100 protein-coding genes, 1 other RNA gene and 3 pseudogenes (2 of these 104 running past the window's edge) are annotated in these 114576 nt (G+C 70.6%); 47 read left to right on the top strand and 57 right to left on the bottom strand.

The features are described from left to right. Positions 1-262, bottom strand: partial view of an ROK family protein gene (locus tag BLQ50_RS08490; protein WP_093182872.1) — the start only. Its footprint begins 902 nt before the window's first position; 262 of the gene's 1164 nt are visible here — the first part of the coding sequence; it begins with the start codon at positions 260-262; the stop codon falls past the left edge of the window. Between the two features lie 168 nt (positions 263-430). Between BLQ50_RS08490 and BLQ50_RS08485 the strand changes: the two genes are divergently transcribed. Further along, positions 431-1324, top strand: a complete 894-nt coding sequence (locus tag BLQ50_RS08485) for a DUF4349 domain-containing protein (protein ID WP_093182870.1) — start codon at positions 431-433, stop codon at positions 1322-1324. On the opposite strand, the gene BLQ50_RS08480 is transcribed toward BLQ50_RS08485, so the two are convergent. Beyond that, positions 1321-4083 carry a helix-turn-helix transcriptional regulator gene (locus tag BLQ50_RS08480; RefSeq protein ID WP_139185789.1) on the bottom strand — a complete coding sequence of 921 codons (2763 nt, stop codon included), beginning with the start codon at positions 4081-4083 and terminating at the stop codon, positions 1321-1323. The genes BLQ50_RS08485 and BLQ50_RS08480 overlap by 4 nt on opposite strands. A gap of 298 nt (positions 4084-4381) precedes the next feature. Between BLQ50_RS08480 and BLQ50_RS08475 the strand changes: the two genes are divergently transcribed. The 12 genes from BLQ50_RS08475 (at position 4382) to BLQ50_RS08425 (ending at position 16759) form a co-directional block, all read left to right on the top strand. Then, complete coding sequence (locus BLQ50_RS08475) at positions 4382-5950, top strand: phage tail sheath family protein (RefSeq protein ID WP_093182869.1); 1569 nt, start codon at positions 4382-4384, stop codon at positions 5948-5950. A gap of 172 nt (positions 5951-6122) precedes the next feature. Beyond that, positions 6123-6602: a phage tail protein gene (locus BLQ50_RS08470; RefSeq protein WP_093182867.1), complete on the top strand. Its 480-nt coding sequence runs from the start codon at positions 6123-6125 to the stop codon at positions 6600-6602. Further along, positions 6599-7135 (top strand): hypothetical protein, encoded by a 537-nt coding sequence (locus BLQ50_RS08465; protein ID WP_093182865.1) that lies wholly within the window; start codon positions 6599-6601, stop codon positions 7133-7135. The genes BLQ50_RS08470 and BLQ50_RS08465 overlap by 4 nt, the downstream gene beginning before the upstream one ends. Before the next feature lie 4 nt (positions 7136-7139). Continuing rightward, positions 7140-7313, top strand: coding sequence for a DUF6760 family protein (locus tag BLQ50_RS18615; protein ID WP_175559074.1), 174 nt, complete (start codon positions 7140-7142; stop codon positions 7311-7313). After that, positions 7300-7776, top strand: coding sequence for a phage tail protein (locus tag BLQ50_RS08460; protein ID WP_093182864.1), 477 nt, complete (start codon positions 7300-7302; stop codon positions 7774-7776). The genes BLQ50_RS18615 and BLQ50_RS08460 overlap by 14 nt, the downstream gene beginning before the upstream one ends. After that, complete coding sequence (locus tag BLQ50_RS08455) at positions 7773-10910, top strand: hypothetical protein (RefSeq protein ID WP_093182862.1); 3138 nt, start codon at positions 7773-7775, stop codon at positions 10908-10910. Before BLQ50_RS08460 ends, BLQ50_RS08455 begins: the two co-directional genes overlap by 4 nt. Continuing rightward, positions 10910-11572 (top strand): CIS tube protein, encoded by a 663-nt coding sequence (locus BLQ50_RS08450; protein ID WP_093182861.1) that lies wholly within the window; start codon positions 10910-10912, stop codon positions 11570-11572. The genes BLQ50_RS08455 and BLQ50_RS08450 overlap by 1 nt, the downstream gene beginning before the upstream one ends. Further along, entirely contained in the window at positions 11569-13353 is a 1785-nt protein-coding gene (locus BLQ50_RS08445; protein WP_093182859.1) for a phage baseplate assembly protein V, read from the top strand. The genes BLQ50_RS08450 and BLQ50_RS08445 overlap by 4 nt, the downstream gene beginning before the upstream one ends. After that, the gene (locus tag BLQ50_RS08440; RefSeq protein WP_245701024.1) at positions 13350-13772 is read left to right on the top strand and encodes a GPW/gp25 family protein; all 423 of its coding nucleotides are present in this window, start codon (positions 13350-13352) and stop codon (positions 13770-13772) included. Before BLQ50_RS08445 ends, BLQ50_RS08440 begins: the two co-directional genes overlap by 4 nt. Beyond that, the gene (locus tag BLQ50_RS08435) at positions 13772-15721 is read left to right on the top strand and encodes a putative baseplate assembly protein (RefSeq protein ID WP_093182858.1); all 1950 of its coding nucleotides are present in this window, start codon (positions 13772-13774) and stop codon (positions 15719-15721) included. Before BLQ50_RS08440 ends, BLQ50_RS08435 begins: the two co-directional genes overlap by 1 nt. Before the next feature lie 10 nt (positions 15722-15731). Beyond that, positions 15732-16301, top strand: coding sequence for a phage tail protein (locus BLQ50_RS08430; protein WP_093182856.1), 570 nt, complete (start codon positions 15732-15734; stop codon positions 16299-16301). A 5-nt stretch (positions 16302-16306) separates the two neighbouring features. Beyond that, a complete protein-coding gene (locus tag BLQ50_RS08425; RefSeq protein ID WP_093182855.1) occupies positions 16307-16759 on the top strand; it encodes a hypothetical protein in 453 nt (150 codons plus the stop codon). Positions 16760-16862: 103 nt separating this feature from the next. Here BLQ50_RS08425 and BLQ50_RS08420 read toward each other — a convergent pair whose 3' ends face one another. The 9 genes from BLQ50_RS08420 to BLQ50_RS08380 all read right to left on the bottom strand — a co-directional run bounded on the left by BLQ50_RS08420 (position 16863) and on the right by BLQ50_RS08380 (position 35488). After that, a complete protein-coding gene (locus BLQ50_RS08420; protein ID WP_093182853.1) occupies positions 16863-22934 on the bottom strand; it encodes a carboxypeptidase regulatory-like domain-containing protein in 6072 nt (2023 codons plus the stop codon). Then, on the bottom strand, positions 22931-25528 hold the full coding sequence (locus tag BLQ50_RS08415) for a carboxypeptidase-like regulatory domain-containing protein (RefSeq protein WP_093182852.1): 2598 nt from the start codon (positions 25526-25528) through the stop codon (positions 22931-22933). Before BLQ50_RS08415 ends, BLQ50_RS08420 begins: the two co-directional genes overlap by 4 nt. Beyond that, a complete protein-coding gene (locus tag BLQ50_RS08410) occupies positions 25529-27733 on the bottom strand; it encodes a carboxypeptidase-like regulatory domain-containing protein (RefSeq protein ID WP_093182850.1) in 2205 nt (734 codons plus the stop codon). It abuts the gene before it with no gap. Further along, the gene (locus tag BLQ50_RS08405) at positions 27730-28395 is read right to left on the bottom strand and encodes a Pvc16 family protein (protein ID WP_093182848.1); all 666 of its coding nucleotides are present in this window, start codon (positions 28393-28395) and stop codon (positions 27730-27732) included. The genes BLQ50_RS08410 and BLQ50_RS08405 overlap by 4 nt, the downstream gene beginning before the upstream one ends. 110 nt (positions 28396-28505) lie before the next feature. Then, positions 28506-28898 carry a DUF4280 domain-containing protein gene (locus tag BLQ50_RS08400; protein WP_093182846.1) on the bottom strand — a complete coding sequence of 131 codons (393 nt, stop codon included), beginning with the start codon at positions 28896-28898 and terminating at the stop codon, positions 28506-28508. 121 nt (positions 28899-29019) lie between these two features. Then, entirely contained in the window at positions 29020-29508 is a 489-nt protein-coding gene (locus BLQ50_RS08395) for a septum formation family protein (protein WP_093182845.1), read from the bottom strand. Next, positions 29505-30029, bottom strand: a complete 525-nt coding sequence (locus tag BLQ50_RS08390) for a type III secretion system chaperone family protein (RefSeq protein WP_093182843.1) — start codon at positions 30027-30029, stop codon at positions 29505-29507. The genes BLQ50_RS08395 and BLQ50_RS08390 overlap by 4 nt, the downstream gene beginning before the upstream one ends. Next, a complete protein-coding gene (locus tag BLQ50_RS08385; protein WP_093182842.1) occupies positions 30026-33316 on the bottom strand; it encodes an eCIS core domain-containing protein in 3291 nt (1096 codons plus the stop codon). The genes BLQ50_RS08390 and BLQ50_RS08385 overlap by 4 nt, the downstream gene beginning before the upstream one ends. Positions 33317-33493: 177 nt before the next feature. Beyond that, complete coding sequence (locus BLQ50_RS08380; RefSeq protein WP_093182840.1) at positions 33494-35488, bottom strand: ATP-binding protein; 1995 nt, start codon at positions 35486-35488, stop codon at positions 33494-33496. A gap of 105 nt (positions 35489-35593) precedes the next feature. Between BLQ50_RS08380 and BLQ50_RS08375 the strand changes: the two genes are divergently transcribed. The 3 genes from BLQ50_RS08375 (at position 35594) to BLQ50_RS08365 (ending at position 38221) form a co-directional block, all read left to right on the top strand. Next, entirely contained in the window at positions 35594-36013 is a 420-nt protein-coding gene (locus BLQ50_RS08375; protein ID WP_245701022.1) for an RNA-binding S4 domain-containing protein, read from the top strand. A gap of 4 nt (positions 36014-36017) precedes the next feature. Beyond that, a complete protein-coding gene (locus tag BLQ50_RS19280; protein ID WP_093182838.1) occupies positions 36018-37487 on the top strand; it encodes a DUF4031 domain-containing protein in 1470 nt (489 codons plus the stop codon). Between the two features lie 119 nt (positions 37488-37606). After that, positions 37607-38221 carry an NADPH-dependent F420 reductase gene (locus BLQ50_RS08365; RefSeq protein ID WP_093182836.1) on the top strand — a complete coding sequence of 205 codons (615 nt, stop codon included), beginning with the start codon at positions 37607-37609 and terminating at the stop codon, positions 38219-38221. Positions 38222-38246: 25 nt separating this feature from the next. Here BLQ50_RS08365 and BLQ50_RS08360 read toward each other — a convergent pair whose 3' ends face one another. From BLQ50_RS08360 to ftsE, 8 genes and pseudogenes are all read right to left on the bottom strand, one after another. Then, a complete protein-coding gene (locus BLQ50_RS08360) occupies positions 38247-39290 on the bottom strand; it encodes a lysylphosphatidylglycerol synthase transmembrane domain-containing protein (protein ID WP_093182835.1) in 1044 nt (347 codons plus the stop codon). After that, positions 39274-39537 (bottom strand): annotated as a pseudogene (locus BLQ50_RS19040) (iron chelate uptake ABC transporter family permease subunit); the annotation flags it as partial. The gene BLQ50_RS08360 and the pseudogene BLQ50_RS19040, both read right to left, overlap by 17 nt. After that, a pseudogene (gene fecE / locus BLQ50_RS19035) lies at positions 39537-39659 on the bottom strand (Fe(3+) dicitrate ABC transporter ATP-binding protein FecE); the annotation flags it as partial. The pseudogenes BLQ50_RS19040 and fecE, both read right to left, overlap by 1 nt. A gap of 135 nt (positions 39660-39794) precedes the next feature. Next, positions 39795-40162: a transfer-messenger RNA gene (gene ssrA, locus BLQ50_RS08350) on the bottom strand. A gap of 110 nt (positions 40163-40272) precedes the next feature. Continuing rightward, complete coding sequence (gene smpB / locus BLQ50_RS08345) at positions 40273-40806, bottom strand: SsrA-binding protein SmpB (RefSeq protein WP_093182833.1); 534 nt, start codon at positions 40804-40806, stop codon at positions 40273-40275. Between the two features lie 82 nt (positions 40807-40888). Beyond that, on the bottom strand, positions 40889-42268 hold the full coding sequence (locus BLQ50_RS08340) for a M23 family metallopeptidase (RefSeq protein ID WP_093182831.1): 1380 nt from the start codon (positions 42266-42268) through the stop codon (positions 40889-40891). A 1-nt stretch (position 42269) separates the two neighbouring features. After that, complete coding sequence (gene ftsX, locus BLQ50_RS08335; protein WP_093182829.1) at positions 42270-43184, bottom strand: permease-like cell division protein FtsX; 915 nt, start codon at positions 43182-43184, stop codon at positions 42270-42272. 11 nt (positions 43185-43195) lie between these two features. Further along, on the bottom strand, positions 43196-43885 hold the full coding sequence (gene ftsE / locus BLQ50_RS08330; protein ID WP_093182828.1) for a cell division ATP-binding protein FtsE: 690 nt from the start codon (positions 43883-43885) through the stop codon (positions 43196-43198). A gap of 233 nt (positions 43886-44118) precedes the next feature. Between ftsE and BLQ50_RS08325 the strand changes: the two genes are divergently transcribed. Then, complete coding sequence (locus tag BLQ50_RS08325) at positions 44119-44865, top strand: ABC transporter permease (protein WP_093182826.1); 747 nt, start codon at positions 44119-44121, stop codon at positions 44863-44865. Between the two features lie 41 nt (positions 44866-44906). Here BLQ50_RS08325 and prfB read toward each other — a convergent pair whose 3' ends face one another. From prfB to BLQ50_RS08270, 11 genes are all read right to left on the bottom strand, one after another. Next, positions 44907-46025 (bottom strand): peptide chain release factor 2, encoded by a 1119-nt coding sequence (gene prfB, locus BLQ50_RS08320; protein WP_093182824.1) that lies wholly within the window; start codon positions 46023-46025, stop codon positions 44907-44909. Between the two features lie 46 nt (positions 46026-46071). Beyond that, a complete protein-coding gene (locus tag BLQ50_RS08315) occupies positions 46072-46995 on the bottom strand; it encodes a zinc-dependent alcohol dehydrogenase (protein WP_093182822.1) in 924 nt (307 codons plus the stop codon). After that, positions 46992-47918, bottom strand: coding sequence for a BadF/BadG/BcrA/BcrD ATPase family protein (locus BLQ50_RS08310; protein WP_093182820.1), 927 nt, complete (start codon positions 47916-47918; stop codon positions 46992-46994). Before BLQ50_RS08310 ends, BLQ50_RS08315 begins: the two co-directional genes overlap by 4 nt. Next, positions 47915-48925: an SIS domain-containing protein gene (locus tag BLQ50_RS08305; RefSeq protein WP_217629139.1), complete on the bottom strand. Its 1011-nt coding sequence runs from the start codon at positions 48923-48925 to the stop codon at positions 47915-47917. The genes BLQ50_RS08310 and BLQ50_RS08305 overlap by 4 nt, the downstream gene beginning before the upstream one ends. A gap of 202 nt (positions 48926-49127) precedes the next feature. Beyond that, complete coding sequence (locus BLQ50_RS08300; protein WP_245701020.1) at positions 49128-49946, bottom strand: GntR family transcriptional regulator; 819 nt, start codon at positions 49944-49946, stop codon at positions 49128-49130. A 92-nt stretch (positions 49947-50038) separates the two neighbouring features. After that, positions 50039-51034, bottom strand: a complete 996-nt coding sequence (locus BLQ50_RS08295) for an NAD-dependent epimerase/dehydratase family protein (protein WP_093182819.1) — start codon at positions 51032-51034, stop codon at positions 50039-50041. Next, entirely contained in the window at positions 51031-51843 is an 813-nt protein-coding gene (locus BLQ50_RS08290) for a sugar phosphate isomerase/epimerase family protein (RefSeq protein ID WP_093182818.1), read from the bottom strand. The genes BLQ50_RS08295 and BLQ50_RS08290 overlap by 4 nt, the downstream gene beginning before the upstream one ends. Next, positions 51840-52592, bottom strand: a complete 753-nt coding sequence (locus BLQ50_RS08285) for a ThuA domain-containing protein (protein ID WP_093182816.1) — start codon at positions 52590-52592, stop codon at positions 51840-51842. Before BLQ50_RS08285 ends, BLQ50_RS08290 begins: the two co-directional genes overlap by 4 nt. A gap of 40 nt (positions 52593-52632) precedes the next feature. Continuing rightward, positions 52633-54297 (bottom strand): type 2 periplasmic-binding domain-containing protein, encoded by a 1665-nt coding sequence (locus BLQ50_RS08280; protein WP_139185788.1) that lies wholly within the window; start codon positions 54295-54297, stop codon positions 52633-52635. A 66-nt stretch (positions 54298-54363) separates the two neighbouring features. Next, on the bottom strand, positions 54364-55257 hold the full coding sequence (locus tag BLQ50_RS08275; protein WP_093182814.1) for a carbohydrate ABC transporter permease: 894 nt from the start codon (positions 55255-55257) through the stop codon (positions 54364-54366). After that, entirely contained in the window at positions 55254-56114 is an 861-nt protein-coding gene (locus tag BLQ50_RS08270; protein ID WP_245701018.1) for an ABC transporter permease, read from the bottom strand. Before BLQ50_RS08270 ends, BLQ50_RS08275 begins: the two co-directional genes overlap by 4 nt. 332 nt (positions 56115-56446) lie before the next feature. Between BLQ50_RS08270 and BLQ50_RS08265 the strand changes: the two genes are divergently transcribed. Then, positions 56447-58114 (top strand): beta-N-acetylhexosaminidase, encoded by a 1668-nt coding sequence (locus BLQ50_RS08265; protein ID WP_093182810.1) that lies wholly within the window; start codon positions 56447-56449, stop codon positions 58112-58114. 80 nt (positions 58115-58194) lie between these two features. On the opposite strand, the gene BLQ50_RS08260 is transcribed toward BLQ50_RS08265, so the two are convergent. The 9 genes from BLQ50_RS08260 to BLQ50_RS08220 form a co-directional block, all read right to left on the bottom strand. Next, on the bottom strand, positions 58195-58812 hold the full coding sequence (locus tag BLQ50_RS08260) for a GNAT family N-acetyltransferase (RefSeq protein ID WP_245701017.1): 618 nt from the start codon (positions 58810-58812) through the stop codon (positions 58195-58197). Between the two features lie 44 nt (positions 58813-58856). Further along, positions 58857-60575 carry a glycoside hydrolase family 9 protein gene (locus tag BLQ50_RS08255; RefSeq protein WP_093182807.1) on the bottom strand — a complete coding sequence of 573 codons (1719 nt, stop codon included), beginning with the start codon at positions 60573-60575 and terminating at the stop codon, positions 58857-58859. A gap of 246 nt (positions 60576-60821) precedes the next feature. Continuing rightward, positions 60822-61355, bottom strand: coding sequence for a pilus assembly protein TadG-related protein (locus BLQ50_RS08250; RefSeq protein ID WP_139185787.1), 534 nt, complete (start codon positions 61353-61355; stop codon positions 60822-60824). Next, on the bottom strand, positions 61352-61885 hold the full coding sequence (locus BLQ50_RS08245) for a pilus assembly protein (RefSeq protein ID WP_245701015.1): 534 nt from the start codon (positions 61883-61885) through the stop codon (positions 61352-61354). Before BLQ50_RS08245 ends, BLQ50_RS08250 begins: the two co-directional genes overlap by 4 nt. Continuing rightward, positions 61882-62283 (bottom strand): TadE family protein, encoded by a 402-nt coding sequence (locus BLQ50_RS08240; RefSeq protein WP_245701013.1) that lies wholly within the window; start codon positions 62281-62283, stop codon positions 61882-61884. Before BLQ50_RS08240 ends, BLQ50_RS08245 begins: the two co-directional genes overlap by 4 nt. After that, positions 62280-62504, bottom strand: coding sequence for a hypothetical protein (locus BLQ50_RS19030; RefSeq protein ID WP_093182806.1), 225 nt, complete (start codon positions 62502-62504; stop codon positions 62280-62282). The genes BLQ50_RS08240 and BLQ50_RS19030 overlap by 4 nt, the downstream gene beginning before the upstream one ends. Before the next feature lie 63 nt (positions 62505-62567). After that, positions 62568-63488, bottom strand: a complete 921-nt coding sequence (locus tag BLQ50_RS08230; protein ID WP_342672057.1) for a type II secretion system F family protein — start codon at positions 63486-63488, stop codon at positions 62568-62570. Continuing rightward, positions 63485-64345 carry a type II secretion system F family protein gene (locus BLQ50_RS08225; protein ID WP_093182805.1) on the bottom strand — a complete coding sequence of 287 codons (861 nt, stop codon included), beginning with the start codon at positions 64343-64345 and terminating at the stop codon, positions 63485-63487. The genes BLQ50_RS08230 and BLQ50_RS08225 overlap by 4 nt, the downstream gene beginning before the upstream one ends. A 9-nt stretch (positions 64346-64354) precedes the next feature. Then, positions 64355-65581, bottom strand: a complete 1227-nt coding sequence (locus BLQ50_RS08220) for a TadA family conjugal transfer-associated ATPase (protein ID WP_093182803.1) — start codon at positions 65579-65581, stop codon at positions 64355-64357. A gap of 261 nt (positions 65582-65842) precedes the next feature. On the opposite strand from BLQ50_RS08220, the gene BLQ50_RS08215 reads away from it, so the two are divergent. Further along, on the top strand, positions 65843-67039 hold the full coding sequence (locus BLQ50_RS08215) for a Fic family protein (RefSeq protein WP_245701011.1): 1197 nt from the start codon (positions 65843-65845) through the stop codon (positions 67037-67039). 55 nt (positions 67040-67094) lie between these two features. Beyond that, on the top strand, positions 67095-68684 hold the full coding sequence (locus BLQ50_RS08210) for a molybdopterin-dependent oxidoreductase (RefSeq protein ID WP_093182802.1): 1590 nt from the start codon (positions 67095-67097) through the stop codon (positions 68682-68684). 327 nt (positions 68685-69011) lie between these two features. Here the strand turns inward: BLQ50_RS08210 and BLQ50_RS08205 are convergent, their stop codons facing one another. Both BLQ50_RS08205 and BLQ50_RS08200 read right to left on the bottom strand, forming a co-directional pair. After that, positions 69012-69518, bottom strand: coding sequence for an anthrone oxygenase family protein (locus BLQ50_RS08205; RefSeq protein WP_093182801.1), 507 nt, complete (start codon positions 69516-69518; stop codon positions 69012-69014). Beyond that, the gene (locus BLQ50_RS08200) at positions 69515-69826 is read right to left on the bottom strand and encodes a hypothetical protein (RefSeq protein WP_217629138.1); all 312 of its coding nucleotides are present in this window, start codon (positions 69824-69826) and stop codon (positions 69515-69517) included. The genes BLQ50_RS08205 and BLQ50_RS08200 overlap by 4 nt, the downstream gene beginning before the upstream one ends. Positions 69827-69870: 44 nt before the next feature. On the opposite strand from BLQ50_RS08200, the gene BLQ50_RS08195 reads away from it, so the two are divergent. After that, a complete protein-coding gene (locus BLQ50_RS08195) occupies positions 69871-70518 on the top strand; it encodes a TetR/AcrR family transcriptional regulator (RefSeq protein ID WP_093182800.1) in 648 nt (215 codons plus the stop codon). A 21-nt stretch (positions 70519-70539) separates the two neighbouring features. Here BLQ50_RS08195 and BLQ50_RS08190 read toward each other — a convergent pair whose 3' ends face one another. Next, the gene (locus BLQ50_RS08190) at positions 70540-71001 is read right to left on the bottom strand and encodes an MmcQ/YjbR family DNA-binding protein (RefSeq protein WP_093182799.1); all 462 of its coding nucleotides are present in this window, start codon (positions 70999-71001) and stop codon (positions 70540-70542) included. A 67-nt stretch (positions 71002-71068) separates the two neighbouring features. Between BLQ50_RS08190 and BLQ50_RS08185 the strand changes: the two genes are divergently transcribed. From BLQ50_RS08185 to BLQ50_RS08170, 4 genes are all read left to right on the top strand, one after another. Continuing rightward, positions 71069-71500: a VOC family protein gene (locus BLQ50_RS08185; RefSeq protein WP_093182798.1), complete on the top strand. Its 432-nt coding sequence runs from the start codon at positions 71069-71071 to the stop codon at positions 71498-71500. Between the two features lie 86 nt (positions 71501-71586). Continuing rightward, positions 71587-72804, top strand: a complete 1218-nt coding sequence (locus BLQ50_RS08180; RefSeq protein ID WP_245701009.1) for a pyridoxal phosphate-dependent aminotransferase — start codon at positions 71587-71589, stop codon at positions 72802-72804. Positions 72805-72905: 101 nt separating this feature from the next. Next, positions 72906-73541 carry a dihydrofolate reductase family protein gene (locus BLQ50_RS08175; RefSeq protein ID WP_093182796.1) on the top strand — a complete coding sequence of 212 codons (636 nt, stop codon included), beginning with the start codon at positions 72906-72908 and terminating at the stop codon, positions 73539-73541. A 133-nt stretch (positions 73542-73674) separates the two neighbouring features. Beyond that, complete coding sequence (locus BLQ50_RS08170) at positions 73675-74112, top strand: helix-turn-helix domain-containing protein (RefSeq protein ID WP_093182795.1); 438 nt, start codon at positions 73675-73677, stop codon at positions 74110-74112. Positions 74113-74161: 49 nt separating this feature from the next. On the opposite strand, the gene BLQ50_RS08165 is transcribed toward BLQ50_RS08170, so the two are convergent. The 3 genes from BLQ50_RS08165 to BLQ50_RS08155 all read right to left on the bottom strand — a co-directional run bounded on the left by BLQ50_RS08165 (position 74162) and on the right by BLQ50_RS08155 (position 76304). Continuing rightward, positions 74162-74773 (bottom strand): ClpP family protease, encoded by a 612-nt coding sequence (locus BLQ50_RS08165; protein WP_093182793.1) that lies wholly within the window; start codon positions 74771-74773, stop codon positions 74162-74164. Next, positions 74770-75435 carry a ClpP family protease gene (locus tag BLQ50_RS08160; protein WP_093182792.1) on the bottom strand — a complete coding sequence of 222 codons (666 nt, stop codon included), beginning with the start codon at positions 75433-75435 and terminating at the stop codon, positions 74770-74772. Before BLQ50_RS08160 ends, BLQ50_RS08165 begins: the two co-directional genes overlap by 4 nt. A 98-nt stretch (positions 75436-75533) precedes the next feature. Next, complete coding sequence (locus tag BLQ50_RS08155) at positions 75534-76304, bottom strand: TetR/AcrR family transcriptional regulator (RefSeq protein WP_093182790.1); 771 nt, start codon at positions 76302-76304, stop codon at positions 75534-75536. A gap of 128 nt (positions 76305-76432) precedes the next feature. On the opposite strand from BLQ50_RS08155, the gene BLQ50_RS08150 reads away from it, so the two are divergent. Continuing rightward, the gene (locus tag BLQ50_RS08150) at positions 76433-77932 is read left to right on the top strand and encodes an MFS transporter (RefSeq protein WP_093182789.1); all 1500 of its coding nucleotides are present in this window, start codon (positions 76433-76435) and stop codon (positions 77930-77932) included. Between the two features lie 115 nt (positions 77933-78047). Further along, entirely contained in the window at positions 78048-78827 is a 780-nt protein-coding gene (locus tag BLQ50_RS08145) for a COG4705 family protein (protein ID WP_093182787.1), read from the top strand. 32 nt (positions 78828-78859) lie between these two features. Here BLQ50_RS08145 and BLQ50_RS08140 read toward each other — a convergent pair whose 3' ends face one another. Together BLQ50_RS08140 and BLQ50_RS08135 are read right to left on the bottom strand one after the other, a co-directional pair. Next, a complete protein-coding gene (locus BLQ50_RS08140; RefSeq protein ID WP_093182785.1) occupies positions 78860-80206 on the bottom strand; it encodes a HAMP domain-containing sensor histidine kinase in 1347 nt (448 codons plus the stop codon). Beyond that, on the bottom strand, positions 80203-80859 hold the full coding sequence (locus BLQ50_RS08135) for a response regulator transcription factor (protein ID WP_217629137.1): 657 nt from the start codon (positions 80857-80859) through the stop codon (positions 80203-80205). Before BLQ50_RS08135 ends, BLQ50_RS08140 begins: the two co-directional genes overlap by 4 nt. 144 nt (positions 80860-81003) lie before the next feature. Between BLQ50_RS08135 and BLQ50_RS19025 the strand changes: the two are divergent. Next, a pseudogene (locus BLQ50_RS19025) lies at positions 81004-81591 on the top strand (phosphatase PAP2 family protein); the annotation flags it as partial. 47 nt (positions 81592-81638) lie between these two features. Here BLQ50_RS19025 and BLQ50_RS08125 read toward each other — a convergent pair. Further along, positions 81639-82661, bottom strand: coding sequence for an NADP-dependent oxidoreductase (locus tag BLQ50_RS08125; RefSeq protein WP_093182779.1), 1023 nt, complete (start codon positions 82659-82661; stop codon positions 81639-81641). Between the two features lie 91 nt (positions 82662-82752). Here BLQ50_RS08125 and BLQ50_RS08120 point away from each other — a divergent pair, with 91 nt between their 5' ends. Beyond that, on the top strand, positions 82753-83400 hold the full coding sequence (locus BLQ50_RS08120) for a helix-turn-helix domain-containing protein (RefSeq protein ID WP_093182777.1): 648 nt from the start codon (positions 82753-82755) through the stop codon (positions 83398-83400). Here BLQ50_RS08120 and BLQ50_RS08115 read toward each other — a convergent pair. The 3 genes from BLQ50_RS08115 to BLQ50_RS08105 form a co-directional block, all read right to left on the bottom strand. Then, positions 83397-84155 (bottom strand): hypothetical protein, encoded by a 759-nt coding sequence (locus BLQ50_RS08115; RefSeq protein ID WP_093182775.1) that lies wholly within the window; start codon positions 84153-84155, stop codon positions 83397-83399. The genes BLQ50_RS08120 and BLQ50_RS08115 overlap by 4 nt on opposite strands. Positions 84156-84259: 104 nt before the next feature. Then, positions 84260-85495 carry a multidrug effflux MFS transporter gene (locus BLQ50_RS08110; RefSeq protein WP_245701007.1) on the bottom strand — a complete coding sequence of 412 codons (1236 nt, stop codon included), beginning with the start codon at positions 85493-85495 and terminating at the stop codon, positions 84260-84262. A 67-nt stretch (positions 85496-85562) separates the two neighbouring features. Next, positions 85563-86129, bottom strand: a complete 567-nt coding sequence (locus BLQ50_RS08105) for a hypothetical protein (RefSeq protein ID WP_093182773.1) — start codon at positions 86127-86129, stop codon at positions 85563-85565. A 220-nt stretch (positions 86130-86349) separates the two neighbouring features. Here BLQ50_RS08105 and BLQ50_RS08100 point away from each other — a divergent pair, with 220 nt between their 5' ends. Then, positions 86350-87102, top strand: a complete 753-nt coding sequence (locus BLQ50_RS08100) for an SOS response-associated peptidase (protein ID WP_093183286.1) — start codon at positions 86350-86352, stop codon at positions 87100-87102. Between the two features lie 11 nt (positions 87103-87113). On the opposite strand, the gene BLQ50_RS08095 is transcribed toward BLQ50_RS08100, so the two are convergent. Together BLQ50_RS08095 and BLQ50_RS08090 are read right to left on the bottom strand one after the other, a co-directional pair. Further along, on the bottom strand, positions 87114-88196 hold the full coding sequence (locus tag BLQ50_RS08095; RefSeq protein WP_342672056.1) for an adenylate/guanylate cyclase domain-containing protein: 1083 nt from the start codon (positions 88194-88196) through the stop codon (positions 87114-87116). Positions 88197-88200: 4 nt separating this feature from the next. Further along, positions 88201-89103, bottom strand: coding sequence for a biotin--[acetyl-CoA-carboxylase] ligase (locus tag BLQ50_RS08090; RefSeq protein WP_093183284.1), 903 nt, complete (start codon positions 89101-89103; stop codon positions 88201-88203). A gap of 116 nt (positions 89104-89219) precedes the next feature. On the opposite strand from BLQ50_RS08090, the gene BLQ50_RS08085 reads away from it, so the two are divergent. The 4 genes from BLQ50_RS08085 (at position 89220) to BLQ50_RS08070 (ending at position 94645) form a co-directional block, all read left to right on the top strand. Then, on the top strand, positions 89220-90818 hold the full coding sequence (locus BLQ50_RS08085) for an acyl-CoA carboxylase subunit beta (RefSeq protein WP_093182769.1): 1599 nt from the start codon (positions 89220-89222) through the stop codon (positions 90816-90818). After that, positions 90815-91453 carry a hypothetical protein gene (locus BLQ50_RS08080; RefSeq protein WP_245701003.1) on the top strand — a complete coding sequence of 213 codons (639 nt, stop codon included), beginning with the start codon at positions 90815-90817 and terminating at the stop codon, positions 91451-91453. Before BLQ50_RS08085 ends, BLQ50_RS08080 begins: the two co-directional genes overlap by 4 nt. Then, entirely contained in the window at positions 91443-91712 is a 270-nt protein-coding gene (locus BLQ50_RS08075) for an acyl-CoA carboxylase subunit epsilon (protein WP_245701002.1), read from the top strand. The genes BLQ50_RS08080 and BLQ50_RS08075 overlap by 11 nt, the downstream gene beginning before the upstream one ends. 107 nt (positions 91713-91819) lie before the next feature. Continuing rightward, positions 91820-94645, top strand: coding sequence for a cation-translocating P-type ATPase (locus BLQ50_RS08070; RefSeq protein WP_217629136.1), 2826 nt, complete (start codon positions 91820-91822; stop codon positions 94643-94645). On the opposite strand, the gene BLQ50_RS08065 is transcribed toward BLQ50_RS08070, so the two are convergent. Then, positions 94614-95315 carry a vitamin K epoxide reductase family protein gene (locus BLQ50_RS08065; protein WP_093182767.1) on the bottom strand — a complete coding sequence of 234 codons (702 nt, stop codon included), beginning with the start codon at positions 95313-95315 and terminating at the stop codon, positions 94614-94616. The genes BLQ50_RS08070 and BLQ50_RS08065 overlap by 32 nt on opposite strands. Positions 95316-95446: 131 nt before the next feature. Between BLQ50_RS08065 and BLQ50_RS08060 the strand changes: the two genes are divergently transcribed. Further along, positions 95447-97162 carry a DUF885 domain-containing protein gene (locus tag BLQ50_RS08060; RefSeq protein WP_093182765.1) on the top strand — a complete coding sequence of 572 codons (1716 nt, stop codon included), beginning with the start codon at positions 95447-95449 and terminating at the stop codon, positions 97160-97162. A 185-nt stretch (positions 97163-97347) separates the two neighbouring features. Here the strand turns inward: BLQ50_RS08060 and BLQ50_RS08055 are convergent, their stop codons facing one another. Then, positions 97348-98127: a DsbA family protein gene (locus BLQ50_RS08055; RefSeq protein WP_175559073.1), complete on the bottom strand. Its 780-nt coding sequence runs from the start codon at positions 98125-98127 to the stop codon at positions 97348-97350. Between the two features lie 79 nt (positions 98128-98206). On the opposite strand from BLQ50_RS08055, the gene BLQ50_RS08050 reads away from it, so the two are divergent. The 8 genes from BLQ50_RS08050 to BLQ50_RS08015 all read left to right on the top strand — a co-directional run bounded on the left by BLQ50_RS08050 (position 98207) and on the right by BLQ50_RS08015 (position 107642). Continuing rightward, on the top strand, positions 98207-98893 hold the full coding sequence (locus tag BLQ50_RS08050; protein ID WP_093183277.1) for a Maf family protein: 687 nt from the start codon (positions 98207-98209) through the stop codon (positions 98891-98893). 194 nt (positions 98894-99087) lie between these two features. After that, positions 99088-100866, top strand: a complete 1779-nt coding sequence (locus BLQ50_RS08045; RefSeq protein ID WP_175559072.1) for an acetyl/propionyl/methylcrotonyl-CoA carboxylase subunit alpha — start codon at positions 99088-99090, stop codon at positions 100864-100866. A gap of 25 nt (positions 100867-100891) precedes the next feature. Beyond that, positions 100892-101392, top strand: coding sequence for an NUDIX hydrolase (locus BLQ50_RS08040; RefSeq protein ID WP_093182763.1), 501 nt, complete (start codon positions 100892-100894; stop codon positions 101390-101392). Positions 101393-101562: 170 nt separating this feature from the next. Next, the gene (gene efeU, locus BLQ50_RS08035; protein WP_093182761.1) at positions 101563-102438 is read left to right on the top strand and encodes an iron uptake transporter permease EfeU; all 876 of its coding nucleotides are present in this window, start codon (positions 101563-101565) and stop codon (positions 102436-102438) included. Next, positions 102435-103676, top strand: coding sequence for an iron uptake system protein EfeO (efeO, locus tag BLQ50_RS08030; RefSeq protein WP_093182759.1), 1242 nt, complete (start codon positions 102435-102437; stop codon positions 103674-103676). The genes efeU and efeO overlap by 4 nt, the downstream gene beginning before the upstream one ends. 51 nt (positions 103677-103727) lie before the next feature. Further along, positions 103728-105122, top strand: a complete 1395-nt coding sequence (efeB, locus tag BLQ50_RS08025) for an iron uptake transporter deferrochelatase/peroxidase subunit (protein ID WP_093183274.1) — start codon at positions 103728-103730, stop codon at positions 105120-105122. 37 nt (positions 105123-105159) lie between these two features. Further along, positions 105160-107145, top strand: coding sequence for an endonuclease/exonuclease/phosphatase family protein (locus BLQ50_RS08020; protein WP_093182757.1), 1986 nt, complete (start codon positions 105160-105162; stop codon positions 107143-107145). Positions 107146-107153: 8 nt separating this feature from the next. Further along, on the top strand, positions 107154-107642 hold the full coding sequence (locus BLQ50_RS08015) for a hypothetical protein (protein WP_093182756.1): 489 nt from the start codon (positions 107154-107156) through the stop codon (positions 107640-107642). A gap of 114 nt (positions 107643-107756) precedes the next feature. Here the strand turns inward: BLQ50_RS08015 and BLQ50_RS08010 are convergent, their stop codons facing one another. Then, the gene (locus tag BLQ50_RS08010; RefSeq protein WP_093182754.1) at positions 107757-109271 is read right to left on the bottom strand and encodes an NAD(P)H-quinone dehydrogenase; all 1515 of its coding nucleotides are present in this window, start codon (positions 109269-109271) and stop codon (positions 107757-107759) included. A gap of 60 nt (positions 109272-109331) precedes the next feature. On the opposite strand from BLQ50_RS08010, the gene BLQ50_RS08005 reads away from it, so the two are divergent. Together BLQ50_RS08005 and BLQ50_RS08000 are read left to right on the top strand one after the other, a co-directional pair. Then, positions 109332-110186: a purine-nucleoside phosphorylase gene (locus tag BLQ50_RS08005; RefSeq protein ID WP_093182752.1), complete on the top strand. Its 855-nt coding sequence runs from the start codon at positions 109332-109334 to the stop codon at positions 110184-110186. A 1-nt stretch (position 110187) separates the two neighbouring features. Beyond that, the gene (locus BLQ50_RS08000) at positions 110188-111966 is read left to right on the top strand and encodes a phospho-sugar mutase (protein WP_093182751.1); all 1779 of its coding nucleotides are present in this window, start codon (positions 110188-110190) and stop codon (positions 111964-111966) included. A gap of 89 nt (positions 111967-112055) precedes the next feature. Here BLQ50_RS08000 and BLQ50_RS07995 read toward each other — a convergent pair whose 3' ends face one another. Continuing rightward, the gene (locus tag BLQ50_RS07995; RefSeq protein WP_093182749.1) at positions 112056-112775 is read right to left on the bottom strand and encodes a DUF4352 domain-containing protein; all 720 of its coding nucleotides are present in this window, start codon (positions 112773-112775) and stop codon (positions 112056-112058) included. Positions 112776-112960: 185 nt separating this feature from the next. On the opposite strand from BLQ50_RS07995, the gene BLQ50_RS07990 reads away from it, so the two are divergent. Next, complete coding sequence (locus BLQ50_RS07990) at positions 112961-114289, top strand: sensor histidine kinase (RefSeq protein ID WP_093182747.1); 1329 nt, start codon at positions 112961-112963, stop codon at positions 114287-114289. A 54-nt stretch (positions 114290-114343) separates the two neighbouring features. Continuing rightward, a protein-coding gene (locus BLQ50_RS07985; RefSeq protein ID WP_093182745.1) for a response regulator transcription factor crosses the window boundary here: on the top strand, positions 114344-114576 show its 5' end (the start). It continues 430 nt past the right edge of the window; the window shows 233 of its 663 coding nt (coding positions 1-233); the start codon lies at positions 114344-114346; its stop codon lies off the right edge, out of view.

Here is a 114576-nt window from a genome sequence, read left to right as displayed (position 1 = left end):
CCTTGCCCTCGGGACGGGTCCCGAGCTCGGTGACCAGGCCCTCCGCCAGCAGGACTCCGACCAGGTCGGAGGTGGTCACCCGGTTGAGACCAGTCACCCGGGCCAGGTCCGCCCGGGACGTGGCTCCCGCGTGGAAGAGGTGCTGGAGGATCAGGGACCGGTTGTGGGCGCGCGCGTGCTCGGGCAGAGCTTTTGCCAGCGGTCGCAGCGCAGCGCTCACGCTCGGCCAGACGCCGTCCGCGCCCGAGTAGTGCTCAGTCATGTGTGCAAGTGCAACCGTGCGACTTCGCTGTGTCAACCTGGCGTCGTCACCCTGGCATCGCTCGCACGCATCCGCTGACACACCCACAAGGTCACGCTTGTCTCACGAAATGGTCACGTATCGTCCCGGCCCGCCGTGTTCGCCCGGCCGCGCACCTAGTCTCGAGCCATGACCACGCGAATGAGCCCGCCACGCACCCGCACCCGCCGAGCGCGGGTCCTCCTGCCCGTGATGCTCACCGCCGCGATCCTGGTGGGCTGCTCCCAGACGCCCACGGCGCTCACCACGGGCGGCAGCGAAGCCGCCGCGGACCAGGGGGGCCTCCGGTCGTCGTACTCCGTGGCCGGCTCGGCAGCTGACTCCGCGGCCGACCCCGTCGCCGTCTCCGCCACGACGCAGTCGATGATCACGACGGCCACCGTCGGCGTGGTCGTCGCGGACCCGGTCAAGGCCGCCGCCGCGGTGAGTGAGCTGGTCGACCAGAGCGGTGGGCGGGTGAGCTCACGCAACGAGCAGGCGGGGTCGTCGGAACAGGACCGACAGGCCTGGGCCGAGCTGACCGTCCGGGTCCCCGCGGAGAAGCTGACGACGACCATCTCCTCGCTCGCTTCCATCGGGACCGTCGAGAACACCACCATCTCCTCGGCCGACGTGTCCGCGCAGGTCACGGACGTGGCAGCGCGGGTCGAGGCGCTCAAGGTCTCGGTGACCCGGTTGGAGACGCTCATGGCCCAGGCCACGACGACCGCCGAGCTGCTCGAGGCCGAGTCGACGCTCACCCAGCGCCAGAGCGACCTCGAGAGCCTCCAGGCCGTGCGGGACCAGCTCGCCGATCAGGTCGCCATGTCGACGTTGACGATCTCACTCACGACGACCCCGGCCTCGCCCGTCCTGGCCCCCTCGGGGTTCTGGGGCGGGCTCAGCGCAGGCTGGGACGCGCTGACGACCACCCTGAACGCCGTCGTCGTGGCGATCGGCGCGGCGCTGCCGTGGCTCGCCCTCGTCGGGGCGGGGTACCTGATCTACCGTTGGGTCCGGCGTCGGGCCGCCGCCACGAGCTAGCGGCCAAGCGCCGCCGACGGTGCCTGCACGTGCAGGACCGAGGCGAGCTCACGACGGCTGCGGACCCCGGCCTTGGCGAAGATCCGCGAGAGGTGCGAGTCGACCGTGCGGACCGAGAGGACCAGTCGCTCGGCGATCTCCTTGCTGCTCAGGCCGCCCGCGGCCAACCCGGCGATCTCCTGCTCGCGCCTGGTCAGGGCGACCGGCGGCTGGCTCAACGGCAGCCACACCCCGCTCTCCCCCAGCTCCCGGCTCGCCACGAGGATGAGGTCCCGGTCGCAGGAGAACATCGCCACCACATGAGCCAGCTGGGCCCGTGCTCGCCGCCCGTCGATGTGGGCGGCCACCGCGTGGACCCGCTCGAGCAGGTCGCCACCGGCGGCCAGCCGCCCCTCGCCGTGCAGCGCAAAGACGGCACGGTGCAGGCCGTCGAGCTCGACCCGCCACAGTCCTCGCTCGGCCGCCCATTCAGCAAGCCCCAACCCCTGGTCGTAGAGGTCGGGCGCGCGCAGCCAGGCTGCGGCATCCAGGTGCAGGCAGCGGATCTCGGCCTGCATGTAGGCGCTGTACATGCGCGACGGCGCAGCGTCGGCCCGGGAGAGGAGCTCCCGGCCGGCGGCGGTGTCCCCCGAGGCGATGGCCATCAGTCCTTCCGAGACCAAGGTCATCGCCGAGAGCCCGATGACGTCGGAGATGGCGAACTGCACGTTCGCGGCGTGCAGCTCCGCCCGCGCGTCGGACCATCGACCACGCAGGGTGGCGAGGCCGCCCCGGATCAGGTGCCCGGAGGTGCGCTCGACGTTGAACGGCGCACCGTCCCCGGAGAGCATCGCCACCACGCCTTCGGCCGCGGCCACCTCGCCGAGACCTATCAGCGCGAGGAACCCCGCGCTGAGGATCTCCGCGACGGCCCACGGGCGGGTGTCGGCGTGCGCGACCGCGACGCCCAGGTGCTTCTGGACGAGCTCTTGCGCCTGGAACAGGCGGCCGGTCTCGCAGAGGTCGACGATCATGATCGGGATGAGCGGAAGGACGTGCACAGACAGGCTGTCGGGGCCGGAGGCGATCGCCGTCGCCTCCCCGCGGCACTCGTGGAACCGTCCTGCGCAGCTGAGCGCGACCAGACGTGCGACGGTGAGCTGGAGCGCGGTCTCGGCTGGGACGTTCCCCTGCAGCCGGGCGTCCACCTGCACCTCGGCGATGCCGAGCGCACGCAACGCACTCTCGGTGTCACCGTGGTGGTACTGCTCGATCGCCATGACGATCTCGGTCGTGGCGATGATGTGCCGGACGTACGTTTCGGAGTCGACCTCCGTCGCCGCCATCTCCTCGCGGAGCTGATCGATGTCACGCAGCGAGCGGGCCGGCTGGTCGAGGAAGCGCCAGGCCTGGGCGCGGGCCGCGAGGACGTCGAGGCGCGCGGGAGTGCCGAGCGGCAGCATGGACAGCGCGGCCGAGGCCATCCGCTTGACCTCGGGGCACCGCCCGGCCATGAGGGATGTGTGCAGCGCCGCCACGATCCGGGCCGGGGTCTCCGGCAGCCCGCACTCCAGGGAGGCAGCGACCGAGGCAACCAGCGCAAGACCGGTCTGCGTCCCGAGGTCGCCCTGGACCGCGCGAAGGGTCGCCAGGATCTCCCGCCGCTGTCCCGCGGAGGCCATCTCCAGGAGGACCTCCGCGACCATCGGCGAGCACTGCAGGTGCGGCAGCCGGACGACTGGTTCGGACGAGCTCGCGGTGTCCGGACGGACGTCGCGCGCCGTGTCCCGGTAGCGCACCGACAGGACACCTTCCGCAAGAAGTCCGTCGATGACGGGGGCGGGGACGATCCGCTCGAGCACGTCACGGTCGAGCCCGCGGGCGACCGCCACCAATTCGAGCGCGCGGCGTCCCTGCGCACCGACGTGAGCGACCTCGTGCTTGACGAGCTCGATCACCCGGCGGCTGAGCGGCGCTTCCCCCGACCAGACCCAGACGTCGGAGTCCCGTCGCAGTGCCCCGCTGCGCACGGCGCTGGCCGTCACCTCGAGCATCTGGAACGCGTTCCCCACGCTGGCGTCCCAGACCTGGTGCAACGCCTCCGAGGCGATCGATCCACCCAGGCTGCCGCTGAGCCAGCCCTCCACCTGCGCGCGTGAAAAAGGCTGCAGGTCGAGGCGGTCCGCGACCCCGTCCTTCCACAGCTCGAACCACGGGCTGCGTCCGGCGACGAACTCACGCAGGGTCGCGACGATCTGCAGCTCGTCCTGGCGGGCCAGCCCGGACAGCACCCGCGCGCTGAGGTCGTCGAGCAGGTGGGCGTCGTCGACCCGGACGACGAGCGAACGACCGGCGGACATGGCCCGGAGCCCGTCGAGAACGAGCGCGCGCACCGTGCCGATCGGGGCCGCGACGTCGACGGCCACGTCGGGGAGCACGTCGAGCAGCGCACCAAGAGGTGTCAGCGACCGGTCACGAGCGGCGCCCACGCTGACCCAGACTGGCGCCCCGGGGTTCGCGGTACGCGCGCGGTGGCCGAAAGGAGGCTCGGGGACGGCATCGTAGAAGGCATCTGAGGAGGCGAAGGAGTCGACCAGGTGGGTCTTGCCGACACCGACCGGACCGAAGACCAGGAGACTCCGCCCAGACCGCAGGGTGCGCTCGATCTCGGCGAGCTCGGCCTCGCGGGCGACGCGCGTATCGCGCAGACGCACGGGCGCCGACGGCGGCTTCGGGCCTGAGATCGTCTGCTGCCACAGGGTGGAGATGACTTTCGTCACGAACCGAATACCTCATATGTCAGACCTGACCAGGGTCTATGGGAGGGTCTCTCGTCAAGAGAATAGTGGTTTCGCAAGGGACTAAGGCCCTCCGGCCGCAGATTTCACCCCCGGTCGACGTGGCAGCACGCCGCCGCCTCGCGCCGCACCGAGAAAACTGCGTAGCGACTACGGATGTCACGCCCCCACCTCGGCTCCTAGGGTGGCGACCAAGCGTGCCCCAGTCACGTGTCCGAACCGATCCGCGCGACGGCACGAGCCCCGGGGCGGTTCATCGACCAGGAAGAGGAAGAGCTCTATGCCTACCTACACCGCCCCCGGCGTCTATATCGAAGAAGTACCGTCGTCCCAGAAGGTTCTCTCGTCCGCTCCCACGGCCGTCGCCGCCTTCGTCGGCTTCACCGAGCGGGCGCCCTTCGACGACGCGAGCGACCCCGAAGGCCTCGCCCCGCGCCTGGTCACCAGCTGGACCCAGTTCGAGGCACTGTACGGCGGCTTCGTCGAGGGTGCGGTGCTGCCGCTGTCGGTCTACGGGTTCTTCCTCAACGGCGGGAACCTTGCGTACATCGTGCGCATCCCCAACGCCAAGCCCGCTGGTGAGCCCTCGCGCCTGTCGCTGCCGGCCATCGACCGTGCGCTCGGCCTGCCGATCGCGATCGAGAGCATCGAGGCGGACGCGAACATCCGCGTCGCGGTCGAGAATGCAGAGTCCGCCGACGACGCCGAGGGCCCCTCGCCGTTCACGATCACGATCCTCGAGGGCGACCAGATCGTCGAGTCCTTCCCCGGCCTGACGATCGGCGGCCCCAACGACGCCGCGACGGTCATCAACAAGACGTCCACCAAGGTCAAGGTCGAGATCAAGCTCGAGGCGAAGACCGACCTGTCGAGCCAGCTCGAGATCCTCAAGCCCGGCGTGTACGACCTCGAGAAGGCCGCCCCCGTCTCCGTGCCGGTCAACGGCCGCAAGTTCGCCGGCTCGGAGAGCGCCCGCACGGGCATCAACGGCCTCGCGATCGCCGAGGACGTCACGATCGTCGCCGTCCCCGACCTCGTCACCGCGGCGACCCGCGCGGACGGCACCCTCGACCTCGACCTGTGGAAGGCAGTCCAGACCGCGCTCATCGCGCACTGCGAGCTGCACCCCAACCGCATGGCCATCCTCGACGCCCCTCCCGGCTTCAGCCCGCAGCAGATCAAGGAGTGGCGCAGCGACACCGCGCAGTACGACTCCGCGTTCGCCACGCTGTACTACCCGTGGATCAAGGTGGAGAACCCCGTCCCGGGCAGCTCCGCGGCCGACGTCCTCATCCCCCCGTCCGGCCACGTGGCCGGCGTGTGGGCCCGCACCGACGAGACCCGCGGGGTGTGGAAGGCCCCGGCCAACGACACCCTCCGTGGCGTGCTCGACGTCGAGCGCAACATCACCCAGAACGAGCAGTCGCTGCTCAACCCGCTGGGCATCAACGCGATCCGTCCCTTCGGGACGCGCGGCATCCGCATCTGGGGTGCGCGCACCCTCGCCTCGGACACCGACTGGCAGTACATCAACGTCCGTCGCCTGTTCAACATGATCGAGTCCACGATCCTCGAGGGCACCCAGTGGGCCGTCTTCGAGCCGAACGACGTCAAGCTCTGGGAAGGCGTCATCCGCACGCTCACCGGCTACCTGCACGGCCTGTGGCAGCAGGGCGCCCTCTTCGGCTCCTCGGCGAGCCAGGCGTTCTTCGTCAACTGCGACGCCACGACCAACCCGCCGGAGTCGGTCGACGCCGGCAAGCTCGTCGTCGAAGTCGGCATCGCGCCGGTCAAGCCGGCCGAGTTCGTCGTGTTCCGGATCAGCCAGAACAAGCAGACCGGCAACTGATCTCCTGCGGGCGCCGCGCCCTCGCGGCGCCCGCCACAAGCCGCGCGAGGCGTGGCGCTTTTCAAGCCGCGCGAAGCGTGGCGCCTTTCAAGCCGCGCGAAGCGTGGCGCCCCACACGCCGTGCCGACGGCACGGCAACTGATTCGTCCTTGTACCGACCCTAGGAGTCACAGTGGCAGTAGGCCTTTTCACCAACGACCCGATCATCGCGCAGAACTTCTTCCTTGAGATCGACGGCGCGGTCATCTCCTCCCTCATGTCCGTCTCCGGGCTGGACATCGAGGTGACCGTCTCCGCGTCGAAGCAGTCCGGTTCGGGCGGTGCCCAGGAGGAGATCAAGAGCCTGGGTGCGACGACGGCCGCCCCCGCGCTCAACCTGACCCGCGTCGCCCCGCTGGACTCCCCGTCGGACAAGATGTGGATGTGGTTCAACGACATCCGTGGCGCCGGCCTCGTGGCCACCGACCGTGCCGGCGGGCGCAAGAACGGGTCGATCGTGCTCTACGACTCCGCCCGCACCGAGGTCGCGCGGTTCAACTTCTTCAACTCCTGGCCGAGCAAGATCTCGACCGACCAGCTCAGCGTGGACAGCACCGAGGTCGTCAAGGAGACCATCACGCTCCAGTGCGAACGTCTTGAGCGGGTCAAGTGACCTTGCAGACCAAGTACGCGTTCACCCTGCCCCGCGGGTTTGTCGACCCGCGTGGCGTGCTGCACCGTGAGGGGGTCATGCGGCTCGCGACGGCTCGCGACGAGCTGGAACCGCTGCGTGACCCCTCGGTGGACGGCCCGGAGGACCCCCGCCTGACGGTGGTCATCCTCGCGCGGGTCGTCGAGAGCCTCGGAGACCTCGAGCTCGTCACGACCAACGAGATCGAGAACCTCTTCGCGGCGGACCTGGCATTCCTGCAGGACTTCTACGGCGTGATCAACTTCGGCAGCCAGGCGGAGTACGAGGAGCTTCTCGCCGCCCAGCGCGAGGCCCTCGCACCTCCGGTCCCGGCCGCGCCGGTGGTCGCTGCCCCCGCTGTCCCCGGGACCCCGGCGGCCCCGGCGGCAGCGACCTCGCCGGCCGCGGTCGACGCCGACGACGCGGCACACGAGCGCGCGCTGCCGGCCGTCACCTCGTCGGTGACCTACGCACGCCGCACGGTGGCCGACGAGACCACGTCGGACGCTCGCTAGGCCCATGCTTCGTTATCCCGCGGAGGCGCTATGGCAGGAGATCGCCTATCTCGCGTACCACCTGCACTGGCCGCTCGACGACCTCATGGACCTCGAGCACCTCGACAGGGTCCGCATGATCCGTGCGGTCTCGTCCTTGAACGACCGCGCCTGGGAGGCCGTCCGTGAAAGCATCTGACAGCGAAGCCCTCGGCGGTGAGCCGGGAAATACCTCGTGGTTCCTCTTCGAGGTCGACGGCGTGCCGATCGGCACGTTCCGCGAGGTGACCGGCCTGCAGCTGGCGGTGACCGTCGACGAGTACGTCGAAGGCGGACAGAACGGCTACGTCCACAAGCTGCCCGGGGTGCTGACCTGGCCCAACCTGGTCTTCACCCGGGGGCTCGTGGAGTCCGACGCGCTGTTCACCTGGGTCAAGAACTCCTCGGGCGAGAACTTCGCAGCGAACGGAAACAAGCTGACGAAGTCGACCGGGGCGATCACCGCGCTCACCTTCACCGGTGAGCGGACGCGCGCCTGGGAGTTCGACGGCGTGTTTGCCGTCGGCTGGCAGGGGCCGTCCTTCAGCGTCGACTCCGAGACGCAGCTGACCGAGCGGCTCGAGGTCGCCCACAACGGGTTCCGCTCGAAGACGACCTCATGACCAGCCCCGGCCTCGACACCCCGACCGGGGCGGCGTCGGCTCCGTCGGTCGAAGGACCTGAGTCGCCGACACCAGCGGCGCCCGCCGCGACTGCGCCATCCATGACGCGGCCGTCCTCGTTCCACGCGCGCTTCCGCGCCGGGTTCGTGGGACGCCTCGCCGCCGACTCGACCGTGTTCGTGCGGGCCAACGCCCAGTCCGGCCAGCTCCGCCGGCTCGTCTCCGGCCCACTCCATCACGTGGGTGGGTCGCAGCCGGTGACGGCCGTGCGGCCGGGAACCGTGGGGACCCCACGGTGGTGGCACCCGTCCCTGCGTCCCGCCGCGACCGGCGGCGTCGACCTGACCGGCGGCGCTGACCTGACCGGCGCCCCCGCACCGACGGCGCCGACCAGCACGACTCCGCAGTCCTCGGCGGCCGTCCGGCCCGTGCACGCCAGCAGCCCGTCCGCTCGCGCAACGGTCCGACGCACCCCCGCACGCCCGGCCCTGCCCGCCCGGACCGACCTCTCCGGTCCGGTCCCCGCGCGTGGGCTCGAGCGCGTCGTGCGGCGCGTCCCGGACGAGAAGACCTGGTCGCCCGGGTCCTTCTCCCAGTCCGCCGCGCCCAAGACCATCGCCATGCGCCTGCCCGCCGAGGTCCGCGCGGCCGGTGCCATGATGACCCCGCAGGACGGCCGACGCCGGTCGTCCGCGGCCCCCTCGCCGGCCAGGCCCGCCGCGGGGAACTCACCGAGAGTCAGCACCACGCCCTCCTCCGCGGGGACAGGTACGGCCGCTGACTCTCGAGCTCGCTTTCGTCCCGTCCCCGCATCCGGGGGGCAGCCGGCCGGCGTCCGCCGCTGGATCCGTCGTCGCGCCCTGGCCGTCCAGATCGTCGCTGCACGGTCAGAAGCAGCCACCCACAGCGGCTCGGCCCCTGCGGTCCCCGCCCGGACCGGTGCGCCCAGCGCCCAGTCGGGCCACGGGCTGGTCCGCCGGTCCGCCGCACGCCCAGCGGAGACGCCTGCCACCTCTGCACGCCTCTCCTCTGCACGCGTCTCCTCTGCAGGCGTCTCGTCTGCACCCATCGCCTCTGCATCCGTTTCCGGTGCACCCGGCCCGCTCCCCCGCGCCCTGCCCACCGGCGGCGGCCTGCTGGACCGACCGGTACGCCGCTCCGTCGCACCCACCGCCGGCGCCGCGCATGCCGACGGGTCCGCGAGCGCACCCACCACGCACACCCCCGACCCGTCGAACGCACCCGACTCATCAAGCAGTCCGGTGCGACGCTCGTTGTCCTTGGGACCGTCCGGGACGGTCGGCACACGCTCGACGGGCCTCGCCGGGCCGACCGGCGACACGCATGGGACCGGGCGGTCCATGGCCGCCGCGGCGTCCCCGCTCACCGACGTACGCTCGGGCCCCGAGACGACGAACCGCTCCGTCATGCCGCGACTGGCGGGGGTCCGCCGGAGCATGTCCATCGGGTCGATCGCCCGCGGCGCGTCGCTGACCGCGGTCGGGCACCTCCGGGCCCCCGCCCCGGCGCAGACCTCCGCCCGGCCGACCCACGCTGCCCCCGGGTCCGCGCAGGTGGCCGCCGGGACGGTGCACGCCCAGGGCACAGGGGCGGCAACCACAGCCTCGGCCTCGTCGCGGTCGACCACGTCACCTCAGCTGCACTCGACTTCCCAGGGATCCTCGTCCGCGCCACGCACGGCGCTCGGCGGCGCGAGCCCTGCCGTGGCCGCCTACTCCCTGGGCACGTCCACCGGGCTGCGTCGCATGATGGGCTCGGGGGCCCGCGTGACCGGCCGGGCGCTCTCGGCCGGGGCCACAGTCAACGGGTCGACCATGGCGGGCTCCGCCGCGAGCGCACGAGCGACGACCGCAGCGACCAACCGCTCGTTCGCCGGCGGCGACCCGACCCGCATGTCGACGGCCGCGCTGACCAGCGCGTCGACCCGCATGTCCAGCACGCGCGGCGCCTCGCACTCGACCGGCGGTCCTGCTGGCACCTCCCTCACGTCCTCCCGCGGTACCCGCAGCGCCGGCATGCTGCGCCGCGCGCTGATCACCGGGGCGCCGGGAACCACACCCGGTCGGTCCACCGCCAGGCACGCCGCTGGCCTGGGACACCCCGACACCCCTGGTGTTCCGGGGGCACAGGGCGCCGGCTGGCGCCGTGGCACGGTGCGCCCGGCAGGCGCCGCGCGTTCCGGGGGAGCGGCGCGTTCCAGCGCCTCCCCCGCGCACGCACCCGCGGCCTCCCTGCTGGACACCGTGGCTCGACCCATCGCCCAGGCTCCGCTGCGCGGCTGGACGCGCGCCGCGGCGTCGGGCACTGCGCCGTCGGGCACTGCGCACTCAGCCGGAACAGTCGGCACGACGCCCGCGGGCGGGCAGGCGGCCTCGCCTGAGGGCCTCGGGTCGCTCAGCGCGTTCCGCCCGGCCCAACCGGTCGTGGGTGCCCGAGGTGACCTGCGGGGAGGCCCCGGACAGGTGCGTCGGCTCTGGCAGCCCGCGCGGCCCTCGGCCGGCCCCGGGGGGCAGTTCACCGTCGGGTCCTCGGCTGCGCCAGCCGCACTGCCTGCGCTCGGCGGTCCGGCCGCTCCCGCCGCTCCTGCGGGTCCGTCTCCCTTGGCGTGGGCGTCGGTCCGCCCGTCCCCGGGGGCCGGCAGCCACCGCGCACGCGCGGGAGCCGCACCGGCCTCGCCCACCCCGCCTGCAGCCCCCGCGCTGCCCACCCTGTCCGACGACGCCGCGCAGCTGGGCATCCTCAGCAAGATCACCGGCCGCATGCTGGCCCCTCCCCGCGCCCTCGACCAACCACAAGGACTCCCGATGATCGACGGATCAAGCTCGCTGCGCGGCACAGGTGGCACAGGTGGCATGGGCGGCTCAAGCGAGGCGAGCAGACGGTCGACCACCGGATCGGCGACCGGCTCCGGCCCGTCCCGCCACGCAACCACGCCCGCCCAGCTCTCCGAGATCGAGCAGCACGTGCTCGACCACCTCGACGCCCGCATCACCGCCCGGCTCGACGACGAGCTTGCTCAGATCATCGAGGACCGGGTCATCCGACGTGTCGAGGACCGGCTCCTGGACGAGCTGACCCGCCGCGCATCTTCCTTCACCACCGGAGCGTTCTGATGTCTGCACCTGAGAAAGCCTTTCTCGAGATCGAGGGTGGCGACCGGATCCCGTGCCTGTTCAACCCGTCGCAGCTGACCATCAGCCGCAGCAACCGCTGGACCGGTGACTCGATGCCCGGCCGGGGCGTGCCCAAGCTGCGCTACGCGGGGGCCCGCCCGGGCACCATGGCGGTCGACCTGTTCTTCGACACGACGCACTCCGGTGCCTCCGTGACCGACCACACGAACAAGATCCTGGCGATCATGGAGATCGACTCGTCCCTGCCGGGGTCGAACACGGCGACGAACAACGCCCGGCCGCCCTACGTCACCTTCCACTGGGGCGACCTGCACTCCTTCAAGGCGGTCATCTCCGACCTCACCCTGACCTACACCTACTTCTCGACGACCGGCGTGCCGCTGCGGGCCTCGCTCGCCCTCGCGCTGCACCAGTACGAGCCGGCCAACAACTACGGGGCGCAGAACCCGACGTCGGGCACACCCAACCCGCACCAGGTGCACCGGGTGCTGGCCGGGGAGACCCTCGACCGCATCGCGGCGCGGTACTACGGTGACGCCACCCGGTGGCGCACTCTCGCCGGCGCGAACACCATCTCCGACCCGCTCGCCCTGCGGCCCGGGTCGTTGCTGTCCATCCCGCGGCTCGAGGACCTGGCATGACCGCGACGTCGACCGGGGTCCGGGTGTCCCCCACCGTGACCGTGAACGGCATGGCGCTCAGCGCACCGGCCATGTCGATGCTGGTCGAGCTGCGCACCGACCGCGCGGTGCGTACGGTCGGCCGGTGCACGCTGCGCTTCGCCGACCCGTCCTACGAGATCGCCGAGTCCGGCAAGCTCGCGATCGGCACGTCGGTCGAGGTCCGGGCCCAGCGCGACGACCGGAACACGACCCTGAAACCGATCTTCTCCGGAGAGGTCACCGGCCTCGCGCTGAACAACAGCCCCGACAGCCGGCCCGAGCTGGTCGTCACGGTCGAGGAGCTTGCACATCGCCTCGGCCGGGACAGCCATGTGACCACCTACGCCAAGTCCAGCTACCTCGACATCCTGCGCAAGCTCCCTAACGCGGCGGGCCTGTCCGCCTCGATCTCCGGCGGCGCGACGCTCGCCCACGAGTACGTCCTGCAGACCGACACGGACCTCGCTCTGATCAACGACCTGACCGCCCGGACGGGGCTGGACTGGATCGTGACCGACAAGACCTTCGCGACGTGGGACCCGGCCACCGGGAACCCGAAGGCCGGGCAGCCGGTCGCGCTCACCCTCGGCACGGACATCGACGAATTCTCCGTGCAGGTCACCTCGGCCGCACCGACCTCGGTCGAGGTCCGCGGCTTCGACGTGCGGACCTTCAGCAAGGTCGTGGGGACCGGGACGCGGCGCCGCACCTCCGGCACCCCGGATCTGGCCAAGGCGACGTCGGTCAGGCCCTCGGTCGTCCTCGACATCTCCGGCTACCCCTCCTCCAGCACCGAGGCGACCGAGCTCGCCGCGGCCCGGCTCAACGCCCAGGGCAACGTCACGGCCCGCGGCCGGCTGCACGTCCACCCCGACATCACCCCCGGCGGCCGGGTCAAGCTGGCCGACGCCGGGCCGGCGTCGGGCGAGTACTACGTCCGGGAGGTGTCCCACGTCTACTCCTCCCGCGGTTTCTACACCGAGCTCGTGGCTGGCGACAGCCCGCGCGCGACGCTGCGGTCGGTCCTGGGCGCCTCGGCCGCGCCGAGCACGGCCAGCTTCATCCGCCAGGGCACCGTCGTGGGTGTCGTGACCAACATCACCGACCCGGAGAAGCTCGGCCGGGTCAAGGTCCAGTTTCCGGTGCTCGGCGAGGCGATCGAGTCCGACTGGGCCCGCGTCACCTCCGTCGGCGGCGGGAAGGACCGGGGCCTGGTCGCGACGCCGGAGGTCAACGACGAGGTCCTGGTGACCTTCGAGAACGGGGACATGCGCCGGCCGGTCGTCATCGGCGGGCTGCACAACGGCAAGAACCTGCCCACCGGACGCTCGGTCACGAGCTCGGACGGGAAGGTCGACACCCGCTCGCTGTCCTCGCGGCTCGGGCACGTCGTCGAGCTCTCCGACGGCGCGGCGAAGGACAAGCAGTACGTGCTGGTCGCTCTCGCTGGGCAGGAGCACAAGCTGCACCTGGGCAAGGACCGGGCCGACCTCGTCGTCCCGGCCGACGTCCCGCTCACCATCTCCTCGGGAAGGTCGAGCATCACCTTCGACGGGTCCGGGAACATCTCCCTGAAAGGCGCCGAGATCACGATCGAAGCAGAGTCCAAGATCTCGCTCAAGGCCCTGGAGATCAGCGTGTCGGCCACCAAGACGGCCGTCATCTCGGGCGCCGCCTCCGCCGAGGTGTCCGGCGCGATGGTCGCGGTCAAGGGCTCCGCCAAGACGGAGATCTCCGGCGGCATGGTGATGATCAATTGACCGTCCAGGGTTCTTCCGACATCCCCTCGTTCATCGGCCGCGGCTTCAGCTGGCCGATGAGCGTGGACCACACCGGTTCGATCGCGCTGACCAGCGGCGCGCAGGACCTCGACCACTCGATCCACGTCGTGCTGCTCACCGCCCCTGGTGAGCGGCTCATGCGCCCCCAGTTCGGCTGCAGGATCTGGGACCTGCTCTTCGAGCCGGTCAACGCGAACCTCCTGGGGCTCATCTCCCAGGCGGTCCGCGACGCGCTCGCCCAGTGGGAGCCGCGGATCGCGGTCGAAGACGTGCGCCCTGTCCAGGACGCCAAGGACTCGTCGCTGGTCCGTATCGAGATCACCTACCGGGTCAAGGCGACCAACGACCGCCGCAACCTGGTGTACCCCTTCTACGTCATACCTCGCGAGGACTCCTGATGCCCATTCCCGCACCGAACCTTGACGACCGTTCCTTCCAGGACATCGTCGACGAGACCAAGAGGCTGATCCCCCGGTTCACCCCGGAGTGGACCAACCACAACGTCTCGGATCCCGGGGTGGCGCTCATCGAGCTCTTCGCGTGGATGAGCGAGATGGTGCTGTTCCGCGTCAACCAGGTGCCCGAGCGGCTCTACGTCCACTTCCTCAACCTCGTGGGGATCGAGCAGTTCCCCCCGTCCGTGGCTCGCGCGATCCTCACGTTCTGGCTCTCCGGGCCGGCAACCGCCCCGGTCCGCGTGCCTGCCGGCACCGAGGTCTCCACCCTCGCGGCCACCGAGGTCGCCGGCGTCGTGTTCACCACGACGACCGAGGCGGTCGTGGTGCCCCCGGTCCTGACCATGGTGCACACCGCCCAGGCCGGATCCGAGGCCGTCACGGACGGCTGGGAGGCGCTCACCTACCCCGGGACGTCCCTGACCTGCTTCGCGACGCCCGGGCTGGCCGAGAACGACGCCGCGTACTTCGGCTTCACGACTCCGCTGGCCAACCTCGCGATCAACCTCACCGTCCGCGCGCACGCCGAGGGCATCGGCGTGGACCCGCGCAACCCCCCGCTGCTGTGGGAGGTGTGGTCCGGTGAGATCTGGATCCCGGCCCGGGTGCAGTCCGACTCGACCGGCGGGCTCAACCGGGACGGCGCCGTCGTGCTCCTGGTCCCCGACCAGCACGAGGTGCTCACCCTCGGTGGGAGGCCCGGCTACTGGTTGCGCGCCCGGCTCACCCGGCCGCTGCCCGGCCAGCCCACGTACCAGGCCTCTCCCCAGATCGAGGAGCTCACGGTCACCGCCGTCGGCGTGACCGTCGCGGCCGAGCACGCATCCGCGGCCGCGGCCGAGATCATCGGCCGGTCCACGGGCGTCTCCAGCCAGGTCTTCCCGGTGACCCACAAGCCGGTCGCCATGCGACGCGACGAGGAAGCGGTGCGCGTCACCACGCACGACCAGTCGACTGCCTGGACCGAGGTGCCCGACTTCTCCGCCTCCGGACCGCAGGACCGGCACGTCGTGTGGGACTCGATCTCCGGGGACGTCCAGTTCGGTCCGAGCGTGCGCTACCCCGACGGAACCGTCGTCCAGCACGGTGCCACGCCGCCCGACGGCGCCCAGATCCAGGTGACCAGCTACCGCTACGGCGGTGGCGCGGCCGGGAACGTAGGCGCGGAGACCCTGACCGTGCTGCGCTCGAGCGTGCCCTTCGTCGCGAGCGTCACGAACCTCGCCGCGGCGAGCGGCGGCGTCGACGCCGAGAGCATCGAGGAGGCCAAGGTCCGCGGTCCGTTGACGCTGCGCACCGGTGAGCGGGCGGTCACCGCGGGCGACTACGAGCGGATCACGCACGAGGCTTCGGTCGAGGTCGCCCGGGCGGCGTGCCTGCCGCGCAGCGGCGGCGCCCCCGGAGCGGTCAGGGTGCTCGTCGTCCCCCAGGTCCGCAAGGACCCGCGCGACCACACGATCGACGACTTCGCCCTGTCGACGCCGCTCGTCACCGCGATCACCCAGGCGCTCGAGGCCCGCCGGCTCGTGGGTGCCGCGATCGAGGTCGGTACCCCCTTCTATCAAGGCGTGAGCGTCGCGGTGCTGCTGCACGCGCTGCCCGGACGCTCGGCCCCGCTCATCCGGCAGCGGGTGCTCGAGGCGATCACCCGCTACGTCAACCCGCTCTTCGGCGGCCCGGACGGGACCGGTTGGGTCTTCGACACGGACCTGACCGCCACGGCGATCGCCCAGCTCGTCGAGCCGATCGAGGGCATCGAACGCATCGACGAGGTGCAGCTCTTCGACTACGACCTGCGCAACGGGGCGCGTATCGGTGCCGGCCGGGACACGCTGCGGCTGTCCGCCGATGCCCTCTTCCTGTCCGCGAACCACCGCGTCGTGGTTCGGTGATCGCCCTCCCATGAGACGTTCAGACTGGCTGGTCAACCAGCTCCCGCCGGCCATGCTCCAGGAGAGCTTCTTCCGGCGCTTCGTCGAGCTGTTCCAGGCTCAGGCGGACACCGTCATGGCGCACGCGGACAACCTGGTGCACCTGCCCGACCCCCGGATCACCCCGCCGCAGATGCTGCCGTGGCTCGCGAGCTGGATCGGCCTGGAGTCGGTCGACGGCGCGGGCAGCGTGGAGCTGCAGCGTGAGGTTCTCCGCGTGGCGGCGCGCACCCTCGCCTGGCGCGGCACGCCGTTCGGGCTGCGGTCGATGCTTGAGCTGTTCAGCGGCGGGCCGGCCGTGATCGAGGAGGGCGGCGGTGTCTGGCGCGAGGGTGAGAGCCCGATCGACACGGCGTGGGTCGTGATGCGGGTCGACTCGACGGGTAGCCTCACGGAGCGGGCCTTCGCCAAGCTCGTCGCCGACGAGGTACCCGCCCACGTCCGCGCCGAGCTGTGGGTGGGCGACAAGCTCATCTGGCCCCGTCCGGCCGCCGACCCCAGCGCGCACCTCGCCCTCCCCCAACCGCCCACGGAGACCTGAACCCGATGCAGTACACAAGCGTGACGTGCCCCGAGTGCGGGACACCCAGCGACATCATGAACGGCCGGCGGGACGCGAGCGACTTCTGCCCCTCCTGCGACTTCCCCCTCTTCTGGTCGTCGACGGCGATCGCGGTGCGCGGCGCCGACGACGACTCCGGCGACGCCCTGCGCCGCCTGCCCGGCACGTCGGGCAAGGGCGTGAGCTACTCCGTGCCGTGCCCGACCTGCGGTGAGCTCAACCTGCCCACCGCATGGGTGTGCCTGCGCTGCGCGGGATCCATGACGCCACCCCCGCCGCCGGTCCTCGCCCCGGTTCCGCAGCCCGTGCCGGCCCCGCCGCCGCCCACGCCCGTCGTCCCGCTCGAGGAAGCGCCGCGCTTCCGATGGTGGGTGCTCGTGGCTGCTGCGCTGGCCCTGACGACCTTCGTCGTGGTCGTGCTGCAGCTCGCGTGCTGAATCTGGTCGACCCACCCGCGGGACGCCCGCGACGATTCCGGCCCGGTGGTCATCCTCGTGGATGACCACCGGGCCGGTCGTGCGTCAGCCTCTGGCGCTCGGGTCAGGAACCCGCGGTCACGGTGACCGTGAACGTGACCGGGAGCGAGCTCCCGTACTTGATCGCGTCGGTGGGGGTGAATATCGCCGTGACCGAGTACTCCCCTGCGGCTGCGAAGGTGCGAGAACAGGTCACCGTCGCGGAGGTAGACACGGGGACCGTGCAGTCGGGCGTCAGGCCTGCCCCTGAGAAGGTGAGCGTCCCCGCGGACAGCGGAGCCACGACGGCGGTCAGCACGGATGGCGTGCCCAGCACCACCGGAGCCGCAGACGCGGTCACCGACGTCGCCAGCTTTGCTATCGAGAGCGAGACGGTTTTGTCGGACCCGTTCAGCTCAGCCGACCCGGCATTCGCCGGCCTGCCCGCGTACACGGCCTTGAGCGCCGTGCTGGGTCGCGTCACCATAGCCTCGGTGACCGTGATGTCCCCCGTCGTGACAGTTCCATCGACAAGCTGGTAGGTCCCGGCGCCGACGCTCTGACCGTTGAGGGTGAGCGTCACACCACCCGTGACACCCGTGACACCCGCGGCCGTCACGTTCATGGTGAACTTCGCGGTCGCACCCACCGTGAGAATCGCCGGCGCACTCGTCACCGTGGTCACGGTGTCGATCGGAGGCCTGGTGAGCCCGAACACGCCCACTGCTTCCCGCTGCCCGGCGGTGATCGCCATGCTCGCGGGGGCAGACAGCCACCCGCTCGCAGGCGCGGGTGTCACGGTATAGCTCCCGACCAGCAGGAAGAAGGTGTCCGTGCCCTGGTCCGCCCGGACGGACCTGGCGAGCGTCGCGATCGCGGAGCCACCGGTGGGCGTTCCCGACACGTTCAGGACGAGCGGGTCCGTCAAGGTCGCCGGGGCGGCCGTCGCCGAGAGCACAACCTTCACCTCGGAGATCGTGGCGGCGACAGACACCGCGCTCGGGTCGCCCGGCGGTGCTACCAACACGGGGACCGCGATCGTCTTGCTCCACAGGTGACCCGCGGCTCCCGTGATCGTCGCAGTCCAGCTGCCCGTAGGCACCTGGTTGAAGACCGTCAAGTACGTGATGCCCGGGCCGCGCACCAACGGTTGGGCGGCCAGAGACGACGGGTTGAGGCCGGGAGTCTCGGCGCTCAGGCCCACGAGCGCACCGGTGATGTCCGTGTCGGAGGAGACGACGACGCTCACCTGGCGCGTCTCGTGGAACATCACGAGGTCGACCATGGCCACCTGGCCGTTCGCGACGGCGACGTTCCGGGTCACCGCTCCGTAGCCGGTGAGCGTCGATGTGACTGAATAGGTCCCGTCCGCGAGCCCGGTGAAGGTGAAGCGTCCGTCAGCCAGCGTGGTGACCGGGGCCGTCGGCACTGGGCCCGTCAGCGTCACCGCCGCCCCTCCCAGGGGGACCGGAGCAGCTCCGCCGTTCTGCTGCAGGACCGTGCCGCTCACGGTGTTGGACGTGCTCACCAGCGGGACGGTGACGAGCCACGGGTTTTGTCCCAGGACTGGCGTGAGCACGACCGTCACCCCCGTGTGACCAGAGCTGGGCAAGACCTGCACGGTGGACTGGACGGGGTTCACTCCGTCGAAGTAGTACACCCCGGGCGTCTGGTCTGTGCACCGCGGGTCAGTGGGAGTCGTCACGCAGACCGGTTGCAGCGGAACGCCTCCGTTGTCGAGCCGCACGCTGAGCCCCGGTATGCCGCCTGAGTCCTCGAACGACTGCACCACCTTCACCTGGAGATTGACCTTGGTCAAAGTCATCTTGATGGGGAGATTCGTGGGGAGACCGTTCGCGACGGCCACTGGAACCGGTGTGAACTCATAGCCGGTCAGGGCCGCCGTGACGGTCCAGGACCCGGCGAGCAGGCCTGGCTGCGGGATGGTCCCGACCAGCGTGTATTTGCCAACCGCGTCCGTGACCGCCTTGAATGTCCCGCCGGGACCGACCGCGGTGATCTGCACGCCTGCGAGCTGCTGGTCGCCGCTGCCGATCGCGGCCGTCACGGTCCCCTCGATCGACCCGAGCCGCTGCAACACCACCTTGCGCGGGGTGCCGTTGGCGGTCTGCCCCGGGTCCACGGTGACCTTGCCCTCGGGGAAGGGCACCTCAAATCCGGCCGCCTGGACACCGATTGTGTATTTGCCCGGAGGCACCTCGCCGAAGTCCACGAAGTTGTTCCCCGGCTCCGCGGTCCCGATACGAGGCGCCCCCAGTCCGCGCAGGGTGATCACGGGGTCCAGGACCGCGCACTCGGTCACATCCGTTTGTCCCGGGCAGACGTCGGTGACGGTGGCCACGCGCAGCTCGCCGTACTTGGAAAGGGTCAGCTTGAGCTCGCCTGTAGGGAAGACGGCGGTCGTGACGTCGTCACCCTCGAGCACCCCGCCGGGCTTCAGCCGGAAGGTGGTCTCGACCGGGGCGTATCCCGGTGCGCTAGCCCGGATCGAGTAGAGACCGGGCCGTGCCATCCGCGCGTTACCGGGACCGGTCGCGTCCGGCGGTTGGGTCATGTCGGACCACTCGAGACGTCCCGTGAGGCTTGTCAAGGGAGCCCCGATCGCCTTGATGAGCACCGGACCGGAGCCCGGGGGCCTGCTCAGTATCTCGAAGCTCACGCCGGCCAGCTGGTTGGCCGTGCTCACCTCCGCACCGTCGAGCGTGATCGATCCCTTGAATGCCATGCCCACCGGCTGGAGCTCCACCTGGGTCACCGTGGCAGCCACCGGGACGTCCAGGAACGTCGCGGCCTGGTAGAGGTCATTGCCGGCGAAGGCGACAGAGACGGTGTCCGCCACAACCGGGAGATACCCGACACCGGGTGTCGTGCGCTGGGTCTTGAATTCACCGATCGAGTTGGTCTTGACATCGACGCTCGTCCGGATCGGCACCGTTCCGTTGTACCCGGTGATACCGGTCACCGTCACCATCGTGTCCTCGATCCCGACGACCTCGTTGGCGGCCGGCAACGCCACCAGCCGGCCTTGGAAGACCTTGGCGTCGCTCGTCAGCACGAGCTGCGAGCTCAGCTCTTGGTTGTACGCGAGGACGACGCCCGCGAGCTTCCCGACGAGGCTGCCGTCGGCGGGAGCCGAGACCACATCGAAGCGGTACTTCCCCTCGGGCAGCCTGGTGAGCTCAGCGAAGCCCTGAGCACTCGCCGTCCCGCGCTTCACCTCCTCCTCCGTACCGTCCGACTTGAGCAGCATCGCCTTGACGATCGCGCTCCCGGCCGGAACGAGGGCGGATGCTCCCGTGCTGATCATCGTGGTGAGCGAGATCCGGGGCAGGCGGTTGAGGACCGCATCAAAACGGCGTACGTCGCCGGCCACGAGCGAGATCGCGCTCTCCCCATCGGTGAACACGTACTCCGTGTCACCGGACTGGACGGTGGCCTTGTAGCTCCCGCTCTTGATGTTCGTGATGGTGTAGCCGCCGTTGACTCCGGTGAGGCCGCACTGCGCCGGGGCAGCGATCTTGCAGATCGAGGTCGTGCCCACGGAGACGTCTGCACACGTGGCCGAGGGGAAGCTTGAGGCGGCTGGCACGACGATCACGCAGGTCCCTGTGGGCACGCTGCCGACCCGGGCGATCACCGTCCCGGTGAGCGAGGGCGAGGGGTAGAGCGCGACCTGGCCCGCAGTCACCGTCGTGTCCATCGGCACGCTCACGCGGACGGTCGACTCCTCGTACCCGGGTGCAGACATCTCCAGCACGTAGAGCCCAGGCAGCAGGCCCACCTCCCCTGCAGCCGGGATGAGGTACTCCGTATTGGGGTCCGAGGTGACCGAGACCAGCCGTTGCGTCCCGTCGAGGTTCTGAGCCGTGAGCGTGGTGGTGACCAGGCACTGCTCACCAGCCGCCTGGCCCGTGCAGTCCAGCTGACCGTTGGTCCGAGCGTCGCCGACGCGCCCACGAATCCGCGAGGTGGAGACCAGGCCGTCGCCCTCGACCTCGGTCAGCACGAGGTCGACGATCGTCGCGAAGCCCGCGCTCGCGCGCACCGTGGCATAGCCGGTGAGGTGACCGAACTGGGCGGCGGAGACGACGTACTCCCCCGGTGCGATGCCGTTGAGTCGGAAGGAGCCATCACCTGTGACCATGGTCTTGTAGGTGTTGGCGTCGTTGTGCAGGGTGATTCCCGCGCTCGTCAACGCCTGCCCTGCCGTGTCGGTGATCCGTCCTTGGACGGCGCCGTTCGCGGTGCGCAGCGCGACGTCCTGGCGCGCCGTGGGGGTGACCGCGTCGAGGGTGAGCTGGAGCGTCTGGGTCGCGAACCCGTCGGCCGCGACCGCGATCTCGTAGGTGCCGGGGATGGGCAGATCGACGAGTGTGTACGACCCGACGAGGCCGCTCGTCACGGTCGACGCGGTGCGTGTCGTCGCGCCATCGCTCGCAGTCACGGTCGCCCCGCCGACGCCGGAGTCGAAGCCGAGGGAGTCGGGTCCGGTCACGATCCCGGACAGGCTCGCCACCCCGTTGCTCAGTGCCATGTCCGCGGTCGCGGAGGCGCCTGCGGAGAGCGTCACCAGGCGGGACTGGGCGCCGAGCCCGTTGCCCTGCGCGGTCACGAGGTAGGTGCTGGGAGTGGACAGCCCATCGACGGACCATGAGCCCACCGATCCAGTGGTGTTGGTCGACGTCGTCACGGTCGTCGTGCCGTCGGTGATGACGATGTCCACGCCTCCCGCGCCAGCGCCGTCGGGGCCCATGACCCGGCCGGAGAGTTGTCCGTCGCCGGCGACAAGCTCAACGTCGAGGCCGGCCTCGGCTTCGGCCCCCGATACGACGTGCCGCACGGTCTGGTAGCCGGGCTTGGAGATGGTGACGAGGTAGTTGAGGTTGGGCGAGAGCCCCGCGAAGGCCCACGCGCCGTCGTCGCCTGTCGAGGTGCTACGGGTCGTCGCGACGGAGGTGGTCGACTCGATCGCCACACCCTTGGGGGACGTCTTGGTCAGCGGCGCGTCGTCGGACTTCTCGCCGGCCAGGCCGGCTGCCAGGACCGCACTCAGAGGGACGGGGACGGAGCTGGAAAGACCTCCGGCGCCGCCGCCTCCGCCCTGGGAGTCGGCGATGATGCTCGCCGGGGCGATCTGAACGTGGACACCGGAGGGGTCGGTTGCGGTCACCACGCCGCCGATCCGGATCGTGGGGTCCACGACCTGATCGGTCCCACCGGTTCCTGAGCCATCTGTTCCCGAGCCACCGGCTGGATCGCTCGGGTCGGCGGGATCGCCCGCGGCGCCGGGGTCGGACCCAGCGCCAGGCGCTGTGGTCTCCTCGGCCGTCGTCTGCTCAGCCGTCATCCGGTTGGTCAGCCACGGCAGGCCAACCACGAGGCCGCCCGCCCACAACGCCATGACCAGCAGAAGCGACATGACCCGCATGAGCCCTGAGCTGAGCAGCGGGCGCGAGGTGATCGTCCCGGAGAACCGGGCGGGCGCCTGTTTGCCGGCCGCCGCGACGGAGAATGCGCGACGGTTGAGGTGCCCCATGAACTGGGGCCGGAGGTTGCGCGCCCGGGCGGTGAGCCGGATGGTCGTCCGCGCCGGAACGACAAGATCCCGGTCGCTCAGCTCGAGGCGCAGCCCCTTGTCGGTCCGGGTGGACAGGGACACCTCAACCGGCTCGCCCCCGGTGTTGGAGAGAACCACGTCGAGCTTGCGGCGCAGCCGCATGCGCGAGTCTGCCGGCTCGACCGTGAGCAGCACCTGGCTCGGGGCATCGACCGTGACGTGCGCCTCGACGAGCGTGGTCACCTGGCCCGCGACAACCCCCACGGAACCACCCACCGGGAGCGCCTGGACGACGACGACGAAGGGGTACTCCCCCGGCACAGCGCCCACGACAGGCACCAGGGCCGCCTCCGCGGACACCGTCATGTCAGCCGGGATGTCTCGCAGCACGACCGGCTCGGGGGCCCAGCCGTCGTCGAGCCCGATCACCGTGACCGACAGGTCCCGAGGTCCGTCGCTGAGGTTGCGGACGTGCACCCGCATGATCGCAGCATTGCCCGCGCTCGCGTGGACATCGTCCTCGACGAGGACGCTGGGTGCACCGTTGCCGCGGAGGGTCGTCGAGATCTGTTCGGTCATGATAATGACTCCAGGGTGAAGTCGTACTTAGCTGAGTCGCTCTGTGCGATCGTGATCGCGGAGGAGGTGGTCAGGGCGATCGAGCCGCCCGCTGATCGCACCTCGATGATGTAGTGCGCTGGTGCGTCCACGTCCTCGAAGGCGTACCCGCCGCCGGAATCGGACCGGGTGACCATGACGGGGGCCGCGGCCGTCCCGAACTGCTCCGCGGTGTAGAGCCGGAGCTCGATGCCCGACACCGCATCCGGCCCCATCATGACGCGGCCGGTGATCGAGGCCGGCGAGACGAGGTTGGGCGTCAGCTCGATGTGCTGGCCCGCGACGAGAGTCACGATCGAGGACATCGATCGGGTGCCCTTGCGGGAGAATGTCACGGTGTACGTGCCCGGGGGCAGGTTCTCCAGGACGAAGTTGCCCCGGTTGGCCTCGGGCGTCGACGCGCTCGTGACCGCGAAGGTCGCAGCGCCCGACGTCGCGGTCACCTGGACGTTGTCCGCGGGCTGTGAGATCCCGGTCCCGTAGGCCGCCTGGGTCACGGTGCCGGTGATCCGCCCGGTCGACATGCGCATGCTCGCGTCGATGCTCGTCACCGCGGAGGAGCCGGTGCTCACGACGCCGTTCGCGTCGATCGTCACGGACGTGACCTGTGATTCCAGGTCCGCCCGAGAGAATGTCACCGTATAGGTGCTAGGCAGCGGCAGGTTGCTGATCCGCCAGGCACCCGACGACGAGCCGGACTGGGTGACGGTCTGGCGGGTGACCGAGCCGCCGGTCACGGTCACTGTGACCCCAGCGCTCGATGTCCCGGCCGGGGTCGTGACCGTGCCGGCGAGCGTGCCTGAGGACTTCCCGAGCGGGATGGACATCCCCGTCAGCTGCTGGCCCTCGCTGAGGTTCACGCTCAGGGTCGCGGGCGCGTATCCAGGTGCGCTGACCACGACGGTGAACGTTCCTGGCGTCTGCAGCCCACGCAGCGTGAAGGTGCCGATCGCGTCCTGGGTCAGGGTGACGGTCTGTGCCACGTTCTGCCCAAAGCTCGCGATCACGGTCGCCCCGGCGACGGGGCCGTCTGCGGAGGTGACAGTTCCGGCGATGGACCCGTCTCCCTCGATGAGACTGATCTCGATCCCGGACCGGTTCTCACCGGCGGCCACATCGACCCGCTGCACCTGGGTGCTGAACCCCATCTTGCTCACGACGAGGTCATAGACCCCGGGCGAAGGCACGACGGCGAGGGTGAAGGTCCCGTCCGCGCCGACCGGAGCGGTGCGCACGATCGCGCCGTTGCCGCTCTCTGGCGCGGCATCGCCCGCGCCCGCGCCCACCAGGCCCTGCATGATCGGGGAGTCCAGGGGAATCTGCAGCTGGACCGTCGCGCCGGCGACGTCCGTGCCCAAGACCGTCCCGGAGATGGTGGCCGGCACCCCACCAAGCAGCACGCTCAAACCGGTCATCCGCTGACCTGCGCTCAGGGTGAGCGACTGCGCGTCGGCGTCGGTCAGCGCCGCCGGATACCAGACCTCGGAGAACCCCGCTCCGAGCATCCGGATCTTGTACGTCCCGGCGGGCAGGTTGCCGATCGCAAAGACGCCCTGGTCGTCTGAGGCGGTTGTGGCCACCGCGACGGAGGTGTCTGACTCGTCGAAGGCCTCGACCGAGACACCCGCGATCGGTTGCCCGTCTGAGAGCAGCCGCACTGTCCCGGCGAAACCCGCCGTCCCGGTCGCCGTCGTGGCGGCGTACCGCGCTTGGGCGACCTGGAGAGCGAGGTCCCGGTCGGCGGCCGACCGCGCCATCACGGACGTCAGCGCGACCGAGATCACGAGCGCGAACACCGACACCGCGAGGAGCAGGCCGATCATCGACAGCAGCCCACGGGCGAAGACCGGCTTCTGGATGAAGACTCCGGCGGCCGCCGGGGTCGGTGCCTCCTCAGCAGCTGGGCCCGCGGCGGCGAACGGGTCTGCCGGATCGGCCGGAGCCGTGGGCTCCGCCGAGGCACGCACGACGCCGTCGTCGACGAAGAGGCCGAAGGGCCGCACGGCGAGCGCGCCGAAGACCGGGCGCTTGGCCTTGGTGCGCAGGCGCCCGGTGAGGGTCTCCCCCGGCGCGAGACGGAACTGGCCGGGGGTGAAGGCGAAGTCGATCTTCTTCTCGGCATCCACCCCGCGCAGCGCGCCGACCAGGACGGTGTTGCCGTTGTTCTCGATCACGACGCCGAACTCGCCGCGGCGCCCGGCAGTCACCGTCGACGGGTCGAGCCGCAGGCCGAGACCGGGCTGGTCGGGGACCGTGACGACAATCTCCTCGATCGCGACTGCCTGCTCGGCGGTCAGCTCGCGGACCTGGACGGCCATCCGTCGAGCGCCGGCGGGCACACCGACGGGCAGCCGCAGCCCGACCCGGATGTCGGTGCTGGCGTCGGGGAACAGGCGGGCGTCCGGGGTGTCGAAGGTGACCCACTCGGGGTCGGCGCCCAGGAAGCGGATCGAGTATCCGGCGATCACCTCGGAGGTGTTCGTGATCGTCACGGTGAGGTAGGTGGGCACACCGGGGACGACGGAGATGCGGCGGTCGGAGATGGAGACTCTCACTCAGCTCGCCCCCGTCGTCTCGAGGTTGCGGGTCGTGCTCGCGCCGGCCGCGACGGTGGCTAGTCCGGTGGCTCGGACCATGCCGCCGAGGGAGACCGTGACGGTGTACGTGCCGGGGGCGAGCCCGCTGAGCGTGTATATCCCTGCGGACCCGGCTTCGCTGCTGGTGACCGTGGTCCAGGACTGCGCGCCGTTGGTGATCACGACGTCGGTGCCCAGGACAGGTTGTCGGTCCGTGGTGACCTGACCGGTGATCGAGCCGAGGGCGGCCGTCATCGTGACCCTGATCGGCGCGGCCGCCTCGCCGGCGGCGAGATCGACCGGGACGCTCTGCGGCTGGTACCCGGACAGGGTGAAGGTGAGAGTGTAGGAGCCGGGCGAGGCGAGTCCGGCGATCGTGAAGGCGCCGACATCCCCGCTGGTCAACGTCGTCGCGGTGGTCGACGTCGTGCCGCCGCCCACGCTGATCGCGGCCCCGCCCAGCCCCTTGCCTGCGCCGTCGACCAGCCGTCCGGTGAGCGTGCCCACGCCGTCGGCCATCGAGACGACCAGGTCGCCGCGGGACTGGCCTGCGGTGAGGTCGACGACGACCGTCTTGTCGCCGAAGCCCTCCTTGGCGAAGGTCACGACATAGGTGCCCGGAGTGGTCAGGCCAGGGATGACGAAGGAGCCCACGACCCCGAGGGTGGGTGTGCCCACGGTGATGTCGCGGCCGTCCAAGGTTGTGGAGACCACGACCCCGCCGAGCGGGGAGACACCGTCGGTCACCATCCCGCTGATCTGCCCCGGGGTCGAGCCGAGCCTGACGTCGCTGACAAAACGCGACTGCCCGCCCACGAGCGACTCGCGCGCGGTCGCGGGCTGGTAGCCCTCGGCGGTGAAGGTCAGCTCGTAGGTCCCCGGTGCGGGCAGGTCCGCGAGGGTGTAGGTGCCGTCGCCGGTGGCTTCGGTCGTGTACTCGAGTGTCTCGTCGGCCCCGGACCAGGCGGGCCTGGCCACGACCGTGGTGACGACGGGGGTCAGCACGTCGCCGACCTCGACGGTCCCGGACAGCGACGCGGGGTGGCCCGTGACGACCATGGAGGCTGGGTCGCTGACCTCTTGCGCGCGAGCGCGCACGGTCGTTGCGCCGGTCTCGGTGGGCGTGGCGGGGTACCACAGCGTGTCGTATCCCTCGGCGCCGATCCGCAGGTAGTACCGGCCGGGGAACAGGCCGGCGATCGTGAAGGTGCCATCCGACTGGGTCGCGGCGGAGGAGACCACGACCATCCCGGTGCGGCTCATCCGAAGGGCGTCGACCGTGATCAGCCCGACGCCGGCCAGGTCGCTCTGGGCGGTGACCGTGCCGGTCAGGGTGCCACCCACTCCAGCCTCGACGACGCCGTCCTTGGACAGCGCGCCGGCTGGCGAGGCGCCGGCGGTCCCGGAGGCCGCCGAGGCCGCGAAGAACGACGCCGGGGCGACCTTGGTCACCGGGTCGGACCCCAGCACGTTGCGGATGCCGAACAGGAAGATCGCAGCCCACACCACGAGTATCCCCACGAGGATCGCGACCGTGAGCAGCCCGCGGCTGATCAGCGGGCGCTGTCGGAGCATGAGGGAGATCGAGTCCTCGACGTCGCTCGTGGTCGCCTCGACCTTGAGCGGCCGGTCGAGGTCGGAGCCGAAGACGTGCCGAGGGCCGGTCGCCACGATCGTGGAGACGATCGCCTCCCCCGGCGCGACGGTCAATGCCGACGGGGTGATCGTGGTGTTGAGGCTGCGGTCTGAGTCGCGGGCACGCAGGGCCACGTCGAGGGGGACGTTCCCGCGGTTGACGGTCTCTACGCGGAAGGTCCCGCGCTTGCGCGCGCGAATCATGCTCGGCGCGGCGCGCAGCACCATCCGCGGGCGAGCCGCGACGACCAGCTCGACGTCGTGGTGGACCGGACGGGCGGCCGGGGTGCTGCCGCAGACCTCGATGGTCAACGGGTGGCGGCCCGCCGGGAAGGTTCCGGGGACGGCGAAGGTCAGGGTGATCTCACCCTGGGCGTCGGGGAAGAGCGCGAGGGAGGCGGGCTGCGCCCGCACCATCGTCGCGGGCATGCCGATGACCCGAGCGGTGACGCCCTCGATCACCGGCTCGGTGTTGACCACGTCGAGGACGAGGTCGACGGACTCTCCGGGTGAGACCTCCAGGAGTGCGACGGTGCTGAGGATCCTCATCGGCCGCTCGCCGCGGACTCCGGGGGCGGCTGGGCGTCCGGGGTCTGGGAGCTGGTCGGCTTCGGGGTGTCGGTGCCCCACGCCTGGGCGCCCGCCGGCTCGGTGCGCGGTTTCGCGGAGGTTCGGGCGCTGAGCTCGGCGACAGACGTCGACGCCGTCTCCCAGTCATAGGCGTCCGAGGCGACCGTGACGAGCAGCGTGAAGGAGGCCTTGAGACCGCCGCCGAGCGCGCCCCACAGGTCGCGTGGCCGGTTCATCTCGTCGGTGGCCAGGGCAACCTGGATCGACGAGCTGAGCTCGGTCTCCACGGCCCACTCGGGCAGCACCTGGATCGCGAGCAGCCGGGTCAGCACCTCGCCGAGAAGCTGGTGCTCGTCGCGCACGCTTCCGGCCCAGGCGCTCACGAGGTAGCTGAACTGGACGAGGGGCAGCGGCGCTCGGCGCTCGATGGTGCCGTCTGCTGCAGCGCGCGGCGCGGAGGACCGCGGCGGCTGGGAGCTACGGGCGACGGCGTAGAGGAACGCGTTGACGGTGATCCGGTTGACCTGCGCCGACCAGGTGCCCGACGGCGGGTCGAAGGAGATGTCGCCGATGTCGTCGGTCAGCGGGAGGGTACGGCGCAGATAGAGCTCGAGCGCGTCCTCGACAGCCGGGATCAGCATGTCACCCTCACCTTCTGGTCACCCCACGTGACCTCGAACAGGGTGCACGCAGTCAAGGCTAGGGATCTGGCGGTCGGGGGGCATCGGTAATCGCTACCGAAGTTCATCGATCAGCCGGCGGTCGTCTGGACGGCGCCCGGCATGAGGATCTGGATGACGCCGCCGTAGGCGCACATGCACGTGCTCCCCTGGGTGAGCGCAGGGGCCTTGGCGATCAGCGTCTTGGGTGCCCCGGGCGCCCACGGCGCGACCGTCGCAGGGACACAGGGCATCGGCACGAGCACCCCGAGGGCGGCCGCGGTCGCGGCGGCCACCGTGGGGTTCGCCATCGACATGCACATCCCGAAGGGCGGGATGTTGATGATCGGCTTCATGTCCATGATGTTGGCCGCGGCGCGCTTCTCGATCATCACCCGGTTCATGGGGAGCACGACCAAGGCCGACGGCGCCATGCCGAAGGAGCACAACAGCTGGCCTCCGGTGATGGCTGAGGGCTGTCCCATGGTCGTGTCCTTGTCTGTGGGGCTGTCGGGGTGTGGGGCTGTCGGGTGCGGGAGAGTGCGGGCGGGGCGCCGGGCCCGCGGGGCTGGCCGCGCGGCGTCGGGCAGGACGATCGGGCGGGCGCTACGTCGCGGTTCCCCGCACAGAGGCGGTGAGCTGCTCGCCGGTGGTTGTCACGAAGCACAGCACGCTCGTGTCTGGGCCCTGGTCCCAGCCGCGCGCGGAGGGCAGCAGGTAGGTGAAGTACAGCGCGGAGTCGCGGTAGTCGACGCCGACGTAGTCCTCGAAGCCCTCTGCGCACATGCCGTCGGCGAAGGTCACGAGCGCGGCGTCGCCCGGGAAGGCACCGGCCTCCCCCGTGCCCGTCGTGAAGGCCACCTCGGAGTAGAGCTCAAGCTCGTGGCCGGTCTCGCAGCCGACCCGCTCGACCGTCTCGACCTCGGCGGAGACCTCGTCCGCGGCACGGACGCAGTCGCCGACCTCGAGGTCGAAGATCGAGACCTTGGTCGCGTCGTCGTCGGAGCCCGAGCAGCCGGCGGTGAGCAGCAGGGTGGCGGCGGCGAGCAGGATCGCTCCGCGTGCCGGCCGCGAAGCTGGGTGGAACAAAGTCATGCGTGGTCCTCTGGCGTGGGCGGATCGTCTGCGGTCGGCGTCGCGCCGACGCGGATGGCGCGTGCGATCACTGACTCGAGCTCCGGCTGAGTGCGCTCATGGACGGCCTCGACCTCGCAGACGAGCCTGTCCAAGATTGCCTGCACGACCGGGAGATCAAGCTCCATGTCGGGGAAGGCGAATCCGGATCGCAGCGACAGGTTACCCGTGTCCAGGTTCAGCTCGAAGGCCGACGTGACCAGCAGGGTGTTCTGGCGGGTGACGAAGGCCGCAACCGCGGCACGGGCTCCGACCGGGAGGTGCTCGGGGTGCACCCGGTAGAACGCGACCGCCCGGCTGTGGGACATGACGACGCCGAGCAGCGGCTCACCCTCGCCGTCGCGCGGAAGCACGTCGAAGGTCTCGAGGTCCCAGTCGACGTCGAGGGCCCAGCCGGACTCATAGAGCGCGGACACGACAGTCGTCAGGAGGCCTGGATCGCCCGCGCGGTCGGCGCTCGGCCCGGTCTCGTCGGCGCTCATGCGGTCGCTCCGGCGTGCGGCTTCTTCTTCGTCAACCGATCCTGGACGATCTTGACCAGGATCGCTCGGCCTTCCTCGGAGTTCTCCTTGTTGGTGGCAGCCTCGACGATCTCCTTGTCGCTGAGCGAATCGACTCCGTCGAGGAACGTCTTCATGTCCGCTTCGGTGCACCGGACGGGCAGCTGGTACGGCCCGCAGATGAGAGCCACGCCGTCTTCGCGGACGGTGTTCTTCTTCTTCGCGGCGTCCCAGTTCACGTCGGTCTTGCGCTGGGACCTGCCGAACTTCTCTTCGCCCTTGACGAACATCTTGAGCCTGAAGATCAGGCCACGATCTCCGGCGTCCTTGTCGCCGCCGTCGGCGTCCATGCGGTTGCGCTGGTCCGCCATGGCGCCCGTGGCGTTCCACCTGTCCACGACCCTGTCCCGGTTGGACTCGAGTTCCTTGACCACCTTCGTGTAGGTGTACTCGGGGTCGGCGTCGTCGCCCAGCACCTCGAGCACGGCCTGACGGATCTTGAAGAGCATGTCGTGCTCGAGCACCGCGGGCTGTGCGGGAGTGGCGGGCTGCGGGCCTGCCGCGGTCGGTCCCTTGGCGAGCGGGGCCTTGGGCGCCTTCGGGGCGGACGCGCGATTGACCTTCTTGAGCATGGCCTCGTCGACCGGCGCTCCGTCGACCTCGTACTTGGCGAGGAACTTGATCGCCACGGGGTCGCTGCCTGCCGCTCGCAGGATGATGCCGTCGACGGCCATCCCCGGGTTGTGGGTGAGGACCTGCTCGGCTGAGCCCTCGAGCGCCCCGGCGGATGCGTCGCTCGCCTTGAGCGACAGGGAGGTCATGTATTCCGTGGCGATGAAGTGGCCGAGCGTGTGCAGTTTGTCCAAGACGCCGACCCCCATCTGGACGGCGGCGGGGATGCCGAACCCGCCGGCGGAGGCGACCGTCGCGATCGACGTGACGACCTGTGAGATCGAGATCGCTGTGTTCCAGGAGGCCTGCTCGAGGTTCTTCGTGAACTTCGACGCGACCCGCAGCAGCGGGTAGATCAGGACGTTCACCCTCGCCAGGTCTGGATCCGACAGCCGAGCCTCGAGCATGGCCGTATTCGTCTCGTTCATCCGCATGGACTTGTCGGCCAGGTCCATGGCGTTGCTCGCGACGGCGAGCACCGCGGTGACGATGTTGAGCCCTGGGATGACCTGCTTGACGCTGTCCTCGATCGAGGAGTCGATGAGCACGGCGAACTTCGCCGTCGATTTAGCTGTGGTGTTGAGCTTGTCCAGACCGTCGAAGGCGGCCTTGGCTGCGCCCAGTTCCTTGCGGGGGTCGTTCGACCCCCACGACGCCTTGGCCGCCTTGGCGAACTTGAGGATGCCGTCGACGCTGTCGGCCAGGGACGTGAACACGTCCGTGACGGTTCCGATCCCCTCCGCTGCCTTGGTCTGGACCGACTGCGGGAAGTCCGGGCCCTCGCCCGAACGGTTGCCCGACTTGAGGTTCTCAGCGGCCTTCTGCGCGCCGTCGACGAGTGCGCCGGCGCCGAGCGGGTCCTGGGTGTACAGAGGATCACCGGTGTTCGCCGCGTCGAGCTTGGTGTCCTCCTCCTGACCCTTCGATGCGATCCGCGACTGGATCTTGCCGACGACCCCAGCACCCTGCTCGACGTATCCGCCGGCCTTCTCCGAGAGCGCGTCTGCCTTGGCGAGCCCGGTGGGGTCCTTCTCTCGCGGTGTCCCCGCCAGGCGGACGCGGGCGTCCATGATCGCGCGGATGTCCAGGGCGCTGTTTTTGAGCGGCCGCTTCTCCCTGACCTTGTCCGGCACGGCTCCCCACACCTCGGTTTCTGCCTTCGCCTCGGCGTCGGCCTTCGACCTTTCGTCGGCCGCGGCCTGTGCTTGTGCCCCGGCAACCGCGGGCAGGAGCGGGGGCCTCGCCGCCATGGCTGCCTGCAACGCGACGACGTACTTCTCGTAGGTGAGCTCGACCTCCTTGGAGAACATGATCCCGAGCTTCCTGGTTCCCGCCTCGGCCTCGTTGCTCGCGCTCGCGACGGCGGCCTCGGTCCGCGACTGGCGGATCTGCCACACCAGCCGCTCGGCGACGGTCTCTCGTGGCGGACGCACGGACAAGAGGTTCTTGGCACGGAAGCCGACCAGCCAGGTCTGCTTGTACGCCTCGTCGAGGACCTGGTCCTCGGTCCAGGCGGGGTTCGCGGCAGCGAGCTCCGCCGCGAGCTCCTGCTCGCTCTCGATCGCCTCGGCCATCTGCTCCTCGAGCAGGGCCTTGGCCAGGGCCACCTTGCTCTCGCTGCCGCCAAGCATGGTCTCGCTCATGCCCTGGCGCGCGGCGACGCCTTCCGCCCGCGCAGTCTTATAGCCCTCTTTTGTGGACGTCTCGAGCTTCTTGTGCCCGGACACGGTCGCGGAGTCCTTGGTCGTCTTCGCCTTCGCGTCGGCCTGCGCCTGGGCCTGGGCTGCCTTCGCGTCCGCCTTGGCCTTGGCCTCGGCCGCCTTCGCATCCGCCTTGGCCTTCTCCTTGACCTCCTTGGCCGCCGCGTCGTCGATGCGCTTCTTCTCTTTCTCCGCCGCCTTCTCCTTCGCGACCCTGTCGGACTCCGCCTTCTCCTCGGCTGCCTTCTTCTTGTCCTCGTCGCTCGACCAGGGCCATCGCCGCAGCGGGGCCGCACCACCCTCGGTCACGACGTGCGCAAGCTCGTGCGCAAGCACCTTCTGCCCGACGGCGTCGTGCGGGGCATACTCCCCCGCCCCGAAGAAGATGTCCGACCCCGAGGTGAACGCCCGAGCGGAGACGGCCTTGTTGAGCGAGGCAGAGGTGGAGTCGTCGTGGATGCGCACGTGGCCCAGGCCGGTGCCGAAGGCACCTTCCATCGACTGCCGGAGGCCGTCGGGCAGGCCGCGTCCGCCGCCGGTGCGGGCGGAGATCTGCCCGCTCGTGGCCGCGTCGAGGGCGCCACCGGCTGCGCCGACGACGGCTCCCGGCGTCGGGGCCGCGCTGCGCCGCAGGTGGCCACAGCTGGGGCCGTGCGCGTGGACGTCGTCGGACGGCGTGCCTGGTCCGCTTCCCGGCGGCGCCGTAGCGGCGCCGGCGTGCAGACGACGCAGCGCCCTGTCGGCGAGCGCGTCGGCGTCGCTCTCGGCGCGGTCGTCGGCGCTGCCGACCACGAGGCCCGCCACCGGGGCCAGGTGCGCGGGGGCAGCCGGGGCCACGGCCGGTTCCGGTTGGTCGGCGGCCGCGCTCGTGGGGTGTGGTGCGTGCGTCAGCGACATGGTCTTCTCCGCTCATCGGGACGATCGAGCTCTGCGACACGCGGCCACTGCGCCCCCGAGCGGGACGGGCGATGGCCGAGTTGGCGCTGCTCACGCCATCCTTGACCAGCCGACCGCCCGGGCACTACCGCAATTGATACCCAAGTCCGCCGGGCTACGGGTGAACTGAGCCACGCGCTACCCCTGCTCGAACGTCTTCGCCGGGACCCGTCGCCCGAGCTTCGTGAACTCCCGCACGACGGCGAAGTGCAGGTCCCGCATCCCCACCAGCCGCTCCTGGGCGACCGCCTCGTACGCGGCCGACAGCACGATGTTGCGGATGTCCCCGCCGGCGACCTCGAGGTTCTCCGCGAGGACAGCCACGTCCACCGGGTCCTCCGGGTCGAGCGCCGGCAGCTGGGCGAGGTGGTGCTCCCACAGGCTCGCCCGTGTCGCGGCGTCGGGATCGGGGAAGTGGATCATGAAGTGCAGCCGCCGTGCGAAGGCCTGGTCGAGGTTGCCGCGCAGGTTCGTCGCGAGCACGGTGATCCCGTCGAAGGACTCCATCCGCTGCAGCAGGTAGGCGACCTCCTGGTTGGCGTACCGGTCCTTGGAGTCGCTCACAGCCGACCGCGACCCGAACAGCGAGTCCGCCTCGTCGAAGAACAGCACGCAGTTGAGGGACTCCGCCTCGGCGAAGACCTTCTCGAGGTTCTTCTCCGTCTCGCCGATGTACTTGTCCACGACCGAGGACAGATCCACCTGGAACAGGTCCATGCCGAGCGCGTCCGCGACCACGTGCGCCGCGAGGGTCTTCCCCGTACCGGGGCTCCCTGAGAACAGCGCGGCGATCCCGGTCCCCTTGCCGCCCTTGCCCTGCAGGTCACCCAGCGCGAACACGTCGTCACGGTGCTTCGCCCACGCGATCAGCCGGCTCACCTCGTCCCGGGTGCGCTCGGGCAGCACGAGGTCGTCGAGCACCGCCGTGCTGCCCGTGCTGGCCGCGCTCTTCGTCCCGCCGCGTCCCAGCCGGCGCGCGGCATCCTGCACGATCGCGGCCGTCACCTCGGTCCCGGCCTGTTCCGCCATGCGCAGCGAGAGCCGCCCGACGGCGGTGATCTGCTCGGGCGTCAGGCGCAGCCCGGTCACCGCGTCCTGGGGCACCTGCCCACCGAGGGCGACCCACCACAGCTCCCCGCGTTCGGTCGGGGTCAGCCGCGGCGCCGTCACCGCGACCGGGATCGTCGTGGCCCAGGCCGTGTCCCAGGCCGTCGTGGCCACCGCGATCACCGGCATGACCGCGCCGGTGATGAGGTCCATCGCACCGGCCGCGAGCTCGGCCCCGGCCAGGATGAGCACGCAGCCGTCCAGGGCCGCCTCGAGGACCAGCTCAGCGACCAGGCCCCGGACCACGGCCTGGCTCAGCCCGGCGCTCCCGGGTCCGCCCTCACCAGGCCCGACGCCGAGCTGCGGTGCCCGGCGCAGGTCCGCCAGCAGGCATACGACCCCCAGCTCCTGGCAGGCCGCCGCGGCCAGCGCGGTGCCGGCCGTGCCCGGCCCGGCGGTGACCCACACGAGGCCGGCGCCGCGCTCGAGGGCGCCCGCGACCGTCGTCGTGCCCTCGACCGGGACCGGCATGACCTCGCCGAACAGCGGCAGCAACCGAGCCGGCGGGGAGTCGTCGCCGATCAGCGCGGCGACGACCCGCTCGCAGAGCTGGAGCCGCCGGGCGAGGAACACGTCGTCACCGAGCACCGAGAGCAGGCCGTGCCGGCGCAGTCGCGCGGTCGCGGCCAGCCGCTGGCGGCCCTGGGCGGACACGGTCGAGAGGCCGGCCAGCTCGAGGGCCACCGCCACGCTCGGGCGCGCCGCCCCCTCGTCGCCCGAGAGCAGACCGAGCAGCAGGTGCCCGGCGGGGTGCAGCTCGGGCAGCAGTGCGACCACGAGCAGCCGGCGGTCGGTCGGGGTGAGTCCGAAGCGGCCCACCAGCTCGTCGATCGGGTCGGTCAGGACCGCGAGCGCACCCGTCGCGTGCTCGGCGTCGAGCACCTCGAGGGCCACCTGGGCGCCACTCGTCTGCCCAGATGCGCCGCGTCGCGCGACGGCGGCGGCCAGGGCGAGCAGCAGCTCGCCGAAGGGGGATTCTGAAGCCTGACCGGCGTCGACGATGATCTGCTCCTTCGGTGGTCGCACCACGGACGGTGCAGGGCACAGGCTACAAGTGCTGGCAGGGCGAACGCGCTGGCGCGCCCGCAGCGATTGTATGATCCAGACACCACGCACAGTCAGGAGCACACCGTGCCCACCGCAGGAGACCGGCCCGTCACGCCAGCCCTGCCCGACGCCGGGGCGCGCGCCCGGGTGGACAGCTGGGCCTGGGCGGTGCGCCTGTTCCGCACCCGCTCCCAGGCCGCCGCGGCCTGCCGCGCCGGGCACGTCAAGGTCAACGGCGAGCGCGCCAAGCCCGCGACCCCGGTCAAGGTCGGCGACGAGGTGCACGTGCGCGGGGAAGGTCTCGAGCGGATCGTCGTGGTGAAGAAGGTCATCACGAAGCGGGTCGGCACGGCCCTCGTCCCCGAGTGCATCATCGACCGCTCCCCGCCCCCGCCCACCCGGCTCGACACCCCGGTTGCCGGGGCGCGAGACCGCGGGGCCGGCCGACCGACCAAGCGCGAACGCCGCGAGATCGACGCGTTCCGCGGCCGCGAACAGCACTGAGCCGGTGACCCTCTTCATCGACTCCCCGCTCTGGCCCGCCCACGGGACCATGTGGTGCCACCTGGTCTCCGGCTCCTCGCTCGCCGAGCTGCACGCCTTCGCCGCCGCGACCGGTCTCCAGCGGCGGGCCTTCGACCTCGACCACTATGACGTCCCGGCCTCCCGGGTCGCGGAGCTCGTCGCGGCCGGGGCGGTTGCGACGTCGGGGCGCGACCTGCTCAGCCGCCTGACGGCGTCGGGTCTGCGGGTGCGCGGACGCGACCGGATGGCCGCCAAGCGCGCCGCGGCGCTGGCCCGGTGGTCCGCGCTGCTGCCGGGCGTGCCCGGCGCGGAGGCGGTCGGGGCGGAGCTGTTGACCCGCTGGCACGAGTCGCACCGCGCCTACCACGGCCCCGGCCACCTCACCCACGTGCTCGACTCCCTCGCCGTCCTCGAGGCTGATCACCCCGCCCCCCGCGCCGTGCACCTCGCGCTGTGGTTCCACGACGGGGTGCACGACGGCGCGGCCGGCGCGGACGAGGCGGCCTCGGCCGCGCTCGCCCAGGACCTGCTCGGCGCACTGATCGGGCAGGTTCCCGAGCCCGGCGCGGCTGTGACCGGCGGGGCTGTGACGGGCGGGGATACGACGGACGGGCCGCTCACCGCGGCGGAGGTCGCCGAGGTCGTCCGGCTCGTCCTGATCACGGCCGACCACTCCCCCGCCGCAGGCGACGCCGCGGGCGCCCTGGTGTGCGACGCCGACCTCGCGATCCTGGCGAGCGCCCCGGACCGCTACGCCCGCTACGTCTCCCAGGTCCGGACCGAGTACGCCCACGTGCCCGACGCCGCGTTCGCGACCGGGCGCGCCGCCGTCATCGAGCAGCTGCTCGCGACCGTGCCGCTGTTCCGGACCGCGATCGGCGCGGCCCGGTGGGAGGAGGCGGCGCGGGAGAACCTCCGGGCGGAGCTCGTAGGGCTGGTGGAACAGGATGTGCTGGTGGAACAGGCGGGCCGCAGCGAGATCGCCGGCAGCAGCGCACCTGCCGTCCGCCGACCGGCGGATGTCACCGTCGCGACCGTGTGCCTGCGCAGCACCGCCGGACTCCTGCTGACCGTGCGCAAGCGCGGGACCAGCACCTTCATGCTGCCCGGCGGCAAGCCCGACCCGGGCGAGCCGCCTCGGGCGGCGGCCTGTCGCGAGGTGCACGAGGAGCTCGGGCTGATCCTCCCGGGGCACTCCCTGAGCCCGCTCGGCACCTGGCGGGCGCCTGCAGCGAACGAGGCTGGTGCGGTCGTGGAGGCGACCGTGTTCCGCACCTCGGTCGTGATCGACCACGCCCAGCCTGCTGCGGAGATCGAGGAGGTCGCCTGGATCGATGTGCACGCGCCGTCGGGCCTCACGCTCGCGCCCATGCTCACCGAGCACGTGCTCCCCGCTCTGCGCAGGGCCGAGGGCGCATCGATGCGCGGTGCCACAGGTACGCCGACCGGCTGAGCAGTCGATCAACCCGGAGAAGACACGTGATGCCCTCAGGTAATCGGAGTAGAGTGCGAGTTACTTGAAGCATCAAACACTGCCGGGCGGACAACCCGGCACCTGACCAGGGAGTCCCCATGAGCACAGTCACGATCATCGGTGCAGGCAACATCGGCTCAGCAGTCGCCGGCATCGCCGTCGACGCCGGGGCGCAGGTCCAGGTCCTCGCCCGAGACGCTGCCAAGGCGGCCGTCCACCCGGCGGCCACGGCCGGGACCTTCGGCGACCCGATCACCGGTGACATCGTCGTGCTCGCCCTGCCCTACGCAGCTCTCGCCGACGTCGTCGCCACCTACGCCGGCCAGCTCGCGGGAAAGACAGTCGTCGACGTGACCAACCCGCTCGACTTCGCCACCTTCGACTCCCTCGTCGTGCCCGAGGGCAGCTCCGCCGCGGCTGAGCTCGCGGCCCAGCTCCCGGGCGCCCACGTGCTCAAGGCCTTCAACACGACCCTCGCGGCGACGCTCGCCACCAAGACCGTGGGCACACTCCCCACGACCGTCCTGGTGGCCGGTGACGACGCCGACGCCAAGCGGGGACTCGTCTCCCTCGTCGAGGCCGGTGGCCTGCGCGCCGTCGACGCCGGATCGCTCAAGCGGGCCCACGAGCTCGAGGCCCTCGGTTTCCTCCAGCTCACCCTCGCCGCCGCCGAGAAGACGTCCTGGACCACGGGCTTCGCCCTCGTGCCGTGACCCGCTGAGCGACGACTGCGGCAGGTCAGATCATGCCTCGGCGTTGCAACCGGTTGTAGAAGAACCAACCCAGGCACGTCGGTATCCAGGTCGCGATGATCCGGTAGCCGAAGGTTGCCGCAAGAGCGGTCCCAGGGTTGATCCCCAGCGCTGTGAGGCTGGCGACCAGAGCAGCCTCGACGGCCCCGATGCCACCCGGCGTCGGGGCCGCTGACGCGAGCGTCGCCCCCACCATCGTCGCGAACGCAGCAGTGACCGGGTGGCTCCCTGCGTCCACGGCGATGAGCACCGCCCAGAGCGTCACCGCAGACGAGATCGTGCCACCCGCCGCGCCGAGGACAGACGCCGTCAACCGACGAGGAGAGCGGACGAGGGTGGTGAGGTGCTCGGCCGCTTCACGTCCTCGGTGCTGCCACACCTCTGCCAACGCGTCCCTGATCCTGCGGACTCCAAGGGCGATACCCACGACCGCCAACGCGACACCCAGGATCACCAGCAGGGTCCAGCCGCTCGGCGCGTCCTTGAGAACGTCGACGCTGCTCCCGCCGACGAGGGCGAGCACCGTCAAGAGCACGACGTGCACGAGGAACTGAACGATGTTCTGGAGCCCGATGACCGCCGTCGCGATGCTCACCGGCTGCCCGTGCGCGACGAGGAACTGCACCCCGAGCGCCAGCGACCCGACAGAGGCGGGGGTCGCCGTGCCCGTGAACGTCGCCGCGACCTGCATCTCTATGCCGTCACGGTAGGAGATGGCAAGGCCCGCACACGCCCGCAATGCGACCGCCGCGCAGACGAACCCGCCAAAGGTCGCCGCCGCGGCGACGATCAACCACTCCGGACGGGCATCACGTAGGGCGCCAACAACGTCCGGAAGCTCACTGATCAACGGGATGGCCACGTACGCCAGCCCCAGCACAAGAACCGCCTGAATGATCCGACGCCGCGTCAACCAGCGCTTGGCCCCGCCCCGCCCCGCCGGCACAGGCGGGCCCTCCGGCGCCGACCCAGGTTCGGGACCGGGTTCGGCGCCTGGCTCGCTCGCGGGGACCTCAGCGTCGTCGGCCATCCTGCGATGGTAGGCCGGACCTGTGAGCGCCGCCCGTGGGTCGCGGCAGCGCGGCGTCGGGCAGGTACCACCAGCTGACGCGCTCCGTCATCAACCCGGCGGGGATCTGCGCGGGGGCGATCGCCGTCCGTCCGTCCGTGTCCGCGACGCTCACCAGGAGCGTGCCGAGCAGCATCGCGACCGGGATGACTCGACCGTTGCGCGCGCCGACGAGCGCCCGCGCGGCGTGCGGGGCAACGAGCCCGAGGCGACGGCGCGCGGCCCGTCCGCGTCGGTGCGCCGGTAGCGCCCCCGGTAGGGGTGGCGGCCGTAGCCGACGATGTCCCGCACGGTCACGCCGTCGGACGTCGGGCGGCTCTGGGAGAGGAGCCGTCTCGTGCGCCGTACCGGACACGATGGCTGCCGCCGAAGAGGGCTTCTGGACCCGCAGCGGCAAACCACACCCGGAACGACAAATAGCCGCCCTCGTGAGAGGGCGGCTATTTGTGACTGTCACAGGTGATCTGGTGGAGGTGCGGGGAATCGAACCCCGGTCCGATGGCGCAAATCGAGGACTTCTCCGTGCGCAGTCCGCTATGGATTTTCTCGGCCTCAGCACTCTCGCGGACAAGTAGCTGACAGGCCCAGTTGTCTAAAAGTCCCTGCAACGCCAACAACAAACGTTACAAGCAGTGGCTCCCTAGATGACGCTAGGAACCAGAGCGGAAGCTACCCTGGGCTAACGGACTTCAGAACTCGCTCAAGCGGCGAGTGCGAAGTCGGTGCGCTTGGAATCGGCACCTATTGTTTTGCAGACATCGTTTACGAGATAAGTCTGCATCCTCGGCACGCTTCTCCTCGAAACACGACCACCGTCGAAACCGATCACCCCCTGTGCAGTTATCAATCACTCGTCGTGCGGCCAGGCCGCCTAGCGAGTAGTGCCACTCTACTGGATCAACACGGCTCCGTGCACGGTTATTTCCCGGCGAGCAGGCAGCGGTCAGCGGATCTCGCGCGAACGGATCGCGCGGTGAGCCTCGCGGTTGTCCTGCTGCTCGCGCAGGGTGTGCCGCTTGTCGTACTCCTTCTTGCCGCGGGCCACCGCGATCTCGACCTTCGCGCGCCCGTCGAGGAAGTACATCTGCAGGGGGATGATCGTGAACCCCTTCTCGCGGGTCTTCTGTTCGAGTCGTTCGATCTCCTCGCGGTGCAGCAGCAGCTTGCGCTTGCGCCGGGGGGCGTGGTTCGTCCAGGTGCCGTGGGCGTACTCGGAGATGTGAGCACCCTCGAGCCAGGCCTCGCCGCCGTCGATCGAGCAGAAGCCGTCGACGAGCGAGGCGCGTCCGGCCCGCAGAGCCTTGACCTCGGTGCCCGAGAGCACCAGCCCGGCCTCGAGGACGTCCTCGATCGCATAGTCGTGGCGGGCCTTCTTGTTGCTCGCGATGAGCGAGCGCACGGGTCCGGCTGCCGACGGCGCTTTCTTGGACCGCTGGGGTGAGCCGTCCGGCACCGTGTACATCTTTTCCTTGGCCATCACACCTCCTCAGGGGTCCTGCACGTTTGCCACGGGCAGATCAAGGGTAGTTCACCCCTCCAGGCCGATCGAGCGATTTTCCCTAGAGCATCGTCATCGGGTCGACCGTCGAACCGTTGACATACACCTCGAAGTGCAGGTGACAGGCCGTGCCGAGGCCCGTGTTTCCGGAGTACCCGACGAGGTCCCCCTTGGCCACGGACGCTCCGCCCGAGACGGCGAAGCTCGTCAGGTGGTTGTAGCTGGTCATGAGGTTGGACCCGTTGACCGTCCCATGGTTGATGAGGACCTGGTTGCCGAAGCCGTCGCGCCACTTGGCCCACTGGACCGTGCCGGCCGCCGCTGCATAGATCGCGGTGCCGCAGTAGGCCCGGAAGTCCGTGCCGGCGTGCAGCCGGTAGTAGTTGAGCACCGGGTGCAACCGCATTCCGTAGCTCGACGTGATGTGCGGGACGGCGGTCGGGTAGGAGAAGAACCCCTTGCCGGCTACCGGCGTGGAGGGAGGAGCCGGTGCGGTAGCCCCGCCGCCGCCGGTGCCGGGCTTCGTCGCGGCGGCCTTGTCTGCCGCCGCCTTCTCGGCAGCCGCCTTCTCGGAGGCGATGCGCGCCCGCTCGACGTCCTGCAGGCCGATGATGTCTTGGATCTCAGAGGTCAGGGACGCACTCTGCCCCTCGAGCTCGTCCTGGCGCGCCTGCTCGGACGCCTTGCGGTCCTCGATGGCCTGCTTCTTCACGGCCTGGTCGGCGATGAGCCGCTCGACCTCCGCCTTGGCATCGGCCGCCACGGTCTTGGCCGTGTCGGCCTCGACGACCTTGGCATCGGCTTCGGTCTTGAGGTCTGAGATCGCGACCTTGACCGCGGCGAGGCGCACCTCGTTGTTCGTGGACACGGCCGCCGTCTGGCGCAGTGAGTCCAAGGACGCGGTCTGGGTCCGCATGGCGATGGTCGACATGTTGTATTGGTTGATGAAGTCGTCCGTGGTCTGCGCCCCGATGACCAGCTCGAGCCCGGACATGCCCATGTCGCCGCGGGCCGCCTGGCGGGCCATCTCCGCGACGCCGTTGCGAGCGTCCGAGGCCGCCGTCGCGTTCGTCTCGATCTCGGTCGTGAGCGCTGCCTCCTCGGCCTGCGCGTCGGTGAGGCGCAGGGCCAGGGAGTCGGCCTCCCGCTGGGCCGTCTCGAGCGTCGCAGTCGCCTGCGCCAGGGTCGCCTCGGCGACCGGCAGCTGGTTCTCGATGGCCTGGAGGTCGACGTAGGCCTGGGCGAGCTGGGAGTCCGTCTCGGACAGGTCGGAGTTCACCTGGTCCAGCGCGGCGGTCGCGGCCTCCTGCTGGCGTTTGGCCTCTGCAAGCCGGTCGTCGAGGTCGTCTGCGGACGCCGCCGTGATGCTCAGCCCCCCGAAGAAGGCGAGCGTGAGAAGCGAGGCGAGCAGAGCGGCCAGCCGTGATCTCAGGCGAGGCATATCACACCTTCGTGTAGCGGCTCAGGGTGACGATCGAGGAGATCGCCGCCAGCAGGAACGCGACGCCCACGAGGATCGGGGCGATCACCCAGACGTCGCTCGTGGTGATGTAGGGGATCCACTGGACGGACTGGCCGAGCCAGTCCTCGATGAGGAATTTCACGCCCAGCCACAGCCCGCCCATGGACAGCAGCGCGCCGACGGTCGCGGCGATCGCGCCCTCAAGCATGAACGGCAGCTGGATGAAGAAGTTCGATGCGCCGACCAGCCGCATGATGCCGGTCTCCCGCTTGCGGCTCAGTGCCGAGAGCCGGATGGTCGTGGTGATGAGCAGGACGGCCGCGAGCAGCATCACCGCGGCGAGCCCGGCCGAGAGCAGCGTGGCACGGTTGAGCACGAGGAACAACGGCTCGAAGATCTGCCGCTGGTCGCGGACCTCCTCGACCCCCGGTCTCCCGCTGAGCACGTCGTTGATCACCTGGTACTGCTCGGGGTCGGTGAGCTTGATCCGGAAGGACGCGTTCATGTCATCCTCGGTCAGCGCACTGAACCACCACCGGTCGCTGTAGTCCTTGGAGAAGAGGACCCAGGCCTGTTCCTTGGTCTCGAATGTCACGTCCTGGATCTCGCTCGCCACGTCGGGCTGCTCGAGCAGCGCCCCGATCGCGCCGATCTGATCCTCGGTGGCCTCCCCCTCTGCGCAGGTGGGCTTCGTGGACCCCTGCGGGCACAGGAAGACGGAGATCTCGACCTTGTCGTACCACTCGCCCTTGAGCTTGGTGATCTGGATCTGGGTGAGCACAGCCGCGCCGACGAAGGTCAGCGACACGAAGGTGACGAGGATGACGGAGACGGTCATCGACAGGTTGCGCCGGAGACCGATCCCGATCTCGGACAGGATGAACTGGAAACGCACGTGTAGTCCCCTTAGCGGGCTGAGCCGTAGACGCCACGAGACTGGTCACGGACCAGCTCGCCGGTGGACAGTTCGATGACGCGCTTGCGCATCTGGTCGACGATCTCGTCGTCGTGGGTGGCCATGACCACGGTCGTGCCGGTGCGGTTGATCCGGTCCAGCAGCCGCATGATCCCGAGCGACGTGGTCGGGTCGAGGTTTCCGGTCGGCTCGTCGCACAGCAGGATCGAGGGGCGGTTGACGAAGGCGCGGGCGATCGCCACGCGCTGCTGCTCACCGCCGGAGAGCTCGTGCGGGCGGCGCTTCTCCTTGCCGGCCAGCCCCACCATCTCCAGGGTCTCGGGGACGGTCGTCATGATGTGGTGCCTCGGCTTGCCGATCACCTGCAGCGCAAAAGCGACGTTCTCGAAGACCGTCTTGGTGGGCAGCAGGCGGAAGTCCTGGAACACGGCACCGATCTGGCGGCGCAGCGTGGGCACCTTCCAGTTCGACAGGGTCTGCAGGTTCCGCCCGGCGACATAGACGTTCCCCGAGGTGGCGCGCTCCTCGCGGAGCACCAGGCGCAGAAACGTGGACTTCCCCGAGCCGGAGGCGCCCACGAGGAAGACGAACTCGCCTCGCTCGACCTCGAGCGTGACGTCGTCGAGCGCAGGACGTGCGCCGCGCGCATAGACCTTGCTGACGTTTTCTAGACGAATCACAGCTGATGACCAGTTTCGTTTCGGGGGACGCGACGGATGCCGCTGGTCGCTTCGAGGGTAATCACGGCGGCTGTGGATCACGGCACGGACACGCCGCTACGAACTCACCTACGGCTTCACTGGTCACTTCATCGACATGACCACAGGTCTGGTGACCATGCGCCGGTGTGTTCTACGCCACACCGGTCGGCCACAGCGCGTCGCCTGGGACCTGGAGGAGGTGCAATAGGGGCATGAGTGTCCTCCGCCTCGGGCTCGCCGTCATCCTCCTGCTCGCGTTGTCTCTCACTGTCCTGGGCTGGGCCGGCGTGCGGATCACCCGCCAGGCCGTCACAGCCGTAGTCCGAGCCGCCGTCCAGCTCTCGATCGTGGCGCTGGTCATCGCGTGGATCTTCACGCACCCGGTGGCCATGGCCCCGTACCTGGCCGTCATGCTCGTGGCCGCCACCCTGACGGCCACGAGACGGATCGGCCTCGGCCGGAGAACGGCGCCCGCGGTCGCCACCGCCCTCGTCGTCGGCCCGGGCCTAGCGGTGGCCCTCGCTCTGGCGAGCGGCGCGCTCGCCACCACCAGCCAGGTCGTGCTGCCCTTCACCGCCCAGGTGATCGGCGGTTCCATGATCGCCTGCGGCCTGGCGGGTGGCCGCCTGCACGACGACGCGGCGGACCAGTGGGGGCAGGTGGAAGGCTGGTTGGCGCTGGGCGGGACGCCGCGTCAGGCCGTGGCCGACCTGGGCCGGCGGGCGGTGGCCCGCGCACTCACGCCGTCGATCGACCAGACCCGCAGCGCGGGCCTGGTGACCTTGCCCGGTGCCTTCGTCGGCATGCTGCTGGGCGGTGCGTCACCGTGGCAGGCGGCCCAGCTCCAGCTGTTGGTTCTCGTCGCGCTGTTCGCGGCGCAGGCGGTGGCCACGGTGATCACGGTCCAGCTCCTGGCGCCGCTGGTCGGTCGGCGGCAACCGGTGACCAGCGGAGCGTGACGCACCATTGGTGTCCGGCGGGCCTGCTGGCCGATCAGGTGCTACTCGGTCGGCTTGGACCGGCGCCAGCGGATGCCGGCCTCGATGAAGTCGTCGATCTCGCCGTCGAACACCGCGCTCGTGTTACCGACCTCGTGCTCGGTGCGCAGGTCCTTGACCATCTGGTACGGCTGGAGCACGTAGGAGCGCATCTGGTCGCCCCAGCTCGCCTTGACGTCCCCGGCCATCTCCTTCTTGATCGCCTTCTCCTGCGCCTGGCGCTCCAGGAGCAGCCGGGACTGGAGCACGCGCATGGCAGCGGCGCGGTTCTGGATCTGGGACTTCTCGTTCTGCATCGACACCACGATCCCGGTGGGGATGTGGGTCAGGCGCACGGCGGAGTCGGTCGTGTTGACGGACTGGCCACCGGGGCCGGAGGAGCGGAAGACGTCGACGCGGATCTCGTTGTCGGGGATGTCCACGTGGTCGGTCGTCTCGATCAGCGGGATGACCTCGACGGCCGCGAAGGACGTCTGACGTCGGCCCTGGTTGTCGAAGGGCGAGATCCGCACGAGGCGGTGCGTGCCGGCCTCCACGGACAGGTTGCCGAAGGCGTAGGGCGCCTTGACCTCGAAGGTCGCGGACTTCAGGCCCGCCTCTTCGGCGTAGGACGTGTCCAGGATGGTCGTGGGGTAGCCGTGGCGCTCGGCCCAGCGCAGGTACATGCGCATGAGCATCTCGGCGAAGTCGGCTGCGTCGACGCCGCCCGCGCCGGCGCGGATGCTGACGACGGCCTCGCGGGCATCCCACTCCCCCGACAGCAGCGTGCGGACCTCGAGGTTGCCGAGGTCTTTGCGGATCCCGGCGAGGTCCTTCTCGGCCTCGGCGATCGTGTCGGCGTCGTCGGCCCCGTCGCCCTCGGTCGCCATCTCCACGAGGACCTCGAGGTCGTCGATGCGGGCTTCCATGTTCGTGATCCGGTCGAGCTCGGACTGCGCCTGGGACAGGGCGGTCGTCACCTTCTGCGCCGCGTCGGTGTCGTCCCACAGGTCGGGGGCGGACGCCTGCTCCGAGAGCTCGGAGATGCGGATCTTCAGCGCCTCGGGGTCGGTCACGGCGCTGATGGTCGCGAGGGTGCCGCGCAGGGCGCTGATCGCAGATGCAAAGTCGGTAGTAGCCACGGTTGTCAAGGTTACGCGACGGCGCTGGGGGCAGGCGACGTGAGACTCATGCGTCACCGAGGTCGATGACGGCCTTGACGAACCCGCGGGGCCGGTCGATGAACAGCTGGTAGGCCTCGTCGACGGCGTCGAGGGGGAACCGGTGCGTCACGAGCGGCTCGAAGGTCAGCTCGCGGCGCGCCATGAGGTCGAGCCCGTGCGCGAGAGCCGCGCGCGTGCGCCACCGCTGGGACGTGAAGCCGGACACGATCGTGACAGAGCGGTACCAGAGGTTGACGTCGAGGTCACGGCGGCCGTCGTGGTGGTAGCCGCCGATGCACAGCGTCCCGTGCTGGGCGACCAGGTCACCCGCGGTCGCCAGGGCCGCGGCGCTGCCGCTGAACTCGATCACCACGTCGAAGGTCCCGCGCAACGCGGCCGGGAAGGACAGGGCGTCGTGCACGGCGTTCGCCCCGAGCGCGCCCGCCAGCTCGAGCGAGTACGCGGCGACGTCGAAGGCCGTGACCTCGGCCCCGAGCGACCGCACGACCTGGAGCGCGCCGAGTCCCATGAACCCCAGGCCGACGACGGCGACCTGCATGCCAGCTTCGATCCCGCTGCGCAGCACCGCCTCGGTGATGCAGGCGAGCGGCTCGCCGAGCCCGGCCCATGTCGGGACGTTCGGGGGCAGCTCGAAGAGGTCGGACGCGGCCACCACGACGTGCTCGGCGAAGGCGGGCGAGGCAAAGCCTGTGACCGCAGCCTCCGGCGCCCAGCCGTAGACGTTCTCGCCCACGGACTCCACATGCCCGGCGAACTCGTGCCCGAGCCGTCGCGGCTCGGGGCCTGCGTGATCGGCCCAGGCCCCGCGGTCGGAGGCGCAGACGCCCGAGGCGCTCAGTCGGACGAGAACCTCCCCCGGTCCGGGGACCGGCACCTCTTCCTCGACGATCCGGGACACTCCAGGTCCTATAACTTCGCTGACCTTCATGTGGCGTTCCTTCCAGAGCGGTGGGTGCCGGCGCGCGCCAGGGCGAGCGCGCCGTCGACGGGCGGACGTTCCAGGATGTGCAGCCGCAGGCCTGGGGCCTGCTGGGCGAGGGCATCGAAGAGGGCGTTGCGCAGGCGCGGCTGAGCGGTCACGACGCCGCCGGCCACGACGACGTCCGCGCCGGCGGCGCCGCGCGCCACCAGAGCGGCGACGAGGGTCGCGAGGGACCGGGCACCGTCGACGATGACGCCGGCCGCCGCGGCGGACCCCTCCTCGGCCGCGGCGAAGATCGCGTGGGCGTGCGCGCCCCAGGTCTCCACACCGCCGTCCCAGCTCATCGCGTGGGCGAGGGTGACCAGGTCCGGCGCCGCGAAGGACTCAAGAAGATGGCGCTCGAGAACGTCGGACGGCGCGCCGGCGTCAGCGAGGCGCAGCAGCGCACGTGCGCCTTCGCGCACGAGGGCCGAGGCGGAGCCGTCGTCGCCGAGCACCCAGCCCCAGCCGCCGGCTGAGATCGCAGATCCGTCGTCCGCCCGGTGCCCGACGGCGATGGCCCCCGTCCCGGCGACGAGCCCGATGCCGCTGGACAGGCCGGCGGCCGGCACGAGCAGGTGCGCGTCGTTGACGACCGTGCAGTCCGTCTCCAGCCGCTCCCGCAGCGCGCGCTCAAGATCGGTGCACTGCTGCTGCGTCTCGCAACCGTGCGCTCCGACCACGACGTGGTCGGGGATCAGTGCGGCGTCGTTGACCGCGCGCAGGACGGCGGACCGGATGTGTCTGGTGAGCCAGTCGGCGGCCTGCGGGGCGGGGACCGCGTCCCAGCCCGTGCTCGGGCCGACGTGGTCGGTCAGCACGTGCTCACCGACGACAACCTTGATATGAGTCTTGGTCCCGCCGACGTCGACCCCGACGTAGAAACTCACTGAACCATGCCGCCGATCTTCGTGTCGTCGTGCTCGAACACGAAGTCCTCGATCTCGATGTCCCGCGCGTCGGCGAGGGCACCGGCGAGCTGCTGCAGCACGAGCGTCTCCAGCACGACCCGGACCGGCATGCTCACCCGCGGCAACGTGATCAGGTGCAGCGCCCCGCCCGCGGCCGGGATCGGGTACGTGTCAGTCATCGCGGTATCGGTCGCAGCAGCAGCATCGGCGGTGGTCACCAGGAGCGTGACGTGGCCGGCGTCGGCGAGCGTGCGCGCCAGGCGACGCTCGCGGCCGTCACCGATGATCACGTGGAGGGTGTCTCCGGCCGCCTCCATCTCCCCGTGCAGGTAGTTGCGAGTCACCAGGGCCGCGGACGGCACCCGGCAGACCTCGCGGAGCAGCAGCGCGCCTGCCTCGGAGGCGGCACGTGAGGGACCAGAAGCCACGACGTCGGCCGCGACGACCCCGGCCGATGCCTGGGCGACGGCCGCGACCAGAGGCGCGGTCTCCTTCTCGACGGCGGACAGCGTGCTGCCGATGCCATGCCATCCAGCCGCGGCGTCCTGGGCAGTAGCGCCGAGCAGGTGCTCGGCGAGCATCGCGAGGCCGACGATGGTTCCGGTGTACCCGATCGTCGAGGCATAGCTGTCCTGCTCGGAGCCGAGGTCGTAGCTGAGGCCCGTCACGTCCGACAGGGCCGCTCCGGCGACGTTGGTCAGCACGCAGCGCCGGTCGGCCGGAACGCGGCGCAGGACCTCGACGGTCTCGGGACTGCGGCCGGACTGGGAGACGCCGATCGCCAGCGTGTTCGCCGGGACGGCGAGCCCGGCGTGCATCTCGCTGGCGATCTCGCGCGTCGCCCGTACCCCTGCTGCCGCCAGGATCGCGACCGGCACGGCGCACGCCGCAAAGCTAGCGCCCATACCAAAGAAGACCACAGAAGCATCGCCTGGACGCCGGTCGCCCCCCGGCAGGACCGCGAGCTGGGACTGAACCCGGCTCACGATCCTCTCCAGCGCGGCAGCTTGCCCCTGCTGTGCTACCCGATAGTCGATGCGCTGACCTGCCACGGCTGATTCCTCTCACGTTGTACCCACGCTCCCGCATCAATGACCGACGAAGAACCATGGAAGACATTTACTAATACCAGTCTAGACCAAAGGCGGGCAGAGTTCTTCCGCGCACATCGGTCTGCGGCGATGACCGCTAGGGGAAGCGAGGCCCGGGAACCCGGGCAAACGTGGTGTGCAGACGGTAGCGGTCACCCCGGTAGTTGATCGTCGTGATGAGGACCGTCCGTCCTGAGTGGTCTTCGAGCACCTGACGCATGGCAAGCACCGGGTCTCCCGCTGTGAGTCCGAGGGGTTCGGCCAGTTCGGCGCTGCACCCCCGTGCCTCGATGATCGAATCGGCCTGAGCCGTCTCGATCTGGCGCTCGGACAGCTCCCGCAGCAGCGACGCGTGGGTGAAGTCGACAGTCTCGATCCCCTCCACGAGCGCAAGCGGCACCCGTGAGTCGTCGACCCCGATCGCCAGTCCGTCCAGGTGACGGACCCGGACCAGGCGGAAGATGTCGGTTCCCGCGACGATCCCGAACTCTTCGGCCTCGTCGAAGGTCGCCGGGACCACCTCAGCCACCAGGACGGTCGAGGACGGCTCGAGCCCCTTGCGGCGGGCCGTCTCCGTGAACGACTCGAGCGTGTTGGGCCACTCTGGTTCGGCGTGCGCCTTGGCGACGTACCAACCCCGGCCGTGGGAGGAGCTCAGCACCCCCTCCTCGACCAGCTGCTGCAGGGCCTTGCGCAGGGTCACCCGGCTCACGCCGAGCTGCTGGCACAGGTCACGTTCGGCTGGCAGCCGCCGTCCCGGGGGCAGCGTCTGATCAGCGATCCGATGCCGGATCACGTTCGCGGCCTGCACCCACAAGGGGTTCGGGTCATCCGTCACCGACAGCGTCGACTCCGCCATGTTCTCCAACCTCCCTGACAGGAGGCCACCGGCGACCTCCTTGATCCTGCTAGCCACGCGACCCACCATGATGGGGCCCCGAGGGTGCTGCTGTGCTGAGTGCTGGCGCGGCAAGACTGGATGCATGTCGCCAGGCGGGCAACCCTGCCCTACTGCGACATCTGTGCATCCGAGGCGAGCGTATCGAATGCCGCGTCAAGTCCGCTGTCCACACTCCGACGCCCTGTTCCCGCATCAAACCACGTGAGCGTCTCACGCATGCCGCGCGCAAGGGAGAATTCTTCGCTGAAGCCAGGCACGAGTCGCGACAGCTTGGACCGGTCATAGATGACGCAATGCCGGAAGTCCTCACCCAGCACCACATCCATCCACTCGACGACCTTGCCGATGTCCTCGCTCGAACGGTGCACGAGCACCGGCTCGCACCCGGCGGCCGCGGCGACGGTCTGATGGATCTGGTCCCAGGTGATCAGCTCGGACGAGGTGATCTGCACAGCCTCGCCGATCGCGTGCGGGTTGCCCAGGAGCGGCACGAAGGCCCGCGCGAGGTCCTTGGCGTGCATGAGGTTCCACAGCGACGTCCCGTCTCCGTGCACAACGACGGGACGCCCGTCCCGCATCCGCTGGACCGCGGTCCAGCCGGCCAGGAGCGGGAGCGTCGTGGCGTCGTAGACGTGCGAGGGGCGAACGATCGTGACCGGGAACCCAGTCTCACGCTGGGCCTCCTCGAGCAGGAGCTCGCAGCGGATCTTGTTCGCCGGGTACTCGAAGAGCGGCGCGCTGCGCCGGGCCCCCTCGGTGATCGGCAGCACGGCGGCCGGGTGGGCATACACCGAGCAGGTGGAGACGAAGACGAACTGGCTCACCTTCCCGGCGAACATCTCCACGTCCTGCGCGACGTCGTCGGGCGAATAGCCGATGAAGTCCACGACGACGTCGTAGGTCGCGTCGCCGAGCGCCGCCGCCAGGGCCACGGAGTCGCGCACGTCGGCGACGACGGAGCGCACGCCCTCGGGGATCGGGCGTCGCCCTCCCGTGCCACGGGTGACGATCGTGAGGTCGTGGCCGGCGGCGCGGGCCACCTCGGCGCAGGCCGAGCTGATGACGCCGGTGCCACCGAGGAAGAGAACCTTGAGCTGGCTCATAGGGATGGCCTTTCGGTGCGGGAGGGGAGCCGGCCGGTGGCCAGCGAGCGGTCGAGCAGGTAGTCGTAGGACTGGGCGAGCGCGTCGAACATGTCCCCCTCGGTGCGGTCGAGCTCGACGATGCAGCTCTCGAGCGCCGAGCAGGCCCGGACGGTGTCGTCGACGTGCACCGCGCCCTCGCCGAGGGCGGTCATCACGTCGTCCATCCCGGTGGCCGGGCCGTCCTTGACGTGCAGCAGACGAACCCGGTCTCCCCGGCCGCGCACAAGCTCGGCCGCGTCGACCCCGGCGACGGTCGCCCAGTAGAGGTCGACCTCCAGGACCACAGCCGGGTCCAGGACGTCGAGCAGGTGCTCGTAGGCCGAGCGACCGCCCCAGCTGTTCGTGAACTCGGCAAAGTGGTTGTGGTAGCCGATCGTCATCCCGCGGGCCGCGGCCCGACGGGCCGCCTCGTTGACCCGTTCGACGCCGGCACGCACGAGCTCGGGGCTCGCGAACTCCGCCGGCTCCATGCTCCACACGAGGGTCTGCACGCCGAGATCCGCGTAGCAGTCCAGGACCCGCTCCCCCGCGTCCCCGACCGGAAAGTCGACGTGCGCGCTCGTCATGGTCAGCCCGAGGTCGTCGAGGATCGCGCGAGTGTCTGCCGCGCTGTGGCCGTAGAGCGAGATCGGCTCGACGCCGAAGAACCCGATGTCAGCGATTCGCGCGAGCGTGCCCCGGAGGTCGCGGGCGGCCAGTGTGTGCACCGACCACAGCTGGGCCACGGCCGGGGACGGGCGCCACGTGGCCGCCGACGTGACCGTCATGAGGGGTCCTCGGCCGCGCCGGGTCCGATGAACCGGCCGTTGCCGAGCGGGAACCGGGTTGACCAGGACTGGATGTCCTCCGCCTCGACGCCACCGGTCCACAGAACCGCCTGGCGCACGAGCTGGCGGAAGTACGGGCTGCCCCAGGCTCGCATGTCGTGGCCGAGGGCGATGTAGCAGACCCGGCCCGCTCCGTGGTCGCGGACGTAGGCAACCGGCTGGGTGCCGCCGTCGGGGTCGCTGCGCTCGGCGATGACGGTCACGTCGTCGCGCGTGGAGATGACGTAGTACTCGTCCTCCAGAACAAAGTCCCCCAGGTGCGCCGTGACCGGGTGCTCCCCGACGACCTCGACCGTGTATGTCCCCTCGGAGCCGTTGCTCCCGTGGGAGACGTAGGTCGAGCCGAAGAGCTCGTGGGCGACCGCGTCACCGGCCATGCCGTGCGGGCCATAACCGAACAGGTTGCTCGCATGGAGCAGGACGAGCCCGGCTCCCGCGGCGACCCGATCTGCCAGTGCCTGCTGCTGGGCCGGGTCGAATGCGACGCTGGACCGGTAGAGGACAAACACGTCGGCCTCCGAGGTCGGCGGTGCCGCATCGACGAACCGGTCCAGCCCGAGAGCCGGTTCCGCGACGACGCCTGCCTCCAGGACGATGTCACGCAACGCGCTCGAAGCTCCGAGCAGGTCGTGGTGGACGTCGCTTCCGTCGACGACGACCAGTGCGCGCAGAGGTCTAGAAATCTTCACAGTGCTCCTTCGGGGAACTCAGCTCTCGGGGGTGGGACTGTCAGCCGACGTAGGCTTCGGCGTACTCGGTGGCCATCTTGTCGCCGCCGCTCGTCTTCCAGGTCTTGATCGCCTTCTCGAGCGTGGCGGCGGGCTCGCGTCCCAGGAACACCGACATGATCGCGTCGTTGACGCCCTGCTCGAGCGAACCGCTCTTGGCGTTAGCCGTCTCGGAGAACAGGTGCTGGGCCGGGTTGTCGTCGAGGAACGGGATGACCGAGGTCTGCCACGTGTGGATGGCCTCGTCGTTGTCAGGTGCGCCCTGCGGGTTGCACAGGATCTGCGGTCCGCCGGCGATGTAGGCGAAGCCGAGGTCCTGCTCGCGCTGTCCACGGTCGTTGAGCACCGGGATGCCGTCGACGTAGTCGAAGTTGTCCCCTTCGGCGCCGTAGGACTGGATGAAGGACTCGTGCGAGCCGAAGGGCGCCGAGAGCCAGTCCATGACCTTGAGGAACCGGTCGATCTTCGCCGCGTCGTCGGTCTTGGACAGCATGGTGATCGCGTAGGCGCCTCCGCCGGTCCAGTAGACCGGGGTGCCGCCGTCCTTCTCGAAGCTGCGTGCCATCCCGAACTTCAGATCGTGATCGTCGGAGATGATGCCGAAGGCACGGTTCCCGTCGTAAAGCATCGCCAGGCGCGAGGTCCGGAAGAACGCGTCCCGCTGCGTCTTCTCGAGCGTGGCGGTGTCGGGGTGGAAGTAGCCGGCCTTGTACATGTCGGCCATGGCGGCGATCGCGGGGACGAACGCCTCGTGCTCGTAGTGGGGCACGAAGGTGCCGTCTGTGGAACGTGCCCACTTGTTCGGCACGCCGAAGGTCTGCAGCATGAAGTCGGTGATGATGCCGCCGAAGGCGTACACCCCGGCCTTGCTGTCGGTCAGCGCGGCGGCGTTCGCCTTGAACTCCTCCAGGCTCTGCGGGTGCTCGCTCACCCCGGCCGCCTCGAAGAGGTCGGTCTTGGTGTAGAGCTGCCCGCCGAAGATCGGGTCAGACTTCGGCACACCGTAGAGGCGGCCACCGAGGAAGGAGTTGCTCCATGCCGATTCCTGGATGCCGGCGAGGTTCGGGTACTTCTTGACCGCGTCGCCGGCCAGGTACTCCGACAGGTCGGTGAACTTCGCCGCCGCGAGCTCGGGCAGTCGCGGGACGTTCATGTACATCGGCACCGACACGACCTCGGGGAGGTCGTCTCCGGCCACGAGGGCGGGGAACTTCGTCGGGAAGTCCGCGTAGGGGACCATGATCGGCTTGAGGTTGAGGTTGAGCTCGGAGTTGAGGAGCTGCCAGTAGGCGTTCTCCTTGAGCGGCGGCGCCGGCTGGCCGTAGGTCATGACGAGGAACTCGAAGTCGCTGCCGTCACCGACCGTCTGTGCCACGGTCTTGGGCCCGTCCAGCGGGAAGGACTTGTAGACGTCCATCACGCCCTGGGCGTTGCCGGCCAGGAAGGGCTCCGGCTTGAGGGGTGGGACGTTCACGGGCATCGCCGCGAGCGGCAGGCCGCTTCCTCCCGCTGCGGCCGTCCCGCCCCCGCCGCTGCTGCTGCAGGCGGACAGGATCGAGCCGCCGAAGGCGAGCGCAGCCGCTCCGATCAGGCCACCCTTGAGCAGCGATCGGCGTGACATGCCCTGTGCGTCGAGCCCAAATGCGGAACCACGGTGTTGCGTCATTTTCTCTCCTGGTGTGTATGGGTTTGATATGTATGGGCCGGTCAGCCCGTGACGTGTGAAGATCGATCAGCCCTTGACGGCGCCGGTCAGCATGCCCTTGGACATGTGCTTGGTGAGGAACGGGTAGGCGCACAAGATGGGGAGCGTCGCGATGACCACGAGCGCCATCTGGATCGCTTGCTGAGGGGGCGGGACCGTCCCGGGGATGTTCGTCGCCGTCGAGGAGACGTTTCCCTGCAGGACGAAGGACCGCATGAGCAGCTGCAGCGGCCACATGTTCGAGTCGTTGAGGTAGAGCAGCGGGCCGAAGTAGTTGTTCCAGTAGCCGACGGCCAAGAACAGCCCCACGACCGCGACCGCGGCCACCGAGAGCGGGAGCACGATCTTGGAGAGCACCTTCCACTCGCTCGCGCCGTCGATCCGCGCCGCGTCGAAGATCTCCCCCGGGATTCCTTGGATGAACCCACGGATGATGATGATGTTGAACGCGCTCACTGCCCCCGGGATGATGAGGGCCCAGTAGGTGTTGAGCATGCCGAGGTTCTTCACCATGAGGTAGACCGGGATCATGCCCGGACCGAACAGCAACGTGATGAGGACGAAGGTCAGCAGGCCGCGCTGGAACAGCGACCCCTTGCGGGACAGGCCGTAGGCCGCCAGCACGGTGCAGAACAGGCTGAACGCCGTTCCGACCGCGGTGATGCCGATGCTGATGATGATGGCCCGGGTGACCTGGGTCCCGTTGAAGATCTGGTGGTAGGCGTCCAGGGAGAAGCTCGCCGGCCAGATGACATACCCGCCGTTGGCGTCGATGTCGGCCTGGGTGGCCAGGCTCGTGGAGACGACCACGACGAAGGGGAAGATGACCACGAGGCAGATGAGGACAAGGGCGATCCCGCGCACGATCGACGTGCTCAGACGCGGCTTGCCCATCCACGCGGGACGTTCGACGGCGCTCATCGTTGGTAGATCCCTTCTTCTCCGAGCTTGTGGGCGAGGCTGTTGGCGCCAAGCACCAGGACCAGACTGACGATCCCCTTGAGCAGGCCGGCGGCTGTCGCCGCCCCCCAGTTCCCGTCGACGATGCCGTTGAAGTACACGTAGGTGTCGAGGACCTCGGCGGCCCCCGGTCCGACGGCGTCTCGCTGGAGCAGGATCTGCTCGAATCCGACCGAGAGGGCGTCACCGAGGCGGAGGATCAGCATGAGCACGATGATCGGGCGCATCCCCGGCAGCGTGACGTGCCAGAACCGCATTCCGGAACCGGCCCCGTCGATCGTGGCGGCCTCGTACTGGCTCGCATCGATCGCGGCGATGGCCGCGAGGAAGATGATGGTCCCCCAGCCGGCGTCCTTCCAGACTCCCTGGAAGACGAGCAACAGCTTGAACGTGTCGGGGTTCGACATGATGTCGAGCGGACTCACGCCGTTGGTCACGAGGAAGCGGTTGAGGGCGCCCGCACCTCCGAACATCTGCTGGAACAGTGCGACGATGATGACCCAGGACAAGAAGTGCGGCAGGTAGATCACGGACTGCACGAACCGCTTGATCGACGAGTGCAGGACCGAGTGCAGGAACACTGCGAGGGCGATCGGGATGGGGAAGAACAACAGCAGCTGGAGGGCCGTGATCTGCAGCGTGTTCACGAGCGCGTTCCAGAACGCGTCGTCGTGGAACAGCGCTGTGAAGTTGTCGAACCCGACCCACGCGGACCCGCCGAACCCCAGGAAGGGCACGTAGTCCATGAAGGCGATCGCATTGCCGAGCAGGGGGATGTAGGTGAACAACCCCAGCACGATCACGGTCGGCGCCACCATGATCAACAGGGGATAGTCACGACGCAGCCGCGTGAGAAAGGCGACGTGCCGCTTCTGCTCGCGTGGTGCTCCCGGGGAGCGACCCGCTGAGCGTCGACGCGAGACCGCCGGCGCTGGTGCTTGATCAAGTGCCACGCTGCCCTCTTCCTCGTCCATGGCTCTCAGTCCGCCACTGTGCGGACCAAGCAAGACCATCGGTTGCCATGTAAGATACCACTAGAACCAAGAGGGTGACAACCATCACCATTCCTGGTCCTCGCACGGCATCTGCACCACGGGCACCGCAGCCCGTCCCCAGCGGCACCTGGTTCTACCGAACGTTCTGGAGAAGCATGGAAAACTACGAAAATCTGCTCCCCCGTCCCACAATCGCAATGGCGCACGGTGGGAACCTGTCCCTCAGAGACGGCGTGATCGTCCGCTCGGGGAGCCCCGAGAGTGCCCATCTGATGGCTCAGACCATCGAGACACTGGTACGCCGTGGTCTGACCATTCAGGCTGCGACCGGGTCCGTAGAGACACCCGCGGCTGGACCATCTGGAGCCGCCGCCGGCCCCGCCCTCGTGACCGTGACTGCCGTCACCGGCCGCGCCGAGGAGTGGTACCGGGTCACGGTCACCCCCGCCGGCATCCACGTCGAGGTCAGCGGCGCCCAAGGACTGGTCCACGCGCTCACGACCTTCACCCAGCTCCTGCCCGCCGACGCGCTGCGGCTCGCCGGTCCTGGCCACGGGACCTGGTCCCTGCCGTGCGGGATGGTCGAGGACTCCCCCGTGTTCCCCTGGCGCGGCGGCATGCTCGACGTCGCGCGGCACTTCTTCCCCAAGCGCACCGTCCTGCGCTACATCGACCTGCTCGCCGCGCACCGCTTCAACCGGCTGCACCTGCACCTGAGCGACGACCAGGGCTGGCGGATCGCGAGCGAGCGGTTCCCCCGGCTCGCCAGCCACGCGTCGTGGCGGGCCTCGACCAAGCTCGGACCCGAGGGCGAGCACGACAACACCCCGCACGGCGGCCAGTACACCCTCGCCGACCTCGCCGAGATCGCCGCATACGGCCGCGCCCGCGGCATCGTCGTCGTCCCCGAGATCGACATCCCCGGGCACACGAGCGCGCTGCGCGCCGCATACCCCGACCTGGGACAGCCCGGCGTCGAGCACACGATCCAGGACACGGTGTGGGCGGGCGGGTCATCCATCAGCCCGACCGAGCCGGTCATCGCCTTCCTCGCCGAGGTGCTTGACGAGCTGTGCGAGGCGATGGACCCGCCGTACGTCCACCTGGGCGGCGACGAGTGCGACATGTCCTGGTGGGAGGCCGACCCGGCGATCGCCGCCGAGATGACAACCCACGGATACACCCAGGCCCGCGAGATGCACGGCCACATGCTGAGGGCGCTCGCCACGCACCTGCAGGGCCGGGGCATTCGCACGATCGTCTGGGACGAGGGGTACGTGACCGGCGGGGTGCTCGAGGACACGATCGTCATGGCCTGGCGCGGCGACAACGCCGCAGCCCGTGCCGCGACGACGCACGACGTCATCCGGTCCCCGCTCTTCCCGACGTACTTCAACTTCGATCAGTCCTCCGACCCCGACGAACCACGCTCAGAAGGCGGACCGATCACGCTCGACGACGTGGCCGCCTTCGCCCCGGCCCCCGCGGACTGGACGCCCGAGCAGCGCTCCCACGTGCTCGGAGGTCAGTTCCAGGTGTGGACCGAGTGGGTGCCGACCGAGGAGCGCATCGACTACCTCGTCTTCCCGCGTGCCGCGGTGCTGTCCGAGGTGCTGTGGGCAGGCACTCCCGCCGACCCCACCGACCTGTTCGCGCGGCTCGTAAGACACCTGGACCGTCTGGAGGCGCTTGGGGTCGCCTACCGTCCGCTCGACGGGCCGCACCCGTGGCAGCAGGGCGGGACCGGGGTCTGGCAGCGGACCGCGAGCGGGACGATCGAGGAGACCCGCAAGTGGGTGGACTCGGTCTCCGAGGAGCCGTGACCGCGGCCCGCTAGATCAGCGATACGGGAGGGCCTGCCGCACAAGAAATCGTGTGGCAGGCCCTCGTCGTATGTCGTGTCTCAGGCGCCCGTCGTCAGGTCCCGGACCATCGTCGATCCCCAGTCGTGGACCCGCTCCTCGGTGAACCCGAGGGCCAGGTAGAAGGCTCGTGCGCGGGGGTTGCCGGCGCCCACCCCGAGGTGCACGCCGGGGACCCCGCGCTCGCGCAGCGCGTGCAGCAGCACGTCCATGAGCCGGCGGCCGTTCCCGCCTCCCTGCGCCTGCGGCAGAAGGTCGATGTGCAGGTGTGCCGGGAACCGGCGGAAGAGCTCGTCGTCGTGGGGACGGGTGCTGGCGATGTGCTGCACCCGTTCCCAGTCCTGCGAACCGTCGCCGGGATCTGTACCCGGGTGACCCGCGAGCTGCTCGCGCAGCGTGGGCCACCAGCTCCGCTCGAGCCACTCCTCGAAGCGGAGGGTGTCCGCGGTCGCGACGATGTAGCCGAGCAGCCCATCGGCACCGACCAGGACGAAGGTGAGTCCCGCGTCGGCCAGCGGATACGGGCCCGCGTAGACGTGGCCGAGCAGGAAGGGGTCGTGGTACAGCGCGCTCGCATCAGCCCCGGAGTCGCCCGTGCGGAGGCAGATGTTGTACAGACCGGGGAGGTCGGAGGGGACGAAGGGGCGCAGCGTCGTCACGCCCGCGACTGTCGTAGCACTCGCGTGAGCTCCGGTCGCGGCGCTCATCGGGCGGCCGCCACGGCGAGCAGGAACCAGCCGGAGTGCGGGATCCACTGCTCGGCCCAACGCCAGGAGTCCCCGCCCTGCGCGGGGCCGTTCGGCATGAGGGCAATATCGCTCTCGTCCTCGAATCCGCTGGTCACGCCGTTGAGGATACCGCCCGGGACGTTTTGGAACGCCGTCGAGTACTCGACGTTGTTGAACCCGCGGCCCTGGAGCATGGAGGAGTCGAAGGGGTTGAGACCGGTGACCCAGGAGAGCTGGTCGTCGCTCAGCCGCAGCAACCGTGCGGCGAGGGCGGGGTCGCAGTCGTCGAGCTCGGAGGCGAGGGTCGCGGCGTAGGCGATCGAGGAGATGTTGGCGTTCTCCCCCTGCCACCAGTAGCCGGTCTCGTTCTCGTGCGGGTAGAAGAACGCGTCGCGTGGCTGCTCGCCGGCGGGCTGGACGTACTGGCGGAAGTAGCCGAAGGGGTTGACCACCCCGTCCACCCGCGTCACCAGGTCCCGGGCCAGGTCGAGCGCCGTACGCCGGGCGTCGGCGACGAAGGAGTCCCCGTCCAGGACCTCGACGAAGCGCAGCAGCGCGATGATCGGCAGCCCGGACTCAGCCGCGTGGAAGAACGGCCGACCGTCGGCGTCGCCCTCGAGGTAACCGACGCCGCCAGGGTCCGTGCGGTATCGAGCCACGAGCGACTCACCGCGGCGGCGGGCGGCCGCGCGGTAGGGACCGACGTCGTCGCCGGCATGCTGCGCGGCGGCCACCAGCTCGACGGCGGCCAGCAGTGCGCAGTAGTCGTCGATGATCGACTCGGTGCCGTCGAAGAGGTACTCGAGGTTGTGCTCCTCGAGGTGGTCGAAGCCGCGGCGGGCGGCCGCGAGGTACTCCGGGCGGCTGAAGTCGCCGTCGGTATCGAGGGTGGACGCGCGGGCCAGCGCGGCGATCGCGAGCCCGCCGCCGTGGCGGTAGGCGGCCTGCCAGCGCTGGGTGCGCACGCTGTTCTGCAGGGGCGCGTTGATCACGCGTTCGTCCAGGTTCTTGGTGAGCGCGTCGAAGATCGCGGTGTAGAAGAAGCCCTGCGGCGACTGGAAGCGGACGAGGAAGTCGGCGCCGAAGAGCGCCTCGTCGCGCAGTCGGTTGCCGTGCGCCGCGGCGACCTCCTTGTGCCGGCCGGCGAGCTCGTCGCGGGCGGCCATCATGGCCCACGCGCACAGCGGCATCTGCTGCGGGCTCATCATCGTGGTGTACGTGAGGTGGCTGAGGAACTTGGAGAAGTCCCCCGAGGCGTCGAGCCAGCCGCCGCGGGCGTCGACCTCGGCGCCGGAGGTGTCGTCGTAGAAACGGGCGTGGCGGTCCTTGCGGTCGATCTCCCCCGAGGAGCGCACCGCGCGGAAGTAGGCGAGCAGGTCGGAGACCGTCTGGAACTGCAGCCGGTGCTCCCCCACCACGAACGGCCGGGAGCTGATGGTGCGGTCGGCGTCGGTCACGTCGACGCGGTATGTCCCGGGCTCTGTGATCGCGCCAAGATCGAGGCGGCGATAGCGGCCCGTGGTCCAGCCGTCGACAGTCTGTGCCGGGCCGGCCTGGAGCGTGGCGACGATGACCTCCTCGCCGTCGACCCGGACCACCGCGACGGGACCGAGGAGCCGGTCGTCCGCGGTCGCGATGATCGCCGTCTTGGTCCCGGCGAGGCCGTAGCCCAGGTGGTTGGCCAGGATGGTCATGGGTGGCGGGTTCGCCGCGATCTGTATTGCCGCGGTCGATATTGCCGCTGTCGGTGTTGCCGCTGCTTGTGCCGCTGATGTCAGCGCCACGGCTGCGAGCGTCGCTGCTGTCTGCGCCACTGTCGTCTTCGTCACTGTCGTCTTCACGTCCTCATCGACTGGCCTCTACCACTGCATACCAGAAGATACATTAGCGCGTCGCGGGGCCTTGGTCGTGGACACAGCCCGCGTCGACCCGCCGAGAGCTCACCAGACCCGGGCGGTCGACTGCGCCCTGAGTGTCACCCCGTCGGAGAACAGGCTCGTCACCGGACTGATCAGCGCCGGCTGGGCGAGGGAGGTGAGCACCACGCGCGCCGACCGCCCGTCGGGCGAGCTTGCCTCGAGCACGACGACGTCGCTCAGCCCGTTCATCGCGTCGGGGTGAGCGACAAGGTAGTCGGCGACCGCCCGCACGACGTCGTCGTCGGTGAGCGGCAGGTTCGCGTCGGTGCTGGCGGGTCCGGCGGTTCCCGCGTTCGGGGCACCGGGTGCCCCGATCGCACCGTAGATGGACTCCTCGGTCATCGCGTCGGCGGCCGCGAGTGCGAGGTTGTCGGCGAGGTCGATGAGCCGTTTGCGCTCCAGGTGGATACCCGTGAGCGACACGATCACGGTCACCAGGAGCAGGACGACGAGCGTGAGGCCGAGCGCCAGGACGAGGATCTGGCCGCTCTCGTCGCCGCGGGCGGGCAGCCGGGACGCCCACCTACGGTGCGCGCCGACAGGACCGGTGCTCATCGCGGTGCCTCCTTGTACTCGTCGACGGGCGTGACCACGTGCGCCGAGACGGGGATCGACAGCGGGAGCCACGCGCCGGGTCCGCCGCCCAGGCCCGGGAACGTGACGTCGATACGCACGGTCGTGGCGATCTCGGACCCGGGCGCGAGGCACACGGCGGAGCAGGCGATGGTCAACGCAGTCGCCGGATCGGCGTCGTCGAACCCTTGGTCCGCGAGCGCGATGGCGACGGCGGAGCGGGCTCGGTCGAGGCCAGCGTCGGCCGTCTCGGCGATCGAGAGCGCCCTTCCCGCGTCCTTCGCCGCTCCCTGGGCGGCGAAGGCGGCGGCCTGGACGCGGCCGAGGGTCAGCACGAGGTAGAGCGTGGGGATCATGAGGACGAGTGCCGCCCCGAGAAACTCCACGAGGGCGTTCCCGTCGTCGTGCCCGGCGAGGCCACGAGCGCGCGCCACGAGGCGGGCCGCGCCCGCGCGCCCGCGGATCAGGGCCCTGCCCGCTGCGGGTGTCGCCGCGCCGTCTGGACAGGTCATGGCCCCTCCCGCAGCGCGTGCCCGGTCACCGTGATGACGCCTGCTGGACCCCACAGGCCGATCACCGGGATCGGCGCGCTGACCTCGACCTGAACAAGGTCCAGTTCCCCGTCGGTCACGTACGACGCCACCACGTCGCGGGCATAGGTCGCACTCAAGGACGCGGTGACGAGCTCGCGGGTGCGGTCCTCGCCGTCGGCCAGGCCGCGGTCCGCCCGGGAGGCTCGGCGCGCGCCCTCCGCGGCGCAATCGATGAGCACGGACCTCACGTGCACGATCACGGCCACCTGGACCAGTCCCAGGAACATCACCGTGACCAGGAGGGACACGAGCAGGAAGCCAGCGACGGCCGATCCGCTCTCCCGATCCCCCAGGTCCGCGCCCCTGCCCTCGATCACGGTCCCTTGACGCTCTCCAAGGCGGAGTCGAACATCTCGGTGAGCGCGGGGCCGGCGACCGCCCAGATGGCGACCACGAGGCCTGCGGTCATAAGGGTTATAAGGACCCATCCAGGCACATCGCCCCGTTCGCGGTCACCGACCCGAGACATGAACGTGGCGAAGCGCTGGGCGGGGGTGCGCCGGGTGACGGGGCGTCGGATGTGCGTCGTGCTGGTCATGGGTGACCCTTTCGCAGGAGCGGATGGAGCGACGGACGAGCGGAACAGGTCGATCAGGGCACCTCACAATCCGATCTGCAGCGTGATGAGGGACGGAAATACCGCAAAAACCACTGTGACCGGCAAGATCAGGAAGACCACCGGGACGAGCATGAGGACCTCTTTCTTGCCGCCAAGCTCCATGAGCGCCCGGCGACTGGCCTCGCGGACGTCCTGGGCCTGGAAGCGCAGCACGTCGGCGAGCGGGGTCCCGCGCTCGACCGCGACGCTGACCCCCTCGGCAAAGCGGGCCAGGGTCGCCACGCCGGTCCGGTCGGCGAGCGCCTCGAGGGCTCGGGTGAGCGGCACCCCGGAACGCACGGCTGCAAGCGTGATCCGCAGCTCGGACGTGAGCTCCCCGTGCGCCGACCGTGACACCCGCTCGAGTGCACCTACCGGTCCTTCACCGGCGCCCACCGACAGGGCGAGCAGCTCGGCGATCGTCGGGAACTCGAGCATCATTCGTTCTTCACGGCGGCGGACCTGCTGTCCGAGCCGGTAGTCGCAGGCGACGACCATCGACACTGCGGCCACCAGCACGAGGATCGACAGCATGACGGGTGAAGGCCGCCGGGTCGCGGCCAGCAGGAGCGCGAGCGCGATGCCCCCGGCCAGGCCGACCGCGCCCCAGGCGACCTGGGTGATCCGGAACTGCTCGGTCGACTCCAGCCGCCCCGCTCGGGCGAGCTTGCGCTCGAGCTCCGCGGTGGGTGAGCCGAGCCGCCCGACCAGGCGCGCGGCGTCGTGCAGCCAGGGGGCCACGAGGCGTTCCAGGACGCCGAAGGGAGAGCTCACGGGCGCCTCCCCGAGCAGACCCGACGTCGGGTCCGGGATCGAGAGGTACGGCGCGAGGCGTTCGTCGAAGCGGACCGGCCGCGCGCGCAGCGCCGCGGCGGTGACCAGGACCCCCGCGGCGAAGAGCGCGCCCATCAGAACCCCGATCACCGCAGCACCCGGATGTCCTGGGGCAGCCGCCCGATCCGCACCATGAGCTGGTAGGCCGCGATCGAGCACGCGGCCCCACCGACGAGCACGCCCGCCCCGAGCGGGGAGTTGTAGGCGGCCGCGGCCTCCGGGCGGGTCGCGAGGAAGGCGAGCACGACCCACGGCCCGGCGGCCGCCGTGCGCGCGCCGGCCACGGTCCAGCTCTGGCGCGCCTCGAGCTCACCGCGCGTGCGCAGATCCTCCCGCAGGAACGCCGACAGTGTCCGCAGCAGCCGCCCGAGGTCGGTCCCGCCCACGTCGCGGGTGATCCGCAGGGCCTCGATGACGCGGTCCGCCGCCGGGTCCGCGAGACGCGCCTTGAGCGTCAGGAGGCTCTCCTCGAATCGTCCCGAGGACCGGTAGTCGCGGGCAAAGGCCCGGAAGGGTTCGCGCAGCTGGATCGGCCCCCGCTCACCGATCTGGGCGACGGCCTCGGGCAGGGACAGCCCGGCCCGGACGCCCGATCCGAGGTGGTCGACAACTTCCGGCCAGAGCTCGCGGAGCTCGATCCGGCGACGGCGGCTCCGGGACTTCACGAGCGCCATCGGGCCCAGGCCGGCGATCAGCGCGAAGGCCATCGCGATGGGTCCCGAGGCGGTCAGCGCCCACGTCACCACGAGCGCGACCGCGGCGACGGCGGCGCTGGCGCCGACGAAGCCCCGCGGGGTGACCGACGCCGCCCCGGAATGGACAAGCAGGTCTTGAAGCTGGAGCGCCCACCGGGCCTGCGACCGCGCGGCACGCGCGGGCCCCGACCAGCAGGACAGCCACACGCACAGCACACCGGCGCCGAGCAGCAGACCGCAGACGACTCCCATCGCGGGCCCTCAGCGGCCCGGTCGCAGCATGGACGGCAGGTCGATCCCGGCTTGTTCGAAGCGCTCGAGGTGAGGTGGGAAGCCGTCGCCGCGCACCAGCTCACCGTCGGACCAGCGGTGGATGCTCGCCGTCTCCACGATCCCCGCCTCGACCCGGCCGGTGACCGCCACGATCTCCCGGACCGTGCGCAGCCCGCGGGCATCCATCGCAAGATGCACGACGACGTCGATCGCCGTGGCCACCGTGGGGACGACAAATGGAGCTGTGACGTTTTCGCCGGCCAGCAGCGGGAGGATGCAGATCTTCGCCACCGCGTCGCGCGCGGAGTTGGCGTGGATGCTTGCCATCCCGGGCACGCCGGAGTTGAGCGCGATGAGCAGGTCGAGGCTCTCGGCCTCGCGGACCTCGCCGACGATGATCCGGTCGGGGCGCATCCGCAGTGCTTCCTTGACGAGCCGGCGTAGCGGGATCTCCCCGGTGCCCTCGAGGCTGGGCTGGCGGCACTGCAGCGCGACGACATCCCGGTTCGCGAGGTTAAGCTCGAAGACCTCCTCGGCTGTGATGATCCGCTGGTGGGCGGGGATCGAGCCGGCGAGGGCGTTGAGCATCGTGGTCTTGCCGGAGTGGGTAGCTCCCGAGACGAGGATGTTCAGGCCGGCGCGCACGCAGGCGTCGAGGAGGCCCGCCGCGTGCGAGGTCAGCGACCGCGCGGCGACGAGGTCTCCGAGGGAGGAGGCGCGCATGACGAACTTGCGGATGTTGACGGAGGCGTGATGGCGGGTCACGGATGGGATGACGACGTGCAGGCGCTCCCCGCCGGGCAGCGCGGCGTCGACGAAGGGGCTCGAGAGGTCCAGTCGCCTTCCGGAGGACTTGAGCATCTGCTCGACGAAGTAGAGGACCTGGTCCTCGGTGAGGATCGTCGTGGTCAGCTCTGGGCGGCCTTGCCGGGAGACGAACACCTGGGTCGGTCCGTTGATCCAGATCTCCTCGACCTCGGGGTCGTCGAGGTATTTCTGCAGCGGGCCCAGGCCCGCGACGGCGTCGAGCACGCTCTTGGCCGCCCGGGCGATGTCGGCGATCGCCGGGACCGCGCCGGCCATGGACCTCAGGTCGTAGTCGGCAATCACCTCCGCGACGAGGTCGCGCACCCCGGCGGAGTCCCGCGCCGGATCGAGGCCGCGCCGTCGTACCAGCTCTCGCACCTCGGATTCGAGGATGGCTACGCCGTCCACAGTGCCCCCCGTGATCGCCCCGCACCCGACCGGCGCCTCACCGATGAGGCGGCCGGGTGTGTCGTGGCGCTGGGTCGGGGAATCACTTGCAGAAGATCGACCGCTGCGTCACATGTCCAGAATGAGACTAAGGGAGGATCGCGCATTCTGCAGAGGACCTGTGGACAAGCGCTGAGGCACCCATCGAACTAACCCCTCCCACTAATTCGATTTGTTCAGTAGTATCGAATTAGCTACGAGGGATATTTTGATGGAGGACAAGTGATCAGCCCCACGACCGACTGGCCTGCTCACACCTCCAAGACCGTCCCCTGGCGGTCGGCTGGTCGGGGTCCCAAGGAGGACCGGATGTTCACCGAGGTCACCACCTCCATTCCCCCGATGATCGCCGCGGAGCACTACGCACTCAGCCCGGCCACCGCCGCGCTCCTGGAAGCTGCGACCGTCGAGATGGCGACGCTCGACGCCACACATGGTGCCCTCCTCGGGTCGTTCGAGACGTTCCTGCTGCGCACCGAGTCCGTCGCGTCCTCACGCATCGAGCGCGTCAACGTCAGCATGGACGACCTGGCCAAGGCCGTCGCCGGGGTCAAGGCCCCCAAGGGCGCCCTGGAGACCCACGCTGCCACCCGCGCCCTCCGCTCTCTGGTGGCCACCACCGGCGACGGCGGTCCCATCACCGAGGGTGCGGTGCTCACCGCACACCGCCTCCTCATGGCCGATGACCCCACAGACGGGCGGTACGCGGGCCGGTGGCGGGATGTGCAGAACTGGATCGGAGGGTCCGACCACTCCCCCCGTGGCGCAGTCCACGTACCGCCGCCGCCAGAGCTGGTCGAGGTTTACATGGGTGATTTGCTCGCGTTCGCTGGGCGCGACGACATGCCCGCGCTCGTACTTGCCGCGCTGGTCCATGCCCAGTTCGAGTCGGTGCACCCGTTCACGGACGGCAACGGGCGCATCGGGCGCGCACTGATCCACGCCGTGCTGCGTCGCCGCCGCGTGGTCCGCAACGGCGTCGTCCCGATCGCCGCCGCCATGCTCGCCGACACCGAGAAGTACTTCTCCCTGGTCAACACCTACCGAGACGGGCATGCTGAACCGTTCATCACCTACCTCGCGCACGCAGCACTTCGGGCGGCAGAGGAAGCTGGGGCGAGTGTCAGGGAGTTGCAGACCATGCCCGCCAGGTGGCGCGATGCCGTGGGTGACCGCCCCGGGGCAGCCACCCAGACCCTGCTGGGCAACCTGGTGATCACCCCGGTGTTCGACGCCGAGCGCGCCGCCACGATGGCCGGGGGCGTGAGCCCGTCGACGACGTACGCGGCGATCGAGCGGCTGACGGTGGCCGGGGTCGTCCACGAGGTCACCACGACGCGGCGTGACCGGGTGTGGGCGGCCACAGATGTGATGGACGAGATCGAGTCGTTGAACGCGAGGCTGCGCGAGCACCCCTGACCGCGGATCGAGGTGATGCGAGGTGGTTCCCACCAGTTCCATGGATACTGGGCCGATGATGCCCGCCGGTGAGCCTGCGCCCACCCCCACGCCGTCCGCGGCGCACGCACCTTCCCGACCTCGCCCCGACAATCGCTGGGCGGCGCTCTCCGGCGTGCTGTCGGGAGCCACCACCCTCGGCGTCGCCTCGTTGGTAGCGGTGCTCTTCGGACCGTCGTCGAACCCGGTGGTCGCCGTCGGCGGGGCCTTCGTCGACGCCACGCCCGCGTGGCTCAAAGACTTCGCCGTCTCGACCTTCGCCGCCAACGACAAGGTGGCGCTCTTCGTCGGCATGGCGATCGTCGTCCTGGTCCTCACCGCGGGGATCGGCCTCGTGGCCACCCGCAGCCTGCGGGTGGCGCTCGGCCTTGTCGTGGCCCTCGGCGCCGTCGCACTCGCAGCGGTGCTCACGCGCGAGGGCGTCGGGACGGCCGACGCGATCCCGACCCTCGTCGGCACCGTCGCCGGGATGCTCACCCTCCAGGCGCTCGTGGTGCGCCTTCCGGCACCTCGCTCGGCCGCACCGGCACAGGACGGTGGTGACCGACGTGCGTTCCTGCGCTACGCCGTCCTGGCCGGCTCGGTCGCCGCGATCGCCGCTGTCGGCGGACAGCTGCTCGGTGCCTCGCGGCGCGTCGCCGAGACGGCACGGCAGGTCCTCCGGCTTCCCGTCCCGGTCCGGCCCGCGCCTGCGCTGCCCGCCGGCGTCCAGTCTGCGACGGCGGGAGTGACGCCCTTCGTCACGCCGACGGACGAGTTCTACCGCATCGACACCGCGCTGCTCATCCCCCAGGTCGACCCGGCCACGTGGACGCTGCGCGTCTACGGGATGGTCGAGGACGAGGTCGAGATCACCTTCGACGAGCTCCTCGCCGAAGACCTCGTCGAGGCCTGGGTGACGCTCGCCTGCGTGTCCAACCCGGTCGGCGGCGACCTCGTCGGCAACGCGAAGTGGCTCGGCCTGCCGATCCGTGAGCTGCTGGCCCGCGCCAAGCCGCTCCCCGGTGCGGACATGGTCCTCTCTCGCAGCGTCGACGGGTTCACAGCGTCGACGCCGCTCGAGGTCCTCACGGACGACCGCGACGCGCTGCTCGCGGTCGCGATGAACGACGAGCCGCTGCCGCTGAGTCACGGCTTCCCTGTCCGCATGGTCGTCCCCGGCCTCTACGGATATGTCTCGGCGACCAAGTGGGTCACCGAGCTCAAGGTCACCACCTTCGCCGACGACGTCGCCTACTGGACCCCGCGCGGATGGAGCGAGCGCGGCCCCATCAAGACGGCGTCACGCATCGACGTCCCTCGGGCGGACGCCAACCTCACCGCAGGAACGGTTGCGGTCGGTGGCGTGGCGTGGGCCCAGCACGTCGGTGTCGTCGCCGTCGAGGTCCAGGTCGATCACGGGGAGTGGGAGGCAGCGGCGCTCGCCGACGAGGCCTCCACCGATACCTGGCGCCAGTGGAGCTACCTGTGGGAGGCGTCGAGCGGACCGCACACGCTCCGGGTGCGCGCGACGGACGCCACGGGCAAGATCCAGACCTCGACCGAGGCTCCCCCGGCGCCCGACGGGGCGAGCGGCTGGCACGAGGTCACCGTCGACGTGGGCTGACCGGGGACGGCCGAGTGCACGCAACTCCGCCTCGCAGTACTGCGGGGCCACACCGTTGTCGAGGGGGGCAGATCAGCATGTGGACCACGTCGACGACGCCGACGTCTAGTCCCTCGGGCGTGGTCTAGTCCCTCGGGCGTGCGACTCCAGCCGAGAGACTCGCACGCAGGCCTATCACACCCCTGGCGATAGACCCTCGAAGGTCTCGACTGATGGCACGTGGAGCGTCGACGTCGACCTGATCTCTGAGTCGTTTGGGTCGCTCGATCAGAGTTCTATGGACAACTGTGCTGCCAGCGATGCTGCCAGCGATCCGGATCGCGATGCTCATTCCGCCGATGCGTGCTCCACCCTGGCCAAGGCGGTCAGCACCAGGACGAACGATGTGATCGTGAGCAGCGTGCGTGCCAGGTGGGCGACGAGCCACTGCGTGGCGACAGAGGTGAAGTCGGTGGGGACCACCCCGACCGGCCACGCCATGATGGTCGCATTCAGCGGGAAGTGCACCAGCACGGTGATGAGCATGCCGAGCGCTCCACAGATCAGTGCGGGCACGAGCAGTCGGCTGGGTCCGTGCTGCGCGATCGACGTGACGATGGCGATCGCCATGACCGCGCCGAGCGCCGGCAGGGTCGCGGTGTAGAGCACCGTGGTCGCCTGGTGGAATGCGATATAGCCAGCCGGATCACCTCGCAGAGTGATGTCGGCGAGCAGCACTGCGACCAGAGCGCCGGCTAGCAGACCACCCGCGAGCGCGGCGACCCGTATGGCAACCCGCAGCGCCTGGGTGGATGCCTCGACGTGGATGGCCCTCGTGGACGCGATGGCAGTCATGACCTCACCGCCGTTCTGACGTCGACGACGTCGAGCACCTGAACCTCGGGTTCGGGGCTGGGACGAGCTCCCCCGAAGGCCGCGTCGACCGCCGGGTGGATGCGCTCGTCGAACGCACGTGTGCACGCCTCCTGCGACTCCCACACGTCGATGTAGCGCAGGCCTCCGTCTGATCGACGAACGCACAGGTGGAGCACGAGGCCCACGAGCGGCTCGGCGCCAAGGCCCTCCATGACGCGGTGGTACAAGGCCTCGTTGATCGGGACATCCTGAATGAATGCGTAGACCATGGTGCTCAGCTCCTTCATTCATCCGAATGTCTTTCGGATGAATATGCACTACTCTTGTCCTCATGAAGGACGATGTCAAGAGTCCACGGAGATACTCGTCGCCGTTCCGCCTGGAACAGGCCGCGGCGACCCGATCCCAGGTGCTCGCGACCGCGCTGGACCTGTTCACGGCCCAGGGTTATGCGGCCACCACAGTGACCCAGGTCGCGCGCGCGGCCGGCGTCTCGGTCGACACGCTCTACGCGACCGTCGGCCGGAAGTCGGTGATCCTGCGGGAGGTCGTGGAGTCGGCAATCTCGGGAACCGGCCAGATGGTTCCGGCCGAGGAACGCGACTACGTGATCGCCGTGCGCGCGGCGATCGGAGCGCCGGCCAAGATCGGCATCTATGCGGATGCCGTTGCCGCGATGAGCCCACGGACGGCGCCGGTCTTCGCCGCGCTGCGTGACGCCGCCCAGACGGACCCGGACTGTGCCGCTCTCGGTATCGAGATCTCGACCCGTCGCGCCGCCAACATGCTCAAGTTCACGGCCGACCTACGCTCCACCGGGGCGGTGCGGCCCGAGCTGACCGACCAGTTCGTCGCAGACGTCGTGTGGGCGACGGCCGGTTGGGAGCACTACACCCAGCTCGTCACGGGACGGGGCTGGACGCCAGCACAGTTCGGCGACTATCTGCGCGAGACCTGGAACAGGCTGTTCCTCACCTGATGGTGTCCGGTCCGCGCACGGTCAGCCCCGGCCTGAAGGATTCCCGAGGCCGGGCCGCTCCATCGGCTGCGGCACAGCGCCACGCAGCGGGGACTTCAACCGTCCCGGCAAGCCCAAGACCACGTTGTCGTAGGAGTCCTCGACGAGCCCTTCGACGAGCTCCAGATCCCCACCGGCGCGCAGCTCGACCGTGATCCAGTGGCGCTTGTTCATATGGAATCCGGGCAGGATCCAGTCGTAGTTGGCGATGAGCAGCGGCAGCTCGTCCGGGTCGGCCTTGAGGTTGACGATCGGGTGCTCGCTCACCCGAGGGTTACGGCTGAGCAGGGCGAACATCTTGCGCTGGATCCGGAACACCTCCGCGCCGGGACCGAAGGGCGAGTCGACGCTCGTGTCGGGCAGCCCGAGACAGACCTCACGGCACCATTGCGCGGGGTCGGCGGGGAGCGCCGCGCCGGTCGTCGGGGGAAAGCCTGTGTCCATAGGTCAACAGTAGGCACCGCTACCGACACCACTGGTCCGTGTCAGTCCCCCTTGCTACGTTCGATCCATGAGCTATTCCTTCCAGGTCACCGTCGACTGCGCCGCTCCGCACCCGCTCGCCGACTGGTGGGCCGAGACCTTGGGCTGGCAGGTCGAGCCGAGCAACGAGGCCTTCATCCGCTCGATGGTCGAGCAGGGGTTCGCGACCGACGCCGAGACGATGACGCACAACGGGGTCCTCGTCTGGCGGGAGGGCCAGGCGATCTCCGACCCGACCGGCCCTCCCGGCCTGCCGCGGGTGCTCTTCCAGCTGGTCCCCGAGCCCAAGACGGTCAAGAACCGGATGCACCTCGACGTGCGCATCGGCGACGACAACCCGGCGGTGTTGCGGGCCGCGCTCGAGGCCCGCGGGGCGACGTTCCTGCACAACGGCGCCCAAGGCCCCAACACCTGGATCACGATGGCCGACCCGGAGGGCAACGAGTTCTGCCTCTCGTGATCGCCCCCAGAGGATGACCGCACCGATCCCGGTCACCCCCCGATCTCCACCTCAAAGCCGCCACTCCCCGTAGGTAGGATCACCGCGTGACCTCACGACTGGCTGGACGATGGCAGGACGCCGCGCGCGCGACGGGGCTGCTCCGCCCGGACGGGACGGTCGCCTCAACCATCTTCGCGGAGATGACCAACCTCGCCGCCCGGACCGGTGCGCTCAACCTCGGCCAGGGCTTCCCCGACGCCGACGGCCCTGAGTACATCAAGGCGGCCGCGATCGCTGCGATCAGCGACGGGCACAACCAATACCCGCCCGGCACCGGGATCCTCGAGCTCCGCCAGGCCGTCGCCCGCCACCAGCAGCGCCACTACGGCCTCGAGCTCGACCCGGACACCGAGGTGCTCGTGACCACGGGCGCGACCGAGGCCCTCGCCGCGACGATCCTCGCTCTGGCCGGCCCGGGCGACGAGGTGGTCACCCTCGAGCCCTTCTACGACTCACACGCCGCGTGCATCGCCCTCGCCGGCGCCACCCACGTGACGGTCCCGCTGGTCGCCGGGCCGACCCGCTTCGCCCTCGACCTCACCGCGCTCGACGCCGTCGTGACCGACCGCACTCGCCTCATCATCGTCAACACCCCGCATAATCCGACCGGGACGGTGCTCACCCGTGCCGAGCTCGAGGCGATCGCTGCCGCTGCCCGACGGACGGGCGCGATCGTGGTGACCGACGAGGTCTACGAGCACCTCACCTACGACGCGCAGCACGTGCCGATCGCGACCCTGCCCGGCATGGCCGAGCGGACCCTGACCATCTCCTCCGCGGGCAAGACCTTCTCCTTCACCGGCTGGAAGATCGGCTGGGTGCACGGCCCGGCCGACCTCATCACGGCCGTGCGGACCGTCAAGCAGTTCCTCAGCTACTCCTCCGGCGCCCCCTTCCAGCCCGCGATCGCCCGCGCCCTCGACGACGACGCCGCGCCCCACGAGCTCGCCGCGAGCCTCGCCGCCCGCCGAGACCTGCTGTGCGAGGGGCTGCAGAGGGCGGGCTTCGACGTCGCCGTGCCCCAGGGCACGTACTTCGTCGTGGCCGACGGTGCGCCGCTGGGCTTCGCGGACGGGATGGACCTGTGCCGCCGTCTGCCCGAGCTTGTCGGCGTCGCGGCGATCCCGGTGTCCGCCTTCTGCACGCCCGGCTCCCCGACCGCGGAGGCCCTCGCCTCCCGCGTGCGGTTCACCTTCGTCAAGAGCGAGGCCACCCTGCTCGACGCCGTGGCTCGCCTGGGCCGGCTGCGCGAGATGGTCTAGATACCGGTTGCTGCGCAGGGGATCGCGTGACAGCCTCGAAATGATCCCGACGCCATGATCCCGACGCCGGGCGACGACGGCCGACCCGGACGGAGCGCGCCATGGGACTCATCCACATCGACCTGTTCACCACGCTCGACGGCAGGGCGCAGGCGCCCGGCGGGCCGGACGAGGACACCGACGGCGGGTTCGCCTTCGGCGGCTGGCAGGCCCCTCTCTCAGACGAGGTCGTCGGCGCGCAGATCCTCTCCGGGATGGTGGGGATGGACGCGCTGCTGCTGGGGCGCCGGACCTATGACATCTTCGCCGGGTACTGGCCACACGTGAAGGACGGCGGGGACGGGGGCATTGCTCGGCTGTTCAACCGCATCCCGAAATACGTCGCCTCCCGCCAGGCGCGGAACCTCGACTGGGCCAACTCCACGCTGCTCGGTCCAGATGTCGTCACCGCCGTCCGCGAGCTGCGCGACCGGCACGCGAAGATCCACGTCATCGGCAGCCTCGACTTCGTGCAGACTCTGTTTACCGAGCGGCTCTTCGATCGGCTCACGCTCTGGGTGTACCCGATCCTCCTCGGGGAAGGAAAGAAAGTCTTCGCCGACGGGGTGGCTCCGACGAACCTCAGGCTCGTCGAGCCGGCCGTCACCTCGCCCGGGGGCGTGGTGAGGCAGCGCTATGCGCTCACCGGTGGGACGCCCGGCGTCGGCGACATGACGGATCGCGACCGGGAGGGCTAGCCCAGCCCTAGGCTGATACGCGGACAGCGAACCGGCGAGCCACGCCGCGCCCGCGCGCGGGCCGCGTGGCTAGGCTGGCAGCCACCCGTCGACCACGGACTGCGCAGTCACCGCGAACACCGAGGAGACCCACATGGGCGAAGTCATCGCATTCCCCGGCGGATGGCACGGCCAGGGCGAGCACAGCCTGGGTCCGCACCGCGCGGTCGAGTACGACGCGGCCGAGCAGGCCCCGCATCCTGTGGTCCCCCGGCAGGCCACCTCGGACCTGGGTGACCATCCGCGCCGCGCGTTCCTGTGGCGGGAGATCGCCGGCCACGAGCTGCGCGCGGAGCGGGTGCGCCAGGGCCGCACCCAGTCCGACGTCGCCAGCCGCGCCGGGGTCTCGACGCAGTACCTCTCCGAGATCGAGCGCGGCCGGAAGGAACCGTCGTCGGAGGTGCTGCGCGCCGTGATCGGTGCGCTCGGCCTCGACCTCGTCGACCTCACCGGCCGCGTGACCCGCACGCTGGCTGCGACGTCACCGGCGTCCTCGGCGCCGTCGGCGTCACCGGTCCTGCAGGCCGGCTGAGCGAACCGCGCGCAGCAGACGACCCGAGGACCCGGCGACGCCGGCCCGCTCACCGCGTGAGCGCCCGCACCTTCCGGCTCACCACCACCTCGTCGGCCAGCCCGTAGGCCACGGCCTGGCCGCTCGTGAAGATCCGGTCGCGGACGGTGTCCTCACGCAGCCTCGCCGGGTCCTGCCCGGTGTGCGTGGCCAGCAGCTCGTCCATCTCCTGGCGCATCCGCTGGATCTCCTTCGCCTGGATCTCCAGGTCCGGGAGGGTGCCCTGGCTCCCGGACGACGGCGGGTGCAGCAGAACCCGCGCGTGCGGCAGCACCCCGCGCCGCCCGGGCTCCCCGGCGGCGAGCAGCAATGCGGCGGTCGAGGCGGCCTGCCCCACGCAGACCGTCCCGACCGGGGCGCGCAGGAACTGCATGGTGTCGTAGATCGCGAGCATGGCGGTGATCGATCCGCCGGGTGAGTTGATGTACAGGTTGATGCCCTGATCCGGGCTGGTCGACTCCAGGTGCAGCAGCTGGGCGATGATCACGTTCGCGACGCCGTCGTCGATCTCCGTTCCGAGGAAGACGATCCGGTCTGAGAGCAGCCGGCTGTAGACGTCAGCGGCTCTCTCCCCCGTGACGGTCCGCTCGATGACGCTCGGGATCGTGTACTGCCCGCTCATCGCGCGCCACCCAGACCCGCTCCGGCGCGCGGTCCCACGGGCAGGATGTCCGCGAGGCTCGAGGCGACCGCGTCGACAAACCCGTAGTCGCGCGCCTGCTCGGCGGTGAACCAACGGTCTCGGTCGGAGTCGACGACGACCCGTTCGTAGGGCTGGCCGGTGTGCTCGGAGATGAGCGTCAGCAGCACCTTCTTGGTGTGCTCGAGGTTCTCGGCCTGGATCGCGATGTCGACCGCGCTGCCGCCGATCCCCGCGGATCCCTGATGCATGAGGACCCGAGCGTGCGGCAGCGCGAACCGCTTCCCGGGTGTCCCTGCGGCAAGCAGGAACTGCCCCATGCTGGCGGCGAGGCCCATCGCGACGGTGCGCACGTCATTGGGGATCAGGCGCAGGGTGTCATACATCGCCAGGCCGGCCGAGACCGACCCGCCGGGTGAGTTGATGAGCAGGGTGATGTCGGCGGGGTCTTCGACGGCGAGCAGCAGCAGCTGGCTGCACACCCGTGCGGCGAGCTCGTCGTCGACCTCCTGGCCGATGACGATGATGCGTTGGTGCATGAGGCCGGCGTTGAGGCGGTCGGCCGTGGCGGAGACCGGCGGGGCGTCTCCGGCGGCGGTCCGGGAGGTGAGTGGGCGGTGCTGGACGGTGGGTGACGTGGTCATGGTTCCTCCGGAGGGGTGCGAGTCCTCTCCACCATCACCCGCCGGCAAGCCCACCGGCGGCCATGCATCTGTCGGCTGATCTGCTGTCAGCAGACGCCTCAGGCCGAGGTCGCACCGAGGAGCGCTGCGGAAACGTCTGCGTCCGCACAGGATCGCGCCTCGTCCTCGTCGGCGGCAGCGGTGTCGGCGTCGTCGTCGGGCGTCGTCCCCGTGGCCAGCGGGACGAGGATCTTGTCGATGAGCTGCTCGAAGAACTCCGGCTCGATCGGTCGGCCGGTCGTCATCTTCTGGTAGGAGATCATCGCCGGGCCGACCGTTGCGATCATCTCGATGTCGCGTCCGGGAGGGACCTCCCCGCGCAGCCGGGCGCGTTCGAGCAGCTCCGTGATGAGACGGGTGTGCGGCACCACGAACTGGTGGTGGAGGGCCGCCGCAACCTGAGGATCCTCGCGGATCTCGGCCGGGAGCCCGCTGAGGATCCAGTGCGTGTCCGTGCGGAGCTTGGCCTGCCGGACGCCTAGCAGGTCGCCGCGGAGGGACCCGGTGTCGGGGATGTCATCGACCGTGATGCCGGGGGCGCGGCTGCACACGATAGCGTCGACCGTGAGGTCGACCTTGGAGGGCCAGCGTCGGTAGACCGTCGCCTTGCCGGCACCGGCACGCTCGGCGACCGCGTCCATCGTCATCGAGTCGAATCCGCGCTCGACAAGCAGCTCGCGGGTCGCGTCGAGAATGACGTCATCCCTCGAGGCGTCACGTCGGCGGCCCGGGCGGCGGGCTGGCGTGGCACACGTCGCGGCGTCATCGACGCGGTCGGCCTGGTCGGCGTCGTTGGCCCTGTCGACATCGTCGGCGCTGTCGGCGCTCATCACACTCTCCTTCGTCGAACTCCCAGTATGGCCCGTCCACGGGAAACAAATCAAGACTGATGGGTTCCGGAACTGCCCAGTTCTGCATTAGGCTCGAATCTCCGACTACGCCGTCCCCAGGAGTCACCATGTCCTCAGCTACCCCACCGGCCCTGTCGCCGCCCGGCTCCCGCCGCTGGCTGGTGCTCGCCACCGTCGCCCTCGCACAGCTCATGGTCGTCCTCGACTCCACGATCGTGAACATCGCTCTGCCCTCCGCCCAGGCGGACCTCGGCTTCACCAACAACGACCGCCAGTGGGTCGTGACCGCCTATGCCCTCGCCTTCGGCAGCCTGCTGCTGCTCGGCGGCCGGCTCTCCGACATGTTCGGTCGCCGCCGGATGTTCCTCGTCGGCCTCGTCGGGTTCGCCTTCGCCTCTGCCCTCGGTGGCGCGGCGCAGAGCTTCGAGATGCTCGTCGGAGCACGCGCCCTCCAGGGCGTCTTCGGCGCCGTCCTCGCACCGGCCGCCCTCGCCGTGCTGACCACGACGTTCACCGACCCGAAGGAACGCGGTCGCGCCTTTGGCGTCTTCGGCGCGATTGCCGGGATGGGTGGGGCGATCGGGCTGCTGCTCGGCGGCTACCTGACGGAGCACCTCGACTGGCGCTGGAACCTCTACGTCAACGTCCTCATCGCGATCATCGCGTTTGTCGCCGGCATGGCGCTGCTCCCCCGCGGTGGGCACACCGGCCGCCAGTCGCTCGACGTCCCCGGGGTGCTGCTCGGATCGCTCGGCCTGTTCTTCCTCGTCTTCGGTTTCTCCCAGGCAGAGCCGGAAGGCTGGGACTCGCCGATCACCTGGGGGTCGCTCGCCCTGAGCATCGTCCTGCTCGTCGGCTTCGTCCTGCGCCAGCGCACCTCGGCCAACCCGCTGCTCCCGCTGAGCATCGTCGTCGACCGCGATCGCGGGGCGTCGCTCCTGGCCATCCTCGTCGCGGGCTCGGGGATGTTCGGAGTCTTCCTCTTCCTCACGTACTACCTGCAGGCGACGCTCGCCTTCACCCCGATGCAGACCGGCCTGGCGTTCCTGCCGATGATCGTCACGCTCATCATCACCGCGCAGATCATGACGAATATCGCCCTGCCCAGGGTCGGCCCGCGAGTCCTCGTGCCCAGCGGTATGGTCCTCGGCGCACTCGCCATGGTCTACCTGACGACGCTCCAGCTCGACAGCACCTACGTCCACGTCCTGCCGGGGCTGATCGTCCTCGGGATCGCGATGGGCTCGATCATGCCCGCGTCGTTCCAGCTCGCCACGCTCGGCATCAGCCGCAACCAGGCGGGTGCCGCCTCGGCCATGGTGTCCACGAGCCAGCAGGTCGGCGGGGCCATCGGGACGGCGTTGCTCAACACGCTCGCCGCGACGGCCGCGACCACCTTCGTCGCCGGGCACCTGCCCGCGACCGAGGCCGTCCTGGCCGACGCCGCGCTGCACAGCTACGCGACGGCCTACACGGCGTCGGCCGTGATCTTCCTGGCCGGTGGCGTGGCGACGGTCGCACTGTTCCGCAGCAAGGCAGACCGGGCAGCCCGGGCGGCCGCCGCAGCCCTCGAGGGCGCGCCCGTGGAGACGCTCCCGGTCCACTGACCTGCACGACGCCCGACGCCCGACCCCCGACCCCCGACCGCCAAGCCTCGGGGATCGGGCGTCGGGCCGAGCCGCAGTCAGGTCGCGTGCAGGTGACCTCGGCCATCCTCGTCGCATGACACCTCACGCTGCTCCCATCCGCTGGACCCTGAACAAGGTTCCCCAGGTCACCGCGCTGTTCTGGATCGTGAAGATGCTCTCCACGACGGTCGGCGAGACCGCCGCCGACTACCTGGGCAGCACGCTGGGCTGGGGGTTGACCCTGACCACGTCGGCCATGGCGGCCCTGCTGGCGGCGGCGCTCGTCGCCCAGTTCCGCGCCCGGCGCTACGTGCCCGCGGTCTACTGGACCGTGGTGGTCCTGATCAGCGTCGTCGGCACGCTGTTCAGCGACAACCTGGTCGACAACCTCGGGGTCCCGCTGTGGACCACGACGCTCGTCTTCGCGGTCGCCCTCGCGATCACCTTCACCCTGTGGTTCGCGAGCGAGCGGACGCTGTCGATCCACACGATCATGACCGCCCGCCGGGAGTCCTTCTACTGGCTGGCGATCTTGTTCACCTTCGCCCTCGGCACCTCTGCGGGCGACCTGGTCTCCGAGGGCCTGAGCCTGGGCTATCTCACGGCCGCGGCCCTGTTCGCAGGAGCGATCGCACTGGTAGCCCTCGCCCACTACGGCTTCCGCCTCGGGGCGGTGCTCTCGTTCTGGCTTGCCTACGTCCTGACCCGGCCCCTGGGCGCCTCCGTGGGCGACCTGCTGTCGCAGTCGCGCGCCGACGGCGGGCTCGGGCTGGGCACCACGGTGACGAGCGTGGCTTTCCTGGCCGTGATCGTCGTCGTGATCGGGATCTTCTCCCTCCAGCAGAACCAGCAACGCCGACTCGTCCCCGCCTGAACCCGCCTGACCCGCCTGCGCCGGTCAGACGGTCAGCTGGCCAGCGGGAAGGTGACGACGAACGTCGTCGGCTCGCCCGGGAGGATGCGGACGTCGCCGCCGGCTGCCCGGGCCACCCGGCGGGCGAGCGACAGCCCGAGGCCCGCCCCGGAGCTGGCCACGTCACGGACGCCTGCGTGGAAGATCAGCTCGGGGTCCGCGCCGCCCAGGCCGTCGCCGTCGTCGCTCACGGCGATCTCGACGAGCTGCCCGCGCACCCGGACCGTGACCGAGACCTGGGACCGGGCGTGCCGCAGCGCGTTGTCCAGGACCGGGGCGAGCGCCCGCGCGGCGATCCCGACGGGGACGGCGACGAGGAGCCCCGTCTCGCCGCCCGTGACCAGACTCTTGAGCGGGGCACCGGCCCCCAGGTTCGCCGCCGCCGCGTCGAGCACCTCCTCGACCCCGGCCATGACGTTCTCGGCGACCTCACCGCGGGCGATGGACAGCAGCGTCTCGATCACCTGGGTCATCTGATCGGCGGCCGCGACGATCCGCTCGAAACGCTCGCGGTCCCGCGCGAGCAGCGGCGGGTCCGGTGCCAGCAGCGCAAGCTCGGCCTCGCCGCGGACGACCGTCAACGGCGTGCGGAGCTCGTGGGCCAGCTCGGAGGTCAGCCGCTGCTCGGCGCCGATCACCCGGGAGACGCGCTCCAAGAGTGCGTCCAGCACCTCCCCGAGCTCGGTGATCTCGTCGTGGGGCGGCCCCAGAGCGAAGCGCCGGCTCAGATCTTCCTCGCTCCATTCCGCGGCACGCCGCGCCATGGTCGCGACCGGTCGCAGTGCGCTGCCCACCGACCAGGCCGCCAGGGCGGTGACCCCGGCCACGATCACCAGTCCGAGCGCCGCGCTGATCGCGAGCGCGGTGTGCTGGGTGTTCTCGTAGGGCTCGAGCCCTACGCCGACGACGACCACGCCCGTCTCCCCGCCGCCGAGGTCGATCGGCTCGGCGAGCAGCCGCCAGTCGTCGACCTCGACGAGGACCTGCGCGCCCGTCGTCGACAGCAGGTCGACCTCCTGGCCCAGCGTGCCCGACGCCTCGGCCCCGCCGATCAGAGCGCCGGTGGCGTCGTAGACCCAGACCAGATCGCCGACCGGCTGGGAGGCGGAGCCGCCCGCGCTGTCCTGCTCGACCACGCCGTCCCGCTCGACCATGGTGGCGACGGCGGCGGCTCGGTCGCGCAGCACACCGTCGACGTCGTTGCTCACCACGGTCCGCAGGACCAGACCGAGGACGGCCACGAGCGCCGCCATGCCCAGCACGGTCGCCGCGGCGGTGGCCACGATGATGCGCCCGCGCAGGCTCCGCGGAGCGCGACCGGACGGCCACCCGCGCGTCATCGGAGCGCGTACCCGACGCCGCGGACGGTCTCGATCCCGACCGGGGACCCGAGAGCCGCGAGCTTGGTGCGCAGGCGCCGGACGTAGGAGTCGATCGTGTTCTCCTGGACGATCGCGCCGTACGGCCACCCGGCGGACACGACCGCCCGACGGCGCACCACCTCACCGGGGCGGGCGGCGAGGGCCGCCAGCATCCGGAACTCCGTCGGCGTCAGGGTGACCTCCTGCGCGCCGAACCGCAATGAGAACCGCTGCGGATCCAGCACCAGGCCGGACGGTGGGACCTGGGCGGCGGTGCGCCTGGCGAGCGCGGTGACCCGCACGACAAGCTCGGCAACCGCGAAGGGTTTGGTCAGGTAGTCGTCACCGCCGGCGTGGAACCCGCTCATGAGGTCGCTCAGCCCGTCCTTGGCGGTGAGGAACAGCACGGGAGCCTGCTGCCCGCCGGCCCGCAGGGCCTGGCACACGTCTCGCCCGTCGGAGTCCGGGAGGCCGATGTCGAGGATCACGACGTCGACGCTGCCCGCCGCAGCGAACAGGCGCAGCGCCTCGCCGCCGTCGTGGGCGAGGATCGTCTCGAAGCCCGAGCCCGTCAGCGCCTCGTCGAGGACGCGCCGGATGCGTGGGTCGTCCTCGCAGATCCCGACCGTCACCACGAGGGTGGCGCCGTCGCGGGGGTGTGCGCTCCGATCATGGGGTCAGCGTACGTCGCCGGCGTGCCGCGGAGGCGGCCGGGCCGGCTGCCGCGGCGCAGGCCAGTCAGGTGGCTGGCAGGTGGCCAGGCCTAGCCTTGCGGGATGGTCACCTCTCCCCGCCGCACCCATCCGTCCTGGTACGTCGCCGGCGTCTCGCTGATCCTCCTCGCCGTCATGACCGTCGCGCTCATGGTCGCCGGCCCGCACACGTCCTTCGCCGTCGACACGTGGTGGCAGCAGATCATGGACGACATCCGCTCACCGGCGCTCATGTCTCTCGCGCGGGGGCTCGACACCCTCGGTACGGGGATCCTCGGGATCGTCGTCGTGCCGCTCCTGGTGATCGGTGCCCTGCTGATCGCGCGCCGGCCCTGGGGCGCGCTGACGTTCGTCGGGGCGGTGGGCGGATCGGCCGTCGCGACCCAGGTGCTCAAGCACGTCGTCGGGCGGGATCGGCCGGTCAGCGCGTTCGTGGACACCGACTTCGGGTCGTTCCCCTCCGGGCACGTCTCCCATGCGGCGGTCATGACGATCGTTCTCGCCGTGATCCTGCGCCGGGCCTGGATGTGGGTCGTCGCCGCCGTCTACACCACTGTCATGATGGCCAGCCGAACCCTGCTCGGGGTGCACTGGCTGAGCGACGTCGTCGCCGGGCTTCTGCTCGGACTGGCCGTCGCGCTGATCGCCTGGCGCGCAGGCACGTGGCTGCGCGCCAGGCGAGAAGTGGGCCGCAGCGGTCAGCCGGCCGACGTCGTGCGCACGACCATCTTCCCGGTGTTCTCTCCGCGCATGAGGCCGAGGAAGGCCTCGACGGAGTTCTCGATACCGTCCACGACGGTCTCGTCGAAGACGACCTGACCGGAGGTGAGCCACCCGGTCATGTCGGCCATGAAGGCCGGGAAGTGCTGGACGTAGTTGCCCACCGTGAAGCCCTTGAGCATGAGGCCGCGGGTCACGATGTTTGCCATGTTCCGCGGACCGGCGGCCGGGCCGGTCGCGTTGTACTGGGAGATCGCCCCGCACAGCGCGGCACGCCCGCCGTCGTTGAAGGCGCCGAGCGCAGCCTCGAGGTGGTCGCCGCCGACGTTGTCGAAGTACACGTCGATGCCGCCCGGGGCGGCCTGGGCGAGCTGGTCCATGACGGGGGCGTCCTTGTAGTTGAACGCGGCGTCGAAGCCGTAACGGTCGGTGAGGAGCGCGACCTTCTCGGCCGTCCCGGCCGAGCCGACGACCCGTCCGGCCCCCTTGAGCCGTGCGATCTGGCCGACCATCGAGCCGACCGCACCGGCCGCGCCGGAGACGAAGACGGTGTCGCCCTCACGCAGGCCGGCGATCTCGAGCAGGCCGACGTAGGCGGTCAGCGCGGTCATCCCGAGCACGCCGAGGTAGGCGGAGGTGGGCACGCCGGGGACCACGGGGACGACCCGGAAGCCGGCGGCGTCGCCCTGGGCGACATCGCGCCACCCGAGCTGGTGCACGACCGTGTCGCCGACCTTCACGGAGTCGGCCGCCGAGGCGACGACCCTCCCGACGGCCCCACCGGTCATGGTCTCCCCGAGCGCGTAGGGCGGGGTGTAGGACTTGACGTCGTTCATGCGGCCCCGCATGTAGGGGTCGACCGACAGGAAGTCGTTGGCGACGCGGACCTCGCCGGGGGCGAGGTCGTCGAGCTCGACCGTGACGATCGAGAAGTTCTCGGCTGTGGGCCACCCGGTGGGGCGGCTGGCGAGCTGGACCTGGGTGCTGGTCGCGACGGTCATGTGACTCCCTGCGCTAGTATTGAACCGATCAGTTCACTATAGGCGCCTCGCTCCCACCCGGCCAACGAGAGCCCCACCACTGGAGAGACGCATGGGACGCCTGCAGGCCTTCGACACCACGACCGCGGTCCAGGCCGCCCGCGACCTCTTCTGGGACCAGGGCTTCGAGGCCACGTCCCTGGCCGACCTCGAGCTGGCCACCGGCCTCAACCGGTCGAGCCTCTACCACGCCTTCAGCAGCAAGCGCGGGCTGTTCGACGCCGCAGCCCAGGACTACCTCGACACCGTCATCCGGCCCCGGCTGGCCGGGCTCACCGCGACCGGGGACACGGCGGCTGGCGGCACGACGGCCGACCGGGACCCCGCGGCCGAGGCCGCGGCCGCCCTGGTCGAGTACTTCGACTCCCTTGCCCGCGCGGTCGCCGCGCTTCCGACCGGCTCCGCCCGGCGCGGCTGCCTCCTAGTCAACGCGACGGCGGGCCTCGCCGCGCACGACGACGCGGCGCGCGTCGTCGTGGACGGCTACCGGGTCGAGCTCATGGCGGCGCTGCGCGGTGCGCTCGTCAGTGCGACCCCCGCCCGCGCCGCGGACCTGCTCGACGCCGACGCCCGCGTGCTGGCCTCGCTGTCGATCTCCGCGATGGTCCTGGCCCGGATCAACACGACCGAGGCCGTCGCCCTCCTGGCCAGCGCGGTCGAGATGGTCGGGCAGCTCACGGGCGCGGCGTCCACGGGCTAGCCGTCCGTGCCGAGCAGACCTGCAGCGACCGCGTCGGCGATCGCCTTGGCCTCCTCCGACGTGTTGCCGGAGTCGCCGTAGAAGGACCGCCAGAGGATCCGCCCCTTGGTGAAGCCGGACCCGCAGTACTCGTCACCCTCGAGGGAGGCGAGCATGAGCAGGTCGGTTCCGGCGGCCACCGCGATCATGTTGTCGGGCTTCTCCTGACACCCCAGGTCGGCGGTCGCATCGGCGAGCGCCTGCGCGTCTGCGAACTGCATCGTCACCGTCCAGGCGGACTTCTGATCGCCGTCTGCCGGCTGGTCGGCCACGTCGACGGAATACACGAGCGCGGAGGAGACCAGCTCCTCCCCGAGGATCACGTCGAACGTCTCGTCGCTGGCCATCACCTGCGCGCCGGACGGCTTCATGTGCCCGGTGAACTCAAAGATGGAGTAGTCAAGGACGTGGTAGAAACCGACGTCCGGGGCGAGCACACTCTTCCAGCCGACCGGTGCGACCGCCACGTCCTCGCCGCTCACGACCGACGCGCCGGACTCCAGCTCCTCCACGTGCGAGATCTCGGGGGCGGTCACGACGACGTCCGAGGCCGAGGCGCTCTGCGGCCCACCGCGGACGACGACGAGCGCCGCGACGGTGAGCGACCCGACGAGCAGGGTCAGCGCCACGCCCCACAGGGCGAGGATCCCACCGGCGGTCCGGCTCGGCGGACCACTGCCGCGCGTCGGACCGCTGCGGTGAGGCTGGACGCTCATGCGCGGTCCTTCGGTCGTCGGCGGCGAACGACCACGGAAGTCATGGCGGCTCGGGTATCGGTGACCATCCTAGGTGGTGAGGGGACGAAGCGGTCGTGACCGGGCTACTGCGCCAGCCACCCGCCGCGCCGGTATGCCGGCGTGGCCAGCGCGAGGATCGCTACACCGACTGCGATCGAGGCGATGATCACGGACGTCATCGCGACCGCGGTGCCGCCGAACACTCCGACGAACGGGCTGACCACCCCCGCGATCCCAGCCTGCATGGCGCCGATGAGCGCGGCGGCGGTCCCTGCCATGTGCCCGTACCGACCGAGGGCGATGACGGTCGCGTTCGCGGGGATCATCCCCTGCATGCCCAGCACGAACCACAGGCCGATGATCACCCCGACGACCCCACCGAGACCGGTCACGACGACGACGAGCAGGAGGATCGCCAGCACGAGCTGGGCGATGATCGCCACCCGCAGGATGCGGATCGGGGCCACCTTGCGCACGAGGTGCGCGTTGAGCTGGGCGGAGAGCACGAGCGCTACCCCGTTCACCGCGAAGATCGCCGAGAACTGTCCGCCGGTCATCCCGTACTCCTCCTGGAGCACGAAGGTCGAACCGACGACGTAGCTCATGATCACCGCCATGCCGAAGCCGGGCAGGACCGCCAGGGCGAGGAAGTGCCGGTCACGCAGCAGACCGAGATAGCTGGCGAGCGCGCCGCGCGGGCCGGCCACGCGTCGTCGGTCCTTCGGGAGCGTCTCGGGCATGAACCGCCAGACGATCACGACGAGGACCACCCCGATGATCGCCAGGGCATAGAACACCGCGCGCCACTGCCACTGCCCGGCGATCGCCTGGCCGATGGTCGGCGCGAAGAGCGGCGCGACGCCGATGACCAGCATCAGCCGGGACAACAACCTCGCCGCATCCGAGCCGGTGAACCGGTCACGGATCACCGCGATCGCGACGACCGACGCCGCGGCGTTGAAGAAACCTTGGATCACGCGCAGCGCGATGAGGGTCTCGATGCTAGGGGCGATCGAGCACAGCAGCGAGGTGATGACGTGCAGGCTGATGCCGATGAGCAGCGGCAGCCGGCGCCCGAACCTGTCCGAGAACGGCCCGATGACCAGCTGCCCGACGGCGCCGCCGATAAGCATCCCGGACATCGTCATCTGCGCGGCCGCCGCGCTCGTGCCCAGGTCCGCCGCGACGTCGGGCAGGGAGGGCAGGTACATGTCCGTGGTCACCGCGGGCAGAGCCGCGAGCGCGCCGAGCATGAGCACGTACTTGACGTTGGGGGTGTAGCGGGGCGGCGGGCCTGCGGGTTGTGCGGGGTCGGTCACGCGTCGATCATAACGATTCGATGGCACGGACCGCCCGAATCAGGATTCCGTCCTGAAGGATGGACACTCAGTCCTGGAGGATGATCTCGTAGCGCTCGGGCACGGCCTGCGCCGCGATCCACTTCGCGAGGCGGTCCATGACCTGCCCGGGCTCGGCCGAGCGCTGCGTCGTCTCGCCGACCACGCGGGTGTGCGTCCAACCCGGCCCGTCGGCATCGGTCTCGTCCCAGAAGACGATCACGACGGTCTTCCCGGACCCGTCGCTCACCTGGTCCGCGAGGGCCTGCACCCGCTCAGGCACGCCGTCCGGCAGCGCGCTGAGCCGCGTCATCTCCGACTTCACCTGCTCGACGACGACCGGGGACAGCTCGTCGACCTGCGCCTGGGACGCCCGCGGGGTCACGGTGACCGCGAGCGGGTCGACGCCGTCACGGAGGGAAGCCTTCTCCTGCGCCTCGGTGAGGTCGACCGGGAGCTCAAGAGTGTCGGCAGCGTAGCTCGAGGGCTCCGCCGCGGCGGCCCCCCGCACGAGGGTGGAGAACGCGTGGCCCGAGGTGAGCCCGGCGGCGACGACGACCACGCCGGCGCTGAGGATCGCCACGAGGATCATCGATCCGTCCCGTGGGCTCTTCATCTACGATCCTCCGATCCGTGCGGTGAGCAGACCCTCCGAGTGACGATCATCACCCTGATACCTGTGCCATCGGCAGATTTTCGCTCGTCATGATGCATTACGTGCGACTGTCTCATCGTAGGACGTGCGGATGCCTCGCGCGGCTCCCGCGAGGGTGATTTGAAGGCGCCGCACGGGCGGTCCCGATGCGGTGCCCGGCGGCGGGATCTACCCTGGCCTCATGTGCGGCCGGTTTGCGATGAACGATGCAGTCAACGCGATGATCACCGACTTCGTGCTGGCCACCGGCCGGGACCCCAGCGAGTGGATGTCCAGCTGGGTCCCGTCCTACAACATCCGCCCGACCGACCCGGTGCCGATCCTCTTGGAGACCTTCGTCGACCGCAGCGCTCCCAGCGCTCCCAGCGCTCCCAGCGACCCCACAGCTCCGACGGCCCGCCGCGCCGAGCTCGCCCAGTGGTGGCTCACCCCGTCGTCGGCCAAGGCCCTGCGCGGCTCCGCCCCGATGTTCAACGCCCGCAGCGAGACCGTGACCGAGCGTCCTGCCTTCCGCCATCCGGTCAAGCGGCAGCGGGCGGTGATCCCGGCGGCCGGGTACTTCGAGACCATGACCCTCGAGGGCAAGAAGGTCCCCCAGTTCGTCCGCCCACCGCACGGGCTGCTGTACTTCGCCGGCCTGTACTCGTGGTGGGCGGACCCTGATCTCCCCGCACACGACCCGGCCAGGTGGCACCTGACCACGACGATCCTCACCCGCGAGGCGGTCGGCGAGATCGCCCGCGTCCACGACCGGACGCCCGTGACCCTGCCGCGAGATCTCGTCGACACATGGATCGACCCGCACGTCCTCGGCGACGCTGGCCTGGTCCACGACATGGTCGACGCCGCCACGGATGTGGCCGAGACGCTCGTCTTCCACCGGGTGGCCTCCCCGATCCGGGGCGACTCACCGGAGACGATCGCGCCGGCGTGAGCCGGTTCCGGTCAGCCCTCCGGCGTGAACGCCCGCTGCAGCCGTACCGGGGCGAGCGCCCCGAGGCCGCGGACCTCGCGGCTCGGCTTCCCGGTCAGCGCGAACTTCGAGTTCTCGGCGAGCAGCGCCGCGGTGGCCTGGTCGAGCAGGACCGTGCCCGGTTCGGCCTCGGCGGTCAGCCGTGAGGCGAGGTTGACCGAGGGACCGAACACGTCGCCGAAGCGGGAGAGCACCCGCCCCCACACCAGGCTCACCCGCACCGGAGGGACGTTGACGAGGTGGCCGTCGTGCCCGGCCGTAGCCAGGCCGAGGGCCACCTCCGCGCCGGTCTCGACGTCGTCGGCGATGAACAGGACTGCGTCGCCGACCGTCTTGACGACCCGGCCGCCGGCCGCGGTGATGACGTCGCGCGCCCCGGCCTCGAAGTCGGAGACGAAGTCGGACAGCTCGGAGGAGAGCAGGCTCGCGGTGCGGGTGGTGAAGGAGACGATGTCGGCAAAACCGACCGCGCGGGGCAGCGGAAGCTCTCCTTCGCCCCGTTCGTCCGTGGCCCGCGCGCCGGAGAACTCCACGGCCCAGCGCCCGGCGAGCGCGGCGATCTGGCGTCGCCAGGCGTGCACCATCTGTGCCTCGAGCACCGGCGCGAGACTTGGCAGCCGGTCGAGCAGCAACAGCCGGGCGGAGGTGTCGTCGAGCTCGTGACGCTGGGCCATGTGCTCCACGAGCGCCTCCGCCTGCCACAGCGCGAGACGTTCCGTGGTGTGCCCCACCGAGCGGACGAGGGAGGTCAGGGACCGGTTGGAGAGCTCTTCGGTGCCGGCGACCTCGGCGATGTCACGCAGCGCTTGGGCGTCGTCGACCGTGAAGCTCCTCTCGTCGTGCCCCAGGATCGGCAGGCCGAGGGCCTGCCAGTAGGACCGCAGGAACTCGTGGCTCAGGTTCGTCTGGGCGGCGAGGTCGTCGAGGGTGAGGGAGCGTTCGCCGCCGAGCAGGGCCTCGTCGAGCGCCCGGCCTCGGTCTGCGTCGATCCGGTCCGCGTCGCGCTCGGAGATCGGCTGGGGGGACTCTTGACCAGGGGTGGGCTCGTCTGACACCACGTCAGTTTAGGCGAAGGTGATAGACATCACCGCTACGTACCGTCGTGACCTGCCCGGCGTCGTCGGTCACGAGCAGCCCGCCGTCCGGCGCGAAGCCGGTGGCCGTCCCGACCAGGATCGCGCCCCCGGTGAGCTCGACCCGCACCGTGGATCCGATCGTCGCCGAGGCGGCCTCGATCTCCCCGACCAGTCCGGCCGCCCAGGCGTCGCCGCCGGCCGCGGTCCAGCGCCCCAGAACCGAGATGCATGCCTCTGCGAGGGCGGTGAGGATGACCGACCGGTCGGTCGTCGCGGCGCCGGCGAGGGCGAGCGAGGTGGCGCTCGGGACGGGCAGCTCCTCCCGCGTCTGGGAGACGTTGAGCCCGACGCCGACGATCACACCGCCGTCGGGCAGCAGCTCGGTGAGGATGCCCGCGACCTTGCGCAGCGACCCCCAGCCCTCCAGTGCCTGGCCATCGACCTCGTCGTCAGACTGAGCACCGGCCGGCTCGCCGGCCGGGACGAGCACGTCGTTGGGCCACTTGACCTGCGCGTCGAGCCCGAGGGTCGAACGCAGCGCAGTGACCGTGGCGAGTCCGGCCAGCAACGGCAGCCAGCTCAGCGACTCCCGCGGAACCTGCGGCCGCATGAGCAGGGAGCAGGTCAGCGCGGCCCGGTCGGGAGTCTGCCAGGTGCGACCGGACCGGCCTCGGCCCGCGACCTGGTGCTCGGCGACCAGCAGCGCCGGCGCGGGCCAGGCGGCAGGGTCGGCGGCAACCGCCGCGGCGAGCTCGGTGTTGGTCGACTCCGACTCCTCCACGATGCTCAGCGCCGCGAGCGGGCCGTGCGGGACCAGCAGAAGGTCGGCCAGCAGCGTGCGGTCCAGGTGCGGGCGGCCGGCCGACTCAGGTTCCTCAGTGTGCATGCCTCCCATCATGCCTTGAAGGCATCCATGCCTTGTAGGTATCCACCAACAGCGCGCCGAGTTCCATTTCGCGGGCCCCACATGATTCGCGCGTCTCCACCAACTAGGCTCAGGGCGTGACTGACGCAACCTCCCAGCCGGCCTCTGGCACCGCAGCCAAGCTCGCAGACCTCGCGCTGCGCTACACCGAGGCGGTGACGACCCCCGAGGTCGCCGCCGCCGAGAAGCAGCACGCGCGCAAGAAGAAGACGGCCCGCGAACGCATCGACGCACTGCTCGACCCGGGCAGCTTCGTCGAGATGGATGCCTTCGCCAAGCACCGCTCGGTGAACTTCGGGCTCGAGAAGAAGCGGGTGGCCGGTGACGGCGTCGTCGTCGGGCACGGCACGGTGGACGGACGCCAGGTGTGCATCTACTCCCAGGACTTCACCGTCTTCGGGGGCAGCCTCGGCGAGGTGCACGGGCAGAAGATCACCAAGGTCATGGATCTCGCGCTGCGCACCGGGGTGCCGCTCATCGGCATCTCCGACGGCGGCGGCGCGCGCATCCAGGAGGGCGTGGCGGCCCTGACGCAGTTCGCGGAGATCTTCCGACGCAACGTCGCCGCCTCCGGGGTGATCCCGCAGATCTCCCTCATCCTCGGCCCGTCCGCGGGCGGCGCGGTGTACTCCCCCGCGCTGACCGACTTCATCGTCATGGCCGACGGCACGTCGAACATGTTCATCACCGGCCCGGACGTCATCCGCGCGGTGACCGGTGAGGACGTCGGCTTCGAAGAGCTCGGTGGCGCGCTCACGCACAACGAGCGCTCCGGCGTCGCGCACTATATGGGCGCCGACGAGGACGATGCGATCGACTACGTGCGCAACCTCCTGGACTACCTGCCCCAGAACAACCTCTCCGACGCGCCGAGCTTCGCGGCCGAGACGGCCGAGCTCGAGGTGACCGACACCGACCTCGAGCTCGACACGCTCATCCCGGACTCCGACTCCCAGCCCTACGACATGCGCGCCGTGATCGAGCACATCGTCGACGAGGGCGTGTTCCTGGAGGTGCAGCCGCTCTACGCGCGCAACATCCTCATCGGGTTTGCGCACATCGAGGGCCAGTCCGTGGGGATCGTGGCCAACCAGCCCATGTCCATGGCCGGGACGCTCGACATCAACGCCGCCGAGAAGGCCGCGCGGTTCGTGCGGACGTGCGACGCGTTCAACATCCCGGTCGTCACGCTCGTCGACGTGCCTGGCTTCCTGCCCGGGACCGACCAGGAGTGGAACGGCATCATCCGCCGCGGCGCCAAGCTCATCTACGCCTACGCCGAGGCGACCGTCCCGCTCGTCACCCTGATCACCCGCAAGGCGTACGGTGGTGCGTATATCGTCATGGGTTCCAAGCAGCTCGGCGCTGACGTGAACCTCGCCTGGCCGACGGCGCAGATCGCTGTGATGGGCGCCGGCGGCGCGGTGAACATCCTGCAGCGCGGCGCGCTCAAGGCGGCCGCCGAGGCCGGCCAGGACGTCGACGCCGAGCGCAAGCGGCTCACCGACGCCTACGAGGACGCGATCGTGAACCCGTGGGATGCGGCCGAACGTGGCTACGTCGACGCGGTCATCGCCCCTCACGACACGCGGATCCAGATCATCCGCGCGCTGCGCGCCCTGCGCACCAAGCGCGCGTCCCTCCCTCCGAAGAAGCACGGGAACATCCCACTATGAGCAACGCATTCGACCCCACCTCATCCGAGGAACCGACCGGTGACGGCGGGCACAACGAGCATGGTCACGACGAGCACGGGCACGACGACGGCCACAGCCACGGTGGGCACGACCACGCCGCCCACGGCCCGGCTCCGCTGCCCGGCGTCGACCCCGCGGACCTGCACTCCGCGGTCGACCAGATCGCAGCCGCGCTGCACGGGTACATCGAGTCTGCGGCCGGGGTGCGCGCGGAGTTCGGCGCGCACGAGGCCGACGAGGACCCGCGCATCCTCGCGATCGAGGAGCGGGTGTCCGGTCTCAACGCCGGTCTCTACGACCTCATCCACGAGCGCCTGGGCATGCACGCCGACCTCACCAGCCTCGCCTGGGAGGAAGAGCCCGGCGGCGAGCACACCGACGACGCGAGCGACGACGCGCCCGACAGCTTCCACCTCGGCTTCTACGTCTGGCCGCCCACCAGCCCGTCCGACGAGTCGATGGACTCCGTCATCTCCATGATCGACGCGGGCGGCGAAGCCATCGCCCAGCGCCTCGCCGACTCCGGCTTCCAGGTCTCGGAGTGGGGCGCCGCCCGCGGGACGCCCGTCCTCTTCGAGGACGACTCCGACGAGGACTCCGACGGTGAGCACTGAGCCGACCGCCCGGGTGACCGAGATCTCGGCGGCCGGTCCGGCCGCCGAGATCGTCGAGGCTGCCGCGCAGATGCGCGTGGTCCGCGGCGCCCCCGACGACCTCGAGGTCGCCGCGCTCGTCGCCGGCCTGGTCGCGGTCGCCTCCTCCGGCGCCCACCTGCCCGACGACGTACCGGCGCCCGCGCAGTGGACCCGGCGGTCTCGCCCGGCCCCGGCGCTGCCCACCGGCGGGGACTCCTGGCGCTGGAGCCTGCGCTAGCCCTGCGGACGCGCTCGCCCGAGGGACGCCACGACGGTGTGGTCCTGTGCACACGGCGTACGGTGAGGGAGACCGCTCGATCCGCCCCGGCATCGACGAGGAGACCCGTGCTGCACACTCCAGCGAGCGCCGCCGACCAGAGACCGGACGCCGAGGCGGGCACGCCGTGGCACACCCTGACGCCCGACGACGCGGCAACGGTGCTCGACGTCGACCCGGTCACAGGCCTGAGCACAGCCGAGGCGAGGCGCCGCCTCGGTGAGACCGGCGCGAACCAGCTTGACGAGCCCCCTGCAGCACCCGTCTGGCGCAAGGTACTCGCGCTGCTCACTGAACCGATGACGGTGGTCCTCGTCATCGCCGCGGTGATCAGCGCACTGGTCTCCCACGAGCTGGAGACGCCACTCGTCATCCTCGCGGTCGTCATCTTCAACGCCGTACTGAACCTCGTTCAGGAGCGGCGCGCCCAGGACAGCCTCGTCGCCCTGCAGGACATGACCGTGACACGGGCGCGCGTCCGTCGCGACGGGAAGGTGACACTCGTCGAGGCCCACGCGCTCGTCCCCGGCGACGTCGTCCTGCTCGAGGCAGGTGACGTGGTGCCCGCCGACGGGCGGCTGCTCGAGGCAGCCGGCCTGGAGATCCAGGAGGCGGCACTCACCGGCGAGGCGTCGCCGGTCGGCAAGTCGACGGCCGCGATCGCCGATCCTCACATCGGCACGGGCGACCGCGTCGACATGGCGTTCATGAGCACCGAGGTGACCCGCGGCCGCGGGCTGCTCGTGGTCACGACTACCGGCATGGGTACCGAGATCGGCCGGGTCGCAGGGCTCCTCGGCTCCGCCGGCCGCGAGACCACGCCCCTGCAACGCCAGATCGCCCATCTCGCCACGCTCCTGAGCGTCATCGCGGGGATCGTCGTCACGATCGTCTTCGTGCTCGGGCTCCTGCGCGGCACCGACGTCGCCGACCTCCTCCTCACCGCCGTCTCCCTCGCGGTGGCGACGATCCCGGAAGGACTCACGGCGGTCGTCGCCTTCACCCTGGCGATGGGGGCTGGGCGCCTGGCCCGCCGCGGCGCGATCATGAAGAAGCTTTCTTCGGTCGAGACCCTCGGTTCCACCGCGCACATCGCCACCGACAAGACCGGCACCCTGACCCTCAACCAGATGACCGCCCGGGAGCTGTTCGCAGGGCAGCGGCTCTTCGAGATCACCGGCGAGGGGTACAGGACCGACGGCCGGCTCCGCGTCACCGGCGAGGGCGCTGCGCCCGACGTGCGCGCCGCGCTGCTGGGCATGGCACTCGCGAGTGAGGCCGTCGTGCACGACGGCGCGCTCGTCGGCGACCCGACGGAGGGGGCGCTCGTCGTCCTGGCTGCCAAGGGCGGGCTCGACGTCGAGGCCGCGCGCACGAGCTGGCCGCGCACCGCCGAGATCCCCTTCGACTCCGACCGCAAGTACATGGCCACGTTCCACCGGTGGGACGCCATCGGCGCTGGGGCAGCGGTCGAGCCCGCCCTGGCCGCATGGGGCGAGGGCCTGGCCCCCGACGAACGCACCGGGACGCGCGTGTTCGTCAAGGGAGGGCCCGACGTCGTCCTCGGACGGTGTGCCTGGCTCGACACCCCCACAGGCACCGTCCCCCTCGACGCGGCCCAGCTCGAACGGCTCTCCTCCCTCAACGTCGCCATCGGCTCCCGTGGGCTACGCGTCATGGCAGTCGCGCAGCGGGACGTGCCCGCCGCGGACGCCGCCCTCGCGTCCGCGACCTCCACCCCCCAGGAGCTCGAGCCGCTCGCGCGCGACCTCACGCTCCTGGCCCTCGTGGGGATCGTGGACCCGCCGCGGCCGGAGGCGCGCGAGGCGATCGCGCTGGCACAGCGTGCCGGTATCGCGGTGCATCTCATCACGGGTGACCACGTCGGCACCGCGTCGGCGATCGCCGCGGACCTCGGGATCGGCGGGCGGGCCGTGTCCGGTGCGGAGCTCGATGCCCTGACGGACGACGAGCTCGCCGAGAGGGCTCGCACGTACGGCGTCGTCGCCCGCGTCAGTCCCGAGCACAAGATCCGGATGGTCGACGCGCTGCGGTCGGACGGCTCGGTGGTCGCGATGACGGGCGACGGCGTGAACGACGCGCCGGCTCTCAAGGAGGCGGACATCGGCATCGCCATGGGGATCACCGGGACGGAGGTGTCGAAGGGCGCGGCGTCGATGATCCTCACGGACGACAACTTCGCGACCATCATCACCGCGGTCCGCGAGGGCCGCGGGATCTACGACAACGTGGTGAAGTTCGTCCGCTTCCAGATCGCGACGTCGTGGGGCTTCGTGCTGATCTTCCTGGCTGCGGGGGTGCTGGGGATCGCCGGAGGTGCACCGTTCTCGGCCCTCCAGATCCTCTGGGTCAACATCATCATGGACGGTCCGCCGGCCATGGCCCTGGGCCTCGACCGGCCCGACCCCGACGTCATGCACCGTCCGCCACGACCGGTTGGCGAGAAGATCCTCACGGGTTCACGGATCGGGCGGATCCTGCTCTCGGCAGGGGTCATGGCTGCGGGGACGCTCGGCATCCTGGCGTTGGCTCCAGGGACGGAACCGACCGCTGGGCTCGCCACCGAGGCAGGCACGCTCGCCTTCACGACCTTCGTCCTGTTTCAGGTGTTCAACCTGCTCAACGTCCGCAGCCGCGAGACGACCGTGTTCAGCCGTCGGACGTTCACGAACCGGTCGCTGTGGATCTCGCTCGGGGTGATCCTCGTCCTGCAGGTCGCGGTCGTCCAGGTGCCCGTGCTCCAGGGGCTGTTCACCACGACCGTGCTCGACGCCGCGCAATGGGCGACCGCCGTCGCAGTGGCCTCGTCGGTCCTGTGGGTCGAGGAGGCGCGCAAGGTGGTCAGCCGAACAGCTTGGAGCCGTGCTCGATGAAGATCGCCGCGAACAGGAGCGCCACCCAGGCGATGCCGGCGTAGAGGTCGTAGTCGGCCCGGAACCAGCCACGGACCCGGGCCTGGAGCGTGGCCGGCAGGTAGAGGTTGTTCTCGCGGACGTTGTAGTGCAGCAGCGTGAGGAAGACGAGCGACGTCGAGATCGTGATGAGCAGGCACCACGGGCACAGCGCGCCGATGACCCACATGGACTGGCTGAACAGCCACACCGCGAAGGCCAGGCCGGCCAGGTAGATGACTTGCGCGGTGAACATGAACCAGCGGGGGAAACGCACCCCCGCCAGGCCCGCGACCGCGATCGTGATGACGACCGGTTCGGTGATCAGCCCGAGGAACGCGTTCGGGAAGCCGAATAGGCTCGCCTGCCAGGACAGCCCGACCGTCCCGCAGCTGATCACGGCGTTGACGTTGCAGCTCAGCGCGGTCAGGGGGTCCTCAGCGAGCTTGATCGCGTCGTAGGAGAGCACAAACGCGGCGATCAGGCTCAGCGTGGCCGAGAACAGCATGGTCGCGAAGATCCAGCGGGTGGAGTGCCGGAACCCGGTCATCGCCTGGGCGGCCTCGGCCAGCTCCTCGTCCGTCATGTCGAAGTCGTCGGCCGCTGTCGCGGCCTCGAGGACCTCTCGCGTGTCCACCTCGTCGTGCGCCATGGTGCTGTCCCCTCAGACGGTGCCGGCGGTGTTCGCAGCGAGGAGCAGGTCCCCGGAACCATGATCCCGTACGGCCGCGCTGGACGGTCGGGACCATCGTCCCCGGCGTGTCCTGGAGTAGCGTTCTGACCATGACAAACCCTTCCCCCGTGCCATCACGCACCCCGTCCGAGATCGACGGACTGGCCAACGCCTTCGTCCAGTCCGCGGTCAAGCTCAACCCCTTCGGGGCGACGTCCCTGGGCATCCCCGGCTATGACCACCTCGTCACCGACTTCTCCCCCGCGGGCATCGAGGCGCGCGCCTCGCTCGTGCGCACCGTCCTGGCCGACGTCGAGGCGCTCACCCCGGTCGACGACGTCGACGTGGTCACCCAGGCGGCCATGCGCGAGCGCCTCGGGCTCGACCTCGAGCTCAACGCGGCCGGCGAGGAGCACGCGATGCTCAACGTCATCGCGAGCCCGCTGCAGGAGATGCGCGACGTCTTCGACGTCTCCGGCCAGGACACCCCCGAGCAGTGGGAGAACATCGCCGCGCGCCTCAACGCGCTGGGCACGTCCGTCGACGGCTACATCGAGTCGCTGCGCTACGCCGCCTCTCGCGGGCAGGTCGCCGCGATCCTCCAGGTGAGCGAGGGCGTCAAGCAGGCCGCCGAGCTGGCCGACCCGGCCGAGTCGTTCTTCACGTCCTTCGTCTCCGGCCCGGCCGCCGCGGCCGCCCTGGACGACTCCTCCTCGTGCGCGGCGATCCGCAAGGAGCTTGAGTTCGGGGCCGTCGCGGCCCGGGAGGCCTACGGCCGCCTGGCGGACTTCCTGCGCGACGAGCTCGCCCCGCAGGCACCCACCCGCGACGCCGTGGGCCGCGAGCGCTACGCCCTCGCCTCCCGGTACTTCCTCGGCGCGACCGTCGACCTCGACGAGACCTACGAGTGGGGCCTGGAAGAGCTGGCCCGCGTGGTCGCCGAGCAGCAGTCCGTCGCCGAGCAGGTCGCCGGCCGGGGCGCGAGCATCGAGGAGGCCGTCGCCCTGCTCGACGCCGACCCGTCCCGGGTGCTGCACGGCACCGCCGCGCTGCGCTCATGGATGCAGGAGACGTCCGACGAGGCGATCCGCGCCCTGAACGGTGTGCACTTCGACATCCCCGCCCCGGTCCTCGACCTGGAGTGCATGATCGCCCCGACCCAGAACGGCGGGATCTACTACACCCCGCCGAGCGACGACTTCTCCCGCCCGGGCCGCATGTGGTGGTCCGTCCCGCCCGAGGTCACCTCGTTCAACACGTGGCGCGAGAAGACGACGGTCTTCCACGAGGGTGTGCCCGGCCACCACCTGCAGTGCGGGCAGGCCGTCTACGAGCGCGAGACCCTCAACGACTGGCGCCGGTTGGCCTGCTGGGTCTCCGGGCACGGCGAGGGCTGGGCGCTCTACGCCGAGCGCCTCATGGCCGACCTCGGCTTCCTCGACGACCCGGGCGACCGGCTCGGCATGCTCGACGCCCAGCGCATGCGCGCCGCCCGTGTCGTGCTCGACATCGGCGTGCACCTGGGCAAGCCGGCCCCCGCGGTCTGGGGTGGCGGCACCTGGGACGCGGACAAGGCATGGGGCTTCCTGCGCGCCAACGTCAACATGCCCGAGGCCTTCGTCCGCTTCGAGCTCAACCGGTACCTCGGCTGGCCGGGGCAGGCGCCGTCGTACAAGGTCGGTCAACGCCTGTGGGAGCAGACCCGCGACGCCGCGAAGGCGGCGGCCACGGGGCGCGGCGAGGACTTCGACATCCGCGCCTTCCACGCGCGGGCGCTCGGTCTCGGATCGGTCGGCCTGGACGTCCTCAAGGACGCCCTGTCCTGACCCGTCACCTTCCGCTCATCTCTCCGCTGAGTGCGGTCAGACGGCTGCCCGATGTCCGGTTTGGGCAGCCATCTCCCCGCACTCAGCGAGGTTTTCGCCTGTGCGGGGTGCCGGTCGGGCGGAGCGCCGGGGCCCGCGCCCGCTGAGGGTCGTGCGCGGGCCCCGGCGCGATCGTGGGGCGGGTGTCACCCGCCGTTGACGGACGCCTCCACGGCGTCCCGGACTGCCTGTCCCCAGGCCTCGTAGCTGTCTCCCCTGACCGGCACGCCGTCGACAAACACCTGCGGGACGCTCTGGATCCCGGACGCGAAGGCCGCATCCGTGGCCGCGTCGACGAAGGGGTCGTAGGCCCGGGCCGTGTAGGCCGCGAGCGCAGCGTCGTCCAGGTGGGACCCGGCATCCAGCGCGAACTGGGCAAGCTCGGTGGGCGACGGCGCGTCAGCCTGCGCCTCGAAGATCGCGTCCTGGACGACGATCCACGAGGCCGGGTCGTGCGCGGCGACGGTGGCGAGCAGGTTTGCCGCCGCGGTCGAGAAGTCCTTCGAGGACTGGCCCAGGAAGTCGACCGTGACGATCTCGATCGCGACGTCGCCGCCGCTGGCCCAGGTCACGAGGTCTCCCCCGAGCACGCCGTGCAGGCTGTTGCAGTGCGGGCAGGCCATGTCCTGGTAGATGAGCACGCGGGTCGGCGCCGTCACCTCCCCGAGGATGATCGACTCCCCGGTGATCGTCAGGGGCACCCCCTCGGTCGTCGTGAAGGTCCCCTGCGTGGGCAGGCCAGAGGCCCGCGCGACGTCCGTGGCCGTTCCATCAGGTGACTCGCTCGCCTCGGCCGAGGCAGACGCCGTCACCTCGCTGGCGTTCTTGCCCGCCGGGTCGGCGGAGCAGCCGACGACGGAGAGCAGCACGGCGCCCGTGACAGCCGCGCCCAGCACGGGGAGTCGGCGAGAGACGGTTGCGAACATGGGACGATTCTCCTCGATAGAAACCCTGACAGGCCGGGACGAAGGTCCGACCCCCCCTTGGCGCACTAGGCTAGTCGGCGTGACCACGCTGCTCCTTGCCTCCGCCTCCCCCGCCCGCCGCACCACGCTCATCACCGCCGGCGTCGTGCCCTTCGTCCGCATCTCCGACGTCGACGAGGACGCCGTCCTGGCCGCGGCCCGCGAACGGTTCGGCGCCCTCGAGCCCGCCGACGCGGTTCTGCTGCTCGCCCAGGCCAAGGCCGAGGCCGTGACCCAGCTAGTCGAGGCCGAGGCCGAGATCGCGGGCACCGACGACGAGCCGGCCCCGATCGACGGCGACGTCGTCGTGGGCTGCGACTCCATGCTCGAGCTCGACGGTGAGATCTACGGCAAGCCCGCCTCGCCCGCGGAGGCCGTGGCGCGCTGGCAGGTGATGCGTGGCCGTTCCGGCGTGCTGCACACCGGCCACTGGATCGTCGACCTGCGCAGCGCGGACAACGGCGGGACCGGGGGCACCCTCGGGGCGAGCAGCGCGACCGTCGTCCACTTCGCCGACATCTCCGACGCAGAGATCGAGGCGTACGTCGCGACCGGCGAGCCGCTCGCCGTCGCCGGGGCCTTTACGATCGATGGGCTGGGAGGCGCGTTCATCGACCGGATCGAAGGCGACCACCACAGCGTCGTCGGGCTGAGCCTGCCGCTGCTGCGCGAGCTGCTCGGCCAGCTCGGGCTGGCGTGGACCGACCTGTGGGTTCCCGCCACCTGACGTGCCGCACGGTGCACGCGGATGTACACCTCCACCAACGGACCGGGCCCACAACGGCATCGCATCCGATATGCGGGCCAGCGCCATAGAGGATTCCTACAACCGCCCGCGAATCAGGTTGGTCGACTCCCCAATCTTGGTTCCGCAGGCGCGCCTACCGTGAAAAATGCCGCACCGAGGCGTTACGGTAAGCCGTGCCCCTCATCTCCAAGGTCCTCATCGCCAACCGTGGCGAGATCGCCGTCCGCATCGCTCGCGCCTGCGCCGACGCCTCCATCGCCTCGGTCGCCGTGTACGCCGACTCCGACCGCGAAGCCCTCCACGTCCGTCTCTGCGACGAGGCCTACGCGCTGGGCGGCAACCGCGCCGCCGAGACCTACCTCGACATGGGCAAGCTGCTCGACGTCGCGCGGCGTGCCGGAGCCGACGCCGTGCACCCCGGCTACGGTTTCCTCGCCGAGAACGCCGACTTCGCCCGCGCCGTGATCGCCGCCGGCCTCACCTGGATCGGCCCGCCCCCCTCGGCCATCGACTCCCTCGGCGACAAGGTCAGTGCGCGGCACATCGCTCTGCGGGCCGGCGCGCCGCTCGTCCCGGGAACCCCCGACCCGGTCGCCGACGCGAGCGAGGTGCATGCCTTCGCCGCGGAGTTCGGGCTGCCCGTCGCGATCAAGGCTGCGTTTGGTGGCGGCGGGCGCGGCCTCAAGGTTGCGCGCACGGCCGACGAGATCGACGAGATGTTCGAGTCCGCGGTCCGCGAGGCCACGGCCGCCTTCGGCCGCGGCGAGTGCTTCGTCGAGCGCTACCTCGACCGCCCGCGCCACGTGGAGACCCAGTGCCTCGCGGACGAGCACGGGACCGTCGTGGTCGTCTCCACGCGTGACTGCTCCCTCCAGCGCCGCCACCAGAAGCTCGTCGAGGAGGCGCCCGCGCCCTTCCTCACCGACGCCCAGCGCACCGAGCTCTACGCCTCCTCCGAGGCCATCCTGCGCGAGGCCGGGTACGTCGGCGCCGGCACGTGCGAGTTCCTCATCGGGGCGGACGGCACGCTGTCCTTCCTCGAGGTCAATACCCGCCTGCAGGTCGAGCACACGGTCAGCGAAGAGGTCTCCGGCATCGACCTGGTCCGCGAGCAGCTGCGGATCGCCGCGGGTGAGCCGCTCGGCTACTCGAGCGTCGAGACCCGCGGGCACTCGATCGAGTTCCGGATCAACGGCGAGGACCCGAGCGCGAACTTCCTGCCCGCACCGGGAAAGATCACGCGCATGCGCCTGCCGAGCGGGCCGGGCGTCCGCGTCGACACCGGCGTCGTCGAGGGCGACACGATCTCCGGAGCCTTCGACTCCCTCCTCGCCAAGGTCATCGTGACAGGCGCGACCCGCGCCGAGGCCATCCAGCGGGCCCGCCGAGCGCTGCGCGAGTTCGAGGTGGTCGGCGTCCCCACCGTCACCCCCTTCCACCGCGCGGTGCTCGAGGCAGACGCCTTCGTCAAGGACGAGCCGTTCTCCGTGCACACGCGGTGGATCGAGACCGAGTTCGCCGAGGAGTGCGCCGCCCTGGGCGCACCCGCCCCGGTCCAGGCCGAGGACGACGCGCCGGCCGCGACCGAGCGGGTGGTCGTCGAGGTCGGCGGCAAGCGCCTCGAGGTCGTCATCCCCGCCGGCCTGGGCATCGGCTCAGGGCTCGCCAGCCGGTCCCGGGGCGGCGCGGCCCGCCGCCCCGCCCGCCGCACGACGGTCAAGGCCACGAGCGGCAGCGGCACCTCGCTCAGCTCACCCATGCAGGGCACGATCGTCAAGGTCGCAGTGGCCGACGGCGCGACCGTCGCCAAGGGCGACCTCGTCGTCGTGCTCGAGGCCATGAAGATGGAGCAGCCGCTGCTCGCCCACCGCGACGGGACCGTCACCGGCCTGACCGCCACGGTCGGCGCCGGGGTGAGCTCGGGATCGGTCATCTGCGAGATCCTCGACTGACCGAGATCGTGGACCTGGACCGCAGATGACCGCAGGCGACCTGCCCTCGATCCGTCACCCCGGCGACGGATGGGTGGACTGTGCCTGCGGCAGCCGGCACTGGGGGCTCTTCGGAGCGGCCGGGCTGCTCCTCGCCCGCCGCGACGAGGCAGGACGCATCTCCCACGTCGTCCTGCAGCACCGCGCGCTGTGGAGCCACCTCGGCGGCACCTGGGGCGTGCCCGGTGGCGCACTCGCCCCCGGCGAGACTCCGCTCGAGGGCGCGCTGCGCGAGGCCCACGAGGAAGCGGGCGTGCCACCCGGCGCCGTCCGGGTCCTCGGCGAGCACGTGCTCGACCACGGCTCCTGGCGCTACACGACGATCCTCGCCGACGCCGCGCCCGGCACCGCGATCGATGTGCGACCCACCGACCCCGAGAGCCTCGAGATCGCCTGGGTCACGGTAGCCCGTGTCACCGACCGACCGCTGCTGCCCGCCTTCGGTGACGCCTGGCCAAAACTTCTCGAGCGGCTCTCGCAGACCTGAGCTCGGCGGCCCGTCGCAGGTGACGGGCTTGGTCACCGCGATCTCAGGTGAGACCTGCACCACTTTTCACCGCAGCTCCCCTTGATTCCGCGGCCAGGCGTTGTACATTTCTTCTCGACGCACCTTTATGCAAGCCAAGCCTTGCCTAAATCTCCCGGAAGGCTTGAGCCGTGTTCGCGAACTTCCTCATCGGTCTGCGCGAGGGCCTCGAAGCGGCCCTCGTGGTCGGCATCCTCGTCGCCTACCTCGTGAAGTCCGGGCGCCGCGACCTGCTCCCCCAGCTGTGGACGGGCGTCGCCCTCGCGGTCCTGGCCTCCCTCGCCTTCGGTGCGGCGCTGACCTTCGGCCCGCGCGGCCTGACCTTCGAAGCCCAGGAGGCGATCGGCGGCACGCTGTCGATCATCGCCGTCGGCCTCATCACCTGGATGATCTTCTGGATGGGCAAGACCGCCCGCCACCTCAAGGCCGACCTGCACGGCAAGCTGGACGACGCCGTCGCCGCCGGCAAGTGGGCCGTGCTCGTCATGGCTGTGCTCGCCGTCGGGCGGGAGGGCCTCGAGACCGCGCTGTTCCTGTGGGCCGGCGCCCAGGCGACCGGGGCCAGCACTCAACCGCTGATCGGGGCCGTGCTTGGCCTCGCGGTGGCCATCGTCCTCGGCTGGGCCGTCTACAAGGGCGCCGTCCGGCTCAACCTGCGGGTCTTCTTCGCCTGGACCGGGCTGGTCCTGATCGTCATCGCCGCCGGTGTGCTCGCCTACGGCGTGCACGACCTCCAGGAGGCCGGCATCCTGCCGGGCCTGCACAACCTCGCCTTCGATGTGTCCGTGACGATCCCGCCCTCGAGCTGGTACGCGACGCTGCTCAAGGGCGTGTTCAACTTCTCCCCCGCCACGACATGGCTGCAAGCCATCGTCTGGGTTGCCTACGTCGTCCCTGTCCTGACCGTCTACATCCGCACAGTCTGGTTCGGCTCGCCCCGTACCGCGCCTGCGCCCGCCCCCGCCACGGCGGGGCTCGCCGCATCCACCAACGGAGGAAATGCATGAGCCGTCCCAGTTTCACCACCCGAGCCACCACCCGAGCCACCACCCGCACCGCCGTCGCGGCGGGCGCCTTCGCGCTGCTGCTCCCCCTCGCGGCGTGCACCAACAACAACGCCTCGGCCGACGCGACCGGCTCGGCTGGCGGCGCCGCGAAGCTCACCGTCGACTCGACCGCCGACGCGTGCACACTCTCTGCCGCGCAAGCGCCGTCCGGGAATGTCGTGTTCTCCGTGACGAACTCCGGCAACGACGTCACCGAGTTCTACCTGCTCGCCGAGGACGGCCTGCGCATCGTCTCCGAGGTCGAGAACATCGGTCCCGGCCTGAGCCGCGACCTCGTCGTCACCGCCAAGCCCGGCACCTACATCACCGCGTGCAAGCCCGGCATGGTCGGCGACGGCATCCGCTCCGACTTCACCGTGACCGACTCCGGCGTGGACGTGAGCCCCACGGGCGAGCTCGCCGACCAGGTCGCGGTCGCCACGACCAACTACGTCGCCTACGTCAAGGATCAGTCCGAGCAGCTGCTCACCGGGACCCAGGCATTCGTCGACGCCTACCTCGCCGGCGACGACCAGGGGGCGCGCGACCTCTACGCCAGCACCCGCGTGCACTGGGAGCGCATCGAGCCGGTCGCGGAGTCCTTCGGTGACCTCGACCCGCGGATGGACCTGCGCCAGGCCGACCTCGAAGAAGGCCAGGAGTGGACCGGCTGGCACCTGCTCGAGAAGGACCTGTGGGCCCCGGCCCCCGAGGCCAACGACGGCGCGGCCTACCTCCCGCTGACGACTGAGCAGCGCACCCAGTACGCCGACCAACTTCTCGCCGACACGACCGAGCTCAACGACCGCGTCCACACGAGCGAGTTCGCCGAGACGATCGACGCCGCGAGCATCGGCAACGGTGCCAAGGGCCTGCTCGACGAGGTCGCGACCGGCAAGGTCACCGGTGAGGAAGAGATCTGGTCGCACACCGACCTGTGGGACTTCCAGGCCAACGTCGACGGCGCCAAGGTCGCCTACGACGGGCTGCGGGACATCGTCCTCGCCCAGGATGCCGACCTGGCCGCGACCCTCGACACCCAGTTCGCCACGATCCAGGGCCTGCTCGACGCCCAGCGTTCCGGTGACGGGTTCGTCCTGTACACAGCCCTGACCGAGGCCCAGGTCAAGCAGCTGGCCGACTCGGTCAACGCGCTCGGCGAGCCGCTGTCCAAGCTCACCGCGGCCGTCGTCCTGTAGCTCGCGCCACTCGCGCCGACCAGCACCAGCACGAAGGTAGCCATGTCCCAGATGCCCCCGACCTCGGGCTCGACCCAGTCCTCGGACTCCATCGCGCCCGAGGCCGCCAGCGAGGCCGACCAGGCCGGCGCCGTCTCCCGGCGCAGCCTGCTCGGCCTTGCGGGGGCGGGCGTGGCCGCCCTCGGCATCGGCGCGGCCGGCGGCTTCGCGGCCGGGCGCTCCACCGCGCCGGCAACCTCACCGGTCGCCGACGTCTACCCCTTCACCGGCCCGCACCAGGCCGGGATCACGACCCCGGCGCAGGACCGCCTGCACTTCGCGACCTTCGACCTCATCACCGACTCCCGCGAGGCGGTCGTGGCCCTGCTCAAGGCGTGGACCGTGGCCGCCGAGCGGATGACCCAGGGCCTGCCCGCCGGGGAGTTCGAGCCCGGCGCGGGCCCCTACGACGCGCCGCCGGACGACACCGGCGAGGCGGAGGGGCTGAACGCGTCGGGCCTGACGATCACGTTCGGCTTCGGCCCGTCGCTGTTCACCGACTCGGACGGCGCGGACCGCTACGGCCTCGCCGCCCGCCGCCCCGCCCTGCTCGCTGACCTCCCGCACTTCCCGGCCGACGCCCTCGAGGACGCCCGCTGCGGCGGCGACCTTGCCATCCAGGCCTGCGCCGACGACCCCCAGGTCGCAGTCCACGCCATCCGCAACCTCGCCAGGATCGCCTTCGGCACCGCCTCGGTGCGCTGGAGCCAGCTCGGCTACGGGCGGACGTCGTCGACGTCGACCGCGCAGACCACCCCCCGCAACCTCTTCGGCTTCAAGGACGGCACGGCCAACATCAAGTCCGAGGAGACCGACGCCGTCACCTCCCAGGTGTGGGTCTCTGCCGATGACAGCGCGGCCGACGACGCCGCAGGCGACAGGGCCACCGACTCTTCCTGGCTCACCGGCGGCTCCTACCTCGTGGCGCGCCGGATCCGGATGACCATCGAGACGTGGGACCGGTCCTCGCTGCGCGAGCAGGAGACCGTCGTCGGGCGCACCAAGCACACGGGTGCGCCGCTGTCCGGAGGCACCGAGCTCACCGAGCCCAACTTCGCCAAGGCCGGCCGCGGCGACCTGCCACTCATCGACCCGACCTCGCACGTCGCGCTCGCCCACCCGACCAACAACAACGGCGCCCGGATGCTGCGCCGCGGGTACAACTACACCGACGGCTCCGACGGCCTGGGTCGCCTGGACGCCGGACTGTTCTTCATCGCCTTCGTCCGCAACCCCGCGACCCAGTACATCCCCATGCAGAACACCCTCGCCCGCGACGACCTCATGAGCGAGTACCTGCGCCACACCGGCTCGGGCCTGTGGGCCGTGCCACCCGGCATCCCCGCGGGCGCGCCCCTCGGCGGAGCGGACGGCGCGTACGTCGGCCAGGGGCTGTTCGAGGCGTGATGCGCGGCGCGAGTCCGTAGACGAGTAGCGTCGTCCTATGACCGCCCACAGCCCTGCCAGCACGACGGCACCGCTCACCACGCAGCATCCGCAGGCCGCCCTCACGGCCCTGCTCGTCGTCGTCACGGCGATCACCGCCGAGCTCGCCCGGATGAGCGGGCCGCTCATCGACGCCGCCTTCACGACCGGGGTGATCGCCGCGGCTGTCACAGCCGTGGGAACCTACGCCGCGGCCGGGCTGTTCGTGCTCGCCCTGTGCGTGCGGCGACCGATCGACGGCCGGGTGGTCCTGCTCGCCGTCGTCGCCCTCGCCGTCGGGCGGGTGGCGACCCAGGGGCTGAGCGGGTCGGTGCGCTACGGCACGGCCCTGGCCACGGTTGCGCTGTCCGTGGCGATCGTCGTCGTGGTGGCCGCAGCCGTCGCCCGGGTGTCCGGGCGCGCGGTCGCCGCCGGGGTGGGCGGCGGTCTGGCGGTCTCCGCCGCGCTCAACCTCGCGCTGCGCACCTGGGACTCCGTGTGGCGCCCGGGCGCGCTAGGCTGGCTGGTCGCCCTCGCGCTCGTGGCCACCGCCGTCACGCTGGCCTGGCGGCTGCGGGCACTGCCTGCCGCTCCCGCGGTCCGCGGTCTGTGGCTGATCGGACCGTACCTGGGGCTGGCCGTCATGACCTTCGCGAACCCCGCCTTCATCTCCTCCCAGGCGGGCCTGCCGCTGTGGTTGTCCGGCCTGGTGATCATCGTCGCCGCGCTGGGCACGGCGGGGTTGCTGGCCCTGCCGGCCCCCGACCCCACCCGGTTGCCCGCCTGGACCGACGCGATCGTCGTCGTGGTATCGGGCGGGGCCGCCGCGCTCGTGTTCTTCACGATCGGCTGGCCCCACGATCCCGGCACGGTCGTGTCGGTCCTCGTGGCGGCCTCGATCGTGCTGCTCGCCGGTTCGACGACGATCGCCCTCGCCCAGGCGCTCACCCGGCCCGTCCACCGGCAGCGATCCCTGCGCCTGGCCGGGGCGGCGACCTGCGCCGGCCTCGGGCTGATCCTCCCGCTGCTGGTCTACCAGCTCGACTACGACCTTCCGCTGCCGGTCCCGAACGTCGTGCTTCCGGTGGCCGTCGCTGTGCTGATCTCCGGCATGTCCGTGCGTGCCCGGATCCGGGCACGCGTCTTCGACGGCGAAGTCGACCTGACGGCAACACCCCTGGCGATGCGGGTGCAGGGCCCGGCGCTCGTGGCCACCGCCCTGCTCGGTCTCGTCGGCATCGCGATGGTCGTGCCGACCGGCGCACCGAGCGCGGTCGACCGCATGCCCGGGTCCTTCCGGCTCCTCGACTGGAACCTGCACTACGGGGTGAGCGCGGAGCCCGCGGTCGAGCTGTCGGACATGGCCGCGGTAATCCGCGAGTCCGGGGCCGACGTCGTCACGCTCCAGGAGGTCTCCCGCGGCTGGGTCATGGGCGGCGGCGCGGACATGGCCACCTACCTGTCCCAGGAGCTCGACATGGAATTCGTCTTCGTACCGGCCGCGGACCGCCAGTTCGGCAACGTCATCATGTGGAAGCCTTACCTGGGCGAGCTCACGGGCGTCGAGCGCACCGCACTGCCCTTCGGGGACGGCCCGCAGAGCCGCTCGGCGATCTCGGGGACGCTGACCGACGGCGTGCCCGTCCGGATCACCTCCGTGCACCTGCAGCACCGCGCCGAGAACACCCCCACCCGGCTCGAGCAGCTCAGCGTGCTGCTCGAGGCCCAACCCGTCTCGGGGGCCTACCTGCTGGCCGGCGACCTCAACGCCGAGCCGGGCTGGCCTGAGCCGCACATGCTCGCGGCCGCTGGGCTGGTCAGCGCGCAGGACTCGGCCGGGAACCCGGCCGACCTGACCCATCCCAGCCTCGTCCCGGACCAACGCATCGACTGGGTCTTCGGGAGCGGCGTGACGTTCACCAACTTCGCCGTCCTGGACACCCAGGAGTCCGACCACCGCCCGCTCGTGACCACCGTGACCGTCGACGCCGTACCCACCCCCTAGGAGCCATCATGCAGATCCTGCTTCCCGTGTCCGAGGCCGTCGCGCTCGCCGCGGCCAAGGAGCCACTCCCCCCGGTCATCCGATCGGTCACCGCCGAGGGTTCCTCGCTCCTGCTCGACATCGACCTGCGGGTGGTCCCGGACGCCCCGTTCCCGCTGCGGGTCGCAGCGGCGGCCATCGGCACCGTGGCGGTGACCGCGACGTTCTCCGGGTACGACCTGGGCGTGGCGACCTTCGTCATCACCGCGCACGCGCGGGCGCTGCCCGCGCACAAGCTGCTCAACCACCTCACCGGGCCGATCGAGTCCGCGCTCACCCGGCGCGGGCTGCCCGCGGGCCTCGTGGAGATCCGCAAGGGCGAGGGCGAGCCGGTCCTCGCCGTGCGCCTGCAGGACGCCGTCGCCGCCAAGGCGACCGGCGTCACCGTCACGGACTTCGACCTGCGCGACGCGACCGCCCACGTGACCCTCGCCGTCGGCCAGGTCGCCCTCCGCTGAGTGCGGCTCCAGCGTCCGCTGAGTGCGGGCGAATGGCTGCCCAAACCGGACACAGACCAGCCATTCGCCCGCACTCAGCGAAGGGTGGGCGGGGCTCGGCGGACTGGGGGTGGGCTATTCGGTGAGGTGGTGGCTCATCCGGGCGACCTCGCCGATCGAGCCGGACAGCGACGGGTAGACCGTGAACGCCTCGGCGACGTCGTCGGCCGTAAGGCGGTGCTCGACGGCGAGGGTGATCGGGAAGATCAGCTCGCTCGCCCGCGGCGCCACGACCACCCCGCCGAGCACGACGCCGGCGTCGGGGTGGGAGAACATCTTGACGAAGCCGTCGCGGATGCCGAGCATCTTCGCGCGCGGGTTGCGGCTCAGCGGCAGGATCGTCGTGAGGTACTTCGAGCCCTGTTCGATGAGCTTCTTCTCGGAGTATCCGACGGTCGCAATCTCAGGGGCGGTGAAGATGTTCGCCGCGACGGTGCGCAGCTTGATCGGGGCCACCGCGTCGCCCAGGGCGTGCGACATGGCCACGCGTCCCTGCATGGCCGCCACGCTCGCGAGCGGGAACACTCCCGTGCAGTCCCCGGCCGCATAGACCCCGCGCGCGCTCGTGCGGGAGACCTTGTCGACCTCGATGTGGCCCGACGCCGTCAGGCGCACCCCCGCCTCCTCGAGGCCGATCCCCGACGTGCTCGGGATGGACCCGACGGCCATGAGCAGGTGGGAACCCTCGACCACGGAGCCGTCGGACAGCGTGACCTCGACCCGGGCGCCGGCGCCTGAGCCGATCACCCGGGCGGACTCCGCGCGCGAGCGCGACCTGACCGTCATACCGCGGCCCTTGAAGACCTCTTCGATCAGGTTCGCGGCGTCGGCGTCCTCGCCGGGCAGCACCCGGTCGCGGCTCGAGATGAGAACGACCTCGCAGCCCAGGGCGTTGTACGCACCGGCGAACTCGGCCCCGGTGACCCCCGAGCCGACGACGATGAGCTTCTCGGGCAGCTCGGTGAGGTTGTAGATCTGGGTCCAGGTGAAGATGCGCTCGCCGTCGGGCACGGCCGTGTCCAGGATCCGCGGGGTCGCGCCCGTCGAGACGAGGATGACGTCGGCGTCGAGCACGAGCGGCCCGCCGCCGCCGTCGGGGCTGTCCACGATCACGCGGGCCGGGCCGTCCAGGCGCCCCTCACCCAGCACGATGCGGATGTTCTCCCGTTCGAGGCGGGCCCGGATGTCCGCCGACTGCGCGGCCGCGAGCGCCATGACCCGCGTGTTGACCGCGGCGAGGTCGACGTCGAGACGCGGCACCGCGCCCGCGGGCATCCCGCCGACCCGGATCCCCAGCTCCGCGCCGGTCTCGGCGACCGTCATCCACTCGGCCGTCGCGATGAGCGTCTTGGACGGCACGACGTCGGTCAGGACGGCCGCGCCGCCCACGCCCTGCCGCTCGACGATGGTCACGTCGGCGCCGAGGCGACGGGCCACGAGCGCAGCCTCGTAGCCACCCGGGCCTCCCCCGAGGATGACGATGCGGGTCGTCTGCAGGTCCGTCGAGGAGGAGTCGGGGGCTAAGGCGGGAGCGGGAGGCGAAGTCTGAGTCACGTGCCTCAGTATCTCAGCAACTCCCCAGTAATCCATCCGTGGGCTGACCAGCGCGCGCAGTCGTCTCAGCCGCCCAACCCGGATAACCTCAGATGCATGACGACTCACCCTGTCCCCACGCCCTCGGCCACCACCCCGGCCTTCCGCTCCGACGTCGATCCCTTCGACCTCGCCCGTGACGCCGCGGCACACATCGCCCGCGTCACCGGCGTCGCCTCCCACGACGTGGCCCTCGTGCTCGGGTCCGGCTGGGGCGGTGCGGCCGACCTGCTCGGGGAGACCGTCGCGGAGATCCCCAGCGACGAGATCCCCGGCTTCTCCAAGCCGGCCGTCGAAGGGCACGTGGGCACGCTGCGCTCGATCCGGATCGGTGCGACCGGCAAGCACGCCCTGGTCCTCGGCTCGCGCACGCACCTGTACGAGGGCAAGGGTGTGCGCGCCGTCGTGCACGGGATCCGTACGGCGGCCGCCGCGGGCGCTCAGACCGTGATCCTCACCAACGGCTGCGGCGGGCTCAACGTCGACTGGACACCGGGCACCCCGGTCCTCATCAGCGACCACATCAACCTCACCGCGACCTCACCGCTCGAGGGCGCGACGTTCATCGACCTGACCGACCTGTACTCCACGCGGCTGCGTGCCCTCGCCCGCGAGGTCGACGCCGCGCTGCCTGAAGGCGTCTACGTCCAGTTCCCCGGCCCGCACTACGAGACGCCGGCCGAGGTGCGGATGGCCGGAGTGATGGGCGGGAACCTCGTGGGCATGTCCACGACCCTGGAAGCCATCGCGGCCCGCCAGGTGGGCATGGAGGTGCTCGGGATCTCCCTCGTGACGAACCTCGCCGCTGGAATCTCACCGGTGCCGCTGTCCCACGCGGAGGTCATCGAAGCAGGTCAGGCCGCTGGGCCGCGCATCTCCGCGCTGCTCGCCGCGATCATCGAGAAGGTGTGACATGAGCGTTTCGGAGTTGACCGAGCTTGGCGCCGAGGTCGAGGCGTGGATCGCCAACGATCCCGACGCACGCACCCGCACCGAGCTCACGAACCTGCTTCAGTCCGCCCTGGACACCGTCGACGACTACCGTCACGACGCGATCCGCGCCGAACTGCGGGACCGTTTCACCGGCCCGCTGCAGTTCGGCACCGCGGGCCTGCGCGGGCGGATGGCCGCCGGGCCCAACCGGATGAACCGTGCCGTGGTCATCCGCGCGGCCGCCGGGCTGGCCGCCTACCTCCGGGAGGCCGTCGGCGACGCCGGGCACCCGCCGCGCATCGTCGTCGGCTACGACGCACGGCACAACTCCCGCACCTTCGCCGTCGACAGCGCCGCCGTGTTCACCGCGGCCGGGCTCGACGTGGTGATCCTCGACCACGCGCTGCCCACCCCGGTCCTCGCCTTTGCGGTGCGTCACCTCGACGCCGACGCCGGCGTCATGGTCACCGCGAGCCACAACCCCCCGGCCGACAACGGGTACAAGGTATATCTCGGCGGCAGGGTCGTCAGTGATTCCGGCCAGGGCGCACAGATCGTGCCGCCCTACGACGCGGGCATCGCCGCGCACATCGACGCGGCGCCGGGTGCCGTCGCCGTCCCCCGCGCGGACGCAGGGTGGCGGACCGCCGGGCCGGGCCTGCTCGCGGCCTACCTGGGCGCCGTCGGCTCCCTGGCCGACGACGGCGCGCCGCGCCGGCTGAGCATCGTCGCCACCCCGCTGCACGGAGTGGGCGGGGCCGTCCTGGAGCAGGTGCTGCGGGCCGCCGGCTACCACGACGTGTTCATGGTGCCGGAACAGTTCGAGCCCGACCCAGACTTCCCCACGGTCGCCTTCCCCAACCCGGAGGAGCCCGGGGCGATCGATCTGGCCCTGGCCTATGCCCAGACCCTGGGGGCGGACCTGGTCATCGCGAACGACCCCGACGCCGACCGCTGCGCGATCGCGGTCAAGGACGTGCGGTCCGTGCTCGACCGCCAGCGCAACACAAGCCCGGAGACGGCGATCTCCGAGGGCTGGCGGATGCTGCACGGCGACGAGGTAGGTGCGCTGCTCGGTGAGCTTGTCGCCTCGGAACAGGCACCCGGCAGCGGCGCCCTGGCCAGCTCGATCGTGTCCTCCCGGCTGCTCGCCCGGATCGCGGCGGCGCACGGGCTCTCCCACGCCGCGACCCTCACCGGGTTCAAGTGGATCTCGCGGGTCGACGGCCTGGTGTTCGGCTACGAGGAAGCGCTCGGCTACTGCGTCGACCCGGGACAGGTGCGGGACAAGGACGGCATCTCCGCCGCGCTGCGCATCGTCGGGCTCGCCGACCGGCTCAAGGCCGACGGCCGGACGCTCATCGACGCCCTCGACGACCTGGCCCGGGCGCACGACCTGCACCTGACCGACCAGCTCGCTGCCCGGTATGCGGACGTGTCCCAGATCCCGGTCACGATGCAGACCCTGCGGGGCGCACCTCCCACGCTGCTGGGCGGTTCACCCGTCACCGAGCTCGTGGACCTCTCCGACGGCGTCGACGGCCTGCCGCCCACGGACGGCCTGCGGCTGCTCACCGCGGACGGCACCCGGGTCGTGGTCCGGCCCAGCGGGACCGAACCCAAGGTCAAGTGCTACCTCGAGGTGATCCTCCCGGTCGGCGAGACCGCCACGCACAATGAGCTCACAGCCGTCCGGCACGCGGCCAGGACGCGGCTCAACGCTGTCATCGCCGACATGTCAGTCGCGCTGGGACTGTGAGCTGACGGGACTCTGAACGGCACTCCTCCCGTGCACGACGACGCCGCGCACCTGGTCACCAGGTGCGCGGCGTCGCTGCTCAAATCTGTTCAGCTCACTGCGACGGTGACCCCGCCGGAGAAGGGCGAGTCGTGCAGCTCGAGGGAGGCTGGGCTCGCGTCGGCCGGCACGTCGAAGACAATGATCCCCTCGACCGTGTTCCCCGGATTGATGCTCGTGAGGAAGCTGTTGGAGTCGGGCAGGTAGACGGCCGCCGTCGAGTCCGCCGAGTGCGTGCGGCCCTGGGCGTCAAGGAGCTTCTGCGAGCTCGAGTCGAAGTACTGCGCCTGGTCCCCGATATTGGTCACAGTGACGTGCACCAGCAGGAACTGGCCCTGGGCATCTACGCCGAAGGTCGCGTCGCCGATGTGGGCGACACCCGGCTCCAGGCTGTTCACCGTGAACTCAAACTTCCCGTCGGCGACCACCGACCCGATGCCGGGGGTTGTGGGGGCCGGGGCGTCGTCGGCTGGGATGTCGTCGGCCGGTGCTGCGGAGGTCGCGCCGGCGCCGGGAGTCGTGGCGGGCTTGTCCCCTCCCGAGAACGCCTGCGACAGGGCGATCAGGACGACGATCACAAGCAGGGCCGTGAAGATCTTGTGCCGGGCGAAGAAGTTCTTCTTCTTCGGCACCGGCGCGAGCTGGACAACATACTGCGGGGGCAGCTGGGGCTGGCCGTTCTGGGCCTGCTGCTGGGCGAGCCGCAGCTGGGCCTGCTCGTAGGCCTGCTGAGCCTGCTGGGACGGGTCGGTGCCTCGTGATCGGGCCATCGTGGTTCCTCGTTCTGAGTGGTGGACAAGCGGGTCTTGAGCAACACCCACACCTCATCGCAGACGGCCCACCGCTTGCATCGCCCGGACGGGGCGTCCCCGCTACCCGATCGGTCGAGCAGACCGGCGGGCGCTCCACCCGGTCGGAGGACGACGTCGTCGGTGGCTGGCCCTACGCTGACGCTGTGTCCCGACCACCGACCCACCCCGCCGCCGCGCCGCAGGTCCCACCGCGGCACGTCCCACCGCCGTACCAGCCGGGCACCCCCGGTCCGGCCCGCCCGTGGACGGCCGGCGCGCGCCGCTCCGGACCCGTCGCCGCGACCGTCGCGTTGGTCGCGGTGAGCCTGTTCTCCTCGATGGCCGCGCTGGCCTTCGAGGGGAACGCCCACGCGATGTCCGGCGTGGGCGCGGTGTGGGTCACCGCCGGGATGTTCGCCGCCTTCGGGGTCTCCGCGATGATCATCGTGCGTCGCCGGTACCCGGTCGCGCTGACCGTCGTCGCCTCCGCCTTCGCCCTGCTGTTCCCGGCCGACGCCTTTGCCGCGCTCGTCGGCCTGTCCTGCGTCGTGGCGACCCAGCCCCGCCGTCGCGCGATCGTGGCGACGGCGGCCGTCTCGGCCGTGACGGTGGTCGCCGTGACCCGCGACTTCCTCCGGCCGGCAGAGTTTCAGCTCTTCACCACCAAGCCGCCGGGCGGGTTAGCCCAGCCGCTGCCGTGGTGGTTCTACGCGATCGTCGCGATCGTGGCACTCGCCTTCACGGTCGGCATCGGGCTGTTCCGGCGCACCACGGTGAACCTGAGCCACGTGCGGGAACAGTTCTCGCACAGCGCGCAGACCACCGCCGACCTGCGGTCCGAGCTCACCCGCCAGGAGGAGCGAGACCTCATCGCACGGGAGGTCCACGACACCCTGGCACACCGCCTCGCGCTCGTCTCCCTGCACTCGGGCGCCCTCGAGATGGCCGCACGCGACCACCCCGAGCTCCAGGTCTTCGCCCACGAGGTCCAGTCGAACGCGCACCGGTCGCTCGAGGACCTGCGCGGGCTCATCGGCGTGCTGCGTGATCCCGGATCACGCCGCAGCGACAGCCCAGGCGCACCGGCGACCGTGACCTTGGAAGACCTGTCAGAGCTGCTCACCGCCTCACGCAAGGCCGGCAGCCAGATGGTCGCCACGGTCATGATCAACGACTCCGCCTCGGCGAGCGCACCCCTGACGCATGCGGCCTACCGGATCGTCCAGGAGGCGCTGACGAACATCCACAAGCACGCGCCGAGCTCCCCGATCGACGTCGACCTCACCGCGAGCGCGGCGGCCGGCGTCCGGATCCTCGTGTCCAACGCCATGCCGCACGGCTCCGGGCCGGCGATCCCTGGAGCCGGCGCAGGGATCGCCGGCATCCACGAGCGGACCCGGCTGCTGGGCGGGCGGGCCTGGATCGGTCCCCGCGACGGGCGGTTCGTCGTCGACGTGTGGCTACCGTGGCAGGCGGTCGCCGGCCCCGGCTGATCAGGGCGGACACGCGCTTGTCGCGGTCCGGGAACGGCGCAGATCGGGCCTACCATGACACTCGTGATCCGTGTGCTGCTGGTAGACGATGACCCCATGGTGCTGATGGCCTTCTCGGCGATCCTGGGAACCGACCCGGATGTCGAGATCGTCGGGACGGCCAGCGACGGGGACCAGGTGGTCACCGCGGTCCAGGCCCACCATCCCGACGTCGCGGTCATCGACCTGCGCATGCGCCGCATGGGCGGCGTCGAGGCGACCGCTGCGGTCGCCGCCCTGCCTCATCC

The sequence above is a fragment of the Sanguibacter gelidistatuariae genome (assembly GCF_900096585.1).
Taxonomy (GTDB): Bacteria; Actinomycetota; Actinomycetes; order Actinomycetales; family Cellulomonadaceae; genus Sanguibacter; species Sanguibacter gelidistatuariae.
The sequence above is the reverse complement of the archived record's forward strand: the minus strand, read 5'-3'. Positions and strand labels throughout refer to the sequence as shown.

What these genes read in the sequence shown, in the direction of transcription:
- BLQ50_RS08255 (WP_093182807.1), bottom strand. Translation starts at nt 60,575, where the DNA reads ATGACCATCCTGGCCAACCACCTGGGCTACGGCCTCGCCGGGACCAAG.
- BLQ50_RS08280 (WP_139185788.1), bottom strand. Translation starts at nt 54,297, where the DNA reads ATGACGCAACACCGTGGTTCCGCATTTGGGCTCGACGCACAGGGCATG.
- BLQ50_RS08020 (WP_093182757.1), top strand. Translation starts at nt 105,160, where the DNA reads ATGACCGCCCACAGCCCTGCCAGCACGACGGCACCGCTCACCACGCAG.
- BLQ50_RS08340 (WP_093182831.1), bottom strand. Translation starts at nt 42,268, where the DNA reads ATGCCTCGCCTGAGATCACGGCTGGCCGCTCTGCTCGCCTCGCTTCTC.
- BLQ50_RS08295 (WP_093182819.1), bottom strand. Translation starts at nt 51,034, where the DNA reads ATGAGCCAGCTCAAGGTTCTCTTCCTCGGTGGCACCGGCGTCATCAGC.
- BLQ50_RS08170 (WP_093182795.1), top strand. Translation starts at nt 73,675, where the DNA reads ATGGGCGAAGTCATCGCATTCCCCGGCGGATGGCACGGCCAGGGCGAG.
- BLQ50_RS08000 (WP_093182751.1), top strand. Translation starts at nt 110,188, where the DNA reads ATGAGCGTTTCGGAGTTGACCGAGCTTGGCGCCGAGGTCGAGGCGTGG.
- BLQ50_RS08400 (WP_093182846.1), bottom strand. Translation starts at nt 28,898, where the DNA reads ATGGGACAGCCCTCAGCCATCACCGGAGGCCAGCTGTTGTGCTCCTTC.
- smpB (WP_093182833.1), bottom strand. Translation starts at nt 40,806, where the DNA reads ATGGCCAAGGAAAAGATGTACACGGTGCCGGACGGCTCACCCCAGCGG.
- BLQ50_RS08290 (WP_093182818.1), bottom strand. Translation starts at nt 51,843, where the DNA reads ATGACGGTCACGTCGGCGGCCACGTGGCGCCCGTCCCCGGCCGTGGCC.
- BLQ50_RS08315 (WP_093182822.1), bottom strand. Translation starts at nt 46,995, where the DNA reads ATGAAGGTCAGCGAAGTTATAGGACCTGGAGTGTCCCGGATCGTCGAG.
- BLQ50_RS18615 (WP_175559074.1), top strand. Translation starts at nt 7,140, where the DNA reads ATGCTTCGTTATCCCGCGGAGGCGCTATGGCAGGAGATCGCCTATCTC.
- BLQ50_RS08275 (WP_093182814.1), bottom strand. Translation starts at nt 55,257, where the DNA reads ATGAGCGCCGTCGAACGTCCCGCGTGGATGGGCAAGCCGCGTCTGAGC.
- BLQ50_RS19030 (WP_093182806.1), bottom strand. Translation starts at nt 62,504, where the DNA reads ATGACCAGCACGACGCACATCCGACGCCCCGTCACCCGGCGCACCCCC.
- BLQ50_RS08160 (WP_093182792.1), bottom strand. Translation starts at nt 75,435, where the DNA reads ATGACCACGTCACCCACCGTCCAGCACCGCCCACTCACCTCCCGGACC.
- BLQ50_RS08195 (WP_093182800.1), top strand. Translation starts at nt 69,871, where the DNA reads ATGAAGGACGATGTCAAGAGTCCACGGAGATACTCGTCGCCGTTCCGC.
- BLQ50_RS08155 (WP_093182790.1), bottom strand. Translation starts at nt 76,304, where the DNA reads ATGAGCGCCGACAGCGCCGACGATGTCGACAGGGCCAACGACGCCGAC.
- BLQ50_RS08485 (WP_093182870.1), top strand. Translation starts at nt 431, where the DNA reads ATGACCACGCGAATGAGCCCGCCACGCACCCGCACCCGCCGAGCGCGG.
- BLQ50_RS08430 (WP_093182856.1), top strand. Translation starts at nt 15,732, where the DNA reads ATGAGACGTTCAGACTGGCTGGTCAACCAGCTCCCGCCGGCCATGCTC.
- BLQ50_RS08125 (WP_093182779.1), bottom strand. Translation starts at nt 82,661, where the DNA reads ATGACCGTCGCGACCAGCACCCAGGTCCAGCTCGCCAGCCGCCCCACC.
- BLQ50_RS08010 (WP_093182754.1), bottom strand. Translation starts at nt 109,271, where the DNA reads ATGGATTACTGGGGAGTTGCTGAGATACTGAGGCACGTGACTCAGACT.
- BLQ50_RS08115 (WP_093182775.1), bottom strand. Translation starts at nt 84,155, where the DNA reads ATGAGCGTCCAGCCTCACCGCAGCGGTCCGACGCGCGGCAGTGGTCCG.
- BLQ50_RS08055 (WP_175559073.1), bottom strand. Translation starts at nt 98,127, where the DNA reads ATGTTCGCAACCGTCTCTCGCCGACTCCCCGTGCTGGGCGCGGCTGTC.
- BLQ50_RS08100 (WP_093183286.1), top strand. Translation starts at nt 86,350, where the DNA reads ATGTGCGGCCGGTTTGCGATGAACGATGCAGTCAACGCGATGATCACC.
- BLQ50_RS08250 (WP_139185787.1), bottom strand. Translation starts at nt 61,355, where the DNA reads ATGAGCACCGGTCCTGTCGGCGCGCACCGTAGGTGGGCGTCCCGGCTG.
- BLQ50_RS08175 (WP_093182796.1), top strand. Translation starts at nt 72,906, where the DNA reads ATGGGACTCATCCACATCGACCTGTTCACCACGCTCGACGGCAGGGCG.
- BLQ50_RS08435 (WP_093182858.1), top strand. Translation starts at nt 13,772, where the DNA reads ATGCCCATTCCCGCACCGAACCTTGACGACCGTTCCTTCCAGGACATC.
- BLQ50_RS08040 (WP_093182763.1), top strand. Translation starts at nt 100,892, where the DNA reads ATGACCGCAGGCGACCTGCCCTCGATCCGTCACCCCGGCGACGGATGG.
- BLQ50_RS08090 (WP_093183284.1), bottom strand. Translation starts at nt 89,103, where the DNA reads ATGCACACTGAGGAACCTGAGTCGGCCGGCCGCCCGCACCTGGACCGC.
- efeB (WP_093183274.1), top strand. Translation starts at nt 103,728, where the DNA reads ATGCCCCCGACCTCGGGCTCGACCCAGTCCTCGGACTCCATCGCGCCC.
- BLQ50_RS08395 (WP_093182845.1), bottom strand. Translation starts at nt 29,508, where the DNA reads ATGACTTTGTTCCACCCAGCTTCGCGGCCGGCACGCGGAGCGATCCTG.
- BLQ50_RS08105 (WP_093182773.1), bottom strand. Translation starts at nt 86,129, where the DNA reads ATGAAGAGCCCACGGGACGGATCGATGATCCTCGTGGCGATCCTCAGC.
- BLQ50_RS08165 (WP_093182793.1), bottom strand. Translation starts at nt 74,773, where the DNA reads ATGAGCGGGCAGTACACGATCCCGAGCGTCATCGAGCGGACCGTCACG.
- BLQ50_RS08270 (WP_245701018.1), bottom strand. Translation starts at nt 56,114, where the DNA reads ATGGTGGCGCCGACCGTGATCGTGCTGGGGTTGTTCACCTACATCCCC.
- BLQ50_RS08455 (WP_093182862.1), top strand. Translation starts at nt 7,773, where the DNA reads ATGACCAGCCCCGGCCTCGACACCCCGACCGGGGCGGCGTCGGCTCCG.
- BLQ50_RS08225 (WP_093182805.1), bottom strand. Translation starts at nt 64,345, where the DNA reads ATGGGAGTCGTCTGCGGTCTGCTGCTCGGCGCCGGTGTGCTGTGCGTG.
- BLQ50_RS08450 (WP_093182861.1), top strand. Translation starts at nt 10,910, where the DNA reads ATGTCTGCACCTGAGAAAGCCTTTCTCGAGATCGAGGGTGGCGACCGG.
- BLQ50_RS08065 (WP_093182767.1), bottom strand. Translation starts at nt 95,315, where the DNA reads ATGGCGCACGACGAGGTGGACACGCGAGAGGTCCTCGAGGCCGCGACA.
- BLQ50_RS08390 (WP_093182843.1), bottom strand. Translation starts at nt 30,029, where the DNA reads ATGAGCGCCGACGAGACCGGGCCGAGCGCCGACCGCGCGGGCGATCCA.
- BLQ50_RS08200 (WP_217629138.1), bottom strand. Translation starts at nt 69,826, where the DNA reads ATGAAGGAGCTGAGCACCATGGTCTACGCATTCATTCAGGATGTCCCG.
- BLQ50_RS08145 (WP_093182787.1), top strand. Translation starts at nt 78,048, where the DNA reads ATGACACCTCACGCTGCTCCCATCCGCTGGACCCTGAACAAGGTTCCC.
- BLQ50_RS08140 (WP_093182785.1), bottom strand. Translation starts at nt 80,206, where the DNA reads ATGACGCGCGGGTGGCCGTCCGGTCGCGCTCCGCGGAGCCTGCGCGGG.
- BLQ50_RS08365 (WP_093182836.1), top strand. Translation starts at nt 37,607, where the DNA reads ATGAGCACAGTCACGATCATCGGTGCAGGCAACATCGGCTCAGCAGTC.
- BLQ50_RS08015 (WP_093182756.1), top strand. Translation starts at nt 107,154, where the DNA reads ATGCAGATCCTGCTTCCCGTGTCCGAGGCCGTCGCGCTCGCCGCGGCC.
- BLQ50_RS08410 (WP_093182850.1), bottom strand. Translation starts at nt 27,733, where the DNA reads ATGAGGATCCTCAGCACCGTCGCACTCCTGGAGGTCTCACCCGGAGAG.
- BLQ50_RS08420 (WP_093182853.1), bottom strand. Translation starts at nt 22,934, where the DNA reads ATGACCGAACAGATCTCGACGACCCTCCGCGGCAACGGTGCACCCAGC.
- BLQ50_RS08205 (WP_093182801.1), bottom strand. Translation starts at nt 69,518, where the DNA reads ATGACTGCCATCGCGTCCACGAGGGCCATCCACGTCGAGGCATCCACC.
- BLQ50_RS08385 (WP_093182842.1), bottom strand. Translation starts at nt 33,316, where the DNA reads ATGTCGCTGACGCACGCACCACACCCCACGAGCGCGGCCGCCGACCAA.
- BLQ50_RS08190 (WP_093182799.1), bottom strand. Translation starts at nt 71,001, where the DNA reads ATGGACACAGGCTTTCCCCCGACGACCGGCGCGGCGCTCCCCGCCGAC.
- BLQ50_RS08265 (WP_093182810.1), top strand. Translation starts at nt 56,447, where the DNA reads ATGGAAAACTACGAAAATCTGCTCCCCCGTCCCACAATCGCAATGGCG.
- BLQ50_RS08060 (WP_093182765.1), top strand. Translation starts at nt 95,447, where the DNA reads ATGACAAACCCTTCCCCCGTGCCATCACGCACCCCGTCCGAGATCGAC.
- BLQ50_RS08445 (WP_093182859.1), top strand. Translation starts at nt 11,569, where the DNA reads ATGACCGCGACGTCGACCGGGGTCCGGGTGTCCCCCACCGTGACCGTG.
- BLQ50_RS08005 (WP_093182752.1), top strand. Translation starts at nt 109,332, where the DNA reads ATGACGACTCACCCTGTCCCCACGCCCTCGGCCACCACCCCGGCCTTC.
- BLQ50_RS08425 (WP_093182855.1), top strand. Translation starts at nt 16,307, where the DNA reads ATGCAGTACACAAGCGTGACGTGCCCCGAGTGCGGGACACCCAGCGAC.
- BLQ50_RS08120 (WP_093182777.1), top strand. Translation starts at nt 82,753, where the DNA reads ATGGGACGCCTGCAGGCCTTCGACACCACGACCGCGGTCCAGGCCGCC.
- BLQ50_RS08475 (WP_093182869.1), top strand. Translation starts at nt 4,382, where the DNA reads ATGCCTACCTACACCGCCCCCGGCGTCTATATCGAAGAAGTACCGTCG.
- BLQ50_RS08150 (WP_093182789.1), top strand. Translation starts at nt 76,433, where the DNA reads ATGTCCTCAGCTACCCCACCGGCCCTGTCGCCGCCCGGCTCCCGCCGC.
- BLQ50_RS08325 (WP_093182826.1), top strand. Translation starts at nt 44,119, where the DNA reads ATGAGTGTCCTCCGCCTCGGGCTCGCCGTCATCCTCCTGCTCGCGTTG.
- BLQ50_RS07995 (WP_093182749.1), bottom strand. Translation starts at nt 112,775, where the DNA reads ATGGCCCGATCACGAGGCACCGACCCGTCCCAGCAGGCTCAGCAGGCC.
- BLQ50_RS08360 (WP_093182835.1), bottom strand. Translation starts at nt 39,290, where the DNA reads ATGGCCGACGACGCTGAGGTCCCCGCGAGCGAGCCAGGCGCCGAACCC.
- efeO (WP_093182759.1), top strand. Translation starts at nt 102,435, where the DNA reads ATGAGCCGTCCCAGTTTCACCACCCGAGCCACCACCCGAGCCACCACC.
- BLQ50_RS08245 (WP_245701015.1), bottom strand. Translation starts at nt 61,885, where the DNA reads ATGACCTGTCCAGACGGCGCGGCGACACCCGCAGCGGGCAGGGCCCTG.
- BLQ50_RS08185 (WP_093182798.1), top strand. Translation starts at nt 71,069, where the DNA reads ATGAGCTATTCCTTCCAGGTCACCGTCGACTGCGCCGCTCCGCACCCG.
- BLQ50_RS08210 (WP_093182802.1), top strand. Translation starts at nt 67,095, where the DNA reads ATGATGCCCGCCGGTGAGCCTGCGCCCACCCCCACGCCGTCCGCGGCG.
- BLQ50_RS08080 (WP_245701003.1), top strand. Translation starts at nt 90,815, where the DNA reads ATGAGCAACGCATTCGACCCCACCTCATCCGAGGAACCGACCGGTGAC.
- BLQ50_RS08405 (WP_093182848.1), bottom strand. Translation starts at nt 28,395, where the DNA reads ATGCTGATCCCGGCTGTCGAGGACGCGCTCGAGCTCTATCTGCGCCGT.